This is a genomic window from Geomicrobium sp. JCM 19037 (assembly GCF_000698105.1).
GTDB lineage: Bacteria > Bacillota > Bacilli > Bacillales > Marinococcaceae > Geomicrobium_A.
Map to the genome: position 1 here is coordinate 1 of NZ_BAWZ01000014.1, position 89,062 is coordinate 89,062.

87 protein-coding genes, 12 pseudogenes, 1 CRISPR repeat array and 1 riboswitch are annotated in these 89,062 nt (G+C 44.0%); of the genes and pseudogenes, 29 read left to right on the forward strand and 70 right to left on the reverse strand.

The annotated features are described in order from the left end of the window. Window positions 1-681: 681 nt before the first annotated feature. Entirely contained in the window at window positions 682-1,608 is a 927-nt protein-coding gene (hpaI, locus tag JCM19037_RS09625; RefSeq protein ID WP_042400395.1) for a 2,4-dihydroxyhept-2-ene-1,7-dioic acid aldolase, read from the reverse strand. A gap of 141 nt (window positions 1,609-1,749) precedes the next feature. On the opposite strand from hpaI, the gene JCM19037_RS27150 reads away from it, so the two are divergent. Genes JCM19037_RS27150 through JCM19037_RS09645 form a run of 5 tightly spaced genes read left to right on the forward strand, consistent with a single transcriptional unit; the run spans window position 1,750 to window position 4,241 of the window. Beyond that, window positions 1,750-1,974 carry a hypothetical protein gene (locus JCM19037_RS27150; RefSeq protein ID WP_238544644.1) on the forward strand — a complete coding sequence of 75 codons (225 nt, stop codon included), beginning with the start codon at window positions 1,750-1,752 and terminating at the stop codon, window positions 1,972-1,974. A 32-nt stretch (window positions 1,975-2,006) separates the two neighbouring features. Next, window positions 2,007-2,366: an FCD domain-containing protein gene (locus tag JCM19037_RS27155; protein WP_238544650.1), complete on the forward strand. Its 360-nt coding sequence runs from the start codon at window positions 2,007-2,009 to the stop codon at window positions 2,364-2,366. Beyond that, entirely contained in the window at window positions 2,363-3,112 is a 750-nt protein-coding gene (locus JCM19037_RS09635) for a fumarylacetoacetate hydrolase family protein (protein ID WP_042400399.1), read from the forward strand. Before JCM19037_RS27155 ends, JCM19037_RS09635 begins: the two co-directional genes overlap by 4 nt. Then, a complete protein-coding gene (locus JCM19037_RS09640) occupies window positions 3,109-3,852 on the forward strand; it encodes a fumarylacetoacetate hydrolase family protein (RefSeq protein ID WP_042400402.1) in 744 nt (247 codons plus the stop codon). Before JCM19037_RS09635 ends, JCM19037_RS09640 begins: the two co-directional genes overlap by 4 nt. After that, window positions 3,852-4,241, forward strand: a complete 390-nt coding sequence (locus JCM19037_RS09645) for a 5-carboxymethyl-2-hydroxymuconate Delta-isomerase (protein ID WP_042400405.1) — start codon at window positions 3,852-3,854, stop codon at window positions 4,239-4,241. The genes JCM19037_RS09640 and JCM19037_RS09645 overlap by 1 nt, the downstream gene beginning before the upstream one ends. Window positions 4,242-4,499: 258 nt before the next feature. Here the strand turns inward: JCM19037_RS09645 and JCM19037_RS09650 are convergent, their stop codons facing one another. Genes JCM19037_RS09650 through JCM19037_RS09660 form a run of 3 tightly spaced genes read right to left on the reverse strand, consistent with a single transcriptional unit; the run spans window position 4,500 to window position 7,101 of the window. Beyond that, window positions 4,500-5,285, reverse strand: coding sequence for a hypothetical protein (locus JCM19037_RS09650; RefSeq protein ID WP_042400407.1), 786 nt, complete (start codon window positions 5,283-5,285; stop codon window positions 4,500-4,502). A gap of 21 nt (window positions 5,286-5,306) precedes the next feature. Beyond that, window positions 5,307-5,933 (reverse strand): NUDIX hydrolase, encoded by a 627-nt coding sequence (locus JCM19037_RS09655; protein ID WP_042400408.1) that lies wholly within the window; start codon window positions 5,931-5,933, stop codon window positions 5,307-5,309. 1 nt (window position 5,934) lies between these two features. Beyond that, window positions 5,935-7,101, reverse strand: a complete 1,167-nt coding sequence (locus JCM19037_RS09660) for an ABC transporter substrate-binding protein (protein WP_042400410.1) — start codon at window positions 7,099-7,101, stop codon at window positions 5,935-5,937. A 70-nt stretch (window positions 7,102-7,171) separates the two neighbouring features. Between JCM19037_RS09660 and JCM19037_RS27160 the strand changes: the two genes are divergently transcribed. Further along, a complete protein-coding gene (locus JCM19037_RS27160; RefSeq protein ID WP_238544645.1) occupies window positions 7,172-7,396 on the forward strand; it encodes a hypothetical protein in 225 nt (74 codons plus the stop codon). Window positions 7,397-7,420: 24 nt separating this feature from the next. Here the strand turns inward: JCM19037_RS27160 and JCM19037_RS09665 are convergent, their stop codons facing one another. The 8 genes from JCM19037_RS09665 to JCM19037_RS09695 all read right to left on the reverse strand — a co-directional run bounded on the left by JCM19037_RS09665 (window position 7,421) and on the right by JCM19037_RS09695 (window position 15,092). Continuing rightward, complete coding sequence (locus JCM19037_RS09665) at window positions 7,421-8,806, reverse strand: iron ABC transporter permease (RefSeq protein ID WP_238544646.1); 1,386 nt, start codon at window positions 8,804-8,806, stop codon at window positions 7,421-7,423. Further along, window positions 8,781-9,881: an ABC transporter ATP-binding protein gene (locus tag JCM19037_RS09670; RefSeq protein ID WP_042400413.1), complete on the reverse strand. Its 1,101-nt coding sequence runs from the start codon at window positions 9,879-9,881 to the stop codon at window positions 8,781-8,783. The genes JCM19037_RS09665 and JCM19037_RS09670 overlap by 26 nt, the downstream gene beginning before the upstream one ends. 130 nt (window positions 9,882-10,011) lie before the next feature. Next, window positions 10,012-10,686, reverse strand: coding sequence for an extracellular solute-binding protein (locus JCM19037_RS22610; protein ID WP_081829194.1), 675 nt, complete (start codon window positions 10,684-10,686; stop codon window positions 10,012-10,014). Further along, entirely contained in the window at window positions 10,647-10,991 is a 345-nt protein-coding gene (locus JCM19037_RS22615; protein WP_052363754.1) for a hypothetical protein, read from the reverse strand. Before JCM19037_RS22615 ends, JCM19037_RS22610 begins: the two co-directional genes overlap by 40 nt. A 144-nt stretch (window positions 10,992-11,135) precedes the next feature. Beyond that, window positions 11,136-12,242 (reverse strand): response regulator, encoded by a 1,107-nt coding sequence (locus tag JCM19037_RS09680; protein ID WP_042400417.1) that lies wholly within the window; start codon window positions 12,240-12,242, stop codon window positions 11,136-11,138. Window positions 12,243-12,260: 18 nt separating this feature from the next. After that, window positions 12,261-12,635 (reverse strand): sensor histidine kinase, encoded by a 375-nt coding sequence (locus JCM19037_RS09685; protein ID WP_238544652.1) that lies wholly within the window; start codon window positions 12,633-12,635, stop codon window positions 12,261-12,263. Continuing rightward, window positions 12,629-14,056, reverse strand: a complete 1,428-nt coding sequence (locus JCM19037_RS09690) for a sensor histidine kinase (protein WP_042400422.1) — start codon at window positions 14,054-14,056, stop codon at window positions 12,629-12,631. The genes JCM19037_RS09685 and JCM19037_RS09690 overlap by 7 nt, the downstream gene beginning before the upstream one ends. Before the next feature lie 133 nt (window positions 14,057-14,189). Then, window positions 14,190-15,092 (reverse strand): LysR family transcriptional regulator, encoded by a 903-nt coding sequence (locus JCM19037_RS09695; RefSeq protein ID WP_042400426.1) that lies wholly within the window; start codon window positions 15,090-15,092, stop codon window positions 14,190-14,192. A 148-nt stretch (window positions 15,093-15,240) separates the two neighbouring features. On the opposite strand from JCM19037_RS09695, the pseudogene hpaE reads away from it, so the two are divergent. The 4 genes and pseudogenes from hpaE to JCM19037_RS09715 all read left to right on the forward strand — a co-directional run bounded on the left by hpaE (window position 15,241) and on the right by JCM19037_RS09715 (window position 19,680). Beyond that, window positions 15,241-16,753, forward strand: a pseudogene (gene hpaE, locus JCM19037_RS09700) (5-carboxymethyl-2-hydroxymuconate semialdehyde dehydrogenase). A 1-nt stretch (window position 16,754) separates the two neighbouring features. Beyond that, window positions 16,755-18,219, forward strand: a pseudogene (gene hpaB, locus JCM19037_RS25060) (4-hydroxyphenylacetate 3-monooxygenase, oxygenase component). Between the two features lie 12 nt (window positions 18,220-18,231). Then, the gene (gene hpaD / locus JCM19037_RS09710; RefSeq protein WP_042400430.1) at window positions 18,232-19,206 is read left to right on the forward strand and encodes a 3,4-dihydroxyphenylacetate 2,3-dioxygenase; all 975 of its coding nucleotides are present in this window, start codon (window positions 18,232-18,234) and stop codon (window positions 19,204-19,206) included. A gap of 12 nt (window positions 19,207-19,218) precedes the next feature. Beyond that, the gene (locus JCM19037_RS09715; RefSeq protein ID WP_042400433.1) at window positions 19,219-19,680 is read left to right on the forward strand and encodes a flavin reductase family protein; all 462 of its coding nucleotides are present in this window, start codon (window positions 19,219-19,221) and stop codon (window positions 19,678-19,680) included. A gap of 308 nt (window positions 19,681-19,988) precedes the next feature. Here the strand turns inward: JCM19037_RS09715 and JCM19037_RS30015 are convergent, their stop codons facing one another. Further along, on the reverse strand, window positions 19,989-20,129 hold the full coding sequence (locus JCM19037_RS30015; protein WP_193744719.1) for a hypothetical protein: 141 nt from the start codon (window positions 20,127-20,129) through the stop codon (window positions 19,989-19,991). A 668-nt stretch (window positions 20,130-20,797) separates the two neighbouring features. Beyond that, window positions 20,798-21,253, reverse strand: a complete 456-nt coding sequence (locus JCM19037_RS25715; RefSeq protein WP_042400435.1) for a hypothetical protein — start codon at window positions 21,251-21,253, stop codon at window positions 20,798-20,800. 319 nt (window positions 21,254-21,572) lie between these two features. On the opposite strand from JCM19037_RS25715, the gene JCM19037_RS09725 reads away from it, so the two are divergent. The 4 genes from JCM19037_RS09725 to JCM19037_RS09740 all read left to right on the forward strand — a co-directional run bounded on the left by JCM19037_RS09725 (window position 21,573) and on the right by JCM19037_RS09740 (window position 23,694). After that, a complete protein-coding gene (locus JCM19037_RS09725) occupies window positions 21,573-21,923 on the forward strand; it encodes an amino acid permease (protein ID WP_042400439.1) in 351 nt (116 codons plus the stop codon). A 29-nt stretch (window positions 21,924-21,952) separates the two neighbouring features. After that, window positions 21,953-22,165, forward strand: coding sequence for a hypothetical protein (locus JCM19037_RS09730; RefSeq protein WP_152549016.1), 213 nt, complete (start codon window positions 21,953-21,955; stop codon window positions 22,163-22,165). Between the two features lie 85 nt (window positions 22,166-22,250). Beyond that, window positions 22,251-22,895 (forward strand): APC family permease, encoded by a 645-nt coding sequence (locus JCM19037_RS09735; protein ID WP_081829199.1) that lies wholly within the window; start codon window positions 22,251-22,253, stop codon window positions 22,893-22,895. Next, window positions 22,882-23,694: a creatininase family protein gene (locus tag JCM19037_RS09740; protein WP_042400448.1), complete on the forward strand. Its 813-nt coding sequence runs from the start codon at window positions 22,882-22,884 to the stop codon at window positions 23,692-23,694. Before JCM19037_RS09735 ends, JCM19037_RS09740 begins: the two co-directional genes overlap by 14 nt. 136 nt (window positions 23,695-23,830) lie before the next feature. Here the strand turns inward: JCM19037_RS09740 and JCM19037_RS09745 are convergent, their stop codons facing one another. The 4 genes and pseudogenes from JCM19037_RS09745 to JCM19037_RS30020 form a co-directional block, all read right to left on the reverse strand. Continuing rightward, complete coding sequence (locus JCM19037_RS09745; RefSeq protein ID WP_042400451.1) at window positions 23,831-24,526, reverse strand: response regulator transcription factor; 696 nt, start codon at window positions 24,524-24,526, stop codon at window positions 23,831-23,833. Window positions 24,527-24,535: 9 nt separating this feature from the next. Beyond that, on the reverse strand, window positions 24,536-25,975 hold the full coding sequence (locus tag JCM19037_RS09750; RefSeq protein ID WP_042400454.1) for a cell wall metabolism sensor histidine kinase WalK: 1,440 nt from the start codon (window positions 25,973-25,975) through the stop codon (window positions 24,536-24,538). A 28-nt stretch (window positions 25,976-26,003) separates the two neighbouring features. Beyond that, window positions 26,004-28,235 carry an MMPL family transporter gene (locus JCM19037_RS09755; RefSeq protein ID WP_042400457.1) on the reverse strand — a complete coding sequence of 744 codons (2,232 nt, stop codon included), beginning with the start codon at window positions 28,233-28,235 and terminating at the stop codon, window positions 26,004-26,006. Window positions 28,236-29,015: 780 nt separating this feature from the next. Continuing rightward, window positions 29,016-29,111: pseudogene (locus tag JCM19037_RS30020) on the reverse strand (hypothetical protein); the annotation flags it as partial. A 6-nt stretch (window positions 29,112-29,117) separates the two neighbouring features. On the opposite strand from JCM19037_RS30020, the gene JCM19037_RS09760 reads away from it, so the two are divergent. Together JCM19037_RS09760 and JCM19037_RS09770 are read left to right on the forward strand one after the other, a co-directional pair. Next, a complete protein-coding gene (locus tag JCM19037_RS09760; protein WP_042400460.1) occupies window positions 29,118-29,390 on the forward strand; it encodes a hypothetical protein in 273 nt (90 codons plus the stop codon). Window positions 29,391-30,396: 1,006 nt separating this feature from the next. After that, window positions 30,397-30,837 (forward strand): hypothetical protein, encoded by a 441-nt coding sequence (locus JCM19037_RS09770; RefSeq protein ID WP_193744721.1) that lies wholly within the window; start codon window positions 30,397-30,399, stop codon window positions 30,835-30,837. A 104-nt stretch (window positions 30,838-30,941) separates the two neighbouring features. Here JCM19037_RS09770 and JCM19037_RS22620 read toward each other — a convergent pair whose 3' ends face one another. From JCM19037_RS22620 to JCM19037_RS27175, 15 genes and pseudogenes are all read right to left on the reverse strand, one after another. Next, window positions 30,942-31,439: a substrate-binding domain-containing protein gene (locus JCM19037_RS22620; RefSeq protein WP_193744722.1), complete on the reverse strand. Its 498-nt coding sequence runs from the start codon at window positions 31,437-31,439 to the stop codon at window positions 30,942-30,944. Further along, complete coding sequence (locus JCM19037_RS22625; protein ID WP_052363756.1) at window positions 31,424-31,753, reverse strand: LysR family transcriptional regulator; 330 nt, start codon at window positions 31,751-31,753, stop codon at window positions 31,424-31,426. Before JCM19037_RS22625 ends, JCM19037_RS22620 begins: the two co-directional genes overlap by 16 nt. Before the next feature lie 126 nt (window positions 31,754-31,879). Next, window positions 31,880-33,302, reverse strand: a pseudogene (locus JCM19037_RS09780) (aldehyde dehydrogenase family protein). Further along, entirely contained in the window at window positions 33,299-34,477 is a 1,179-nt protein-coding gene (locus JCM19037_RS09785) for an iron-containing alcohol dehydrogenase (protein WP_238544647.1), read from the reverse strand. Before JCM19037_RS09785 ends, JCM19037_RS09780 begins: the two are co-directional and overlap by 4 nt. Before the next feature lie 15 nt (window positions 34,478-34,492). Continuing rightward, window positions 34,493-35,257, reverse strand: a complete 765-nt coding sequence (locus tag JCM19037_RS09790) for an SDR family NAD(P)-dependent oxidoreductase (RefSeq protein ID WP_042400470.1) — start codon at window positions 35,255-35,257, stop codon at window positions 34,493-34,495. Beyond that, the gene (locus JCM19037_RS09795) at window positions 35,254-35,922 is read right to left on the reverse strand and encodes an aspartate/glutamate racemase family protein (protein ID WP_152549018.1); all 669 of its coding nucleotides are present in this window, start codon (window positions 35,920-35,922) and stop codon (window positions 35,254-35,256) included. The genes JCM19037_RS09790 and JCM19037_RS09795 overlap by 4 nt, the downstream gene beginning before the upstream one ends. 97 nt (window positions 35,923-36,019) lie before the next feature. After that, entirely contained in the window at window positions 36,020-37,132 is a 1,113-nt protein-coding gene (locus JCM19037_RS09800; protein ID WP_052363757.1) for a PrpF domain-containing protein, read from the reverse strand. A gap of 23 nt (window positions 37,133-37,155) precedes the next feature. Continuing rightward, entirely contained in the window at window positions 37,156-37,749 is a 594-nt protein-coding gene (locus JCM19037_RS09805; RefSeq protein WP_042400473.1) for a sugar phosphate isomerase/epimerase family protein, read from the reverse strand. Continuing rightward, window positions 37,736-37,960, reverse strand: coding sequence for a hypothetical protein (locus JCM19037_RS09810; protein ID WP_042400477.1), 225 nt, complete (start codon window positions 37,958-37,960; stop codon window positions 37,736-37,738). Before JCM19037_RS09810 ends, JCM19037_RS09805 begins: the two co-directional genes overlap by 14 nt. Before the next feature lie 16 nt (window positions 37,961-37,976). After that, a pseudogene (locus JCM19037_RS27165) lies at window positions 37,977-39,058 on the reverse strand (Ldh family oxidoreductase). 115 nt (window positions 39,059-39,173) lie between these two features. Then, a pseudogene (locus JCM19037_RS09820) lies at window positions 39,174-40,095 on the reverse strand (AEC family transporter). 106 nt (window positions 40,096-40,201) lie between these two features. Next, a pseudogene (locus JCM19037_RS09825) lies at window positions 40,202-41,554 on the reverse strand (CitMHS family transporter). 44 nt (window positions 41,555-41,598) lie between these two features. Beyond that, a complete protein-coding gene (gene ltaE, locus JCM19037_RS09830; RefSeq protein ID WP_042400481.1) occupies window positions 41,599-42,636 on the reverse strand; it encodes a low-specificity L-threonine aldolase in 1,038 nt (345 codons plus the stop codon). A 388-nt stretch (window positions 42,637-43,024) separates the two neighbouring features. Further along, window positions 43,025-43,600 (reverse strand): DUF6282 family protein, encoded by a 576-nt coding sequence (locus JCM19037_RS27170; protein ID WP_238544653.1) that lies wholly within the window; start codon window positions 43,598-43,600, stop codon window positions 43,025-43,027. Between the two features lie 33 nt (window positions 43,601-43,633). Continuing rightward, a pseudogene (locus tag JCM19037_RS27175) lies at window positions 43,634-44,692 on the reverse strand (isocitrate/isopropylmalate dehydrogenase family protein); the annotation flags it as partial. A 115-nt stretch (window positions 44,693-44,807) separates the two neighbouring features. On the opposite strand from JCM19037_RS27175, the gene JCM19037_RS09840 reads away from it, so the two are divergent. After that, complete coding sequence (locus tag JCM19037_RS09840; RefSeq protein ID WP_052363758.1) at window positions 44,808-45,380, forward strand: LysR family transcriptional regulator; 573 nt, start codon at window positions 44,808-44,810, stop codon at window positions 45,378-45,380. Continuing rightward, complete coding sequence (locus JCM19037_RS28430) at window positions 45,302-45,661, forward strand: LysR substrate-binding domain-containing protein (RefSeq protein WP_373900708.1); 360 nt, start codon at window positions 45,302-45,304, stop codon at window positions 45,659-45,661. The genes JCM19037_RS09840 and JCM19037_RS28430 overlap by 79 nt, the downstream gene beginning before the upstream one ends. A 26-nt stretch (window positions 45,662-45,687) precedes the next feature. Here JCM19037_RS28430 and JCM19037_RS26250 read toward each other — a convergent pair whose 3' ends face one another. Then, window positions 45,688-45,894 (reverse strand): SEC-C metal-binding domain-containing protein, encoded by a 207-nt coding sequence (locus tag JCM19037_RS26250; protein ID WP_202963229.1) that lies wholly within the window; start codon window positions 45,892-45,894, stop codon window positions 45,688-45,690. A gap of 351 nt (window positions 45,895-46,245) precedes the next feature. After that, window positions 46,246-46,581, reverse strand: coding sequence for a nucleoside triphosphate pyrophosphohydrolase (locus JCM19037_RS09845; RefSeq protein ID WP_042400484.1), 336 nt, complete (start codon window positions 46,579-46,581; stop codon window positions 46,246-46,248). A gap of 119 nt (window positions 46,582-46,700) precedes the next feature. Between JCM19037_RS09845 and JCM19037_RS28435 the strand changes: the two genes are divergently transcribed. Further along, complete coding sequence (locus tag JCM19037_RS28435) at window positions 46,701-46,835, forward strand: hypothetical protein (RefSeq protein WP_255357888.1); 135 nt, start codon at window positions 46,701-46,703, stop codon at window positions 46,833-46,835. Between the two features lie 198 nt (window positions 46,836-47,033). On the opposite strand, the gene JCM19037_RS25070 is transcribed toward JCM19037_RS28435, so the two are convergent. From JCM19037_RS25070 to JCM19037_RS09900, 15 genes and pseudogenes are all read right to left on the reverse strand, one after another. Then, window positions 47,034-47,273, reverse strand: a complete 240-nt coding sequence (locus JCM19037_RS25070; protein ID WP_152549019.1) for a hypothetical protein — start codon at window positions 47,271-47,273, stop codon at window positions 47,034-47,036. Next, window positions 47,225-47,833, reverse strand: coding sequence for a hypothetical protein (locus JCM19037_RS25725; RefSeq protein ID WP_052363759.1), 609 nt, complete (start codon window positions 47,831-47,833; stop codon window positions 47,225-47,227). The genes JCM19037_RS25070 and JCM19037_RS25725 overlap by 49 nt, the downstream gene beginning before the upstream one ends. Further along, a complete protein-coding gene (locus tag JCM19037_RS09850; RefSeq protein WP_052363760.1) occupies window positions 47,809-48,675 on the reverse strand; it encodes a hypothetical protein in 867 nt (288 codons plus the stop codon). Before JCM19037_RS09850 ends, JCM19037_RS25725 begins: the two co-directional genes overlap by 25 nt. Further along, complete coding sequence (locus JCM19037_RS22635; protein ID WP_052363761.1) at window positions 48,659-49,159, reverse strand: M14 family zinc carboxypeptidase; 501 nt, start codon at window positions 49,157-49,159, stop codon at window positions 48,659-48,661. Before JCM19037_RS22635 ends, JCM19037_RS09850 begins: the two co-directional genes overlap by 17 nt. A gap of 711 nt (window positions 49,160-49,870) precedes the next feature. Further along, entirely contained in the window at window positions 49,871-50,407 is a 537-nt protein-coding gene (locus JCM19037_RS09855; protein WP_042400488.1) for a hypothetical protein, read from the reverse strand. Window positions 50,408-50,488: 81 nt separating this feature from the next. Beyond that, a complete protein-coding gene (locus JCM19037_RS09860) occupies window positions 50,489-50,761 on the reverse strand; it encodes a hypothetical protein (protein WP_042400490.1) in 273 nt (90 codons plus the stop codon). Window positions 50,762-51,142: 381 nt separating this feature from the next. Continuing rightward, window positions 51,143-51,655, reverse strand: a complete 513-nt coding sequence (locus JCM19037_RS09865; RefSeq protein ID WP_042400492.1) for an RES family NAD+ phosphorylase — start codon at window positions 51,653-51,655, stop codon at window positions 51,143-51,145. A gap of 11 nt (window positions 51,656-51,666) precedes the next feature. Continuing rightward, the gene (locus JCM19037_RS09870; RefSeq protein WP_152549020.1) at window positions 51,667-52,248 is read right to left on the reverse strand and encodes a hypothetical protein; all 582 of its coding nucleotides are present in this window, start codon (window positions 52,246-52,248) and stop codon (window positions 51,667-51,669) included. Continuing rightward, a complete protein-coding gene (locus tag JCM19037_RS09875) occupies window positions 52,208-52,843 on the reverse strand; it encodes a sce7725 family protein (RefSeq protein ID WP_052363762.1) in 636 nt (211 codons plus the stop codon). The genes JCM19037_RS09870 and JCM19037_RS09875 overlap by 41 nt, the downstream gene beginning before the upstream one ends. A 32-nt stretch (window positions 52,844-52,875) precedes the next feature. After that, window positions 52,876-53,175 (reverse strand): sce7725 family protein, encoded by a 300-nt coding sequence (locus JCM19037_RS28440; protein WP_052363763.1) that lies wholly within the window; start codon window positions 53,173-53,175, stop codon window positions 52,876-52,878. 9 nt (window positions 53,176-53,184) lie between these two features. After that, entirely contained in the window at window positions 53,185-53,955 is a 771-nt protein-coding gene (locus tag JCM19037_RS09880) for a sce7726 family protein (protein ID WP_042400499.1), read from the reverse strand. Between the two features lie 479 nt (window positions 53,956-54,434). After that, window positions 54,435-56,462, reverse strand: coding sequence for an AAA family ATPase (locus JCM19037_RS09885; protein WP_042400502.1), 2,028 nt, complete (start codon window positions 56,460-56,462; stop codon window positions 54,435-54,437). 319 nt (window positions 56,463-56,781) lie between these two features. After that, a pseudogene (locus JCM19037_RS09890) lies at window positions 56,782-59,936 on the reverse strand (type I restriction endonuclease subunit R). Window positions 59,937-59,951: 15 nt separating this feature from the next. Next, a complete protein-coding gene (locus JCM19037_RS09895) occupies window positions 59,952-61,211 on the reverse strand; it encodes a restriction endonuclease subunit S (protein ID WP_052363764.1) in 1,260 nt (419 codons plus the stop codon). Continuing rightward, window positions 61,201-62,793 (reverse strand): type I restriction-modification system subunit M, encoded by a 1,593-nt coding sequence (locus tag JCM19037_RS09900; protein ID WP_042400504.1) that lies wholly within the window; start codon window positions 62,791-62,793, stop codon window positions 61,201-61,203. The genes JCM19037_RS09895 and JCM19037_RS09900 overlap by 11 nt, the downstream gene beginning before the upstream one ends. A 260-nt stretch (window positions 62,794-63,053) precedes the next feature. Here JCM19037_RS09900 and JCM19037_RS09905 point away from each other — a divergent pair, with 260 nt between their 5' ends. From JCM19037_RS09905 to JCM19037_RS09910, 3 genes are all read left to right on the forward strand, one after another. Beyond that, on the forward strand, window positions 63,054-63,767 hold the full coding sequence (locus JCM19037_RS09905) for an S-layer homology domain-containing protein (protein WP_042400507.1): 714 nt from the start codon (window positions 63,054-63,056) through the stop codon (window positions 63,765-63,767). Beyond that, window positions 63,745-63,939 (forward strand): hypothetical protein, encoded by a 195-nt coding sequence (locus tag JCM19037_RS25080; RefSeq protein ID WP_152549021.1) that lies wholly within the window; start codon window positions 63,745-63,747, stop codon window positions 63,937-63,939. The genes JCM19037_RS09905 and JCM19037_RS25080 overlap by 23 nt, the downstream gene beginning before the upstream one ends. Window positions 63,940-64,259: 320 nt before the next feature. Further along, complete coding sequence (locus JCM19037_RS09910) at window positions 64,260-64,649, forward strand: hypothetical protein (RefSeq protein WP_042400509.1); 390 nt, start codon at window positions 64,260-64,262, stop codon at window positions 64,647-64,649. 253 nt (window positions 64,650-64,902) lie between these two features. Here the strand turns inward: JCM19037_RS09910 and JCM19037_RS09915 are convergent, their stop codons facing one another. Then, window positions 64,903-66,711 (reverse strand): class I adenylate-forming enzyme family protein, encoded by a 1,809-nt coding sequence (locus tag JCM19037_RS09915; protein ID WP_238544648.1) that lies wholly within the window; start codon window positions 66,709-66,711, stop codon window positions 64,903-64,905. 204 nt (window positions 66,712-66,915) lie between these two features. On the opposite strand from JCM19037_RS09915, the pseudogene JCM19037_RS22645 reads away from it, so the two are divergent. The 3 genes and pseudogenes from JCM19037_RS22645 to JCM19037_RS09925 all read left to right on the forward strand — a co-directional run. After that, window positions 66,916-67,763: pseudogene (locus tag JCM19037_RS22645) on the forward strand (sigma 54-interacting transcriptional regulator); the annotation flags it as partial. 291 nt (window positions 67,764-68,054) lie between these two features. Continuing rightward, window positions 68,055-68,270, forward strand: a complete 216-nt coding sequence (locus tag JCM19037_RS27180) for a helix-turn-helix domain-containing protein (protein ID WP_238544654.1) — start codon at window positions 68,055-68,057, stop codon at window positions 68,268-68,270. A gap of 69 nt (window positions 68,271-68,339) precedes the next feature. Then, on the forward strand, window positions 68,340-69,626 hold the full coding sequence (locus JCM19037_RS09925; RefSeq protein WP_042400511.1) for a GntP family permease: 1,287 nt from the start codon (window positions 68,340-68,342) through the stop codon (window positions 69,624-69,626). A gap of 35 nt (window positions 69,627-69,661) precedes the next feature. Here JCM19037_RS09925 and JCM19037_RS09930 read toward each other — a convergent pair whose 3' ends face one another. The 6 genes and pseudogenes from JCM19037_RS09930 to JCM19037_RS09955 all read right to left on the reverse strand — a co-directional run bounded on the left by JCM19037_RS09930 (window position 69,662) and on the right by JCM19037_RS09955 (window position 75,961). Beyond that, window positions 69,662-70,093 (reverse strand): acyl dehydratase, encoded by a 432-nt coding sequence (locus tag JCM19037_RS09930; protein ID WP_042400513.1) that lies wholly within the window; start codon window positions 70,091-70,093, stop codon window positions 69,662-69,664. Beyond that, window positions 70,086-70,667, reverse strand: coding sequence for a MaoC family dehydratase N-terminal domain-containing protein (locus JCM19037_RS09935; RefSeq protein WP_052363767.1), 582 nt, complete (start codon window positions 70,665-70,667; stop codon window positions 70,086-70,088). The genes JCM19037_RS09930 and JCM19037_RS09935 overlap by 8 nt, the downstream gene beginning before the upstream one ends. A gap of 68 nt (window positions 70,668-70,735) precedes the next feature. Then, window positions 70,736-71,547: pseudogene (locus JCM19037_RS09940) on the reverse strand (MetQ/NlpA family ABC transporter substrate-binding protein). A 149-nt stretch (window positions 71,548-71,696) separates the two neighbouring features. Then, on the reverse strand, window positions 71,697-72,365 hold the full coding sequence (locus JCM19037_RS09945) for a methionine ABC transporter permease (RefSeq protein WP_042400515.1): 669 nt from the start codon (window positions 72,363-72,365) through the stop codon (window positions 71,697-71,699). After that, on the reverse strand, window positions 72,343-73,368 hold the full coding sequence (locus JCM19037_RS09950) for a methionine ABC transporter ATP-binding protein (RefSeq protein ID WP_042400519.1): 1,026 nt from the start codon (window positions 73,366-73,368) through the stop codon (window positions 72,343-72,345). The genes JCM19037_RS09945 and JCM19037_RS09950 overlap by 23 nt, the downstream gene beginning before the upstream one ends. A 79-nt stretch (window positions 73,369-73,447) precedes the next feature. Then, window positions 73,448-73,550, reverse strand: a riboswitch (SAM riboswitch). 331 nt (window positions 73,551-73,881) lie between these two features. Next, window positions 73,882-74,052: direct repeats of the CRISPR family, unit length 22 nt; unit sequence TGTATGGGTGCGTGGATTGAAA. 112 nt (window positions 74,053-74,164) lie between these two features. After that, on the reverse strand, window positions 74,165-75,961 hold the full coding sequence (locus JCM19037_RS09955) for an S-layer homology domain-containing protein (protein ID WP_042400522.1): 1,797 nt from the start codon (window positions 75,959-75,961) through the stop codon (window positions 74,165-74,167). 131 nt (window positions 75,962-76,092) lie between these two features. Between JCM19037_RS09955 and JCM19037_RS09960 the strand changes: the two genes are divergently transcribed. Then, window positions 76,093-76,449, forward strand: coding sequence for a hypothetical protein (locus tag JCM19037_RS09960; RefSeq protein WP_042400524.1), 357 nt, complete (start codon window positions 76,093-76,095; stop codon window positions 76,447-76,449). 107 nt (window positions 76,450-76,556) lie between these two features. Here the strand turns inward: JCM19037_RS09960 and JCM19037_RS09965 are convergent. The 7 genes and pseudogenes from JCM19037_RS09965 to JCM19037_RS09995 form a co-directional block, all read right to left on the reverse strand. Beyond that, a pseudogene (locus JCM19037_RS09965) lies at window positions 76,557-77,394 on the reverse strand (SDR family oxidoreductase). Continuing rightward, entirely contained in the window at window positions 77,384-78,475 is a 1,092-nt protein-coding gene (gene uxuA / locus JCM19037_RS09970) for a mannonate dehydratase (RefSeq protein WP_042400526.1), read from the reverse strand. The pseudogene JCM19037_RS09965 and the gene uxuA overlap by 11 nt, the downstream one beginning before the upstream one ends. Before the next feature lie 18 nt (window positions 78,476-78,493). Next, window positions 78,494-79,510 carry a zinc-binding alcohol dehydrogenase family protein gene (locus tag JCM19037_RS09975; protein ID WP_042400528.1) on the reverse strand — a complete coding sequence of 339 codons (1,017 nt, stop codon included), beginning with the start codon at window positions 79,508-79,510 and terminating at the stop codon, window positions 78,494-78,496. A gap of 12 nt (window positions 79,511-79,522) precedes the next feature. After that, window positions 79,523-80,794, reverse strand: coding sequence for a TRAP transporter large permease (locus JCM19037_RS09980; RefSeq protein ID WP_042400530.1), 1,272 nt, complete (start codon window positions 80,792-80,794; stop codon window positions 79,523-79,525). Beyond that, on the reverse strand, window positions 80,794-81,276 hold the full coding sequence (locus JCM19037_RS09985; protein WP_042400533.1) for a TRAP transporter small permease: 483 nt from the start codon (window positions 81,274-81,276) through the stop codon (window positions 80,794-80,796). Before JCM19037_RS09985 ends, JCM19037_RS09980 begins: the two co-directional genes overlap by 1 nt. Continuing rightward, window positions 81,273-82,280: a TRAP transporter substrate-binding protein gene (locus JCM19037_RS09990; protein ID WP_052363768.1), complete on the reverse strand. Its 1,008-nt coding sequence runs from the start codon at window positions 82,278-82,280 to the stop codon at window positions 81,273-81,275. The genes JCM19037_RS09985 and JCM19037_RS09990 overlap by 4 nt, the downstream gene beginning before the upstream one ends. 26 nt (window positions 82,281-82,306) lie before the next feature. Next, window positions 82,307-82,978, reverse strand: a complete 672-nt coding sequence (locus tag JCM19037_RS09995) for a GntR family transcriptional regulator (protein WP_042400536.1) — start codon at window positions 82,976-82,978, stop codon at window positions 82,307-82,309. Window positions 82,979-83,073: 95 nt separating this feature from the next. Between JCM19037_RS09995 and allD the strand changes: the two genes are divergently transcribed. Next, window positions 83,074-84,087: an ureidoglycolate dehydrogenase gene (gene allD / locus JCM19037_RS10000; RefSeq protein WP_042400539.1), complete on the forward strand. Its 1,014-nt coding sequence runs from the start codon at window positions 83,074-83,076 to the stop codon at window positions 84,085-84,087. A gap of 286 nt (window positions 84,088-84,373) precedes the next feature. Here allD and JCM19037_RS10005 read toward each other — a convergent pair whose 3' ends face one another. The 6 genes from JCM19037_RS10005 to JCM19037_RS10030 form a co-directional block, all read right to left on the reverse strand. Further along, the gene (locus JCM19037_RS10005) at window positions 84,374-84,871 is read right to left on the reverse strand and encodes a YusW family protein (RefSeq protein WP_042400542.1); all 498 of its coding nucleotides are present in this window, start codon (window positions 84,869-84,871) and stop codon (window positions 84,374-84,376) included. A gap of 90 nt (window positions 84,872-84,961) precedes the next feature. Beyond that, a complete protein-coding gene (locus tag JCM19037_RS22655) occupies window positions 84,962-85,507 on the reverse strand; it encodes a DUF4352 domain-containing protein (protein ID WP_052363769.1) in 546 nt (181 codons plus the stop codon). Window positions 85,508-85,585: 78 nt separating this feature from the next. Continuing rightward, complete coding sequence (locus tag JCM19037_RS10015; RefSeq protein WP_042400545.1) at window positions 85,586-86,563, reverse strand: YafY family protein; 978 nt, start codon at window positions 86,561-86,563, stop codon at window positions 85,586-85,588. Window positions 86,564-86,618: 55 nt separating this feature from the next. After that, on the reverse strand, window positions 86,619-86,843 hold the full coding sequence (locus JCM19037_RS30025; RefSeq protein ID WP_081829209.1) for a DnaJ domain-containing protein: 225 nt from the start codon (window positions 86,841-86,843) through the stop codon (window positions 86,619-86,621). Then, the gene (locus JCM19037_RS25085) at window positions 86,756-87,244 is read right to left on the reverse strand and encodes a hypothetical protein (protein WP_152549022.1); all 489 of its coding nucleotides are present in this window, start codon (window positions 87,242-87,244) and stop codon (window positions 86,756-86,758) included. Before JCM19037_RS25085 ends, JCM19037_RS30025 begins: the two co-directional genes overlap by 88 nt. Window positions 87,245-87,483: 239 nt before the next feature. Further along, entirely contained in the window at window positions 87,484-87,822 is a 339-nt protein-coding gene (locus JCM19037_RS10030) for a hypothetical protein (RefSeq protein ID WP_152549023.1), read from the reverse strand. A gap of 149 nt (window positions 87,823-87,971) precedes the next feature. On the opposite strand from JCM19037_RS10030, the gene JCM19037_RS25735 reads away from it, so the two are divergent. Together JCM19037_RS25735 and JCM19037_RS10035 are read left to right on the forward strand one after the other, a co-directional pair. Beyond that, the gene (locus JCM19037_RS25735) at window positions 87,972-88,139 is read left to right on the forward strand and encodes a hypothetical protein (protein ID WP_193744317.1); all 168 of its coding nucleotides are present in this window, start codon (window positions 87,972-87,974) and stop codon (window positions 88,137-88,139) included. A 512-nt stretch (window positions 88,140-88,651) separates the two neighbouring features. After that, window positions 88,652-89,062: flavin reductase family protein (locus JCM19037_RS10035; protein WP_238544649.1), on the forward strand; the 411-nt coding region annotated here is incomplete at its 3' end.

Below are 89,062 nucleotides of genomic sequence, written 5' to 3' on the forward strand. Positions count from 1 at the left end.
CCCCAAAGTACACCCACCGTGTCTACTTGACACTCCAAAGTATAAGGGCGACATCGGTGGCCAAAGTACACCCACCGTGTCTACTTGACCGCGGAGGATCGGCCGAGCCTCTGTAGTCTGACGGCGAAGTCACTGAGAAAATAGCGTCTCATTCTCTAAGTTACTCGTTCACGCGAACTAGCGGGTCCGACCCATGTGGGGATTTAAACTATATGGAGCGTTGCGATTGTAAATTATCCCATCATAGAACCGTCTATGTGAGAATATAGCCTTTCTATGTGGGGATTTCTGCTAATAACTGCTCCTTATTGAAGAAAATCCCATCATAGACAGGGTCTACGTGGGATTTTCTATTTATTGCAAGCGAAACTCTGGTATACATTTTTCGAATTACCTTGTTCTGTGAACTTATTACGACCTGCGGGGTCTTGTCTCGGCCTTCTTACCCAGGCGTCACTGCCTTTCGTTCCAATCAACGATACTGAATAGGCGGCGTTGTTAAACTAAAGGTCCTTATTTGTGACATTGACGGTATTTACGCACTTTGCATATCAATGACATTCAAAGAAACCATTCATTGCTACACCTGCCTTGAACGATGAACATTGATCTTCGATAACACGGTCGATTTACCATTGGTTCTCTGAAGAAATTCATTCGTTCAACTTGTATACCTCCACCCTATGACAGTTGCTTAGCAACCTCAATCTGATAGTCTACTAACGTTTCACGAATCTCTGTTTGTAACACTTCGGAAGGGAGGTCCATCGGCAAGCGTAACGCTGGGTGAATCTTGCCCATCATTCCAAGTGCTGCTTTTACCGGGGCTGGGTTCGTGTCTTTGAACAATACGTCGTTCAATGGCATCAGTTCAAAGTGTAGGCGCCTTGCCGTTTCAATATCGCCATTAAACCACGCATTGTGCAAGTCGGCAACAGCTTTAGGGGCTACATTGGCGGTTGCACTAATTGAGCCTGCGCCACCGATCGCAAGCATCGGGTAACAGAGCAATTCAATTCCAGAAAACAACAGAAAGTCTCGACCACAATGGAGCAGTACACGGTTTACGTGCTCGAAATCTTTGTTCGATTCTTTTGCACCGACGATGTTCGGGCAGTCTTTGACGAGCTGCGCCATCGTTTCCACTTCAAGGTTTTGTGCTGTCCTGCCTGGAATGTTATAAATAATAATCGGAAGGCTCACCGCATCGGCAACGGTTTTGAAGTGTTTATACAAGGCTTGCTGATTCGGTTTGTTATAGTATGGTACAATGACCATCGCTGCGTCAGCACCCATTTCTTCCGCTTTTTTCGTGAGATACATCGTCTCGTTATGGTTCGTTGACCCTGTACCCGGAGCAAACGGAACACGGCCATCGATCGTTTTCATCGCCCGCTCCATGACGAGCACTCTCTCTTCTACCGATAGCGAACTCGGTTCACCGGATGTCCCTGTAACCGAGATGCCGTGTGACCCATTCTCAATCTGGAATTCAATTAATTCTGACTGTTTATCAAAATCAATATCATGATTCTCTTTGAACGGCGTAATGACTGGGGCAATAGATCCTCGTAACCTTTGCTTGATTTCATCGTATCGTTGCATCATCATTCCCCTTTTCGTAAGCGTTTTCAATATCATATATCCAATCATATATGATTTCAAGGGAAGTTATTGTGATTGTGAATAAATTCCGCTATACTTTGAGCTATGAAAACGGATACGAGTACGAAAAGTGGTTACGCCTACATGTTGGTAAAAGAACGCATTCTCGACGGAACTTATTTACCTGGACAGCGAATTGTCATTGATCAGATTGCAAAAGAGGTTGGTCCAGTCATATTCCTGTCCGAGAAGCCATTCGCAAACTTGAGGCCGATCAATACATTGAATACCGTGCCCATGCTGGTGCAATTGTTACGGGAATTGATGCCGAAGCTTACGAAGAAACGCTTCAGCTTCTCTCAATTTTAGAAGGCTTTGCAACCGCAGAAGCGTCGTCGTTTATAGGTGAGAAGGAACTCGGAACACTACATACGTTAAACGACAAAATGCAAACCGCCTTGGAGTGCTATGACCTGACGACGTTTGGCAAGCTAAACAAATCATTTCATTTTGCGATTTATGACCATTGCCCTAACGAGCTGCTCGTTGCTCACATCACAAGTGCGTGGGAGAAGTTGGACACCGTTCGCACGTCAGCCTTTACGACGTTGCCGATGAGGGCCCCCAATTCATTGAAAGAACACCGCGAACTGCTTCACATGTTCCAGGAAGAAGCGCCAAAAGCCGAAATTGAAGCTTTCAGTCGTCAGCATAAACAAAATACACTGCTCGCCTTTCAATCAAAGGAGGAACCCGAATGATTTCGATTTCTGCTAAGATTCAGGGACAATCTCACCACGTGACACGCCGCATTGACCCGGCACAGAAACAGACCACCGTGCGCTACGATATTCCTACTGGCGGCACGGTATACGGGGCCGCGCTAAACTACAAAGAGGAGCTCACCCAATTCGGGGACGATTTACATAACGCCCCGTACAACCGCCCATCCGAAGCACCCGTCCTGTACATCAAGCCTAAAAACACGCTCGTCGCCGACCAATCGCCCATCCCAGTCCCAGATAAAACTGAATATTTGGAAGTCGGCGCAGCGCTTGGTATCGTGTTTGACCGCGAAACCTGCCGCGTGTCGGTCGAGGACGCCCTTGATTACGTAGCTGGATACACGATCGCAAATGATGTGAGCATCCCGCATAAAAGCCTACACCGCCCGGCAATTAAGGAGAAATCAAGAGACGGTTTCTGTCCCATCGGACCGTGGATTGCTCTTCGAGAAAGCGTCCCAAACCCAGACGACCTCACCGTGCGCGTATCCATTAATCAAACGATAAAACAGACCGCTTCCACACGCTCACTCGTTCGAGACATCCCCCATCTCATTGCGGACGTGAGTGCATTTATGACCTTTTCTGCTGGAGACGTGTTGCTCGTCGGCACCCCACCGAACCGCCCAACATTTCAGCGTGGAGACACCGTCACCATTGAAATTGAAGGAATCGGAACGCTCGTGAACACCGCACAAGATGAACGGGAGGTGAACCGATGAAACAGGCACGGATCGTTTACGAAGGAAAAATCCAACCCGCTTTTTTGAAAGAAGGCAGCATCGAACTCTCTGATGGGCGAACGGTTGAAGAACATCAGGTCCAATGGTTGCCGCCTGTCATACCTGGTACAATCTTCGTTTTAGGGCTTAACTATGCGGACCATGCAAAAGAATTGGCGTTTGACGCCCCGAAAGAACCGCTCGTATTTCTAAAGGGCCCGAACACGCTCGTCGGGCATAACGGGGTTACTGTGCGACCTGACGATGTGACGAACATGCATTATGAGTGCGAGCTCGCGGTTGTCATTGGTAAACAAGCACGAAACGTCAAACGGGAACAGGCTTACGACTATATTGCCGGTTATACGGTCGCCAATGACTACGCCATTCGCGACTATTTAGAGAATTATTACCGCCCCAATTTATGTGTGAAGAACCGTGACAACAGCACACCAATCGGACCGTGGCTTGTCGGTCGTGAACACATCGATTACCCGATGAACCTGTCTCTTCAAACGACTGTCAATGGGCGAGTCACGCAGACGGGCTCAACGCGAGATATGGTATTCTCTATTCCTGAATTGGTGGAATATTTGAGTAGCTTCATGACGTTACAGCCAAACGACATAATTTTAACAGGCACGCCAGAAGGGCTCGAACGTGTGAACAGTGGCGACGAGGTGGTTACCGAAGTAGAAGGTGTCGGACGGCTTAGAAACTTTATTCGAGGTGGTTCGTGATGCCGCACATTATTGTTGAGTATACCGATAACTTACGAGCTAAGACGGATGTGCGGGAGCTTCTCATCCGGATTAATTCGGTGTTCATTGCCCGTCCAGAGACGTTTCCTGTTGGCGGCATTCGTTCCCGCGCAATTGCACTTACAGATTATGTAGTCGCCGATGGTACCGCTGACGATGCGTTCGTTCACACGCAAATCCGCATCGGTGCCGGCCGCTCTGAAGAAGAGAAGAAAGACGTGTGTGACGCTCTGTTTCACGTGATGGAAGACTACTTCAAGGACCTCTTTTCGGAGCGTTACTTGGCGTTGTCATTGGAGTTGTATGAATTCCCAGTGTCTGGAACGTATAAGAAAAACAACATTCATGAGCGGTATAACCGTGTGTGAAGTGACGAGGGGCGTTAGTGTTTGAACATGTGGCATTGTGGTCGTGGGTTTAGGAGAGTTGCATGGCGCTATGTCTCTGTACCCCAACAACTCAAACGATGGGCCGTTGGCGAAGAGATCGATAGTATACGACGTCTTTAGTTACACTTGTAGAGTCACCTTCCATTTTTACGATAAAATCCTACCGACTATAAAAGAGTAGCCAATAGCTACTCTTCATTCAACCGAATTCTTAAATAGGTACGATCATCGTACGATTCATTTCCGTGCATCAGCTTTGGAGCTCTTGAAAATACGGAAACAAAGAGGATCTTCATCTAATAGATTAAATAATGCATTTTCCGTTTCAGAAAGTGTACGCTTCAAGTAAGGATAACCATCAGAACCTAGGACAAGTTCATCTGCATTTTCAGGGACTCTAACCGTGCGGATTCGATCTAGAGCCATTGTAGATCCATTGATTACCTCGTATCCATATGGATGATCTTTAGATAAATTTTGGAATTGGTATTGCATTTGAATAAGTGGTTGGATCGCAGCAAATCCGCTGTCATCGTTCATTAGCATGTCTATGGATTTCCCACTTTGAACTTCAGCTTCTAAATACATTGATCTTGCATTTGCAGTAATGTCATCAATTGGTTTTTCATGAGCATACGAAACGTTATCAATGAGGCATTGACAATCGCCGATCATCCACACGACTTTTCTTGCATGACTGTACAAGCTCATTACGGCAGATGGCGTGGCAAACGGCTTATCATGTATGAGTTGCTGGATGCCTTCTTCTTTATAGCGATCTTGAAGTCGATCATTAATATACTCAATAATTTCTTCGATGCCCGCCTGTCCATCCACCTCAGCAAGTGCTTCGCGAATTGTATACGCAGAAAGTTGTCCAGGGGTGAGATTACCCATCATTTCCCCAGAGACATTCGTCGCTCCATCAATCACAGCTGCAAAGTGCTCATTAAAAAAATAATGATCTTCACACACCGTATTATCACCAGTTTTAGCAGCTCGATGTTTTTCTATCAGTTTCAATGTCTATCTTCCTCCACTCAATTAGTCAAAATAAGGAGGCAACGTCTCATCCTTAATTTGATTTTGGATAATGTTCACCTGGCTTTTAGTCATCCGTTGCAAGGAGAGCGGTGGAAGATGCTCAGGACTGAAGAAATCCACAGCGTCTGTTTCGATACTCGTTTGTACTTCACCACCTACAATTGAGCACAGAAACACCAGCGTATATATATCATATAAAGAAGATGGTTGTGGATGGCACTTCCGATCAAATACAGCAATTAGTCGGTCTACGTTTATTTTGAATCCAGTTTCCTCAAAAACTTCTTTTTCTACGGTTGATCTTGGCGTATCTCCAACGTCAGACCAGCCACCAGGTAAACACCAACGCTTATCATCAGTTTCTTGAACCATTAACCAGCAACCATCTTTTACGACAACAGCGCGCACACCAACCTTAGGTGTGGCGTATCCTTGTTCGAAAGAAAAAGCCTCTATAACAATTTTTAAATCTTCCACACCACTAAGCTCACTCATCATCTCCACGGATAAATCTCGCAAAGCTTCATATCGCTCTTGGTCATACGGATCCTTACAATATGCTAGCCCACTCTGAGAAAGGGCTTGAACTTGTTTAGCCCACCTTAACATCGGAGACTCTGTTGTCATCTCAATCGACCCCTTCACTCTCAACGCTTTCCTGCAAGGACTGTAGGAGGTTCCACCGTTCTTCATCCTCAAGCTGAGCATTTTTATATTCAAGATGATTAATTGCAGTATAAATATTGATAGTATCGTTTCGTCTCAACCACTGTTCGAATTGATAATCATTAAAGAAGTCAGGACGAACAGGTAAATAGTCACTCTCTATGCTCACTTTGATTGACATCTCAGGTTCATCTAAATATTGAAAGAAAGACGTGACTTTCTCTTTTGGCGCGTTGGAAAACACAATAATTCCAGCTCCTCCTGCCGGATAAGATGTCCCTACTTCTGGCAGCGAAATCATTCCGAGGTCAAAAGAACCTGCGATGAGCCGTCGGAGCAATTGGTGTTGTTTGAGTGATGACATTAGAAAAAGGCCGTCGCCGTCGACAAATTGCGGGATTGCAAGTTGATGCGTTAGTTTGGGCATATACCCCAACTCATTCACGAGTCGAGACCACTGATTCAATTCGGATTGTTCGGGGCTAAAAGACAAATCATTATGCATTGCCTCCATATACCAGGGCGTTTCCATGTCTGTGTGAAAATGCCACAGTTGATCATTGTTCACTTTGCTATGAAGTTGGTCAACATCCTCCAAAAATGAATCCCATGTTAGGCGATTAATGTTCTCCATTCCATACTGTTCTGCCAAAGAGGCATTGTAATAGATGACTGGAACATTCAATCCGATAGGCAAAGCATATCTCGTATCATTAAACGTAAAACGTTCACTTAACGCTTTAAACATTTCGTCAATCTTATTTGAATTTACATACGTTTCAACTGGCTCAATTAAACCTTGTTCGGCAAAGTCTGCTACTCCATAATGAGCGTGAATTTCTGCTAAGTCAGGGGTTTCATTCAAAGAGACCGCACCATATAATTCATCCAATAGTTGGTCATGGCTCGTAAAGAGTCGTGTTTGAATGGTCACCCCTTTATCGTTTGTCTCTGAAAAAGTCTCACTAGCTTCCACCAGAGCAGGTTCAACGGTCCACAATTTGAGAGTTTCATCATTATTCGTTGATGAATCTTCAAGGTCATTGTCATGGTTGGAGTATGAAAGCAGGTACAAGCTTAATAACAGTACAATGCTTACACTTATAAAAAAGAGAATGTATTTGGCCATATTGATCCTTCCTGAACAAAGATCTAGGTATTCAAACTATATAGGAAGGCCACGCTTACCAGAAATAATTGTGACGACAATGAGTGATACAATGGTACTCAATGTAAGAATTGACGCCAGCGCTGCGGCAGCACCTAAGTTAGAAGTAAATACTTCACTGTACACAGATACAGAAATTGTCGCCGTTGCTGCAGAATACAAAACGATTGTTGAGCTAAGCTCATTAATTGTCGTTACCCAACTTAAGATGCTCCTGACAATACGCCCGGCACCATTAGAACTGCTGTTGTCTTAAAGAATGATTTTACCGGTGAAACACCTAACTGATGGAAGCCTCTTCAACGCTTTTATCGATTTGATGCAATACGGCGGTACTTGACCGCATCGTGTATGGGAGTCTACGGATACAATATGCGATAACAAGAATCACCCAAGTTCCCGTAATTTCAATAGGTGGTTCATTAAATGCAAGGATCAGGCTAATTCCTAAAACTGTACCCGGCATAACATATGGAATCATAATCAACGAATCTAGAAGTGCTGTCAATTTTGAACTCCGCCGTACAATGACATATGAAACGAGCAATCCCATCACTAGCATGAAAACCATTGCAATGCTTGAGTACGTAAACGTATTAATAATGGCATTAGGAACGCGATAGAATACTTCTCTGTAGCTGTCTAACGTAAAACCGCTCGTAAACACAGGACCATTTGTCTGCCTGAATGATGTCGTAATCACAGTTGCTTGTGGAATTAAAGAAACTGTTAATAAACCAGCAATTCCCATCATCATCGCGGTTTTTAATGGCCACCGTAAACGCACAAGTTTTGGCGCGTTCATGCTATTCATCGTGTATGTTTTTCTAGCGATTAAGTAGCGTTGCAAAAAGAGAATACTAGTCGTAATTGTAAGTAAAACAATACTGATTGTACTTGCCATCGCTGGGCTAGAGCCAAGCTCATTTATAAACATTTCAAATGCAAGAACAGGTAAGAGCGTGTCACTTTGCCCTAGTAGTCGCGGTGTACCGAAGTCAGCGAATGCGGACATAAATACCATCATGGCTCCCATGGAAACCGTAGGAAAAATGAGGGGTAACGTAATTTTTCGAATTCGATTTAAACCGAATAGACCTAGACCTTCAGACGCTTCTTCTAGTGAACGGTCAACCGTTTTTAAAGCTCCAGAAACATAGAGATAGATGTGGGGATAAAGCTGTAGAGAAAACACCCAAATCATACCACCAAGGCCGTAAATTGTTGGTAAATCAATATTAAACCAGTCAGAGAAAATGTTTGTAATAAAGCCGTTATTTCCAAGCATGAGAATCCAAGAGTATGCGCCAATGAATGGCGGAGACATCAATGTCAACACGAGTAATATATTGATTAAATTTTTAAATGGCAAGTCATATCTTGTCATGATATAAGCAAGAGGTATACCTAAACAACAAGCAAATATCGTCGCAAAGAAGGCAACGAGCAAACTGTTCAACAACGCTTCGTAGTAATATCGATAAGAGAAAAATTCCTGATAGTTTGAAAAATCCAATCTACCATCTACAATAAAACTATTTATGAATATTGAAAAGAGGGGATAGACAAGGAATAAAAGGAAGAACGCAAACGCTGAAATGGTTACGATCGACCAAAAGTCAAACCGCAACCGAAAACGTTTACGCGGTTTCATAGCGGTTTCCATAAATATTCAGTGCCTCCTCTCCACTTTCATTAAAGATGACAGCATCCGCTGGATTAAGATGAACTCGTACATTTTCATCAACACTGCGCAATTGTTGATAAGATACTGCATGTTCATGAACTTGTATTTCTTGGTCATTTTCTAAGCGAATCTTATATTCAACCGTCTCCCCCAAAAACAATGCCCCGACGATTTTACCGTTAACGGTATTTGTTTGTGTGCTTTCTGTTGCGAGGCTGAGTTGCTCTGGTCGAACTGAATACACCACCTCACCTCGATACGACTCTGTCAGCTTCGCTGTCCCTAAATCGACACCAGCAACGAGCAAGCGATCATTATCACCTACTTTGCCATCCAAAAAATTCGTAGAACCGATAAAGTTTGCTACAAATCGGTTTACTGGTGATAAATAAATTTCATGTGGTTTTCCAATCTGTTGTATTTCACCCGCATTCAAGACGGCAATGCGGTCCGAAACAGCAAGTGCTTCTTCTTGATCATGGGTAACGTACACATTGGTTATGTTTAAAGAATTTTGTAACTCTTTAATGTCATATCGCATCTTAAGCCTTAGTTTGGCGTCTAAGTTTGACAACGGTTCATCCATCAAGAGAAGGCCTGGATGAATAACTACCGCTCGAGCCAATGCAACGCGTTGTTGTTGGCCCCCACTTAGTTGTGAAGGTTGTCGATCTTTCAGATGGCTTAGTTCAACCATCTCAAGTGCGTCGGTAACCCGCTTTTGAATCTCTTGTTTTTTAATTTTTCGTGCTTTTAGCCCGTAGGCTACATTTTCAAACACTGTCATATGTGGAAATATCGCATAATTTTGAAATACCATACCAATGTTACGTTTATATGCGGGTACATCATCCATGAGCTGATCCCCAAAATAAAGATGTCCTTCTTCGTGTTGGTGAAAACCTGCAAGCACACGAAGAAGGGTCGTTTTCCCACATCCACTTGGACCGAGTAACGTAAAGAACTCGCCTTCTTTAATGTCAATGTTTGCGTTATTCACAGCTCGATAATCGTCAAAAATCTTACTAATTCCTTGTATTTTAATGGAATTCATTCAACTCTCTCCTCTATATCCGTACTATGTACGTAGAGGATCACGATAAAACGTGATCCTCTTGTTTATCTTTCAATGATGATTCGTCTGATACGCTCCATAATCTCATCTTGATTTTCTGCTGACCAACTTAAATCATAATCGACCATTGGAATCTCTTCTGATGGTGCCAACCTTCTGGTGGATCAACATCATCGCGAACTGTTCTACGGTTAAACTCTCTCGTCGCCATTTCCTGCACTTCTTCACCTGCTAGAAAATCGAGAAATGCTTCGGCATTTGCTTGATTATTCGCACCTTCAATGATGGCCATGCCATCTGGAACAGCAGACGTCCCTTCAGATGGGTAAGAAATTCCTACCGGAGCATCTCCTACGATATAGCGATAAGCTGCTTCTTCCAGTGTTACTCCAATAGGAAACTCTCCATCAGAAACGCCTTGATAAACCATTGATGAACCCGAAAGTGTATTCCCATCAAGCTGTTCAATAAAGTCTTCAACATAATTCCATCCATCGTTGCCATCATCCTCAAAAGCAAACAACATCGTTACAACTTGCGTGTAGGAAGACCCTGAACTAGACGGATCTGCATACGCAATCTCACCTTCCCACTTTGGATCGAGTAAATCTTCCCAACTCGTTGGGACATCAGCTTCATCTACCATGCTTTCGTTATACATAATGACCATAGGAAGTGCAGAGAAACCTGTCCAACTGTCTGTTGGGCTTTTAAATTCTTCAGGAATATGTTCATCTTCACTTGTTACATACGGCGTAAAGTATTCACTATACGCTCGAGGGATTCAGCTCCGCCTCCCCAGAATACGTCGCCTAACGGATTACCAGACTCTGCTTCAACACGGTTTAATAATTCACCCGTTCCTGCTGTAATTAAATCTACTGAGATTCCAGTTTGATCTTGAAATTCATTAACAATTGGATTGATAATTTCTGTTTGATGTGGAGAGTAAACGGTTAACGAACTTGTCTCTTCTTGTGCATCGCCATCACTGTTACTCTCTTCACTATCACTTGAATCTTCCCCACCACACGCTACAAGTATTGCTGAAAAACTAGCAATCATAAAAAATTGTCCCGCCTTTTTCATAACCCTGCCCCCTATAACATTTGTTCTTCCTATCATAGATTGGGTTGTAAGCGCAAACAATGCTGTTTATTTTCACATATGTAAGATTTTTTTCAAAAAAATTACCATGATCAAATGATCATGGTTGCTGACTTTCAGGTCGTTTTATTTTTGGTGAGTTATCCTGTAATTTGAAGGGGTTGTTCCCATTTGCTTCTTAAACAGCTGGCTAAAATATCGAGGGTCTGAGTACCCGCTCTGATAGGCAATCTCCGAAGGGCGAAGGGTCGTTTCCTTTAACAATTTAGTCGCTTTATTCATTCGCTTTTCTGTAATGTAATCAACGTAGTTACGCCCTGTATATTGCTTGAAGACACGACTTAAATAACTGCTGCTTAACACATATTTATCTGCGAGCTCATTTAATGTAATCGAATGTGTATAATGATTGTCGATATCATTAAGAATACGGTCCATGTCGACATGCTGGAACATTGAAAAATAAAAGATGCCCCTGCCATTCAAGTGTTGTTGTTCGTGAATGATCTTTGCCTGTTGGTAAGCCGTCGGCAGCTCGCGAACGTCATGTATCGGTTTGCTGACACTCAGTGTTTGGATTTTAGATTCCTTTTTCAATAGCTCCCAGAGCATCTCACATTGTTCTTCAAAAAGCGGTTCGTTACATCCTTCAACAATAAAAACCGCTTGATGATTACTTGTCCAAATACACCCTTTAACACCTTCTTTGTTAATGTCTTCCTGACTATTTGCAATAGCGATTGCATAGGGTGCCTCATAAGTAAATACTGCCGTTAATTCTTCACGAGTCACTTCCTGTGGATTCCGGATGTACCGGGAGAGAACTAATTGAGCATATCGGGACTTTTCTTTTTTTTGGTCGGATCGTTGTTTTGCCACTTTTGAAAGGACACGAGTCAACTCAGTTGGATCTGTCGGTTTTAACAAGAGGTCCCGTGCACCTAACTTAAGGGCATTTTGAGCATAAGTAAACTCCCCAAATCCCGTAAGCAACACACATTCAACGTCATGATAACGTTCCTTCACCTCTTTAATTAGCTCGATTCCATCCATGCCGGGCATACGTATGTCAGTGAGCAGGATATCAACAGGCACTCGCTTCATGATCTCCAACGCTTCTTGTCCATGGGCTGCAGTCGCAGCAACTTCAATTCCTATCTCTGTCCAATCAATCGTCGTAGCCAAACCCATTCTCATCATATCCTCGTCGTCTACAATCATCAGTTTAATCATACTTCACCGCCTAACCCTTCATGAGTGATCATGATTTCCATCATCCATACGATTTTGAATTGGTATGGTTATTTTTACCTCAGTGCCTATTGATGGAGAAGAAGTAATATGAAAGCTTCCTTTCTCACCATAATAAATCCCAAATCGTCTTCTTACATTCTGAAGTCCAATTCCTGTTCCTCCTCCTCGATACTTTTTCCTCTCTTTTCCAGAAAGCACGTCGGCTAAAACCTGCTCATTCATACCGACTCCATTATCAGCAATTACAATTTGAATTGAGTTGGTCTCTTCCATCACATGGAGCTGGAGCCTTCCATGACCGAGCTTTCTTTCTAGCCCGTGACTAATCGCATTTTCAACAATTGGTTGGATAACAAGTGTAGGCACTAGCACTGCCAAGCTGATTGATCCACATCAATCTCCACATCAAATTTATCTTTATAACGGACTTTCTGAATCGTTAAATAGTGATTAAGTTGTGTTAACTCATCTTCCAGTGGAACGAGGTTATCTCCTCTAGAAATGGTGTAACGCATCATTCCTCCTAGAGATACAACAACATCACTAATTTGTTTCACACCATTCATACGAGCCATCCAATTTACTGTCTCCAATGTGTTATATAAGAAATGTGGATTAATCTGTGCTTGCAGCGCCTTAAGTTCTGACTCCTTCAAAAGCATCTCCTTTTCATAATCTTCTTTAATAAGATGATTTACTTTATGAGCCATCTGATTGAAATTATTTCCAAGTCTCCCAATATCATCATTGTAATTTCTAGTAAACCTTACGGTATGATCTCCGTTTGCGAAACGTCTTAAAAGCTCCATGAGTTCATAAAGCGGACGAGTCAATGTTTTTGATAGAAAATATGCAGCCCAGCTGAAGATAATCAACGCAACTACAGCTATAACAACGGTTAATGTTAAGAACTCATCTGCTAGTTTGCGTACTTCAACATCAGGCACCATGCTAACAAAAGAAAAATCATGTTTCTCATTTTCATTGTGAACGATAACATACGACTCTTCTTCAGTTACATACTGTACAAAGCCACCTTCCATGTCCTTGTGGTTAAACGAATCGAGTGAAAATTTTTCACCTTTTACTTTGTTAGTTGGCTGCGAAGAAACGATATAATCTTGACCATCTAAGAGGTACATGTGCCCATCTTCATGTGTCGTGTCTGCATAAAGGTCCAACATCGTTTGATTCATAACATCAATAACGAGATAACCGAGTACTTCTCCAGAAGTTATGTCTTTAAGTAATCGTCCTCCTGTAAGAGCAATATCATCACCTTGAGGGTGATTAATACTTTGATGCGTATTCCACACAAGATGACCTTTTGCTTCATTCGCTTTTCGAAAGATTCCCCACCCTTCCATATATTGATCATACTGACGAGGCAAATAGTCACCTGTAAAATACCGATCCCCATTTAATCCGATAATGTACAGATTTAAGGTCCAATTCATGGAAGACGTCATCGTATCAAAAAGGTCATTGACTGCAAGATAATCTTCATATTTTTTTGTATGAGATCTCGTTTCTGGCTCTGCAAGTACACGTTGAACCATGTCATTCCTGTATAGATAGAGCGACATTTGGTCCATATCACTAAAGAAGAAGGAAAGCTGTTTATTTACTTGAGTGAGCTTATCTTCTTCAGCTCTACTCAATTGCTCCTCCATAACTTGAATTGAATTCTGATAAGTAAATGTTGCTAATAGAGTGATAGGTATAATGGATGTTAAAATAACGAGAATGAGAAGTTTATTCTGTAAACTCATATTAAGTAAAAAGCGAAACATACCCTCCCCCTAACTAGAGCATTATCTTCTATACTTATAACTTAACCATATGAAACATAATTATAAAACTAGTTATTTAAAATTTTATCTTCAACTTAAATCATTCAAAACAACGAAATGTGCGATCTCCATTTCACCCCCTATAGATCCCCCTCATCCGCTCAAGCATCCGCCGCGTTGGCCCACTCAAATACCGCTCCCGTTGCCAAACGATCGCCGCTTCTGCTTTTACGTTCATATTAGCGATCGGGAACACCTGTAATCCTTCAGTTGGAAAGGCTTGTAACGTTGATTCTGGTACAATTGCAGCGCCTATGCCTGCTAAAGCAAGGGATAAGAGCATGGCAGCATCAGGACATTCACAAGCGATGTTCGGTTGAACGCCAGCGCGGTGGAATGCTCCGATGACCCGTTCGTATTGCCCTCGCCCGCTCGTTCGATGGAGCAACAATAAAGGGATGCCCGAGAGATGTTGCATCTGTACTTCAACCCCTTCTATGGACCGCGCATGAGTTGTAGACACAGCGAGCACATAACGCTCTGCTGGGAGTGTGATTGCATCGTATTGTACTGTGAAGTCTTCTATATTCAGCGGAAAGCGTACGAATGCAACTTCTATGTCTCGTTCCGCCATTGCTTGCATGAGTGTATACGTATCCCCTTCACGTAGCTGGATTTTGACGTTTGGCGTATTGGCACGGATGTGGCCCATCGGTTCGAGCAAATAGTAGAAACAAGATTTGTTAACACCGATGGATAGCGTCCCCATTTCACCCGAGTCCATCGCTTTGATTTCGTGCACCGTATCTTCAATCGTGCCAAGTATAATCTTTGCTTTTTCATAAAGGGCCGCTCCAGCAGCGGTCAGTTGAAGGCTTCGTTTTCCACGATCGAACAATTGCACATTCAACTCTTCTTCAAGCAATTTCAGCTGTTGGCTAAGCGGTGGTTGAGCCATTTGCAGTTTCCGAGCGGCTCTTGTAATTTGTCCTTCATCAGCAATCGTCTTAAAATACCGAAGCCTCTTCGTATCCACCCGGTCACGCCTTTCATATGTTTTTCATATCCAAAGACTACGAAATCAATATTTTATGTATGTTATCGTCTATGATATATTGAAAGCGCTTTCAAAACAACCGCTATTTTTATGGAGGAGGGTGAACGTGCGTATTGATTTGGAACATGTGAGTGAAGCTGGCCGAAACGTTATTCAAAATATTGGATCTGTTAACCATTACATTAACGGTGCTTTTACTCCTTCTACGAGTAAAGACACGTTTGTAAACACAAACCCTTATACGAATGAAACGATCAACCATGTGGCTCAAGGGAATGAGCAGGATGTAAACCTCGCTGTTAAAGCGGCTCAAACCGCTTTCCACGGTGAGTGGGGACAAATGAAGCTAAGCAAACGCCTGCAATTTATGAACCGCATTGCGGACTTAATTAATGAACATATTGATGAGATTGCCCCACTCGAATCTTTCGACACAGGGCTACCACTCAAACAAACGAAAAAGATGGTCGCACGGGCAGCGCAGAACTTCCGGTTTTATGCAGAAATGGTGTCAACACGGCTCGTTGGCGACGTCTACAATGTTGATGATGAATTTTTAAACTATACGATCCACAAGCCGGTTGGCGTTGCTGGGCTCATTACACCGTGGAACGCACCGTTTATGTTAGAAACGTGGAAGATTGCACCGGCACTTGCCACCGGGAATACCGTCGTCTTAAAGCCGGCTGAATGGTCTCCACTTACCGCAAACCGGCTTGCAGAAATCATTGATAAGGCAGGACTTCCGAACGGTGTTTTTAATGTTGTACATGGGATTGGTGAAGTGACAGGTGCCGCGCTCGTTGCCCACCGAGATGTACCGCTCATTTCTTTTACAGGTGAGACGAAAACAGGTGTCGAAATCCAGCGCAATGGCGCCGAACATATGAAACAATTTTCCATGGAACTCGGCGGAAAATCACCGATCATCATTTTTGATGATGCTGACTTGGAGCGGGCACTCGATGCGTGCGTGTGGGGCATCTTCTCGTTTAACGGCGAGCGTTGTACGGCAAACTCGCGCCTTTATGTGCATGAGTCAATTGCATCTGAATTTATTGAACGTCTAAAAGCGCGGGTCGACAACATTCGTGTCGGCGACCCTCTTGATGAAGCGACGGAAATCGGCCCGCTCATTCACCGTAACCATTACGATCACGTGAAAAGCCATATTCATCAAGCGAAAGAAGACGGGGCCACGGTGTATCAAGGAAACGTACCTGCTGAATACGATTTGGGCTGCTTTATCCCCCTACCTTGCTTTTGAATACCGATCAAACGATGCGAGCCGTCCAAGAAGAGATATTTGGACCGGTGCTAACAGTGATGACGTTTACTGATGAAGCTGACGTGATCGAGCGGTCAAATGACGTGCGGTACGGACTCGCAGGCTATGTGTGGACGAACGATATGAAACGGGGTCATCGCGTCGCAGCCGCCGTAAACGCGGGTATGCTTTGGGTGAATGCCCAAAATGTACGCGACCTTCGCACCCCGTTTGGTGGGTCGAAGCAAAGCGGCATCGGTCGTGAAGGCGGGCATTACGCATTTGAGTTTTATACCGAAGTGCAAATTATTCATGTCGCATTAAACGATCATCCATTCCACAATTCGGGAAAACGAACCGGGAGGTGCACTAATATGCCCGCAAAAACAGGTATGCAATATAAACAACGGTTAAAAAACGCCAAAAACAATGTATTTATCCACGGCGAACGCGTCGATGATCCGACGAGCCACCGAGCGACGAAAAACGTCGTCAACTCGATGGCGAAACTTTATGATTTGCAATACGAAAAGCCAGATCGAATGCTGTACACGTCACCGACGTCTGGCAAGCCGGTCGGCATGAGCTTTCTGCGCCCAGAATCTGTGGATGACATCATCAAGCGCAGAACAGCGATTCAAGAATGGGCAAAGTTATCCGGCGGCATGATGGGGCGCTCACCAGACTATTTAAACGCTGAAGTGATGGCAATGGCGTTGCCAATGACTTGTTCGCTGAAGACGATCCGATGTATGCGGAAAACGCCCGCAACTACTATGAATACGCACGGGAAAGTGACATGAGCTTAACGCATACACTCATCCACCTCAAGTGAACCGTGCAAAAGCGCAACACGAGCAAAAAGACGCCAACATGGCGCTACACCTCGTCGAAAAGAAGTCTGATGGCATTATCGTTGACGGTGTGCGCCTGCTCGCCACCCAAGGCGGTGTGACTGATGAAATTCTCGTGTTTCCCTCAACTGTCAAACCTGCCGGTGAACGGGATGACCCGTATTCACTTGCATTTGTGACCCCGAACAACACGGAGGGACTTTCCTTTGTGATGCGCGAGTCGTTCGACTATGGCAAATCGACGTACGATCACCCCCTAGGCAGCCGCTATGAAGAAGGAGATGCAATCGTTCACTTTGACAACGTCTTTATCCCGTGGGAGCGCGTATTTGTGTGCGGCAACTCTTCCATTTGCAATCGAACGTTTCGGGATACGAATGCGGTCGTCCACATGTCGCACCAGGTGGTCGCTAAAAACGTGATCAAAACTGAATTCTTACTCGGAACGGTGTTGCAAATTATGGATGCGATCGGAATTGACGGATTCCAACATGTGAAGGACAAGGGAACAGAGGTGATGTTGACGTTGGAGTCGATGAAGTCCCACTTGTACCGCGCCGAGCACGGGGCGAAGAAAGATCGATGGGGAACGATGACTCCTGATTTTGATTCGTTAAATGCTGCGCGCAACTGGTACCTCGTGTGTACCCGCGCATGGTGGAAATTCTGCGGATTCTCGGACCTCTGGGCTGATGGGTATTCCTACAGAGGCGGATTTTGAGCACAGTGACCTCGGTCCGATCGTGAACCGGGCGATGCAGTCGAAGAACTTGGAAGGATACGAGCGGGTACAGCTGTTCCGTTTAGCTTGGGATATGACGCTCAGCGCATTTGGCAGCCGGCAAATGCACTATGAATACTACTTCTTTGGGGACCTGTGAAGATGGGAATGAGCTATTTTGATGCCTTCGATAAAGAGCCGTACAAGGCGTATGTAAATGATTTTCTGAAACAGACGACAGCTGTGAAGCCGAACTTATCGTAGAGGAGGGCTAGTATGGAAATTATTCGCGCCGGTCGAGCCGTTCTTCAAGTGAGCGATCTTGATCGATCTCTCGCATTTTATGAAGCACTGGGATTTGTCGTCACAGAACGCGTCGATGAGCAGTTGTTTTTGCGGGGGTTGGAGGAGCACAATCACCATAGCCTTTGTTTGAAAAAAGCATCTGAAGCGGTTGTTGAAACGATCAGTTATAAAGTGATGCATAACGAAGACTTGGAGCGGCTGGCAACGCTTTTCCAAGAGATGAATTTGCCGGTTCGCTGGTTGGATAATGGCGAGCAGCATGCCATTGGCCGCTGCCTGCGTGTATCCGATCCGAGTGGGTTAACGGTTGAGTTTTACCGGGATATGCCCCAAGCTGAGCGGTTGTTGCAACGGTTCGAGCTCCATCGCGGGGCAAAAGTACAACGAATTGATCACTTTAATTGCATGGTCGACGACGTAGAAGCTGCCCATCAGTTTTACACCGAGCAGCTCGGGTTTCGTTGCTCAGAATATACGGCGACCGAAGAAGAAAAGATTTGGGCAAGTTGGTTGCACCGGAAACCGAGTGTGCATGACGTCGCCTTTATGAACAGTGCGGGCCCGCGCCTGCACCACGTCGGTTTTTGGCTCAAAGATCCGATGAGCCTCATCGATGCATGTGACGTTCTTGCCGCCATGAATTACGGTCCGAACATCGAACGAGGGCCTGGCAGACACGGGCTATCAAACGCCTTCTTCCTCTATTTGCGTGACCCGGACGGTCATCGTATCGAGCTGTATAACGGCGATTATTTAACGAGTGACCCAGACTTTAAGCCAGTGCGGTGGGACTTGAACGACCCGAAACGAGCCACATTTTGGGGCCATGAAGCCCCGGACAGCTGGTTCGAAGAAGCCTCATCTTTTTTAGATGTTCATGGTACATCCATTGTGCCGACACGAGAGCCGAAACTCGAAAAGAAGAAACCAACCTTTATCATTTAGGAGGAGATTGCCGTGGATGATCAGCTGTTCAGAACGGCCATGAGCAAATTCGCAACCGGAGTCACCGTCATTGTCGCCGAGCAAGACGGCAAGCCCCACGGCATGACCGCCAATGCCTTCATGAGTGTGTCGCTCGACCCTAAACTCATTCTAATCTCTGTTGACGAGCGCGCCCGAATGCTACCAATCATTGAAGCGTCACAGAAATTCACCGTCAACGTGTTGCGACAAGAACAAAAGCAGATGAGCATGCGCTTTGCCGGGCAGATCCCATCAGAGGAGCCATTCACCTTTGATCGCTTTGAAGGCGAACCCGTCATCCAGCAAAGCCTCGTCTCCTTAGTATGTAACGTGCACAACACCTATGTTGAAGGCGACCACACGCTGTTCATTGGGAACGTCACGAACCTGCGTATCGAAAATGGTAACCCGCTCGCCTTTTATGAAGGGGGATACCGAACAGTTCAAGCATAGAAGCGGTGGGGTTGTCCGGAGTGTGTACAGTTTTTCAGAGTGTGCGTCTGATATAGGAAACGTGCACTTCGCTCCTCCCTCCATTGCACAGGTTAACCTACGGGCAATCTACCCCACTCTCCGACCAAAACATGGTTAGTTTTTTCTACTTGTCGTCTTGCGGTAAACCGTTCATTTTAACTTCGGCACCTCCGGTGATGACATGTTGCGCTTTTAACCATTTCTAAAGACCTCAACCACATTAAGTTGAGGGCTATGAGGTTGAAACTCGATGATCGTTTGTTTCAGCTGGGCTTGCTGTTCCGTCGTTAACCTTGTTGGTTTTCCCGGCAGAGGTTACATCGCCAAGCCGCCATTCCCTCGTCCTCATAGGTTTGGATATAGGAGTTGATCGTCTTTACATGCCGTTTTAAAAGGGTTGAGATTTCGTTGACAGATGTTCCCTCCAAATAGAGTCGAATGGTTTAATAGCGCTCATACATCCAACGACTTTTCTCCGAATTCTTGCTTCAGCCACTTGCAATTCTTCTTGATTGGTTTTCATCCTTCTTCACTGCCCATTTAGGTAAAAGGGTTTTTGGTAGGGGCGGTGGGTGATCTAGATCACCTTTCTCCTAAATTATGTAAAAACAGCCAAGAATCATGCCACGACCTTTGCCATATGGCGAAAAAATGATCTAGATCACCCTGTTTTTGATCTAGATCACCTGTTTTACCAGTTACTGGGAGCGATTTAGGCGATCTAGATCGTTTTACCCTTGATCTAGATCACGATTCTCCTAAATAATCTCAATAATCAACTACTGTCGCACCTCCAGTGCCGAAGAAAAACCGCTCTTTCCTCGGCATGGTTCATGCCGACAGTCGTAGGGTTTTTGGTAGGGGCGGTGAGCGTCTTTTTGTCACCAGTGATGCCCTTATAGTTTAGACTACAAGTATCCGCATGCAGTGGAAATCATCAATAGTGCAATGAAGAAGATGTTAAGTTCATTCTATATAGTTACGCACTATCCCATAAGATCAAAAAATTAGCAGTCTTAACTATGCGTTGAGGAGTCGCTTATTTAATTTTTTCAGTCACTTCTCTTATAAAACAAGATCGTTCCTGCCCTATCGCTTATTGACACGTGAACGATGTGATTTGATTCGTATCTACGCCGAAGAACACCCACGAACGCCCCGTCCATCTGAACCCTGCAACCGATCGCCTGCCGATAAAGATCGGATAGTACCAGAAGTTTTGACCATTCCGTAGCCATAAATAGGTGAAGCGAAACTGGCAAAACGAGATGGCACCAGAATCAATCGCAAATGGCGTGGCTTGTGCTTGTGTAGGAACAAAAGAAGGCGGTGGTCCACTCGGAGGCTGCCCACTTCCACCGGGCGATGGACCTGGCTGCCATCCTCCTGGTGGACCTCCTCCACCGGGTGGCGGACCTGGCTGCCATCCTCCTGGTGGGCCTCCTCCACCAGGCGGCGGACCTGGTTGCCATCCTCCACCGGGTGGACCTCCCCCTCCGGGGAGTCCAGGGAGCGGAAATGGAATGGATATGATTCGTTGTTGATTGTACATGTTACCACCTCACTCATTTTATTCGATCATTGTATGGGCGGGCGCTTGTTTGTGTTCTTGCAGGCTGGATATTGAGCATTTATTATTTTTATATATTGAATACCAATTTCTTCAAATAACAAAAATTCGGTCTAAAATGTTGCGGTATAATCTCAATTAACTAACTATTCACTCTACATAAAGTATGAAAATTCTATATTTTTGATTGCTTTACTGATTGATAATTCAGTATACTAGTAAACAAAAATAGCGAGGTGAAGTTATTGGCTGCAAGTGCGTCACAACCAAAATTAGCACGCAGTTTAGGATTTGTGGATTTATGGAGCATCGGGATTGGGGCGCTGATCGGCGGGGGATCTTCACAGTCATTGGTCCGGCAGTGGCAGAGGCGGGACCAGCACTGTTTGTCGCGTTTCTAGTAGCCGGAGGAATTGCGCTTCTTTCGAGTATGAGCTATGCGGAGTTGGCTTCCATTTGGCCGTATGAGGGGGCTTCGTATGCGTACGCAAAATATGCATTACGTCCGATTTCTAAGGATTTGTCGCAACTCACCGCGCTCATGTGCGCTGGATTATACTTTTTATCTTTCGCTTTCGCTGCTGGTGCGGTTAACTTAAGTTTTGCTGGGTATTTTACTTATCTCTTCCTAATTTATCACCCATCGTTGTAGCACCGATTGTTTCTATTCTAATTACGATTTTGCTTCTAATCGGAATGAAAGTGGCGGGGAAGATTAATACATTTTTCTCACTCGTACAAGTAGTTGCCTTGTTTGCCATTGCCATTATTGCCATTGCACATATGCCGTTCGGACCATTCACTTATCCTGAATTCATGCCGAATGGCTGGTCAGGCATCTTTGCGGCAGCGGCACTTATTGCGTTTGGCAGATGCAAGTGGAAGCCGTGTTAACGCTCGGGGAAGAAGCTAAAAATCCGCGAAGGAACTTGCCGCTTGCCCAAATCTCAGCGCTAGTAACGGTTGTAATCTTTATACGATTACCGGCTACGGGGCGGTGGCAGTGGCAGACCCCGCTGATTTAGCAGCGTCTAGTGCACCGCTATCGTTTGCCATTGAGAATGTTCTCCCGATTGGCGGAACGATTCTCATTACAATTGCAGCATTAACGGCTACCGGCACATCGACGATCGGCTGTATTCTTGGCTCTTCGCGGATGTTGTTCGCTGCTGCAAGAGAGAATGCTGTGCCAAAAGTTTTTGGGCGCGTGAATCAAAAAACGCAACTTCCGGCAAACGCGATCTTGTTTACAGGAATTCTGGCGTTACTCACGACACTATTAAGTGTATTCGGCTTTTCAGCAGCGATTGGGATTGCCGTAGGTGCGGCGGTATTTGCGAATTGGCTCATGATGGCACTCATTAACGTGCTCGTTATCGTTGTTCGCATTCGACAGCCCGAGCTCCAGCGACAATTCCGTTTTCCACTCAACATTAAAAACATACCCGTGCTAGCCATTGTCGCTACGGTGGGCGCAATCGGCATTTTGTTTTATGTTGACACCATCCCACTATTAATCGGCATTTCTTGGGTTGTACTCATTGTACTGTGGTACTACTTGTATTCAAAAAAGAGATGGCAATTCCATGATTCCGAGGAGGAAGAAAAACATGAGCACATCTAAATGGCTTCAAGATCAAAAATGGAAAGACGTCGAGAATTATTTAACGGAGCGACAAGACATCATTATTCCTGTCGGGAGTGTGGAACAACATGCACATCACCTTCCAATGGGCACTGATTCATACGTTTCAATTGCGGTTGCAGAGAGTGTCGCTGAAAAAACAGGCACACTCATTGCCCCACCTGTCTGGGTCGGGTGGGCACCGCATCATATGGCATTTCCGGGAACGATTACACTGCGCCCGGAAACACTTACTGCGCTGTTAACCGATATCGCCAATAGCCTAATCTATCATGGCTTTAAACGGATCCATATTATTAACGGTCACCGTGAGGCAAATTTACCACCGATTAAAACGGCAGCCACGAAAGTGAGAAATCATACAGGGGCATACATTTCAGTCATTGACCCCTTTTATATTGCGAAAGAAATTGCCGTAGAAATCCGTCAATCGGAGCCAGGAGGTGTGGGCCATGCTGCTGAAATGGAAACGTCGCACATGTACTATTTACATCCTGAGCTGTGCGACCCAGAAGCGGCATCAAAAAACATTCATCAATCTCACCGTTACCTGAATCACGATCCATTCGTGGAGACGGATAAAGTGTTTGTGCCGAGTGACATTCATACGTACCGGGAAACGGCGAAAGGGATTGGTGTCGTTGGCGACCCTACTGTTTCTACGAAAGAAAACGGCAAGGTCTATCATGACCGGCTTGTTGCAAGCGTATCGGAGTTCATCGACTATTGTCATGGCGAGGTTGACGTCTCGATTCGAAATCGAGAGTTGCCTCTATAAGTGAAAAAGCGTGCTTACGATGGCACGCTTTTTTATTTGATCAAGAACTTACATAAAGCTGTGTTCAAAAAGGGAAGATGTTACGTTAATTGCAACTTGCTCCCAGTGATCCACGAATTAAAGACGAGAATGGCATTTATTTATCATTATTAAACCGATACCCAACCCCCCATATGGTTTCAATTTTTGTGAAAGGTTGATCATTTACCATTAATTTATCTCTTAACTTCTTGATGTGGACGGTTACTGTTGAAACGTCACCAAAAGCTTCAGACCCCCATATGCGTTCGTACAAATGATCTTTTGAGAATACTTGCCCAGGGTGATGCACGAAAAGTAATAAAAGTGCGTATTCTTTGGCTCGCAGCTCAACACTAACATCATCTACATATACACGTCTTGCTTGACAATTAACGACTAAACGTCCGAATTGATAAATTTCTGACGGAACAGCTTGATGATTTGTCAGTCGTTCATAGCGGTTAATATGTGCGTTCACACGTGCAATAAGGTGATTAGGGTTAAAGGGTTTCAGAAGATAATCATCTGCACCTAGCCCAAGTCCTTTAATTACATCGATGTCTTCCTTTTTAGCGGTCACCATGAGAATGGGTGTATCTTTTGTTTCTCGTATCCGTTCACAAATTGTAAAACCATCCATATCTGGTAGCATTACATCTAGAATAATTAGGTTGAATGTACTTGAAAGAGCAAGCGAGAGACCTTCAGAGCCTGAATGTACCACCGTTACTTTGTATTGATGAAATTCCAAATAGTCTCTCTCAAGATTTGCAATGCTTTTGTCATCTTCAATTACGAGTATTTCTTTCACAGCTTCCCCTCACTTCACAGATGGAATGCAAAACTGCACTCTAGTACCTTCACCTTTCCTACTATTCATGGTTATCTTTCCATTATGCGCATTAACAATTTGCCGAACAATTGCTAAACCAATACCACTTCCACCTGTCTGCTGATCTCTCGAAGAGTCTGCTCGGTACAACCGATCAAATGCTTTTGTAACTTCGTACTCTGTCATCCCCCGTCCATTATCTTCAATATCAATCTGTACCTCATTCTCAATTTTCTTAATGTGAATGTGGATTGTCTGATCCGTTTTGTCCATATATTTTATACTGTTATTCAGGAGGTTTTCAAACACTCTAAAAAGTTGCATGCGATCCGCCCATATCTGCACATCTCCATGCGAACATTCATTTAACAACGTCCAAGTTATCTCTTCATACTCCAACTTAAAGCCTTCAAAAATATCTTGGATGTAGTGATTCACATGAACCTTCTCAAACTGAAACGGAACTTGTTCTAACTCTAGCTGGGAATAGAGAGACAACTCATCTATAAGGTGATTGAGGTGTTTAGATTTGTTATAGATTACTCGCGCATAATCTTCTTGTCGATCTTTCGTTACCATGACGCCGTCTAACATTCCTTGAGCGTGACCCATTATAGACGTTATAGGCGTTTTCAAATCGTGTGACAGGTTGCTTAATAATTCTTTGCGATTTTGTTCATACTTCATTTGCTCATGCATCGATCGTTTTAGAGAATGCCTCATTTTTTCAAAGGAAGTACCGAGCTGACCAATTTCATCTTTACGATGTAATGTTATAGGGTGATTATAATTTCCACTTTCAATGTTCTTTGCGGATTGAGCTAGCGTTTTCAAAGGTACACTAAAGTGTCGTGACATAAAGATTGTCAAGGTAATACTAATTAGAAGAAACAATCCAATGCTCCCCATAATGATTGTCGGCAAAATCGATTTAAATAAGTTTTGTACTGGGGTGATGTTTAGTGCTAACGTAATTGAGAGATTCTCTTCCTGTGAAGCCAGAAAAATCCAGGCTTGCTCTTCCCCTTCGTAGTAGCCGTTAGAGAGATTCTCTGATTGAAACGACTCATGCAACAAATGACTTTGAAGATCGTGATTCATGATCGTAGAGGCATGAAAACCGTCATTACTCTCAATAAAAATTCCAATTTGACGTTGGGCAAGCCGCTCTTGAGCATGATCCATATAACGAAGTACTTGTTGTTCATCAAGCTCCTTCATGACTTGCAATCCTTCAGCAATAACGACAATATCTTGAAAAATGAATTCTTCGACTGCCTCATTATCATTAAAGTTGTAGAATGATTTTACTTCTTCCAGCTGGTCAAAGAAAATATGAAAAACCAAATGCAGGAAGCCTACAAAAAGCATTATCGGCAGAATGGTAATGATTAGATAAGAGAGTATTAATTTCATTCGAATTGACACTGTTTTATTCCTCTTCTCAATGAGATAATCACCGTCGTTTAAAAGGGAACCACCAATTCCATTTGCCTAGCCAAGTCATCGTCGCTGGAACGATTAATAATCGAATGAGTGTTGCATCAATGAGAATGGCAACCGCCATCCCTAACCCGAGCTGTTGCATAGGCAGTACCCCGGCAAAAGCAAAAGATCCAAAGACAGCGATCATGATTACGGCTGCGCCACTTATTATTGGCGCCGATTTCATAATGCCTATCTCAACACTGTCTCGATTTGACTTTCCTGAGTGGTAAGCTTCTTGGACGCGACTTAACAAAAACACCTCGTAATCAGTACTCAGACTAAACAATAAACCTAACAATAAGATCGGAACAAAATTTTGAATATAACTAAAATCTTCAATTCCGAACAAATTAGAACCCCAACCCCATTGAAAAACCATCACTAAAATTCCGTAGGTGGCCCCTAGTGATAACAGATTCATAGCAATGGCCTTGATTGGAATGACAAGACTTTGAAATGTTACCGTTAGGATAATAAACAAAAAGGCTAATGTTAAGCACAAAACTGGAACTAAACGATCATTTAGCGATGCACTAGTATCCATGCCCTCTGCCGTTTCTCCCCCTACATATACATTCCACTCGCTCGACTGACTGACAAATTCCTCTCGAATACCATCGACAATTTCTCTCGTTTCTTTACTAGAAGCTGAATATTTCGATATCACATCGAAGACGACAACCGTTTGATCTACTGAAAGATAACGATCCAGCATCAACTGCTGATCCGATGTGAGCAATTCAGATGTCTCTTCTAATGTCTGAATGAGCACTTCATTGTCATCCACGCTAAACAACGAAAATATGGATTGAACACTTTCCACATGCTCAACGTTCGACAGCCACTGTTCTGTCTGTTTAATATATTCCAGGTTTTCTGAGCTTCTCACCGTTTCTTTAGGGACTTCCATAACGACATGAATGGGGGAAGTGTACCCTTCACCAAAGCTATGATCTATGTTGACAATCCCTTTTCGAACATCCGAGTTTTCAGGAAGTAACTGTGCATCAGGCGTCGCCACTTTAAGGTCTAAAGCGGGAATCGACAGCACAAGCAAAACAATCGTCGCGGAGATCAGATAAACAACTGGGCGTTTCATTACTTGTCTTACGATAGAAAATGATTTTCTCTTCGTTCGCTTTGAAGGAAAAATAGCTAAGGCAAATACCCTTTTACCTAACAGCGACAGTAACGCGGGTAATAACGTTAATCCAACGAGAAGAAGCAATGTAACAACAACAATAATTCCAATGGCAATGGACCGGACTGCCGCAATTTCTACAAACAATAAAGCCGCCATTGTCCCGATGATTGTTAATCCTGAATATACAATTGAGCTTCCCGAATCTCTCATCGTTTGATTAATGGCTTCATGGAGCTTTTCCCCTGATGTTTGAAGCTCTTCTTGAAATCTCTTTAAAAAGATGAGTGTAAAATCAATTCCTACCCCAATACCAAGCATAAGAGCTGCATCAAGAACAAAAACAGACATCTCCATGTTCAACGATATGAACGTAAGCACTGTTAACGTTCCAACAATTGAGATCGAAGATAAAAACAATGGTATCATGGCTGAAACGGCAGACCGGAACACCACAATTAAGATCATCAAGATGATTGGTAATGCATACAAATGTGCATTCTCCAACCCTTCTTGACTAAGTTCGTTCATCTCACCCCAAAATGCTGGAGTACCAACTAATGCCACGTCAAATCCTTCTTCATCAATGATTGCAGTAAGACGTTCTTGAATATGTGGCACGTATTTTTGAGCAAAACCTTCGTCAATATTTAACTCTACAATACCGATACTTGTATGACCATTCTCCGCAACAAACGACTCCCGAACGCCTTCTTCAAGGTGATTCCAAGTATACACCTGCTCGACAATCGGTTCCTCTAATAAAGCCGTAGTCGTCTGCTCCAACACTTGGCGATACGTATCATCTTCTACCACCCAATCGTCATGGTGAATTGAAATCGTTAACGATGATGCGTCTCTCGTCTCAAACGATTCGGTCACGTAATGATAGGCTTCTTCTGAATCAGATCCTGGCACGGACCACCCACCACCCGTAAGTCGATCTTGCAATTCACTTGAATAAAAAATTCCGAAAATTAATGTTACGATCCAGAAACCTATAATCACCCAATTCCATTTCATCATAACGTTTGATACATATTCCAATAGATTCTTCATTGACGTACCCCCTCTACATGAAAGGATAGCGATGAAAAATTGCATTTCTCTAAACAATTTCTTAACTAATTCTTAAATTAGATAAGTTGAACTAAAGAACTTCTTCAAGAACCAGTGACAAGCTTCGTAAAGTGGAACCTGTGCTCAAGTTAGGGAAAATCGCAGGAAAAGCGGTATTATATTCACATGAACTAGGTAACAGATTACAAGTTCATGTGTACATCCCCCCGCCGACAGCTTGCTCGCTTCTCAATATTGAATCTGCGCTCCAGTTGGTGCAAACTTGGGCGCATGTTTAGCGGAATGAGCGCCAATATCGTTAACATAGGCAAACTTGGGCGCAAAATGGCACCCAGCTCACGCTACCCCTCCAACCCAACAGCGCAAAGCAGGAAAAACTAAAGTTCAACTTATATCGATTAAAGGGGTCAACCGTTACTACAAAAAAAAGAAAACGGATCGATGGAGCAATCCGTTTTCTTCTCATTAATTGATAACCGCCCCACCTTCCCTGAGCTTATCCTGCAGCACCTCTATTGCTATATCACTCGGGGATTGATTTTCATCAAGGGCCACCGATGCCGCAATACCTGCTGCATGCCGGTAGCCATGGCAATGGGTGTGAGGCTACCATGTAGGTGAAACACTCGACGCGGAAAGCTCGTTACTTTTGTGATCTGCAGGGTCACCACCAACAACATTAGCATCTGAATGTGTTTGTTCGACTGCTTTCTTCCTGAATATCTAACAAAACTCAACTTTAGTCATGGTATAATATGCTTAAAATATTTTCACTAAAGAGGAGAAAACAGGGATGCAAGAACATGTGAATACTGAACAACAAGAGGAGCCAGGGTCGCAAGAAGAAAAGAAATATCCTGAATGGGATGGGAAGGTAAAGGGTTTTTATTTTGCGGCAATGCGTTTATTCTTGTCGGGATCTATAAGCGTTTCGTGTATGTAAGTGCTGACGTATCAGATGTTCCTATGAATGCGTATGTCGGTGGAGATGCGTATAATTACATCATTAACGGCACGCACACCATTGCTTACTTTGTGCTCGCTCTCTTGTGCGCACTCGTTGCGAGTACGATTTTGATTTCTAATCATTTGTATGCCTTAAAGGATGCGATTCAGGAAGGGAAAAATGGGTAAGCGTACAAGTCTATCAATGATCGTGACCACAGCATAATAAATCGATTACAATCCATAATGTTAACAGGATTTAGATTTCCCAAAAAACACAGATTAATAATGTTATACTATTCTATAGTAGAACAGAATACTCAGGGGTGGTGTTCACCTTACCAACAGTCGTGGCATGCGAATGACGTGTCAATTGGCAGGTTGGGGGTGATACTATTTTATCTTCTTATGAGGCAATCATGGTTTGTCTCGGTGTTGCAACATTAGTGTATCTGATAACAAAAGATGCTAATGCAAACAACAAAAAGAAGTAACCACTCCGAGTCCAAGAGGGTGGTTACTTCACTTCGAGTGAACATCATCCTTGAAAAAATGTTCTACACATGCCCAGTTCAGTGTATCCGCACTGACTGGGTATTCCTTATTCTAATCACAGCGTATCATTTTTATGCACTATAATCAATATATTGGAATCCATACACGAATGTCCAATGTTCTCACGGAGACAAGTTACATACCAAAATCATCTAAGCAAAACGAAAAAAGAAAGGGGTGATCTGTTGAAGAAACAGTTGACGATCAACACTGTCGATTTTATTGAAACGGAAGACCTCACACATTTTTTGTCGTTATGTTTTAAAGATGACCCCACTTCGAAAATATTTTTCTTGCGCGGCTTCGAAAGCCGCCATCGCTTGTGTGCATTCGAAGCCACTTATGATGAGAAACGGATGGGTTTAACAACTGCTTGGAAGAATCCATTCCATCCGTATACTACTTATGTTTCTACGGCTATAGACCTCAGTTTCGTCATTACGATGTTGAGGGTAAACTTCTAAAGCGAGTGGAATCTTATGCAACCGTTGAACATCCGTTGCAGACGTCGTTTTGGGAAGCAAACGATTATCTTAAGTCTTTCCACCGCAGCGTAGGGTTTAAAGAGATACGTAAAACTTACGAACCTACGCTTGAGATACCGTCTTTTCAATATTTTGTTACTCAAACGGATCAGATCATGACTTTCAAACAAATTTCAACTGACCAGTTATTAAGGCGAAACGTTGTGCAACTCGTTCAGTCAACATACGAACAAACACACAAAGCCAATCCTCCAGCAACGTTCGATGTAAATAAGTGGGATCACATCGTCTTCAATACAGATACGTTATTAGAAGGAAGTTTCCTATTAACACAAGGTGAAAAGATAATCGCCTTTGCAATGCTCCACAAAACAGAAAAAAGCAAGACGCTTGAACTCGGATGGCACGGAAGTCAAACGTTGGATGATATTCCATCGATTCTCTTACTCACCGAACAGCAAATCGGATACGCAAAGAAACATGGATTTCGTTACCTTGAAGCTGAAGTTGATACGACGGATCCTTATTTTACCTCTGTGTTAGAAGCTTATCCGTTTTCTTCCGAGCCGGCCTGGGTGACGTATCAAAAGCGTTAAACCAGAATTATCAGACCCATGCCTTTATTGAACAAGGCATGGGTCTGATTACAATTGTTTCACATCGATGCTGTGGATGTAACGTAAGAATGCACCGATCGTGTTTACGGATACGGAATCTTCGTCATAATACATCCATGTTTTGCGGATGATAGCTCGCCATCTGGGTTCTTTAATGTTTTTTTGTAGATGCTTGGATCGTCGTCTACGATCAAGTCCGGCACGATGCCGTATCCTAGCCCGTTGATAATCATTTCTTTGCACGTATCGACTTGATCAACGCGCAAGCCTACATTCGGTGGATGGTCGAAGTTTTCATTCCACCAATCTTCAACGAGTGCAATGAGTTTACGATCGGTTTTGTAGTTGATTTGCGTCATTTTGTGCAAATCATTCCAGCCGAAGGGTTGGGTTGATGCGACACATAAAGTTTCCTCGAAAAGTACTTCACGTCTTCCTCGCCACGGATAGTCTCCCCGAATAAAGCCTACATGAACGTCTCGATCGGTCATCTTTTTATAGATTTCTTCGCTCCACCCAGACAAGACTTGAAATTCAACATTCGGATAGATTTTTCTGAAATCTCTTAATATCTTCGGCAACTTGTATTTTGAAAAAAAGTTGGATGCCCTAATTTAAGTGTGCCCCCTAAGTTATCCTTCATACTAAGCACATCTGATCGGATTTGTTCTTGCTGTTTTAGAACGTTAACCGCCTGCTTAGCCAAATACTCACCTTCCGGTGTGAATTGAATGCCTCTACGTTCTCTTAATATGATCTGACATCCAAAGTATTCTTCAATTTGTTTCACTCTTGCGGTGAGAGCTGGTTGAGAGATGAACAGTGTTCTTGCCGCTCTTGTAATATTTTTTCGTTCATACAACGCATGAATAATCTCCCAATCTCGTAAATTCATACTGAACCTCCCTCCCATCTATGTGCACTCATATATTCCGAACCTAACAGCCTTCAAAAGGCTTCACTAGATCTATTATACACAAAAGCCCTTGATCTCAAAAAAGACCAAGGGCACGTTTCATCGCTAAAGTTTAAAAGAGATGAACTTTATCTCTGTCATTTCTTCTGTGGAGTATTTGACGCCTTCTTTTCCGATGCCACTGTTTTTAACTCCACCATACGGCATGTTATCGACTCGGAACGTTGGGATGTCGTTGATGATGACACCCCCTACTTCTAACTCATCGGCGGCCTTAAACGCTTTTGCAATCTCGGTTGTGAACACCCCGGCTTGTAAGCCATACGCTGAATCGTTAACACCGGCAATTGCTTGATCAAAGGTTTCATAAGGCGTCACGGTGACAACTGGGCCAAATGCTTCGCCTGCATTTACAGAAAGTGTACGATCTGCATTCGTAATAATCGTAGGCTCAATCACTGCACCTCTTTTGTTTCCTCCACATGCAATTGTCGCTCCTTGTTCATGGGCTTCGTTCACCCACGCTTGCAAGCGTTTGGATTCCCCAGGACTAATGAGCGCAGACACGTCTGTATTTTCGTGAGCGGGATCTCCGATTTGAAGCGATTCGGTTTTCTCCACAAGGCGATCCAGAAACGATTGATACAAACGATCTTGAACAAATATACGCTGAACAGAGATGCATACTTGTCCTGCATACGTAAAGGCTCCTTCAACACAGCGTTCTACAACAGCATCAAGATCTTCGACTGTGTCAACAATGACTCCCGAGTTCGATCCTAACTCTAAGGTAACTTTTTTAAGACCTGCTTTTTCTCGAATCGCTTTCCCAACAGAAACACTACCTGTAAACGTCACCATACGCACTCGGTCATCCTTGACGAGTAGGTCCCCCAACTCACTGCCCTTGCCTGTGATGACTTGTAAAGCACCTTTAGGCAGCCCAGCTTCCTCAAAAATTCTCGCAGTCATTAAGCCACTAAGAGGGGTTTGCGATGCAGGCTTTAACACGACTGTATTTCCTGCCGCAAACGCCGGTCCTAATTTGTGGGCTGTCAGATTAAAGGGAAAATTGAAAGGTGTAATAGCGGCAATAACACCTAGCGGTTCGTGCTTTGTGTATCCGAGTCTACTTTTGCCTCCTTCTGCAGCGTCCAGCGGGACCATTTCTCCATGTATCCGCTTCGCCTCTTCTGCAGCAAAACGATACGTCTCGATCGTTCGGTTTATTTCTCCACGAGCCGCTTTGATCGGCTTTGCATTTTCTTTCACGAGAATTCCCGCACATTCTTCACGATACTTCTCGAACCCAGCTGCTACGTTTGATAACAGTTCGGCACGTTCAAACGCGCTCAAAGATTTCATCGTACGTGTCGCATGGTGGCACTATCAATGGCCCGTTTCACCTGTGCTTTTGTGGCGAGTGGAATGCGCGCGAGCTCCTCTTGATCGTAGGGAGAGTATAACGTTTCATAGCGCTCTCCAGCTCCCAGTCCCCGTCTATATAGAGCATTTCCCCTTCGTTCATCGTCGCAACCCTCTCCCGTTATACGCCCGTTCATATATCGCTAGAATTTTCTTTTCATTTAAGGTATACGGGGTGTTTGATAGTAGTCTCGTCACTTTTGATGCTTCCTTTGCTAACTGCGGTAAAGATTGTTCATCAACACCTAACTCTTGTAGGGATGAGGGCAAATCTAAGTCTTCTAACAGTTGAAGTAGATAATATATGATGGCGTCCAACGCGAGATCGGGTGTCTCGGTATAGTCTCCTAATTGCAGCTTTGATGCAACAGAGACCATTTGCGGTGTGCACGTCTTGCCCGTCACCTCCAGAACGAACGGGAGCAACAAGGCATTGGCAACCCCATGTTCAACATGATACGTTCCACCGAGTGGATACGCGAGCGCATGAACGGCACCGACACCGGCATTGGCTAAAGAAATGCCTGCCATGTGGCTGACCATACTCATCCCTACTCGAGATTCTAGGTTTGACCCGTTGTGTACGGCTTGATGAATATGGAGAGGAAACAGCTCCATTGCCTTTTCTGCGTACATGTTTGTAAACGGCGTCGCTCTGACAGCGACGTACGATTCGATGGCGTGTGTAAAGGCGTCTACCCCAGAAGACGCGGTAACTCTAGGTGGACACGAGCGTGTGAGTACAGGATCAACGATCGCAACATCTGGTAAAAGTGCCGAGCTTACGAGCCCCCGCTTGACCCCTTGTTTCGTATCACCAAAAATGGCGTTCATCGTCACTTCTGCTCCTGTTCCCGCAGTAGTTGGCAATAGAATACACGGCACCATACGACTTGGGATCGTCACTTCACCGGATAAGTATGAGGATCTTTCTTCCTTACCTAACAGCGCCGCGATTGTCTTTGCGGTGTCCATCGCGCTTCCCCCGCCCAGACCAATGACGACGTCAGGTTGATACGATTCAACTTCCGTCACTGCCGATTCGAGTAGCTGAAATGAAGGTTCTCCTTCAATATCGGTGAAACGGTCTACGTGAATGCCTTCGTCCACAAGCAAACGACTCGTCCGGTCCACAAGTCCTGTATTCACCATCCCTTTGTCACTGACGATCACTACGCGTTTGGCATCAAACGACTGAACTTCTTCGGATAACGTTAAGAAACTATCGACACCAAAACGAACCCGATTTGGCGACTGAAAATCTGCATACCCATTCATGTTCATCTCTCCCTTTTACCAGCTTGTCCATCCACCGTCGACGTAAAGCGTTTGTCCGGTTACCATATTCGAAGCTCCAGAACTTAAGTAAAGCATTGCACCAAATAGATCTTCTGTCTTCGCAAGCCGCCCCAATGGAATTCTACTTAGCACATCAGTTTTGAATGCGTCGTCCTCCATCATCGTAGCGGTGAGCGGCGTCTCGATAAAGGTTGGACCGACAGCATTCACTAAGATGTGGTCGCCCGCCCATTCGATCGCAAGAGCTTTCGTCAATTGCTTCACTCCACCTTTGCTCGAACTGTATGCGGACCGTTTATAATAGCCAACTTCAGCCATTTGTGACGACATATGAATGATTTTGCCTCCCCCTTGTTTTTTCATATAGGGGTAAACGGCTTGGCTAAAGAAAAATGCGCTTTTTAGGTTCAGGTCCAATACAGCGTCCCATTCAGCTTCTGTAAACTCAATCGCAGGTTTGGTGATGTTCGTCCCTGCATTGTTCACTAATACATCAATGGCGCCAAACCGCTCGAACACGACTTCCGCTAGCTTCGGTAATTGAGCTGTCTCGGTCACATCAAATGGAAAAATCGCTACGTTTTCACCGTTCCCTAGTTCTTCTTTCACGGCTTCTAAAGCCGATCGGTTTCTCGCGACGAGCGCTACTTTGGCGCCATTTGTAACATACAACTCCGCTAAGCTTTTTCCGATCCCTTGGCTTGCGCCTGTTATAACAATGACACAATCTTTTACCGAAAATAATTCACTTGCATTCATTTGCTTCTCCCCCTTTTTGCGAGGTTAATGATGGCTTCTACGCTAACGCTAGGCCCGGTCAACACATTCGGATAAGGGGTTGTTTCGTTGGTCACAGCGCGCGCCATTGAATATTGAGCCAACACGACCGTGTTGCTAGCACTAACGGATTGAATGGTTTCGCGGATGTGCTGGTCATGCCTATCCACATCACCTGCTTGCAAAGCAGCAAACGCTTCTGTCACGACTTGCACATGCACCGTCACATCCCTTCCTTTTTCCCGAGCGATCTGTTGTATGATTCGTTCAGTCGTCGGACCAGCAGCGCGAATCGTTGCAATTACATAAATGTTGTCGCTTTCTAATACCGCCCGCTCCAACATGCTCTGATCGGAACTTAAGACCGGAACCGGCATTAAGTCTGCAATGTCAGAAACATAAGGCGTAAATGAAGAGCATGTAAATAAAATCGCATCCACATCGCTCTCTGCCGCCTTGCCTGCCAAGTCCGTCAAGCGCATGATCATCCGAGTCGTCACTTCGTTCGTCTCGTTCAGTTCATAAATCAAACCCTCATCCATAAAATTTACGAGTTCAACGTCTTCTCCATACGAGGTGAACGCATCGAGAATAGGCGAAACAGAATTCATTGTCGCATGAATTAATCCAATTCTCAGTCTCTTCAAGTTATCTCCTCCTAATTGCAAGAAGTCATACACTTAGTGTACGTTTTTCAATACGATAGATAAAATTGAAAAAGATAATACTTATCCATTAATATCCTTAATAAAGATCCGTATAAAAGAGTTCTCCGCGCATAATCAGTCTTGCGGTGCGACTCATCGCCACAGCTTGTACCTCTTTTCCGTCTGTTTCGGCAGTGACTGAAATAACACCTCCTGGGTGTCCAATACGAGTCGTATTTCCTTTTTTGCTACCTATGATTTGATTTGGCAATGTTCCTTCTAGCAACGCTGTGCCTGCTAGATTATACAACCCGCTCCCGGCAAATGTTTTATGAACCGTTCCCATAGATACCATCCTAGCTGTCACATCCATTTGATCTGCACTGACTCGTTCTCCGGTATTCGTTACGTAATCCATCGGTGGCGCGAGCAGCGCAACTTTCGGAACTGATTGATACTGTTTCGCCTTCTCCACTGTTTTTGTTAAGCCTGATCTGACCGAATATAATTGGCGGATTCTCTCGATTGTGCGTAGAAGCTGATGGTTGTTCGCTAATTCAGCGACAGACTCGTCCCCTCGCAAGCCAAATTCGGTAGCATCTAGAAATACAAACGGATTTACTATATCAGAAAGCGTCACTTCATAATGATCCTCTTCGCATTTGCCACCTAAAGGCAACGTCTGACCGAGCTTGCCTCCTCCTGGACGAATCAATTTGACTAGATATTCAGCACCTTTTCCGACGACACCAGGCATGTGATACGACCCGCTCACCTGCGCGTTCCCTTTAATGACCGGTACTGTGATGTGTACGTGACGATCGGTGTTCGTATTGTATGCCCGCACGATCACTTCATTTTGTGCAGCGTCGATGTCCAACATGTTTTCATTAACGGCAAATGCTCCGACAGCTGCCATCAAATTCCCGCACGTGCCAAGTGGGTCAGCTAGAGATTGACCAATGCCAATTTGATAAAATGTAAATTCAATATGTGTATTCTCCCGTAAACTCGTTCCAACGACCATTACCTTACTCGTGTGAGACGTACCACTGCCGAGCCCGTTAATTTGATTTGTGTTCTTCGTGTCCAATGCTTGATAAAAAATATTCTGCCACTGTTCGTCATTACGAGGTAAATCTTCTTTCTTAAAAAACACCCCGCGGCTCGTGCCCCCACGATACACGGAACAAGGAATTGACTTTTGCATGATCATCACCTCAATGCATAGATTTATTGAATGGATCGCAAGTATGCGATCGCCCGCTTCGCCGTGCCGAGAGAGTCACCTTGCTGCTTAATTTCTAGACTAACAAAACCGGAATAGTCGATCAGTTGCAACGTATTCAAAACAGACAGCACATCAAAAGAACCTTCGCCTGGAACGAGCCGGTTTGAATCTGAAAGGTGAACAAACCGAAGGTGCTCTTCTGCAAATCGGAAACATTCAGCGACCGTTCCCCGCGTCTGCTCGGCTTCGACATGTACAAGATCCAACATGACGCCGAGAGAAGAACGAGCAAATGTGTGGATGTAATCGATCGTTTCATACGTACCATTTAAGTTGTTCATATGCGTTTCATTTTGCGGTTCGATCACCAGCTGTACATTTCTTTTGTCTGCTTCTATGAGCACTTGATCAAAAGCCGTTCTCATTAATTCCCATGAATATGATTCATCTTCTAAGAGCTGTCCTCTCACTTTACCGATGGTCACGACCGTATCAAATCGTTCTGCCCAAACGATTAGCTGAATGACTCTACGTATCGCTTCCTCTCGTTTCAAGCGATCTCTTGCCGTAAATGATAGCTCATCATCCGCAACCATCGGCTGTGCTCAGCGCCGCCACTTGCAAATCGTTCCCCTGAATTATCTTGTACACTGCATCAAGGTCGGCAATGTTCGGCTCACGCACGAGTAGTTCAATGCCATCATAACCGATTGCCGAAAGCGTCGGAATGATGTGCTTCGATTTTCCTTTCGCACTGAGTAAATGCTGTGCTGTTTCTTCGGTCTGATATGGATAAGCGACCTTCACAAAACGCTTCCCCCTTTTAGCTTAGTAGTGACACATCTAACGCGTAGCGCTCCAATTCTAATTGCAGTTCTTTTCGCACATTTTCACTAAGTGGAATTCCTGCTTTCAGACGAGTTTGCGCCGTTTTCTCCTCGGGCTCTCCGGGAATTAAGATGTCGTCAAACCCTTTCGCCTTTGGCAACGATTTCGTCTTTTGCACGAAATCATCCATTCTATGATGAAACTCGTCATCGGAAACGAATAAATCTGGGCGTATGGCAATAAATAAGTGTCCGACATTTTGGGGCTCTGAATGATCGAAATATAAACTTTTCACATTCCCGCCGTAGTTTGCTCCGGTGAGTACGCCTGATAATAGTTCCATTAACATCGCAAATGCCGAACCTTTTGCTCCACCAAACGGTAAGCAAACCCCTTCAAATGCTTGTTTTGCGTCCGTCGTAGGTGCCCCGTCGTTATCGAGTGCTAGCCCTTCTGGTATGGCTTCCCCATTTGTCGCCGCTAACCGAATTTTGCCCCGAGCAATAACGGTCATTGCCATATCTAAAACGTATGGTGATTCGGTTCCAGCAGGAACCGCAGCAGCGAATGGACTTGCCCCTAAATAGGCGGTTTTTCCACCCCAAGGCGAATGGCTGGTGATGAATTCGTGTACGCCATCGAGATGTACCCTTTTTTCATCGCCTCCATCACGTAGATCGCGGCCATTCCATAATGCGTACTTCTTTGTACCCCGACCAACCCAATCCCTGAAACTTCGGCAAGTTTCACCGCCTCTGCCATCGCAATATGGCCGGCTAAAAAACCCATCCCGTTATCGGCATCCACTTTGGAAACCGCAGACGTAATTGAATCCACTTGAATGTTCGGTGTTGGATTGACAACTTGTTTCCGGATTCTTTCGAGATACATCGGCATCCTCGAAATTCCGTGTGAATCCAAACCTCTGACGTTCGCGGCAACGAGATCTTCAGCAATTGTTGAGGCATCTTGTTCCGGAACTCCTTCTGCTTCGAATAGCAACCGACTCACCTTTGTCAGTTGTTCGGCAGAGTAGTATGTGACCGTTTCTTCATTCATTGTATTTCCCTCCAACATCAATCAAGTACAGCTGGTTCATATGCACTGTTATATGTTTAGATTACATCCACTCTGCCATAAGTAAAAATAGTAAAAACAGCAATCAGAAATCAATATTTCAAATGGCATAACGTTAAAATAAAACCATCGATACGTAGATGACAACCGTTACCGTTATACTACTGACGAGCGTCGAATAGAGCACGACTTGTGCATGTAGCTCAGGTGCGACTTGATGTTCTAATGCAAGCGTTGCCGTGTTCCTTGATGTCGGCAATGCACTCGCAATTAACAACGATTGCGCCATCACCCCATCAATGCCGAGTAAATAGATGAAGAGCAAAGCGAGGGCTGGACTCACGAATAACCGGCCGAGCAAACTCCACACAATTACTTGATGAAACGTCTTCAATTTGATGTTGGCGAGTTGCGCACCGAGTAAGAATAGCGCCAATGCCATAAATGCGTCGGCCAACTGTTCAAGCGGAATGAGGGCGAAGTTAGGAAGAGGTACATCGAGAATTTGGAAGATTAATCCTAAAATAAGGCATGTATGATCGGCAAGCGAACGAGCGCCTTTAAAATACTCAAAATCGATTTGATGCAGACATTAAGTTGTACAAACCATACGAATAGGTAAGGATATTTTGAATGACGATAATAAAAATTTGAATCGAGACACCTAGAGGGTTAGCACTGAAGATGAGCTGGCTAATCGGTAAACCGTAGTTCCCTGCATTCATAAGTGAAATGCTGTTTTTCAATGCGGCCCGCTCCGGTGTCTCAAGCTTTAAAAGTTTCGCCAAGCCAGTGCCGAGCAACATAAGACTAGACATGAATAACAGCAAATACAAAAACAATTGTCCGATTAACTGGTAGTCAAAAGCAGACTGTGAAATGTTTAAGAAAACTGCCGCAGGCATAAAACAATACGTAATTAATTTAGTAATCGTACGCAGATGAAAATCGAACTTCTTTTGGAGGAACATTCCTAACGTCATCAATAGTAAAATCGGCAGTACCACATCTAAGAAAACAAGACGAATTACTTCCATAACAAAAACTCCATTTCAACCCGATAAGGAAGAAAAAACAGCCACTAACTAAGTGACTGTCTGATCGTTCACGGGTTTACATTGTATAAATAAAGACACGGTTGATTTAGTAAACGCCGATAATAAAACCGAAAATCAAACCGATAATGGCGAAACCCCAGAACCAGAAGAATGCGTACTTCATGAAACGTCCAATTTGTACACCAGCAAGACCAACACCTAACCAAAGAGCTGGAGATAAGAACTTGCGAGAACGTACTTCCAATCAACAACATAAACGCGGTTGATTCTGATGGAACACCAAAGCTTGAAGCTACACTTTCAACGACTGGGAAGATGCCGTAGTAATATGCGTCCGTACTCATGATAATGTCCAATGGAATTCCGAAAAACGCGACAACAATATGAAGATATGGACCAATTGCATCTGGCATGACTCCAACGATAGACAATGCAAGAGCATCAAGCATTCCTGAGTCTGTAATGACCCCGAGGAATAGACCGGCAGCAAGAATAATGGATGCCATCATTAATGCCGCTGGTGCATGGGCACGAATTCGACCCATTTGATCATCAACCGTACGATAGTTTAACGGCAGCGCGATTGCGAGACCGATCATAAAGGCCATTGCCGGTGGCAAGATGTCTAGAAGCATCGATAACAGTACGCCGACGAGCAATAGCGCATTCATCCAGATCATGGCTGGATGCTTCACTCTTTTCTCATTTGAAGATTCTTGATTTTCTTTTTGTTGCTTAATAAAGTCATCAGCAATCTCTCTTGAATCGATATTTTGTGTATTCTGAATTTCCCCGTTATCTATACGTCTCTTAATACGTTTTTTTCTCTCTCATACCTAAAACAATCGCAAAGCCAATCGCAAGGAATAACGCTCCGATTTGCCACGGGATAAGCGGGTACCATAATTCAGCCGGGTTATCATACCCAAGCACCGAGCAATTCGCCCAACCGGGCCTCCCCAAGGAACGACATTCATAAAGCCAAGACTAAAAGTGGCTAGCATGAGCAATAACATCGGGCTCATATTCAACTGTTTGTATAAACCAATGAGCGCAGGAATGGTTAATAAATAGGTGGTCGCCCCAGCCCCGTCAAGGTGGCAATTGCCCCTACGATAATTGTGACGATACAAACAATGATGACATTCCCTCTCGTAAGGATTATCAAATTTTTGATGATTGGATTAAATAAACCGACATCATTCATAATGCCGAAGAAGATAATTGCAAAAATAAACATAATGGCTACATTAATAACTTGGTCGGTTCCCCCACTAAAGAACTCTCTCAGTTCATCAAAACCGAACCCTGCAATAAGTGCACCAATGACAGGTATAATAACCATCGCAACAATCGGATGAATCTTCCCCCACATTAAGAAAGCGATTACAGCAAAAATAATCAAAAAGCCAAAAAATGCTAAGTATGCTTCAGACATGCTGGACTCCCCCTTCTATCGCTATTAATCTATGTTTTTACAATTCACACTTCTTGTACCATATCTTTAATTACTTGAACGACTCGTTCAACATCTGCCCTTGATATTTCTCGATGGGTAACGAGTCGGACTTGACGCTCATTCATTCGACTCACCAATATTCCTTGCTCTTTAAGCCTTTGAATGAATATAGTGGAATCGATAGGCAACTGTTCGAGCGAAACGATCACGATATTCGATTGGACTTCCTCATTGACGATGCGTAGCTCAGGCAAACGCTGTAAACCATTGGCAAGAACTCCGGCGTTCGTATGATCAGTGGCTAATCGTTCAACCATCGATGCCAATGCAACCTGACCGGCAGCACCGACAATGCCTGCTTGTCTCGTTCCTCCACCGAGAGCTTTTCGCCACCTTCTCGCTCGATCAATCATTGACTGATTACCGACTAATATCGAGCCCATCGGCGCAGACAATCCTTTCGATAGACAAATGAGCACTGTATCGGCATATTGCGTGATGTCTTGAACATCGACTCCTAAACGAACCGATGCATTAAACAGTCTCGATCCGTCCAAGTGAACAGGGATATTCATACCGCCCGCCAAGTCCGCCACTTTCTCCATATACGAAAGAGGCAATATTGCCCCGCCTGATCGTGCATGTGTATTCTCCAAACAAACAAGTCCGGTTTTTGGCTGGTGAAGGTCTGTAGCTGTACGAATCGATTTGGCGATCCGCTCGATCGGCATCTGCCCGTTTGCGCTCTCTAACGCTCTCGTCTGAACGCCTGCAATGGCGGCGAGCGAACCGGTTTCTGAGTAGAACAGATGCGAGTCTTCACCGAGAATAACCTCGTCCCCTCGTTCTGTCTGACTCAATACCGCTAAGAGGTTCCCTTGCGTCCCACTCGTCACAAACAGCCCTGCTTCTTTTCCAAGCTGCGCGGCTGCGTGCTCCTGCAACTCATTGATCGTCGGGTCTTCTCCGTACACATCATCCCCAACCTCAGCGTGTAAGATCGCCTCTCTCATCTGCTCGGTAGGTTGGGTCACGGTGTCACTTCTCAGATCAATTGTCATAGACTTCCCCCATTCTCTCCATTGAAATAAACCGCTTACATAACTGAATGCTTTAGGTCTGTACAGCAATTAAATATAATAGTAATAAATATTCAGCCAGAAGTGAAATCAGATTATTTTGTATTGACCATCAATAAAACTGATGGCTAGCAGGAGGTGCGGGCAATTTCGTTATATCTCAAGCAATTTAGTCGGATTATCCTTCATCATTTGGTCCACTTCGTTGGAAGAAAAATGCTTATGCAGCTGTGCGTGCATGTCTTCAAGAGCATCTGCCAATCCGGATTTTCCAGTTGACCACTGTCCGTTGAGATGATCGTGGAAGCACAACCCACGTGCTGTATTGCTTCGATGTTGGTTTGCATATTTCTTTTGTAAACACCGGCTTTTAGCGGTTGAGCAACGTTCGCTCGAAATAGACAGGGTATTCCACTGCTAGTTTCTGTTGTTTCTCTACTGAAAGATTCACGATGTGATATTCAGGGTGGGTAATAACCATCTTCTTGACCCCTCGTTTGCACGCTTCCCTAACAACCGATTCGATTTCTTCACTAGAAATATGGCCCGTTGCAAGAATCAAGTCACGGTCTGCAATAATCTCTAAAATATGGCAAAGCGCTGAAACAGGCTTCCCCTGTTCAAACAATCGAACCCCTCCGGTTAGACCGGCTTTTCTTCTATGGTTCTCTGCATCAATGGTTGGCAACCAAACAATCTTGCCTCCTAATGAAGCTGTCACTTCGACAGCCTTCGGATTCAGTCCACCAACCGCTTCATTCAATGTGATGCTCCCGAATGTTTTTACCTCCGGGTAAAGCTGGTTTAATAACGATGCTCGCTCACTCGTCGGAAAATGGTGTGATTTCAAGACGAGCGCTTTAAGCCCAGACAATTGTGCCGTCTCAAGCAACTGAAGGTCATCATGCTTACGTGCACGTACATCAGGCGCTGAGTGGACGTGCATATCTACAATGCCATTAAACCTCCGTGCATTGGCAACCTCAGCACAGACGGCTTCAGCAAACGAGGAAGTCGTGGCGCTTCCCCCCAAATCCGGCGTGACGATGTTTCGGTGAATCGTTCTTGCGATGCTCTCGTCCATTCTCCTCGCAACGTGAGTAAGCCGCTCATCATCGTGCTTTTTCGCGAGCCATTCAAAAAGCATCACCGTTGAGTGCATCATGCCAATCGGATTGGCGATATTCTTGCCTTCGATGTCTGGGGCTGAACCGTGAGCAGCTTGTGCCATCGCTTGTGTTTTACTCGTATTAATGGATGGCGCAATTCCTAGGCTGCCTGCCAACTCACCTGTAAGATCCGATAAAATATCCCCAAACATATTCTCCGTGACGATGACATCAAAATCCCCACCTCTTCGGACGAGGTGCGCGGCCATTGCGTCAATATGATAATCATCAACGTCTACTTCAGGGTACTTCCCGGCAACTTCCCGACAAATCTCCAAAAAGAAACCTGTACCTAAGCGAATAACATTCGCTTTATGGACGATGGTCACTTTCTTTCTACGCTCCATCGCTGCTTCAAAAGCGGCTTCAGCAATTCGTGTAATCGCCTTTCGTGTGAACACCCCGGTGGAAACGACAACATCTTCTGTCACTTTAAATTCTCCTAAACCAGTATGCATATTGCGATCCACATAATACCCTTCTGTATTCTCTCGATAGATGACGAGGTCCATATCACGGATTCGTGCATTTGATTTTTGCATCGACTTGGCAGGGCGAACATTTGCAAACAAATCGAAATGATGACGCAACTCGCCACTCGGGTTACGTTCTCCTTTGAACTGCTGGGGATAAGCCGCAGAATCATGCGGACCTAAAATCCATGCATCACACGTTTGAAGCGTCTCTTTCGTTTTTTCTGATAAGGGCGTTCCTTCTTTATGAATGCCCTCCCATCCCATCGGCAAAGCGATCCATTCAATGTCTAACACGGTTGCATCGATACAAGCTTCGATCACTTGTTGATTTGCATCGATAATCTCTTTTCCAATGCCATCACCAGCCAATACCGCAACTTTGTAACTGTTCACGTTCATTTCCCCTTTACGACTTCAATTTCATTCAGTGTATACTAAAGTGAATTATTAAAAAAATAGATTATATTAATTGTGTGTGATTAAAAATACAAATAAAGAGGGATTAAAAATGGATTTTAAAGACTTCGAGATTCTTAAAGCCATTCATGAAGAAGGCAATCTAACAAAAGTAGGCAATCGACTATTTATCTCGCAACCGACCGTTACACATCGGATTAAACAACTAGAGAAACAGCTCGAAATTACAATCTTAAAACGAGGACGAAAAGGGGTAGAATTTACTGATCAAGGATTGTATCTACTTAAACACTCGGAAAAGTTGTTAACGAATATGAGAACGTTGCAAGAAAACTTATGGAACTTGGAGGATGAACCTCATGGGACACTTCGCATCGGCGCGTCTCGTTCTGCTGCTCTTCACCTTCTCCCTGAAATTCTTCACGCCTATTCTCACAAGCACCCGAATGTTAGCTATACGGTTACAGACGGCTTTAATAAAGAGATCATCCAGTCGGTGTATAAAGACGATGTGCACGTCGCATCGTTCGAGGAAACCACCATTGGACCGATGCACAACTTACCCTTACAGAAGAGCGGATATGTATTCTTGCTACCGAGAATATCCCTCTCGATCAATTGCCGAACAATAAACGTATTCTCTATCAAACCGACCCGTACTTGACGGCCATCATAGATAATTGGTGGCGAGACCAGTATAAACAACCCCCTAGCGTAAGTATAACGACGAACACGATGGAAATAGCTCAGAAATTTTGTGAACAAGGATTAGGCTATATGATCGCCCCTGAAATGATGATCCCAAAAGACTCCCGTTTAACGATTCAACCCATTCAAACTGAAAACGGGGAGAACATCATGTGGCCGACGAGACTTGTCTATAAACAACAAACAACCGATCTGAACCTCGTTCAGAAATTCGTGGAGCATATAAAAAAGTTGTGAAGCAAGGCTCACTTCACAACTCTAGGCTAGTCCATACAACACTTTTTATACTTCTTCCCACTTCCGCACGGGCATGGTTCGTTGCGCCCCACTTTCTGGCCAGGTTTGAAGGGAACGACATTGTTACGTGGGGTTCCTGCTAATTCACCGGGCACTTCATTTGGTCTATGGCCTTTAAGCTCCCAACTTGGGGTGGAAGGTCGTGACCAAGGGTCACCACTTGGCACAAGCATGAGATGACCTGTCACGTATGTGACAATCCAGCCCGCAAACTGGGCACTTTGGGCACGCAACTGTCACAAATCGCAACATTTGTGACAGTTGACTCCGTTTATGTGCGCATCCACGTTTAATCTGATGATTTTTCTTTCTCAAGTGTCACATTAATGAATATATGGGGCATTTGGACTTCTTTCCACACGCCTTAGCCCGTAGGCATAAAAGTCAACCGCGTCGCCTTGTGCTCTGGAGTGTAAAGAAAACACGGTTGCAGATGTTTCGCCACCGATGTTGCACTTGTGCTCTGTAGTGCAACTACCCGCCTGTTATGGAAGCAACAACTACCTGTGCAAATCACCCCAAGACTAATCGTTGTTGTCGTCATCAACCCGTTCCAGAAAAACTCTGTCGTGAAAACCGCCGCGCTCTGCCAGCTTGTTTGCACGAATCTGTTCTACTTGCTCTGCTGAACTGCCGTGAGCAGACGCTAGAGCATGTACGACTTCGACCATGTCGGCAAGCTCTTCTAGCGCTTCTTCCGTTGTTGACGCCGTCAAATACTCCTCGACCTCTTCTTTTAACTTGTTGCGGAGCTCGTGCTCGTATTCTTTGTCTGCCAAAACGATCGTTGTCGGGTGCTTGCCTTGTTGTTTAATGATTGCCAGTATCCGATCTCTAACAAGTTTGTTGTACGCAGGCATAAGCGTCATCCTTTTCGTAGAGGTTATTGTCTTTAATGGTAACAAACATGTGCAGTTGAAAACGACGGCATCAGTTGGTACGATCTAATCTACGAATCAAAACATAACAGGTGACGCGTATGGACCTCATCAACATGGAGCTACTTCAAACAACATTAATTATTGCGAGCTTTCTAGCCATCATCCTTTTTTTCTCCAACTTGTTCGATGTATTTAACGAGAAAATTATGGGCCGATTTACAAGTGGGTGGTGAAAACGATCAGGAAGGTTTTTAAGAAGGAGTAGCGGGTTGGGTATAATGAACGCTTCAAAGCGTAGAGTTATTAAAGAATACAGGAAGTCTTTGGAAGTAGAGTGTCGTTTATTTACGGAACAGTGCTACGTCAAATTTATACACAGTTGATAAAAGGGATGCTACGTAAAGCCGCGGCATCCCTTCTTAATGCATAATTTATTCTGTCCACTTTGCAATCAATGCTTCGGCATGAATGGATAGCATGTAGTTCGCATACCGAGAGATCATCTCGTTGTCAGAGTAACGTTCGAGCAACAGTTCAAAGCTCGCCATATGGTCGAGCACTTTTGCTCCATTATCCCGTCGCTCGTAATTGGCGATCGCGGTAAGGTGGAGGGTTAGCGTTCTTACGACTCGTTCGTCGGTAATGTCACCTGACGCTTGTAAGTCAAACACAAGGCGCGGATGTCTTCAGCTGTAAGGTCAGGGTCAACAGGATTGACGAGATCATCAGGCGCTTGCGGTGCTTCAAGCCCACCGATGCCGACACCGACGTAGGCGTATTCGTTCACATTCCCTGGCGTTGAATGGGAAATACCCGCTTTACCGCCGAACATGTTGCTCTGAATCGTCACCGCTTGCCAATCGGCTGGTTCTTCGGCGCCATCCGGCCACATTTTCACTTGCACCGATTCAGCTTGACGCTTGAGCAACACGCGGTACCACTCGTCTTCTTCCAACGTGAACGGCAATTCTGCCGTTTCAAGAGCAGACGTGCTGCCCCCTCTACGCTGCATAATCCGCACTTCATTCGTATTCATTTGCGCATCCACGTAAATGCCATTCTCACTTCCCGGAGACCCAGACATATGGAAGCCAAGCTCAAACATCGTCCGGTGAATTTCATTTCCACGAACGAGTCCGAAGATTTCTGTATCTCCGTACAGTTCACCAACACTGTCTGATACGAGACCACGGACCCCTGACCCAGTCAGAAATTGAAGGCGTGTGGGCAAGTCAAGTACGGCAAATTGGTCAACCCGTGCTTGCCAGAACGGCGACCAATCCGAAGGTGACTCGCCAACTGCATTCTCTGTAAAGTCAGTTGCAAATTGTGCAGGTTCAGACACCGGCGGTGTGTCCGGCCAATACTTCGGTAACTCATAGAAATCATCGCCATCGAGTTGATCGATGCCGTCCGCCATATGATGGAGAATGCCCCACAGCCCGTCTTCCATGATGTCGATGAGGTTCTGATCATACGGTGCACTTGGCTGCTGGCCAGGCATTTCAAACAATACCGTCCCGGTGCCGTTAGAGCAAACGCATGACGAGCTTGTCCAGGTAAATCCCGAGTAGAATGGTGCACATACCTCGCCAATCCAGGCTCGACACCACCGTCCGCCCGCTCGTTCACACCGTTGGCGGCCGCAAGTGCGTATTTGCGCGATTTATCTTGATCCCACTCTGGATAATCGTCTGCATAGCGTGGATTTCCATCTGGTCCAAGCGCCGGATAGTCAAGGGCAATCGTTACTGGTTCGTCTGTCCCTTCAATCACATTGTTCGCGCCCATCTGATGAAGGTCCACGTACGCCTCGACCCCGCCAAACTCCGCTTGCAACTCTTGATACAAATCTCTTAAAATTTGTGACTCATTCGATAAAAAGAAACCAAAATTCGCCGTATTGCCCGGAAGGTCAGCTGCTTCAGGTACATAATCCAAGTCCGCATTGAAATCGCGGTTCACATCAAACCCTTGTCTGCTTTCGTTATAGTTCCATGCAGGCTCCGCCCCTTCCAATTGCGGATGGTTTTCAACGACCTCGTCCCACGTAATGTCATTTTGACGCTGCACAAGTTCCGCCCCGTCCGTTGAACTTCGGAACCGCCACGACCGTAATCTCATCCAGAATGAACTGAACTTCTTCCTCATCACTCGTCGCAAGCGTCTCCAGAAGGGAAACTAACGATTCCGTACCGAAATTCTCATTGCCGTGAATTTCACTCGTAATGAGGATCACTTCGTCGCCCGTCCCGATCCGCGTAGAATAAATATCCCGCCCGCGCTGGGATTGGCCGAGCACATCAATGTCGAGCTCCCCATCGCTTAGCTCTGCAATCCGCTCCAGCTCCGGCAACAAATCATCATACCGAATCCACTCAGACGGATCAAAGTTCGTACTACGCATCATCACTTGCCCGTCACCCGTATCCTCTTTCTCAATCTCAAGAATTCGGTCCATCTTTTCCAACGCCTCCTCAGGCGAATCCGCCGCAGCCATATTCGCAGGCAGTACAGCAAGCATTGCCGCCATCGGAACGACTCTCTTCCAGTGCATACGCATTTCCCTCCTTGTATTTGCAGTCCTTAAATAAGTTTTCCTTCGGGATGCGAATCACCTGTCAGGAGGGGAAGAGATAGTCCGAAAATGTATGATGTCGGGAGGAATTGTCTAGGGGGAAGGTTAATTAGCTTCTCGTGTACCATCAATGACCCTATTAACTTTTTCAGTTAATAAGACGTTATTACTTTCTTTCGACCACTAGCTTCGAACGATACCGTTTACTAGTAAGCTCACCTAGAGTCTTTGGTAGATTAATGCCAACAATATGCGTCGTGAGCTATCTATGTATGTCGTTACCTCGTACATAATGAAAAGCAAAGAAGCGATGAGGAGCGGCTCACGCATAACTGAGGATTTCATAGTTTTCGAACACAAAAACTTATCCATTTACGGCGAAGATTTAAGAGTTGGATAGAAACAGCACTTGTCCTGTGGAGGTGTGTCCAGAAAAGGTAATCGCTTCGGAATATATTAGGGGATATTCGTGGAGGCGGTCGACGAAATAAAGAAGTAGAAAGCATTGAAGGCTTAGTTAGCTGTCGCAGCATTCCGGCAGATCCGATCTCTTTCCAGAGATAGCTGCTCAAAAGATTTCCAGTTTACCCGCGCTGGATCGTATAGAGTGGCCAAATCGTGGGGATGTGTCGAGGGAGCTTCGGGAGAAAAACCGCTCCCTAGACATAGCGGTTTTTTTGTTTCCGAGTTTTAAGATACTCTTTTCCGCTCATGTTTCACCGGTCGACCTTTCACGTCGTAAACCGCTACGCCATAATCCATGAGCGTTTGCAGTAATTCCTTTCGGTTGTTCAAATGATGGTAGTCAAAGCTAAATACCGGAATCCCCTCACTCCTAAGCCAGTCATAAACATAACTGGCGCTCTGACTCGAAAAATTTTCTTCATATTTTGCATCATCTAGTGTAATAAAGACGATGTACGTATGGACGTTATTGCGATACAAGTGAACAGAGTATAGATCTTCCCATGGGACGAGGCCAACGGTAAACCTCACGCCCTCATCCGTCACCGTAATGATCGCCCCTGCATCTTCTGTAACTTTAGAGATCATCGGAATACAGCCAAGCACCAAAAGCCCAACCAATATAAATGGAACCGTGCCCTCCAAATCCGGAGCCAGCCACGTCAAGAACGCAAAAGCAAACAAAAGTAGAGCAATCAACACGCACATAAAAATTATTAACTTCGTTCGTTTCTTTGATAAGTAGAATGATTTTTCGTTCATGTGTGTGCTCCGATCAGTGAGGGGTCCTCTTATTATAGCAGGCTAGGCATGGAAATCCTTGTACGTTGTCTCTGTTTACGATCACCTGCAATGATCTCGGTTAACGTATATGACCTCATCCTTATCAAAATTATCAGCTTGTTCCTCATCTAATTTTTGTAGGATATAACGATCCAACGCCATTCCCGTATAATCACCTTTTACTTCATTATGACGCATAGCTTCATCGAGATAAATTTGCTCATAATCCTGCAAATCCATCTCTTTTATTACTTGATCTTTGGTTTTATTTTTCCTACTATAGTTCAACAAGAAGTCAGCTTTCTTGGTAAAGGACAAATCATTTTTACTCATTTCGTTTCCTCCACTTCGTTAGTCTTCAAGTTAATTTGATTACCTAAGTAATCCGAGTATTTCAGATTTGGGAAACTTGATAGGAGATTAATGCATTACGACAGCTATTTTAGATCGACTCATCCATCGTGTTGAAGTCATCCATGGTGAAGAAAATGAAGAAGGCTATCGGATGAAAAATCAAAAGTTTTTTCCACATAAGTTTAACAGGTAACAGAGAAAAAGTGTGAAATTAGACTTAACGTCTACAGCAGATTTGAATAAAGTGGTATATATTATTCGATGCACACATTAAAGACTATTTAAGATTTGAAAACACTCTCATCCGCGCCTTAAAAAAATTCAATTTCACCCAATGCAGATACACATGGAGGATAGATTTTACAATTCAGAAACAACGTGTGAATAGTTCAACACCTGTATAATATTCTTTTCTACTTTGGTACATTCTAATAATTCAGGCTCGAAAATCATTAAGTTATACCCACTTGTACTAAGAGTACTATCATATACTATTCCATCATAATCATATGAATCATTTTCATTTAAACTCTTTATAAAATCTACTAAAAATTGAGTAGAAAGGTAATCTAATTTACTATCCCCACTTCTTACGGGCTTAGCAATAGCTTTATTCATACTATCAAGTATCTCTAAATTTACCGCATACATAACCGGATCAGTGAAGCTAAATACATTTAAAGTATTTAAATTTCTGAAATCAACAACCTTCAACTTATCTTTAATTGGGAATTTTCCGATATATACATTATCACTAATACTAGGTCTTATTTCACTAATGACTGTATTCTTGTCGCTAGCGAGATATAAATGTCGAATTCCTTCGGAATTTGCCCTACCCGCTGTAGCATTCTCAATTGGTGGTGCTCCCATTTCAGACTCTTTTATTTCGTTAATATTAGAATCCTACCTCTGTAATATACTTCATCTTCAATTATATTTGTTATTCTAATTAAGTAATCCTTCAATATTTCAAAATTTATATGAGTAGTATGAAACCTATTTTGATGTTTTATATAATATACAAATTCACTCCACGGTTTACCTTTTAAGATAGATTTATTTTTCAGATATTCAGAATTCATCCATTCAATTATTCCTACTTGATTATGTAATAATTCAATTGCACTTGGATATCTATGTTCTAATAATTTTGTTAGGAAATGAAGTATCAAATTACCATCAAAGTTGTTGAATATGTTCCACCTTTTTTCAAATTCATCTCTAATGCTAATTAGCTTTTCAGGTGGAAATCCATCTTTTATTAAGTCTTGACTTAAATTAAATATACTTAATACATCATTAAATACATTCTCTAATCCAGTATCATTACTTAAATTGTAAACATTAGTATCTTCTGCTCCACAAAAATTGCATACTCCTAAATTATCAAGGCTGCGAATTATGCTTCTTAACTCTTCAGATTTAAAACATTTTATACAACAGTTCATAGTAGGATCTCCCATTATATAACTTTCCTATTAGCTCTAAGTGATGCATGATAGACAGTTTTTTTAGTGTAGGTAAACCTGGGTAAGTACCATTTTCATAATGTTCCTTAAATACACCTATTGCAAAAGTTTCAATTCTTGAATCATTAAATGATTGGTACCATTTTATTAACTTATGAAGTGCTTCAGAAAATTTACCTGCAGGATCTCTAATATCCTCATTTGAATCAGAAACAAAATGAATAATTTCCAATGTGTTTTCTTCAGTAGGATACACAATGTGAATAGCCACTGCATACGGAGCAAAACCACTTTCAGAGTATTCTGCACCTATCACTGAATAATCAGAGAATCCTATGTATCCTTCATCTTTATAGAATAAATGTTCTTCAGAGAAAAATTCCACCATGTTATCTCTGTAATCAATATTTCTGCCTTGCTTATTAAACCTGTCAGCCAAGCCGACTAAATTTTTTCTATTTAACTGTCTCCTAAAAGGATTATCCGTAGGCACAATATTTACATAAGCAATATCTTGATTGGTATATTCTTTATATTTCTCTATGTATTTTCTGTTTGAATGTAAAACTGCTAGTTCATTAATATCCACTTTATATTCTTCTTTAATTTCTGATAATTCGCTTATAAAATTATCACCGAGGCGATAAGCACTTTAACTACATCTTTCATCACTACATCCTTAAATTGCTGATTTATACTAGAGATTTTTAATTCCCCCATCAGCGAGCCTACCATTGGATTGATTATTATTATTAAGCTCCTCTTTTTAAGATCAAACTCATTAACAGTAGATATTAAAGTGTTACTTATTTTAATAGGTTCAATAATTGGTATTATTTTATCACTTAGAAGCTTTAATTTCTGTAATTCTCTTAGTGCTATTAAATCATATTGTCGCCCTCTCAAAACCGGATAATACATATAATCCTCCTATTTATATTGCCTTATAATTATTTCAAGTTCATCACGATTTAATTTACTTGAGTACATAAGCCATCTAATTTCCATTGGTAGTTCCCTTACTAATTTTACTTGATTAAGTTTCTTCCTCTCTCTGAGCTTCTTCATCACCTCATTTTGAGCAACTTTTATATTAAATTTTTTAAATAGATTTAGACATTCTTTATAATAATATACCGGTGGAACATCTGGAAGAACAGAAAAGTGCCTTTTTATAATATCTTCATATTCATTTCTCCTTAAAAGTTTAAAAAGGTAGTTAAAATCTAAATACTCATCAAAATTAATCGCTTCTTTTCTAATACTTAAATTAACTCCATTAGTTAATACTATTATTCCAACCGTTTCAAAGTTTTTAATTGCTCTATAGACTGGATAGTAATTTTTTTCTGATGTCACTACATATAATTCACTAAATACAGTTGAATAGTCCTCTAATTGAGTATAAAGCCTATCTAAATTATCTAAGTCAGTTTTAATTTCAAATACTACTCCATGCGAATGATTGACTAATACAAAATCAGCTTTTGACTTACCGATTGCTACCTCCTCAAATGCAGCGGTAGTTGCAAAGCTGTATTTACCTATTACCAATTTATTAAATAAAGTATTCTTAAAAAAGTACTCATTTCTATGATATCCTTTAAGCAGCATATAGTTATGTACAACTAAATCTTTATTAATTTGTGGATTAATAATATTACTTCTAGTAAAAAATCTATTTAGATATGTTTTTTCCATTCTTTACTCACGCTTCCTATAAATTACGCCCCTATTTTTCCATTTAACAATGTTTTAAAATGTTAGCTAATAATTCGTTTCAAACTACAGAAAAAAACATCTTAAGAAAACCTAACTAGTAATTGCTTAATTTCGCTCGCGTAGTAGTGATCTTGCATATAGCCAGATAGTTCGTGTCCTTAACTGGTGTTAATCTACAATGCTAGAGTTTCTTTATGCAATGCCACGTAATCCACTGTCTATGCTTTTCAACCCAAGATAAGAAACTTCCTTATCCCTACAATAATAAATTTACTGCAAGCAAATTATAAACTACCACACTCGTCAAATGACAACCAGTCAGTTATAAGCAAATATATAAGTGGGCGAACACATACAAAAACTGGACATTAGGGGCTAAGTAACGATAGCTAAATAGTGACTTCAAGTTCTCGTCAGTGTCTGAGGGGTGCTGCTGTAAAATAGTGATCCACATTTCCCTACACAGTTTGTGTACTGGGTTGGAAAATATCCATAATAACACTTTCTAACTTGTGGTAGGTATCACTTCTACATTCGATACTATACGCCTTGGCAACAAGATACTTTATATCATGTCTACTAAAAAAATCTATAATTTCTTTCTTTTTTTCATAGTATTGAACATTAACGGGTCTTAATATTGAATTATCTCCAGTCAACCTTGAAAGTGAAGCTTTATGATTAAACTCGTAGTTATTAAATATATCCGTAATATGTTGATTTTCAGTTTCTAGTATTACTTTTTTTATTGCTTTATAATAAGTAACTGGATCTAAACAATCCTCAATCACCGTTTTCTCATAAATTGCATTTCGAACAGGATCAATTAAATCAAAAGATGTTTCGTCACTATTTTTCTGCAACCTTCGAAGTTGCACAACACCATCAGTTTGAACATCTGTATAATTCATCTTGTGCTCATCAGTGTCTATTAAGCAAAGTATCTTTCCATGATTTTTTAATTGGCTTAACTCTTTTTTATCAGATGATAAAGGAGCAGTTAAGAGATTATATAATTTAACAACATTCCCTAGCCCACCAACTGGCAAAATCTTACAATCCTTACTTTCTTTTAGAACCTTTTCTAGATATATTTTATCGTCACTACCCTCACAAATTATCCAATTAATTCTTTCAGAAGATTTGACATATGATAAAATACTTGTCGCTAAATCAAACATACTTTTTAAATCAATATCATTAGGAAACCTCCTTCTCTCTTCCAAATAATTAAAGAAGTTAAATTGAATTATCTTATGATTTTCTTCTTCCTTGTTTTCTGTCACATGGTGCAAATAACCTTTAGTAATAGTAGGTAAGGATCCATACCAATGAGTTGATATTAAAATTTGATTTTTATATGTATTAGCTAGTTCTTCTAATCGAGAGAATTGTGAGAAACAATTTGATAAACTCATTGATACCTCAGGTTCATCAACAGCGAGAACTATATTCTTGTCTCTGTCCCCGTTATTTGAGAGAAATGTATAGGCAATATCCATTAAAGCTTTTCTTTGTTCTCCCGAACTTAACTGACTAACTTCTTTATTTTTGTATTTTAATGATTTCTTTAAAAGAAAAACCTCTAGTATCTTTTCGCGAATATCTAATGTAGTTAAATTTTTCTTAACAAATAATTCAGCACCATAATTATAATTTGAATTTATTTTTTTTATTGAGTTATTTATCTCCGATAAAAATTCGTTGAGATGATCATTAATAAAGTTAATAAAACTTTTCCCTCTACCATTTATCTCAAATTTACTAAGTAGGGCGTTATCTATTTCTTCTAGGACATCTTTATTCATCAATGTTTGCATTTGTTTAGTCTCAATTTTTAATACATCTTCCACACCTTGCTCTACAGGAAAATATACAAATGAGTAATGTTCAATAACCAGCTTTTTAATCTTTTCTAATTTTTTTAAAATAGTTGTGTCATCTACCTGAAGCTTTTTTCCTAAATCTTTTATTACATCATCATTGAAAGCACTAAGATATATATCTTGCTTTAAATATTGGATTCCCAGAGTAAATAAATAGTAATTTTCTTCATCATAATTGTCCATCAAATCATTTCGCAAATCAAAAAAATCTTTGATGTGGTTCCATTTAGTAACCAAAGAATTATAATCAGATTTCACACCCCAAAAATATTGACTTATAAAATTTAATACATGTACTAAATCTTTATTCTCTTCAATCTCCGTAGGCTCATAATTGTTGGAACTGTATACCCTGTTTTTAAAGTTATTTTTTTCTATTAGAAAAATCGGAGCAATATAAAACTCTTCTTTATTCCCTCCTCTAGTCACGTTCCACGGTCGCCCGTTAAAGAAGGTATCTAATGCTTCAAAAATAGCACTCTTCCCAACACCATTATTACCTATATATACTGAGTATTTTTCTTCTGTACTTTTGCTAATAGGAATAAAAACAGATTTCTGATAAGACTTATATCCCTTTAGCAACACCCCAAGTATCATATAATCCTCCTTTATTTCGAATAATAGATTGTCTTATACTTACTTATTAATTCTTGTAATATAGAATATATCCCTAATTAATAGCTTGCAGCTGCTCAGTCTACAATCATAGATTTGCAAAATTATTACTCTACTTGATCTCTAAAATATCAAATAGAGTAATAATGATACATTACTGTAACTTTATTATATACAAATCAGTAATAAAATGCCACAAATAGCAATAGATATAAAGAACTATAGTTTAATCGTTCATTTTAGCTAAACTTGTACTCACTACTGTTTCCATCAAAAAAATTAAATACTTAAAACATAAAAACTACCTCAATTCATCCCCAAGCGGCACAACCACTTCGTCTAGCAGCTTAACCCATTCTCTTTTTAAGCTTGGGCCGTATTTTAATGGCTTTGCGTCTGGGTTGGCTTGTTTGTATTGGTCAAAATCTTTGCTGTCTAGTATTCCTTTGATGTTTGGTATCGTTTCAGAGCCGGCAATGTATTGAATGGAGGATAGATGCAGTTCTTTCTCGTCGACCAACCAGTTGTCGGCGAACTGTTGTACTTGATTATCTCTCGTTCCAGTGAAGTATTGGCGCTTGACAGCAAAGATGTCGCCATCAGCTTCGACTTTTTCGTTGTCCATTGCGTTTAGGATGGACCGGTAGACGTCTTTGACGATTTCTTTTTTGTTTAGTTTTTGCATTGCTTTTTCGATCTCTTGGCGAATGTCTTGGTCGTTTGCTGAGTAGTTGCCGAGTAGTTGATCGACAAAGGCAGAGTCGATGTCATATACTTTGATGGCATTTTCACCGTAAAACTCGATGGATGAGAAGTCGGGCTGTTCTTCATCTTCTTCGTTTTTCTCGTTGAGTAAAGATCCTTTTACCGTGTTGTAGACGCCGACGGTCTCTTGAATCACGGACACTTGGTCCTGGAGAGCTGTTGATTTCTCCATCGCATCATTATAGTCGTCATACGTGACTAACGCCTCGTAGGAGTTGTTTAATTCTTGAAAGGCTTTAACAAACTCCACCTTATCTTCGACGGAGGCATGTTCGTCTATCGTTTCAAGATTAAAATCTGAGTCTGTGAGAATACGGTGTGCTTTTTTGAATCGTTTGAGTGATTCCTCGTAGGTTGGATACACAAGCTGCGTATCTTCTTGTTGATTGGAATACAGCTTCGTCGCGTTTTCGACGTTTTGTTCCATTGTGTACGGTTTTCGAAACGTCATAATGAAACCCTTCGTTTTCCCTGGGAACGTTCGATTGGTTCTGGAAAACGCTTGAATCAAATTGGCGTAGCTTAGATTCCGGTCGACAAACAGCGTTTGGATCGTCGGCGCATCAAAACCAGTCAATAACCGATCGACGACGATGACCAGATCGAGGTGCTTTCCAAATTGCTTAAACTCCGCTTTTTTACGTGCAAGTCGATTGTTAATGTCCCCGTTGTAACGGTCAAGATCTTGGATCGACCAGGCGGTATCATAATAGTCGTTGTACTCTTGCATGATTTCTTTCATTTCATCTTCTTGTTCTTTCGCGTGTTCTTCATTCTCTTGTAAGGAATACGTGATTGCGATTCTTGGAAAATCAGGGTCATCAATCGTTCGCCCTTTTCGCAATGGATGCTTTTGGTTGCCCATCCACTTCGGGTCTTTGAGCATTTCTTTCATTGCATGATAGTAGCGCTTCGCCATGTCAATGGAGCTTGTTGTTAAGATCGCTGACTTTTGAGGGCGACCGTTCTTGAAATCAAACTTCGTGTACGCATTGTCTGGTCGAAAAATCTTCTCAATCACGAGACGAATATGCGCGTCTTCCTCATAAATTTGCGGATCAATGTATGATTCTTTCTGTATTCCATCCATATCATCAATGAGCGCATTAATTTCTTCATTCATCTTATTCGAATGCTTCGTGTCGTTTCGAAGTTGTTCGTATATGCTGTCGTTTAATGTTCTCTTATCGATTGTATCTTCATGTTCAACTTGAAAACCTAAAACTGCACCGTCATCCAATGCGTTTTTTATCGTGTATGTATGTAGCACATCGCCGTACTGGTCAGGTGTTGTACGAGCCAAACTACCTTTTGCTTGTTTTTTGTTTACATTAAAAATCGGTGTGCCTGTAAATCCGAACCACGTTGAATTCGGAAAAAAGGATTTGATGGAGTCCATGCCCTCTGCACTTAACGCACGATGGCATTCATCAACGACAAACACAACATGCTGGCCGAGAAGCTTTTGAAACCGTTGCTTGCCGTCTTTTTCTTCTTGCTTTTTTGCATATTTCAACGCACTTTCTAACTTTTGGCGCGTCGTAATAATGATCGTATTGGAGTTGGCATCGGCAAGTAGTGTCCGACTCAGCTCTTGGGAACTGCCCGTACCAACGATTAAACTATTCGCTTTGCCACTCCCAGAAGAGTCACCCGTGTTGTATTCGGAAGCGAATTTCGTAAATTCGGTTGTCGTTTGGTTGTCCAAGTCTTTTCGGTCAATTAACATAATCGTCCGATCCACGCCGTGCTTTCTTGCAAGTAGTTTCGTTGATACAAAACTCGTTAACGTTTTTCCCGAACCGGTTGCATGCCAAATATAACCAGATTGATGTTTGTTTGCTGATGTAAATAATGCTTCAATCGCATGAATTTGATAAGGGTGTAACACCATCAACACCCGGTGATCAATTTCTTCACTTACAATCGTGTAATTGGCAATGAGGCGGTGGGCATCCGGAATGTTCAAGACTTGTTTCACAAATTCATAGAGATCTTCCACTTTTCGATTGTCGGTCGTCCGCCAACTGAACAAGAATTTAGCATGCATATCTTTTGGCATCGCATTGGCGAAATACCGCGTCGTCTGCTCATTGGAGACGACAAACAACTGTAATGTCGAAAAGATGTTATGACGAAAAACGCCTTCCTCAGCGTATTTCTTCACCTGATTAAATGCTTGAAAAATCCCGTCTTTCGCTGTCGCTTGCTTTAACTCAATCTGAACAATGGGCAAACCATTAATCAGCAATGTCACGTCAAAGCGACGATCACGTCCCTCGACCGTTGCGCTTTGCTTCGCGATTTGATGGACCACTTCATACGTAGAAATTCCCCCACCAATGTCATGGTTCGAGTAGAGCACAAGGGACATAGAGCCGAGTGAACGATCGTCCCGCTCAATCGTCACTCGTGCAATCCCATTCTCACCGCGAAGGAACCGGGCAGCATCGAACGGTGTTTGCGTATGTAGCAAAATATCTGCCTTTATGCGGTCAAACTCTTCATCCGTAATCGGGTTCTCCCCGATTTCAGATAGGTTATTCTGTGTGATAATTTTTCGGACATTTGCCCATAAATCAGCCTCAGACTTCAGATCAGGCCGATAATTCCACTGATTATGCCTTCGCCTAACACTTCAATTAACCGTTTTTCAATCTCCACTTCATCCTTAAGCGCCACTTCGTTCACCTCTATCTCTAGTTCTTACACAAACATTTTTTGTAGGAAAGCTTTTTTCGTTTCTTTGAGTGTCTCGAGTTCTTTCTCATGAAGAGCGATCGTGTCGTCGAGTTGTTTGAAGAAGTTGCCTATTTTGGTTTGTTCTTGTTTTGAAGGAAACAAAATCGGTGTTCTTTTTCCGTTCTCTATTGTATAAGTCCCTACCGTTCCCGTTCCAGCAACATCATGAACAAATTTTTGGATCTCATTGTTAACAAAAGAGTAGTACAAAAAATACCCATCTAGATTATTCTTATTTTTAAACCAAATTATATTCCCATCTTTAAAGTATATTGGATCATTGTTTTCTATAAGCATAGGAACACCTATTGTACCTACCCCTGTTACTAAAAGATCTCCCACCAATACTTTTCCTGATGCTTCAGCATATTTATTATATCTTTCTTCTGATATATAAAGAAATTCTTTAATTTCTTCTCCTTTAAATTTAGCAACAATATCTCTCGCTCTAAAAAACCTTATTCCATTACTTGTCCAATCGGCTTGATGAATTCTCTTAACTGATCCAACACTCATTAACTCTCCCAATTCATTTTTCTCCCACTCTCCAGAAAAATCCGGAAAACGAACTTCCGGTAAAGACTCTCCCTCTTTTGGGAACAGCTTTTGCAAGAAACCTTGTTTCGTTTGTTTTAACGAGTCGAGTTCTTGTTGTTGGAGTGTGATCGCTTCGTCGAGTTGTTTGAAGAAGTTGCCTATTTTGGTTTGTTCTTGCTGACAAGGCATCCCAACCTCATACCTGAGTATATTTGTAACACTTATTCCAAACACCTTCATACCTGTACCGACTTTGTAACCATACCTTCTAAAATGTTCTGCAAAAAACATATAATAAAGAAACAGTGAGTATGTTGTTTTAGGCCTTAGTGCTATTGTATGCAGGCCAGCTATAAGTTTATAAGGTGTATTAATTGTTACAACAGACGGAGTGGCTATCCCTTGGTAATCTTCTGATGCATCTGCAAGAACCAAATCACCGTTCAATAAGAAATCATAGTCACCTGCTTCAATATTTGGTAGAACAGAACCCTCGTCGATAACAGTAGCTACCTTTGTATGAATATCTCCATAATGAATGTATTTATATCCTGTAAAATTATTTACTTCTACACTTCTTGATAGTGAATATGATTTAACTCTGTCAACTAGTTCACTTAAGCTTCTAGTCATCCATTCCCCACTAAACTCCGCAAACCTCACTTTTGGCACGCGCTTATTTTCCACGGTTAAACACCTCTAATGCTCCTTTCATCCACTCTGCATCTTTTTCGTCATGCTGTAAGGATGAAATCATTTCATGTAAGTTGCTTTCGAGTTCTGCTTTTTCTTTACGGATATCTTTAATTGTTGCACCGACGTTTGCCATATCCACAGGTTCTTCTTCTTCGAATGTGTCGATGTAGCGAGGGATGTTTAAGTTATAGTCATTGCTCTCGATTTCTTCATACGTAGCAAGGTGCGCGTATTTGTCTATACTTTCACGTTTACGATACGTTTCAACGATTTGGTCAATATGCTCTTCGGCTATTTGATTTTGATTCTTGCCTTTTATAAACGTCTTACTCGCATCAATAAATAAGACATCGCGCTTGTCTCGGTCTTTCTTTAAGATAATTACGGTTGTAGGGATGCTTGTCCCGAAGAACAGGTTGGCTGGTAACCCGATGACTGCCTCAATGCTTCCGTCTCCGAGCAATCTCTTACGAATTACACCTTCAGCTGCCCCACGGAAGAGTACACCGTGTGGCAAGACGATCGCCATCGTTCCTGAATTTTTCAAGTGATACAAGCCGTGCAAGAGAAAGGCGAAATCGGCTTTAGATTTCGGTGCAAGCTTTCCGAAACGGTTAAACCGGGAGTCATCTAAAAAGGTGTCCGCTGCCGACCACTTCGCAGAATACGGCGGGTTCATTAATACCGAGTCGAACGTATACGGCTCATCTGTTGGCCAGTCTTTGTTTAGTGTATCGCCGTTTCGTAAGTTCATATCTTCATTGTTTACACCGTGAAGGAGCAAGTTCATTTTGGCCAAATTAAACGTCGTCGTGTTCATCTCCTGTCCGTGGTATTTCACGTTGTCAGGATAGTTGATATAGTTACGCACGTTTAACATGAGCGAGCCTGATCCCATCGTCGGGTCATACACACTGAATAAGCGTTTATCTTCTTGTCCAATCGCGGCAATTCGCGCCATCATGAGTGACACTTCATGGGGCGTATAGAACTCGCCTGCTTTCTTTCCTGCTTCAGATGCAAACTGACCGATGAGGTATTCATACGCATCACCAATCACGTCACCACTATGCCCAATCACATCGACGTCGTTCAGTTTTTTCAACACTTCAGTGATCGTAATGTTGCGTTGTTGATCGTCAGAACCTAGCTTTTTCGAACGTAAGTCGACGTCATCAAACAACCCATTAAATTGATCGTAGTTAGAAGACAGATCACTAAAGCCATTTTCCAAATGATGCAGTTGGAATAGGTTTTGCTTCGCTTGATTCGTCAGTTCATTAAACAAATACTCCGGCTTCATCGCGTATCCGAGCGTGTCGTGAAGCGTTTCTTTTAAGTCGTCACGAACCTCTTCATCGTCGAGTAACGATTGATAGAGTTCTGCTTGCTTCGCTTGAGTATCGTACTCCTCAACCGATTCATCCGCCACTTCAACGACTTTTTCTAGTAGACGATCTGATAAGTATTTGTAGAAGATCAATCCGAGTAAGTAGTTTTTGTATTCCGATGCGTCCATCTTGCTGCGCAGATTATCGGCTGCGCTGAATAGTTTCTTATGTATAGGGGCCATAGTTACCTCACTTCAATTGTTGTATTATACACTTCTTCATTTTAACAAAAATAATCGTTCGTTCTAAACACCTGCAAAACATCCTTCTTATGTATCAGTACAAATTCATTATAATATAGGAAGGATTTAGGGTGAAGTGCCAACTTCCACCACCCTATACTCTACCTCGCACCCTGACAACTTCTGTCACCTTAACATTACAAATATTTCTTCTCGTGTTACAATTTTCACGGATTACGAGTTTCGAAGGGAGAGATTAGATGAAACTATTGTTGACTGGAATCATGGTGGTGGTCGGTGGGCTTGTTCTGACGGAGCCTTTGTCGGCGGAGGTGGTTCATTTTGATGACCATGATTCGATTTATGATACGGATTCTACATACCGAAATGTGGACCGTGACATCATTACGGGCTACTCGGACAATACGTTCCGCCCGAATGAGACGATCATTCGCGGGCAGGTGGCGAACATGCTGTACCGGGCTCTTGATCTAGAAGCTTCACATCAAGAGAATCCATTTGTGGATTTGTCTGCGGATAGCGAGTATTATGAAGCAGCTGTGGCGTTGCACGAGGCGGGCATTTTTGTTGGCCAAGATGGCGGCACGCGCTTTAGTGCAGGCGAACCGATTTCCCGGCAGCAGATGGCGTCGGTATTGAACCGGGCGTTTGAGTTGCGTGACTGTGTGAATGGTGGACTTACTTACGCGTACGGATGTAACACTGAAGGATCGCTTGCTGATCTTGACGAGGCGTCTGACGTGCATCAGCCGAACATCGAGGCGATTTTCCATACGAATGTGAGCTTCCTCGGTGTCGGTCCCGGACAGCACTTCCGTCCGACAGAATCGTTGTCACGTAGCCAGCTTTCAATGTTTCTTGACCGTGCGATCATTAATGAGAACTATACCGTAAGCGGAATTGAAATGGCCACATCGGGGGCGACTGTCGATGAGGCGATCACTTTTCCATAAGTGCAAGCGCACGTTGGATTGGGACAAGCTGGAGCTCATGGATGCCCCGTATAACGGTACCGACCAGCTCGACCGTAAAAATGGTGAATTTAAGATTTATACAGCTGATCTGTCAAACACGATGCTTCATGAATACCGTCACCCAACATCATTGTTTCCCGAAGCCAAGTGACACTACCTACTATTTGAAATACGACGGGGAGTACATTAGTGACGGAGATGTTTTTTCCCATTCAGCTCTAGTTGATTGGCGCCAGTAGTTCTTCACTTTTTATGTGGGGATTTTCATGAAAATCCTTCTTCACTGGGACTAAATTCCATCGTATACGTTTCTATGATGGAATTTATCCTTTTTATGTGGGGATTTGGCTCATTTTTTACTCACTTCTCGTATAGAAAACCACATATACGCATGTATGTGGGTTTTCTATTAGACAGAAAATTTGATATAATAATCTTCACAATGCGTTTCATAACAGGAGGACGCTTTGCATGTGGCGAGTGCTGGTTAGTTCGCTCCTTACTTTCTTGCTCGTATTATCCTTGTTTCTGTTTGCCGTTTCCACAGGTCCGATGCAAGGCAATATGATTGACGTAGCATCATCTGGTTTCGCTGCCCTTTACCTTGCAATTTCTGTTCCTGTATTAATCATCTATTCTGTCACCTATCTGCTAATCAAGACAAGAACCTTTGCGAAAGTATTCAGTATTCTATTCGTATTGGCCATCGTTTTAGGTGTATTAACAAGTACATTTATCGCGCTCATTCACAATTCTTGGATCTTCATCCTAAATAATCTGGTGCTCGCAACTGGATTCTATACAATCATTTATTTTTTGGGTAAATTCTTTACACCTGCTATGGCCCATGAGCAAAATTGAAATTGCTTTTAGAGTTGAATACTGACTTAACGATTCATCTCAATACAAGTCGTCGAACCGTGTCGAACTTCGTTATATTAGCAGTAAAAGTCAGGTGCGAACCCGAAGCGAACATAAAAACCCTGGTAGACCCGCACCAATATTCACACCAATTATGTGAAAATATGTAATCCCCGTATGTTTAAATACCCTTTAAAGTGTTAATGAGTAATTATTAGAAGAAGAAATAAGCGAATATAGGTCAGAAGACCATTTATTTCGCAGTCGCACCCTGTATGGGTGCGTGGATTGAAATAATTGAAAAGCATCCCGCAGACCATTTACGTGACGTCGCACCCGGTTGGGTGCGTGGATTGAAATGTGGTATAAATAGATCATCAATCAAATACTTTGCGTCGCACCCTGTATGGGTGCGTGGATTGAAATAACGACGGTGATGCAATCGAGCAAACGTTATCGGCAAAGTATACCGGGGTTGAGGAATAAGAAAACCGACGTGCACTGGCACGTCGGCTTTCTTATTCAACGATTGTCCCTTCGCGGTATTGGTCTCGCAATACGTATTTCTGTACTTTCCTGATGGGGTGCGGGGCAATGCGTCGACGAAGATGATTTCTCTTGGTTTTTTGAAACGGGCAAGCTGGGCGGTACACAAGTCAAGGATGTCTTCTTTTTGTAATGGGGCGCTTTTGCTAGGAACGATGACGGCGCAAACGGCCTCAATAAACTTCTTATCGGGGATGCCGATAATGGCGACGTCTTTTACTCCTTCATGACGGATGATGACGTCTTCGATCTCTTTCGCATAGATGTTCTCACCACCGCTTCGAATCATGTCTTTTTTACGGCCGGCAATTTCTAGGTATCCGGCTGCATCAAAGATGCCGAGGTCGCCGGTTTTGCACCAGCCGTCGGCAAAGGTGGCGGCGGTGGCTTCAGGTTTGTTCCAATAAGAGGCGGATACGACTGGGCTTTTGATCCAGATTTCGCCGACTTCCCCGATGTCGCACGTTTCGCCGTCATCACGGACGGTTTTGATTTCAACGAGGGGCATGGCAGGACCGACGGTATGGATTTTGTCGCGATCGACTTTAGCATCGAGACATACCGCGATTGGCGTACCTTCAGTTAATCCATACACTTGAATGACACCGGCTCCGGGCAAAACACGATCCATCTGCTCAATCGCCCACGGAACGAGAGGGTCGCCACCTGTGACGATCCGACGTAGGGAGGAGAGCTCGTACGTGTGTAGCGATGGATGTTGGAGCAAATCATAGATCATAAATGGAAACAAAAAGATGTCGCTCACTTGCTCACGGTCAATTACGTCCATCACGCGCTCAATGGAAAATCCTTTACTTTTGGAAATTAAGACAGTCCCACCTTTGAGTAAGACGGGCAAGGCAAGGTCTTCCATTGCCCCGACGTGGTAGAGCGGTCCCGTCGTCATGGCTGTTTCTGTTCCATCGAGCGACCAACGCAATGCTTGAATGGTTGAAAACCACAACGTGTTGTCATGGCTCCAAACGGCGCCTTTCGGTCGACCAGTCGTGCCGGATGTGTACATGAGCATCACTGGATCTGTGCTCTGAATACTCGCTGTGGAAATAGGTGCACAGCTGCCCTCTTCCAATTCGGAAAAAGACCGGCTCCAGCTCGGGACGGGCTCACCGTCCGCACACAAGCAGAGGTAATGGTCGATGTGCTTTGCCCCCGCCCCTTGCACAACACCGGTGAACTCATCGTTAAATATGAGTACGCTCATGCCCGCATCGTCGAACAAATAAGCATATTCCTGACTCGTGAGTCGAAAGTTTAGGCGGACAGCAATCGCTCCGATACGGGCAATGGCAAAATAAAGGCCTATATACTCAAGGCTGTTCGTCAAAAGCATCCCGACCCGATCCCCTTGCTTAACGCCTAGACTTCGCAAATGGTTTCCGTACCGGTTTGCTTTCTCATCTAATTGTGCGTAAGTCCAACGCTCCCCGTCTTCAACTTGGACTGCGGTTTTTTGCGGGTGCTTTAGACCATGTCGAATCATATAGTTAATATCCATACTATCTGCCCCTTTTTCATTTGACTGTTAGAAAATGGTGCAATATTTGTTCCAATTATCTGATAATATGATACACTGCACATATTCACGGTTGATTGGTTTGCATATGCAGATGTGCATACTGAATGCGCAACTTTGCATACAAAGGAGCGAATGAGCATGTATCGAACGCCCTATTTTCAGTACGAACACGATGATGAAATCATGTCACTGTTCACAAGTGTGATTAGCATTTCCAGTGATGGCATTTACGTGTGCGATCGCGCTGGTCATGCGCTACTGTTTAACGAGTCACTCCTTACCATTTCAAAAATTCCTGTTGATGCGTTGCGCGATTATACAGTGGATGAACTCGTCGAAAAAGATATCATCCCGATTTCAAGTGCAGGAAAAACGTTAAAGACTGGTCGACAAGAGAGCACGGTGATTGATTATTACGGAGGATCAAAAGCGATTTTGACGTCCACACCGGTATATAACAAGAGCGGGGAGATTCTTTGTATCATCTCCAATGTTCGCGACATTACAAAGCTGAATCAGTTGGAAAAAGAACTGTCTGAGCTCAGTCACAAACAATCTGCAATGAACGAACAGCAATTTTTTCAACGCGGCGGTCTCATCTATTCGAGCAAAGAAATGGAGGAGACGCTTGAGCTCGCCTCCGCTTTTGCACCGAACGATGCCCCGATTATGATTCTAGGGGAAACGGGTGTTGGAAAAGATATACTCGCACAATATATCCATGAAAGAAGTGAACGAACCGGACAATTTGTGAAAGTGAATTGTGGGGCAATTCCTGAGCATCTGCTGGAATCGGAATTGTTTGGTTATGTGAAAGGGGCGTTTAGTGGGGCAACGAGCGACAAAGTTGGGTTGGTTGAATTGGCGAATGATGGAACGCTCTTTCTTGATGAAGTTGGCGATATGCCTCATCCCCAACAAGTAAAGCTATTGCACGTGCTCCAAGACCAGATGGTCCGGCGCATCGGTCATACGAAAACGACACCCGTAAACATTCGCGTCATCTCGCAACGAACGCCGACATGGACACGTTGATCGCCGCAAAGAAATTTCGAAGCGACTTATTTTATCGGTTGAATGTATTGTCGATTACAATTCCACCATTACGGGAGCGAATTGCCGATGTATCCACGCTTTTATTCTTTTTTCTCAAACAGCTCGAAAAGCGGTATTCTCTTGTGAAGCGGATGGATTCCAGCACCATTCAAGCGTTGCTCCATTACGCCTGGCCGGGAAATGTACGCGAGTTAAAAAGCATGATCGAGCGCATGTACCATATGTGCCAATCGCAGACGATTTCGAAAGATCTTCTCCCCGACGGAATGACTGGAGCGACGGGTGAGAAGCTTGATATCTCGCTTTTTAAAGAAAATAACGAACCTCCATCGTTAAAACAAGCGATCGCACAGTTTGAGCAAACGTACATTGCTGACACACTAGCAAAAGCCCGGACATTAAAGGAAGCAGCCGAGCAGTTAGACATTGACATCTCTACACTCGTCCGAAAAAAGAAGCGATTAAATATTACTTCACAATAATTTGTAAGCGTTTACTTATGGCACGATGTTTGCATCTTCTTCGTGTACACAGATGAGGAGGGTGACGGTATGATTGGGATTTTAATTGGCATTGCGGTACTTATGATTCTCGCTTACAGAGGATGGTCGATCATCTGGGTCGCTCCAATTGCTGCTGGCGTTGTAGCTCTTACAGGGGGATTGGATTTGCTCGACGCCTATGCTGGCACGTACATGAGCGGATTCGTCGACTTTGCGAAGCAATGGTTTCCAGTGTTCATGCTCGGTGCGATTTTCGGGAAGTTAATGGAAGATACACGGATGGCAGCCACGATTGCGGTTACACTCACGAAAGTGATTGGCTCCAAACGCGCCATTCTCGGCGTACTGCTCGCCACCTCAGTTCTTACGTACGGAGGTGTGAGTCTGTTCGTCGTCGTCTTTGCCGTCTATCCGCTCGCATTGGCACTGTTCCGCGAGGCGAACTTAACGAGACGACTTTTGCCACCAACCATCGCCCTTGGCGCGTTTACATTTACGATGGCAGCCATTCCTGGCAACCCACAAATCCAGAATCTCATCCCGACGACGCATTTCAATACGACAGCAGCCGCCGGTCCAATTATGGGCAGTGTGGCTGCAATCGTCATCGCCGGGGGCGGGTACGCGTATTTACGATGGCGGGAAAATCAACTCTCAAGCCGAGGAGAATTCTTCACTGAACCGAAGGACAAACAAATCATTGATCACGAAAATGATCGTCTGCCAAACTTCTTTCTTTCAATTATCCCGCTTCTAATCGTACTTGTAACGCTGAATCTATTCGGTTGGCACATTATTGTCGCGCTTATTACCGGTATTGTCGCGATTATGCTCTTTAACACCCACCGCTGGCGAAAGTTCGTGACGTCTCTGAACAGCGGGGCGAGCGGCTCTGTGCTCGCGATTATTAATACGAGTGCCGCTGTTGGTTTCGGGACCGTTGTGCAAGCCGTTCCCGCGTTCGATCGATTGGTCAATTCCTTGCTCTCACTCGGTGGGAATCCGCTCATATCGCTCGCAATTGCGACGAATGTGATGGCCGGTGCGACCGGCTCAGGATCTGGCGGGATTGCCATCACGTTAGAAGCTCTCGGCGAGCAGTACTACAACTTGGCGCTCGAGACGGGTCTGAACCCAGAAGCGTTGCACCGAATCGCCACATTGTCCGGCGGCGGGCTCGACGCCCTCCCTCACAATGGCGCCGTCATCACACTGCTCGTCGTCACTGGGCTCACCCATAAAGAGTCATATAAAGATATCTTTGTCGTCGCTGTTCTCATTCCAATCGTTGCGACCGTAGTGGCGATTGCTATGGCGTCAATGGGTCTCGTGTAAACGGGTGCGTTTCTTAAAGCGCACGGCGTGTGCGCTCAATTCTTTAGTGGCAAGGTAACGATCATCGTGCCAGGGCCGACGGTGATGCCGTCGGCATTTTCTGTCCAAAGCTTGATTTCCACGAACGCTGTGCCCTCTTCAATCCACTTATTAACGACCGTTCCGTTGGTGGTGACAGTCTCTCCGGCTGTATTAAACGTCTTCATCTTAAAGCCTTTCAGTCGCCGGATCGTTCCGGCAGGTCTGATATAAGCACGAACGGTTTTCTCCCACATGCCTTGCAAGAAGACATTATTGGCATACATATCCTCTGCGCCCGATTGCCTAGCATACTCACTGTTATGATGGATGGAATTAAAGTCTCTCGTTGCTCCCGCCGCCATCACAAGTCTGTACACCGACAGGTGAAACGTTTCCGGGCGCAAAGCTTCGCCTATTTGCACGTCCTCCCAATAGCGCTCATTCATTTGCACTGCCTCCTTTCAAATGTGGGTTGTACCGGTACGTGCCGATCGACACGTTCGCCACTCGTTCAGCGGACTGGTTCTTGATAACTGATGCCCAGCGCATAAATGCGCCTCGGCCGACGGAGGTTTCTTTAGGTACGCATGACGTGAGGCGGTTGCCTTCTTGGTATAAGTGGTCGCCAACGTAGCACGGCTGGATGTACTCGATGTCGAGGTCGGTATAAAAGTACCCGGTCGTGACGGGTTCGTGGTCAGACACGAAGCTTGAACCGGGCTCTGCTCTGGTTGGGCATCGGGGCGGCGCTCGTAAACTGCGCGCCCATCTCTTTGTTCCAATACGGCTGCGTAATCCAAACGAACAAGCTGCTATACGGGGCAATGATGTGCCGTAGCCATACTGCTCTGCTACGTGTTGGTCGGTATGTAGCGGGCAGTCGAACTCTAGCGGTTCGACAAAACGGCGCACCGCGGATGCCTCAATTGGGTCCGCTCCCCAAAACTGCTCCCCAGGACAAAAATCGGTACCTACGCGTTCAACCATCGGTTGCCATGCACGTTTCCAGTCTGGTTGCATATGAAAAACCCTCCTTCTATTGGGAAGGAGAGTGCAAAAATGGTGCCAATACGGGTGAGATGGACGACTTACTCCATCCACTCCGGTTTCCCGAATCCTTCAAACTGCTCGTCAATGATTTCTTCGAACTGTTCGGATTCGATTACATCTACGATGTCACCGGCAAGTTGCCCGTCTTCGTCTTCGGCACGGACGGCGACGACGTTGCGGTACTGATCAGGCATGTTTTCGAGTGCGAGCGCATCCAACAGGTCCATCTCAGCACCGAGGGCGAAGTTCCCGGGTACAGCAGTGAGCGCTGAGCTCCCAACTTGGCGTGGCAGTTGTGCGGCTTCGAGCTCAACAAACTGCAAATCGAGGGGGTTGCCGGTAATGTCACGGGCAGAAGCCGTGAGCTCGTCGATGCCATCTTCAAATTCGATAAGCCTTCTTCTTCGAGCATAATGAAGGCGCGGGCGGCGTTGGTCGGATCATTCGGAATCGCAACTTCCGCGCCTTCAGCAACGTCGCTCAAGTCACTGTATTCATCGGAATACAAGCCCATCGGTGCAGTCGGAACGGTGATGAGCCCGACGAGATCAAGGTTGTTTTCTTCAGTGAAATTCTCAAGATAAACAGTATGTTGAAACAAGTTGGCGTCGATTTCTTCATTTGCTAGCGCATTGTTCGGATACACATAGTCGGAGAATTCTTGAATGTCGACGGAATACCCCTTTTCTTCCAAGCCGGGCACGATTGCCTCCGACAACATATCGCTATAAGGACCAGCGGTAGCTCCCAATGTGATGTCGCCAGCCGTCTCTTCGCTGCCTTCACTTTCATCTCCGCAAGCGGACAATACCAATACACTTCCTAATAAGAATACGGTCGATTTTTTCAACTGATTTCTCTCCTTCTCTATTTAGATACTCTCTTTAGCTGGGACATGGATCTTACTTCTCGTTGCTTGCGTTCCGGGTAGCGCCCATAGGAGGAATGGCATTAGCTATGACCGTCGCTCCTGTTTTGACCCTTGCACCTCTTGCGGTTTTATGTTCGTTTGTCCACACGCTTAGCGATTAGATCTCCAATTTGTTGGATTACTTGGACGAGGACGATGAGCAACACAACGGTTGCAATCATGATCGTTGTGTCGTACCGGTAATGGCCATAGCGAATGGCAAGATCTCCGATGCCGCCCCCACCGACAACACCGGCCATCGCCGAATAAGCGATGAGACTAATAATCGTAAGGGTAAGCCCTTGAATAATTGATGAGCGGGCTTCTGGGAAGAGCACGTCTTTCATGATCATCCACGGTGTCGCCCCGGTCGCAATCGCCGCCTCAATCATGCCTTTGTCGATATCCCGAAGCGCAGTTTCAACGATGCGCGCAAAGAATGGGATGGCGGCAACAGATAAGGAAACGCTCGCCGCGACAGGTCCAGTCGTTGTACCAACGAGCAGCCCGGTCACCGGAAAGAGTAAAACGAGCAAGATGATGTACGGAATCGAGCGGACGATGTTGACGATAAAGCCAAGTGTCTGCTGCAAGATGACGTTCTGCCAAAACAATCCGCGGTCGGTGACGAATAAAATGATGCCGAGCGGCAAACCGATAATGATCGCGACGACGGTAGATATGCCGATCATCTGCATCGTTTCCACAAATGCTTCTGCCATGTCGGGCAACAAATTAATTAGATGTTGAAAGTCCATCGCGTAACACCTCCACATCTGCTTGTCGTTGCTGAATGTAGTTAATACCCGTTTGTACGTCACCGATTTCTCCGCGCAGCTCCATGATGAATATGCCGAGCGGCCGGTTTTCGATGTATTCAATCGCACCGTGCAAGAAGTTTCCTTTTATGTCGATTTGTTGCAACATATCCCCGATGATGCCTTCACCAGCTACCGTGCCACGAAATGTCACTTTAATAATTGTCCCTGTGCAACCAGCAAGCGTTTCTTCTGGCACTTCAAATGAAACGACGTTGGAGATGAACTCTTGTGTGAGCGCCTCTTGCGGATCAGCAAATAGGTCATATACGCGCCCATGCTCAACGACTTCCCCGTCCTGCATAATCGCCATTCGGTTACAAATCTCTTTCACCACACCCATTTCATGGGTAATGAGTACAATCGTTAATCCTAAGTCTCGATTCAAATTTTTTAACAACCGCAAGATGGATTGCGTCGTCGTCGGATCAAGAGCCGACGTAGCCTCGTCGCACAAAAGCACCGCCGGGTTATTTGCAAGAGCACGCGCTATGCCGACACGTTGTTTCTGACCACCGCTCAGTTGCGCCGGGTAAACGTCACGCTTATCGGAAAGTTCAACTAATCCGAGTAGCTCGTCGACCCGTGCGGGGATGGCTTCTTTCGACTCCCCTGCTGCTCGAAGCGCAAACGCCACGTTGTCATAGACCGTTTTTTGACTAATTAAGTAAAAATGCTGAAAGATCATGCCAATCTTTAGTCTCTGCTTACGGAGCTCTTCCCCCTTCAATTTGGTCATCTCCGTACCGTCAACGCTGACTGAACCGCTCGTCGGTCGTTCAAGCACGTTTATGCAGCGCAGTAGCGAACTTTTCCCTGCCCCGGAGTATCCGATGATGCCAAAGATATCTCCACGTGCAATCGCCAAAGTCACATCCTTAACACCGGTCACCGTTTTCTTTTTCGTCTGATATACTTTTGTCAAATTGTTAATTTCAATCATCTCTCGACCCCCAACCCAATAAAAAAAAGACCCTTTTCGTCTGAAAAAAAGTCTTGAATGGCAATGTGCACAATTTCACGACTTATCTTTCAGAATTGTTGCATTCTGCTGGACTTGGCACCTTCCTCAATGGAGGTTGCCGGACGTCATCGGGCCATTCCCTCGGTCACTCTCGATAAGCAAAATATGAAGTTAGTAGTAGCTATCGTAATACTTTAAAGCGATAATGTCAACAGAAAATACTAACTTTTCTGATCGGAATTGAAGCATGATTTTTATTGCAGGAAGCGGATGAACGATGTCGAATCTTCTTACATAAGCTCCCTCAAATAGGCTATGCACATCCGGGTGCGAACCCGAAGCGAACATAAAAACCCTGGGTGACCCGCACCAAAAATCGGGTCAATTTTGTGAAAGTATGTAATGATTGCTAGTTTATACCCCCATTAATGTGCGAAAAAAGTAGTTGTTAGAAGAAAGAATAAGCGGATATTGGTCAAAAGACCCTTAATTTCGCAGTCGCACCTTGTATGGGTGCGTGGATTGAAATAAAGATCATATTGCCTTTATATGTAATCATGTTGACAGTCGCACCTTGTATGGGTGCGTGGATTGAAATGCTGTAAGTGTCCTCATCAATGACGACTGTCGCAGTCGCACCCTGTATGGGTGCGTGGATTGAAAAATATAGAAGGATGGGGTTGTTTATCCCTAGTAGTCCTGACAGCTCTCGCTCGTCAGGAAAACGAAACAAGGCCGCCACTATATTGAATTGGGGGCCTTGTTTCATGTTTGTTTAATTGTCGGGCGTGTATCCGTACACTGGCAGTGTAATGCTTGCGGTTTCTTCGATTTCTTCAAAGCTGATGTCAAATGTGACGTGTTCAGTGTCTCCTGTTTCGTGAACAATCAATCCTTCTTCTAAGTCGTATTCGGCACTTTCTGGATGACTTGATGTGACTTCTTTAATCGTGATTGATTCAAATACTTCAGTCGGTACGGATTCATAGAAGTAGTTTTGACCTCTGAACACCAATTGTGCACCGGTGTGATCCAGTCGTACAAATCTTGACATGAAGTTGCCATCTAGTTCAAATAACGGACTGATGTGGACAGGTACGTTCGGGTCAATGACGAGCACTTCTTGCGAATCGGACGTTATTTCTGTACCTTCTTCATCACGAATTGCGACTGTGTAGCTGAATGTTTCCCGATGAGCAAGCTCTGAGGCGTCAAATCCACCTGATGAGTCGGTCAGCTCATACCCATCGGTTAAGTTAAATATGAGTTCAAACCCTTCAGCTGCCAATTCATCCACTGAAAGTTCCAGCCCGTCTACATCAAACTGCAATGTTTGACCTACTTCTTTTCGAATCGTGTCTGTCGTAGCGTCCACTCGGCTAAACGTAGGATCAAACTCCTCGATAGTAATTTCGAATTCCTCTCTGCCGTAGTTCCCTGAGTCTAAGAGGAGGATATAATCGCCAGGCACGAGTCTAGAAAATGAAGCCTTAAATCGATGCCCATCCATTTGCAATCCAGCCCCTTTTTCTGCACTTTCCTCAAAACCATCAGGACCTTCCAAAACAATGTAAAAACCTGAATCATCAAAGTCAACTGGGAATTCCCCGCTCACATCTATACGAGCTCCATTAATGTCTACGTTAACATTTCGTATATCGGATCGTTCTCTTTCGTATGAGAGTGTCGTACGTTGATCTTTATAGTACAAAACAAGTGCCTGTCCATAATTCAATCTATAATCGGTCCGGATTTGCAATGTTTGATCATCAATCACTTCCAAATGTTCCGTGCTCCCGCGTAACCTAAAATTATCGGCATTCCATTCTTCGTCACGAATATCTCGGTAAAAATGAATGTTAAACGTATACGGATCGACCATTTCCATAGATTCCAACCCAAGTTCATCTGTATAGAGGACAGCTAACGTTCTTTCGATAAAGGTTGCCATTTGGCTACGAGAGACCGGTTCCATTGGGCGAAATGTTCCGTCTGTTGTTTGTGTAATTCCATGTGCTTGCAATGCTTGAATATTGTCTTGATGCACAGCAAGAGCATCGTCCAAGTCAGTGACTTCTACTCCATTTCCTTCTGCTCGTTCAACATCGTTCATATCAAGCACGCGCATGAGAATCGACGCCATCTGTTGACGATGCAAAGTGACTCCTGTATCAAACACTGAGTTGCCTTCTCTGCCTGTCATAATTCCTGCATCGGTTACCGCTTTCACGACAGGTGCATAATGATGACTTGCCGACACATCTGGATAAAGATCTTCTGAAACGGTGTCAGGGACAGGGATATCAAAAGCTCTCGTCATTAATGTTGCAACCTGCCCACGAATGATCGTTTCATTTGGATGGAAGTTGCCATCCGAATAACCGGTCAAAATGCCACGATCTCTCATTTCACGAATTTCAGATGAATGGGTCGTACCATGACAAACATCTTCAAAGATCGGTCCCATAATGTCATGATGGCAATCATAAGTAGCGTCCACTTCCGAAGGACCCGCATACGCCGCTGCTCCCAAGACGCCTGCAAGGCTAAGTACTAAAAAATTCTTTCTCATAAACATGATCTCCTTATTTATTTTGATATATTTATTATAGCTTACTCGAATCCAAAATTTTAGATTTATTTCCATTTTTTCGGATTTATTCTTTTTCTTTTAGGGAAAGGGTAGGCAAGGAGATGATCGGATTGAATCCTTTGCGAGCTGTAACGATTATGAGCGCCGCCGCTTTGTCTCAATCTATGGCAGGAGAATTGGTGCCTGAACCAAGTGAGCCTGTGGAAGAACAAGAAATGGTTGAGGTGGAAGCAGAAGAGGAGCAAATACTCGATGAAGAAGAAGTGATTGGCATTGTGAGTGATGATTTTCAAACTGAAGCGGAAAGTTATCGCTTGATGAATGAAGGGATTAATGATGACGATGAATATGTCATTACCGTAGCAGAGTCCGTTTCGGACGAAAACGGTGACCCGTCCCACATAGCGACACTCAACCGCTATTATGTAAATAAACATACAGGCGAGTTTTGGAAAGAATATGACTAGGCAGTCTTTGTAAAATAGGGTTACTTTTTATGAAAAGTACAACATATATCGCATTAAAAAACGCCTCTTGTGACGGTGACTTATTACCGTTGCAAGAGGCGACTTCTTTACACGCCGGAATAAGCCATAAACCTCCGTCAACCGGGACTGTTATACCAGTGACAAAGCGCGATGTTTCGTCATCGGCAAGCCAGAGCAACGTGCCGAGTAAGTCTTCAGGTTCACCGAATCTTCGCTGTGGGGTATGATCGATAATTTTGTTCGCACGTGCGGTACGTCCCCGTCTGGTGGTGAGCAAATCGCGATTTTGTTCAGTGAGGAAGAACCCTGGCGCGATTGCGTTCACACGTATTCCCGTCTCTGCAAAATGGACAGCTGTCCATTTTGTTAAGTTGTCTATGCCAGCTTTGGCGGCACTGTAGGCCGGTACTTTCGTCATCGGAGCCGGGGCCGACATGGAAGAGATGTTAATGACTGTGCCCCCGCTTGATGTCATATCTCGGGCAAATACTTGTGTAGGCAAGAGTGTGCCGACGAGATTTAGACGGAACACGTGATCAAATCCGCTTAATTGCAGATCGAAAAACGACTGAATATCGCTTTCTAGATCGCCAGTTTCGTACGTTTCTTTTTCGGTGATCGCGTCGGGGTGATTGCCACCTGCACCGTTAATTAACAGGTCGCACGCGCCGAACGTTTTCTTTACTTGCGCGTAAGCGGCAGCGATGCTCGTTTCGTCTAACACGTCGCAACGGACCGCCACAGCTTCTCCTCCTGCAATGTTGATCTGTTCGGCGACTTCTTCACCGTTCGCTACATTTCGGTTTAGTATCGCCACTTTCATGCCTTGCGCGCGAGCTCTTTTGCCATAGTCCGGCAGAGCACCCCACTGCCTCCTGTAATTACTGCGACTTTCCCTTCTAAATTCGTATGTTTAGGGAGCATGTGATTTCGCCTCCTGATTCGTTTTTTCAACAAGTTCATAAGCGTCCCAAAGACCCCATAAGTGCATGATTCCTAATGCCCGGTCGTACAACCCATACCCTGGGCGACATTGTTCGTTCCATAAATGTCGGCCGTGGTCGGGGCGGACGTACCCTGTAAAACCTGACTCGTGATACGCTCTGACGACGTCATCAATTGGAACGGACCCGTCTTTCGTTCGATGGGACGTCTCAATAAAATCCCCATTTTCATAGATACGAACATTTCGGATGTGAGCAAATGCGATGCGATCATGAAAGCGGCGAATGATCGCAGGGACATCGTTTGCCGGATTTGACCCGAGTGAACCGCTACACAGCGTAAGACAGTGAGACGGACTGTCGGAAATGGCCAAATACCGTTCAATCGCTTCTTCACTATTGATAATTCTTGGCAATCCAAACACAGACCACGGTGGATCATCTGGATGGATGGCTAGTTTAATATTTTCTTCTTCTGCGACTGGCAACACTCGCTCTAAGAAATAGTGGAGATTCGCCCATAAATCTTCTTCACTCACTTGCTCATATGCTCGAAGTGAGTGTTCGATCGTCTTCAAGCGTTCCGGCTCCCACCCAGGCATTGTGAATTCAGAGTCCGTCGTTTGTTCGATTAACTCATACGGATCCATCCGGTCAACTTTCGCTTTTTCATAGAAAAGGGCAGTAGAACCGTCTTCTAATTGTTTAAAAAGATCGGTTCTTGTCCAATCAAATACCGGCATGAAATTGAAGCAGACGACGCGTGCGCCTGCCTGAGCAACGTTTTTTAACGTTTGCTTGTAGTTGTCAATGTAACGGTCTCGCGTGTCAGCGCCGAGTTTGATGTCTTCATGGACGTTAATGCTCTCCACGACGTGAAGATGAAAGCCGTGGGTATCGGCGTATTTTTTGACACGCATGATGTCTTCCAGTGGCCAAACGTTACCTGCTGGCTGATCGTGAAGAGCCCACACAAGCCCTTCTACGCCAGGAATTTGTTTAATTTGCTCGGCTGTAACGGAGTCATTGCCTTCTCCGTACCAGCGAAATGTCATTCTCATCGCGTTCAACCCCTTCCACTAAAATTCGATAACGACTTTTCGTACATTCTCAGGTTCATTTTCCAACAGAGAGAATGCTTCTTTAACATCTTTAAAATGAAACCGATGGGAAATGATCGCTTCTGGTTTCAGCTCTCCAGCATTCACTTTTTTAATGACTGTAGGAAATTGATGCGTCTGTAGTCGAGAACCAACAACGTTTAATTCTTTCTTCGTAAGTTGAAAAGAAGGAATGAGTGACGGCTGCTCATTAAACCCTAACGTCACGACCGTTCCGGCAACTGATGCAAGTTGAACCGCTTGCTCAAACGTACTCGTAATGCCGACCGCATCGATGACGACGTTCATCATTTCGCCATCCGTTGCTCTTGTCACTTCTTCTTCCACGTCTGTCGTTCCCGGGTTAATGACTCGATCTGCTCCGATAGACGTTGCGTAATCAAGACGATTCGTATTGAAATCTGACATCCACACTGTCGCCCCTCGCTCTTTTGCGAGCAATAGACAAGCTATGCCTGTCGGGCCCGCCCCCATAATGAGTACAGTGTCCCCAGACTGGATGTTTCCACGAAAACTAGCTTGCGCACCGATCGTCAACGGTTCAATAAGTGCCGCAGCTTCTTCAGTCACGTGATCTTCGACCGGGTGCCAATTTCTCTGATCGGCTCGCATCCATTCGCTCATGCCACCGTCAGCATGCACGCCGTACACGACGAGGTCTGTGCATACGTTCGGGCGGTCGTTCTTACATGCATAACACGTGCCACACGAGCGAATCGGCTCTAGGGCGACGAGGTCGCCCTTTTTCACGTTTGTAACAGCAGCACCCGTTTCTTCAACACGTCCTGCCACCTCATGTCCAATGACTCGAGGGTAAACGGTAAACGGGTTGCTTCCGTGATAAATGTGCATATCCGAACCACAAATTCCAACCGTCGTTACACGTACAATGACGTCAGTTTCGGTTTGAACTTTTGGGCGTTCCGTGTCAACGATGTCGAGTTGGTGAGGTTGTTTTACTTGAATGGCTTTCATCTTCATCATCCTTTACTCAAATAGTCCGGGTAAAAATAGTGATAATTGTGGTACGTACGCAACGATGAGTAGAACGAGAATCGCAACAGCGAAAAATGGAAGCAACTCTCTAACCGTTACTGTAATTGGCACTTTTGCAAATGATGACGCTACGAACAAACAAACCCCGACCGGTGGCGTGGAAAGTCCAATCATGAGTGCGAGCACCATGACGACACCGAAGTGAATCGGGTCCATACCAATACTTGTCGCAACCGGAAGTAGTACGGGGAACAAAATGACAAGTGCCGCGATGGTCTCCATAAACATTCCTAGCACAAGCAATAAAAGAATAATGAGTAGAATAACAAAAATCGGGTTCTCTGTAATCGAGAGAATACCGTCAGCTATGACAAGCGGCACACCTTCACTGACTAGAATCCAGCCGAACGTGTTCGCAAATCCTACGAGCAAAAGGATGGAAGCCGTTGAGATGAGTGTGTTTTTAATGATGGACGGTACTAGCTTGAGATTTAACTCTCGATAAACAAATTTTCCAACGAGAAACGCATAGATCACACATACGACAGCAGCTTCAGTTGGTGTGAAATACCCACCAAGAATCCCCCAAAGAATAATGACGACCATGAGTAGTGCCCAAAACGCCCCTAAAAACGTTTTTCCAATTGTAGAAAGTGACTGCTTCTCCCCTTTTGGATATTGGCGCTTCACACTAATGATGTATGTGACGATTAAAAAGCCAATCGCAAGCAAAATACCAGGGATCGCTCCGGCAAGGAACAAATCACCGATGGAAATACTAGCGAGCGTACCGATAATGATCATCGGTAACGACGGAGGAAGCATCGGTCCAACTGTTGATGAAATTGAGGTGACTGCCGCTGAAAACCCCGATCCGTACCCTTGTTTTTTCATCGCTGGAATCATGACTGACCCGATACTCGCTGTGTCCGATAGCGCCGTACCTGAAATTCCAGCAAACCCGAGGGAAGAAGCGACGTTCGTTAAGGCAAGCCCCCCGCGAATACGCCCGACAACCGCGTTGGCAAAGTCGATAATTCGATTCGTAATCCCACCAGCATTCATTAAGTTTCCTGCAAGAATGAAGGCTGGAATCGCAAGCATGACAAATGAATCAATACCGGCAAACATCGTTTGCGGAATGACTGTTAGCGGAACACCGGCAACGAGTAAGTAGATGAGTGATGAAATCCCTAAGCTAAACGCAATCGGTATGCCTAGAGCAATAAGTAACAGAAACAACACGATGACGAGGATTGCCATTAGCTTTCTTCTCCTTTCTCGTCATAGGCACCTTGCAGGCGTTCAATGATGGTGACTACTCCATAAACGATTAACAATAAACCGAGGATCGGTACAGCCGCATACGCATAGGCCATAGGTATTCCTAGTGTTGGCGCGTAGAAATCTAACCCTAATCCCGTAAACTGTATACCAAACACGAAAAGTACCGCTGAAAATAAAATAATAAGCACACTAATGACGGTTTCATAGATTCGTTGAATTGATTTTGGAAGAGCTAGAATTAACATGTCAATGCGGATAAATTCTTGTTTTCGTAAAGCCAAAGGAGCTGCCGTAACAATTGAATAAACAAATAAGTAGCGAGAAAGCTCTTCTGTCCACGTAAAGTCATACGGAAAATACCGGCTCAGGATTTGAATGACGACGACGAGCAATAAACCAGCAAATAATAAGATCGTCGTTGTTCCAAGTGTCGCATCGACTTTTTCCATCTGCTTCATTCACTCTCTCCTCCTTCACCTTCAGCGAGAATATCTAAGTACAACTCATTCTGTTCTTCTGTGAAGTACTCTTCTAGTGCTGGCATCATTGCTTCACGAAACGCTTCTTGGTCCACGTCGTCATTAAATGTCATGCCTTGCTCATCTAATCGCTCTCTTACCGCTTCGGTTTCTGCTTCATGTAAATCTTGAGCATACGCTTCTGCTTCAGCCGCTGCTTCTTTGACCGCCGCTTGCTGATCTGCTGGCAACGCTTCCAATTGTTCGGTGCCAACGACCACATATATCCATGACCGCACGTGCTCGGTTTCATTTAAGTATTGTTGCACCTCATAAAATCCGTTGCTCTCAATCAAGTCATTCGGATTTTCTTGTCCGTCGATCACCCCTTGTTGCAACCCGGTAAACACTTCGCTCAAACTGAGCACTTGCGGTTGTGCTCCCGCTTGTGACCACGCATCTAAAAATAACGGCACGTTTGGCACACGCATATTAAACCCGCGCAAATCTTCCGGTGTATTAATTTCAACATTCGACGTTAAATTCCTTGGCGCACGTTCCATATAAAAAAGGGGTGTAAGTCCAATATCACGTTCGATATCGCTTTCAATTATGCCACCTAGTGGTCCTTCAATGACCCGACGCATATGATCTTCATCCTCAAAAGCGTACGGAACGGCGAGCATAACCGCATTTGGCGTCCACACTTCTAACGTCTCTCCAGTAATCGTGAGGTCGGTTGCACCGTAGCGAATGGAGTTGATGTTATCTACTTCACTGCCTAACTGACTGTTCGGAAAAATATCAACCACAACAGCACCGTCTGTTTTTTCTTCAACGAGTTCAGCAAATTGTTCGGCTGTTCGGTGCCACAAGTGACTCGAATCAGAAATGTGTGTCATTTTCCAACGAGTAACATCCTCTTCCGAGGAGGACGTTTGGGCTGCGCATCCGCCGAGCAGTAGCACAGTACCAGAGGCACAAGCCAAAAACCCTTTCCACATTGCCTACACCTGCTTTCTAGAGGTTTTTACTGAAAATAATCCGGAAATTCCGCTTTTAGCGGGGATTGGTCATACTGCAACAACGTCAAGTGCTCGTGCATGATTTCCATTCCAGCTCGTTCATCTTTTTGCTCAATTGCCTGAACCATCGCTTCATGTTGTTCAATGAGGAGGTTCCAATTCAATTTCAAGTTCATGCTCAATTTACGCAATCTTTGCGAATGCACATCCATACGTTGTATGACTTGCCAAACACGTTTTTTATTTGTACCTTCTGCTAAGAACAAATGAAAATCGCGATCCAACAAAAAAAGGGCTTGTTCATCTTCTTTCTCCTTGGCAAGCTTTTGCTTTTCAATGTTTGCCAACATATCCAATCGTTTCGATTCCGGAAAAGCATGGCATGCGAGCTTCATCATCCCTACTTCTGCTTGCTCTCTAAGAAAACGGGCTTCTTCAACGTGGTCCAAATCAATAAGTGTGACAAATGAGCCTCGTTGTGGCAAAACCGTCAACAACTCATCTTCGGTTAATTTAAGAAAAGCTTCACGGACCGGTGTCCGACTCACTTCCAAATCATCAGAGATTTCTTTTTCGGAAATGACCGTCCCCGGCGTAAGCTCGAGACTTAATATTGATTCACGGATCTTCTCGTACACATACTCTCGGGTTGATCCTTTAAAATTTGTCCGATTCAACTTCTCTCACCTCCTAAAAATGATGCTACCACACTACCATACAAGTATGCTACTATTATTTTAAAGCGTTTACATACTTAAGGAGTGATTAATGAATGGGTACGCTCACAGAACAACAGCTAACAGACATAACGACAACGGCTTTTACACGTGGTGGTATTCCAAAGCACATCGCAGAACATGTAACCGACGTGCTCGTGCACGCAAACTTACGTGGTGTTGATTCCCACGGCGTGCTTCGGGTCGAACATTATCTTCGACGAGTAGCTGAAGGTGGTCTCGATGCCCATGCGGAGCCGACATTCACAAAAACCTCCCCAAGTACAGGGATTCTTGATGGAAACAACGGTTTTGGCCATTACATCGCAAAAGAAGCGATGAATGAATCGATCCAAATCGCAAAAGAACAAGGCATCGGCGCTGTCGCTGTTAAAAATAGCAGTCATTGTGGTGCGCTTTCCTACTTCGTACAGCAAGCTGCAGATGCTGGCATGATCGGCCTTGCAATGACTCATACGGACAAAGTGGTCGTTCCGTTTGGTGGTACAGAGCCGTTTTTCGGTACAAACCCGATTGCCTTTGGCTTCCCGTCCGCTGAAGAAGAATCCGTCATTCTAGACTTCGCCACAAGCACCGTCGCTCTAGGAAAAATTCTACAATCAAAAGAAAAAGGACAATCCATTCCTGAAGGGTGGGGCGTAGACAAAGACGGAAATTCTACAACTGACCCTCACCAAGTCGTCTCCCTCACACCCTTTGGTGGGCCGAAAGGCTATGGTCTTGCGATGGTTGTAGAAATATTCTCAGCATTACTCACAGGAGCCGCCTTTGGCCCACACGTATCTAAAATGTATGGAGACTATGGACAAAATCGCGAACTTGGTCACTTCGTTTTGGCGCTGGACCCTAGTGTGTTCACACATTTGGAAACATTCACGAAACGTATGGACATAATGATCCGTGAACTTCGGTCCATTCCAGCCATTGAAGGCAACGAAGGAGTCTTTGTTCCGGGAGAAATCGAGACACAAACGGCCAAAACAAGAAAGCAAAGTGGCATTCCACTGCCAGAATCTGTTTACGAGTTTCTTATGGAAAATGGACGGTAGCGGCGCTCTGTACCGGCAAATTTCCTTACAGTTTGAGAAAACTACACAATCATCCCTATGTAACATGAGCACCTACCGTCGCGCCGATCTCGTTTTTCAGCGTGACGCACTGCATCTGTTCCCTAGTTCACATATTCTGTTACCGAGTTAGTCAAATGTTTCCGCTCTGCGGAATAAAGCGGGCAACTCGGTAACAGCTTGTCTCAACTCGAGAACAGTTTTGGCCGATCCAACCCGGCCGTCACTACATGTGCAAAGCCCGTGCGATTCCCGCACGGGCTTTGTCTCATTGATTCTGATCTTCTTCGGCTTCAATTTCTTCGTTGTTGAAGAATTCAACATCGATGTCAATTTCGTCATAGGTCTCATCTAAATCGAACGCTGCCACGACGGCTTGAACCAGCTCATCTGGCGAGGTTTGCTCATCAATGTCGAGTTCCGGCAGAATAGAGGCAAGTTGATCAAGGGCTTCATCTCCTGCTACCTGGATGTTTGATCCACCCCTAGTGTCTTGAATTTCTGCTTCGGGGTTGCCGTTGTTGTAATCGTAATCCACTTCGTACTCTTCACTTCCGTACTCGACATCCAATTGAAATTCTTCAAAAGACAGCGACTCGTGCCAACCGCCGGTTGTTTCGTCGCCTGCCATACCCTCATCTTCTGTTGGTGTAGACTCTTCCATCGGCGGTTGTTCATTTTCTACCGTTCCGTCGTCCGTACCGCCACACCCAACGAGTCCGAGGGCGATAAGGATCGACAGGCTAGCCATGTTATACTTCTTCATCCGAACATTCCTCCACAATCGTTTTCTTTAAGGTGCCCAACTCACCCAAATTTAAACAAAAAAGGCAGGCCTTCGCCTGCCGAATCATCATTATAAATCTGTAATCGTCCAGATTGCTTGCCCGCTCGTGAATGGATTTTCAAAGATAAACTCATACTCATCAGAAGCGTTCACATCAAACGGCACTTCACCACGATTATCACGACCCGGACCAATCTCACCGTCCAACGAACCTGTCGTTTCAGTATAAATCGTACTGTTGTGCGTATACCCTTCTCCGTCTTGAAGACTCATCTGCATCATCGTTGAAATGTTCGCCGCCTCATCCGTCGTGTTCTCAATCGTCAAATCAAGAATCACATAATGATCATTTTCCGGCGTCTCCCAATCACTGCCCGCACTTGTGTACGCATCATTTAACGTAATTTGCAAGCCGTCGAAATTCATCGTGTCCCCAATTGAAATGGACTCCTCCACGACCTCCTCTTCTTCTCCCCCACCCTCTTCTACTGCAGATTCTTCCGAAGCCTCTGCTTCCTCTTGTTCCGTTTCCACCTGCTCCACATCACTCACATCACAAGCCGCAATCACGACCATTGTTGCCCCGAGACCCATTGCCAAAAACCATTTCTTCATACGAACCCTCTCCTTATGTTTGAATTACCTTCATCATAAAGAGAGCACTGACAAGTGATGTCAGTGCTGTAAAAAAGATTACAATTTTCTTTCGTAGCGATCTACTTGTTCTTTGAATTCCGCTGCTAGTTGTTTGCGCACATCATGTGGCGCTAACACTTGTGCATCCGTTCCGAAACCCCGAACCCATCGGAGAAATTCCTTCTTGCTGCGAATCGTCGTCTTTAAGAGTAGCGCCCCGTCTGGTTGTTTTTCCAATTCGGTTTCTGTATAAAATTGGACTTCAGTCACATACCGAGCAATGTCTGGCGCAAAACGCACGACGAAGGTAGTCGCCTCCTCATCGTCTGCAAAGATCGTCCAGCGGTTCTCTAAGTATTCATCAATGTTGAAGTCCGGGGAGATGGTGAACGTCTCCTTCGTGACACCAATCGTCTCAATTCGGTCCAATCGAAAGATTCGAAAACCTTCGCGCGTTGCACAGTATGCAGTGATGTATAAATGACCGCCTCGGGGAATGATGTAGTACGGGTGGATCTTGCGCACGGTTCGGGTATCTCTAGAGATCGTGTAATACGTAATGTCCAGCACCCGGTTTTCGGTAATCGCCTCGATCATCGCCGCCATAATGTGGTTGCGGTCGGGATCGCCGTGCTGGTCATGAAAGCGAATTCTACCGCCAAGTTCTTCGCGGAAGTTCGTCATCTGTTGTTGGTCTTCGTTCGTTAATGTCTTTAATTTGCGAATGGCCGAGTTGTACGTCGGATGGTCTTCAGCAATGCCAGGCTGAAAGATTGGAAACACGGTCAGTGCGACCCACTCTTGCATCGTTAACAGTCGGCTCGGGTAGTTCGGTGTACTCACGAGCTGGTAACCTTCGTGGTGGTTCGTTACATAGTGGATGCCCATCTCTTCTAGCTCGCGCATATACCGATAGATCGTGCGTTCCGACACGTGAAATCGCTCAGCGAGAACGGATGCCGTCACTTTTTCTTCTTCATTAAGAATTCGCAAAATGTCGAGTAATCGACCTGCTTTGTTCGTTTTTTCTGCCATAAAATGTACCTCCACTCAAAAAGGGCACGGATTTCTCCATACCCTGTCATTCTCTTCAAACGGCAACATGTTCCTTTTTAATATGCTCATACGCTTCCTTCACCCGTTTAAACTTATGTACATCTCCAGTTGGAGAGTCGGGGTGGTACCTTTTCGCCATGATCCGGTAGCGTCTTCTTAGCTCGTCGGCACTCACCTGATCGGTTGATTCAAACTCAAATATTTGTAGATATTCATCGACGTGACGCCCAAATCGGTTGCCGACTTTTTCCGTGAGCATCCGCCCCGCTTCAGCTTTGTAATGTTGAACGTCGTTGCAGCATGAAGAAATTCAGCTTCACTCGTTGGCATTGCCGCACCGATGAGCATGTTCTTTTTCCTCATTGTATTGTTCGCCATGATCGTTTCAAGTGCAAACGATACGAGCTCGACTAAGTCGTTTGCTCGCGGAAGTTCTTGCTGCACTACTCTTCTGTAGCGCGAGAATGCCCCTACTTTATAGGTGAATTGTAGCTGTTCATTAATGATCATCGTTCCAACATACTGCTGCTCACAAGTAACCCCGCTTCGGGTCACCTCTTTCTCGTTAATGAATAGCTCGATCTTGTTGTGCAGGTCGTGAATGAGCAGCCGACCTCCGGTTATTTCACAATATTGGCGATGCCGATGTCCAGCAAGCACAAAAAAATGAACATTCTTGCCTGTAAGCGTGGCATTGCATGAACATAACTTTTATATTTTCGAACATCAATGGCATCTTGCGACGAGAGGTTACGTAATACCACCCCGCCACTGCAAAAGCAATTATGATTATGAGCCATACCGATGCAACCATGCACATCACCCCTTTTCTACGTGTCTCCTTAGTGTAATAGTATTTCATGAAGTTATGTAACGCAATGCATGATGGGTGATTCTTCCTATATTAACTTTTTTACGAGCAATCGGACAACTGACTGACCAGCCAGATATAGAAGTGAAGAGCCAATCAAGACGGTATTTCGTTCTAACGGTTTAAACCAACCGGTGTCATTTGGGATGAAAAACGCCCCTAACACGACGGAAACAGCGGTGACGAGAACGAACACCTTCAGCAAATCTTTCACGTCAACCCAGGCGGCGAGCACACCACCGACGAGGATCGCAATAACGACACCGATGCTAAGTGGCGCAAACCCAGCGATTTGGTGATACTCCAAATAATGAAACAAAAACGGCACAGGAACGAGCAAAGAAAACAGACCGTAACCCAAGCGCAAATGATCACCTCCCATAGCTATTCTATTCGCTTCATAGGTATTTTTTCCCTTTTGCGGTTGCAACTTTTTCTAACAAATTTCCATTTTACTGAAACAAAACGACATCCAATCACGTTATAATAAGTAGAGATAAAACTGAGAGGTGACCTATGAAAACCATTTCTGAATTTATTGCCGAATACAGAAAACTTCCCGATGATGTAAAAGAAGTCGCCTTTCTCTATGCGATGGCGAGCATTAAGAAGAGAGACCCGGTTGTTTACGAGAAAACCGTCGAGAAAATCGAGCGCCTAAAAGGCCAATATGAGATCGAGTAGTAAGGCTGCGAGGGCAGTCTTATTTTTTTGTTTAAATGCACTACGTACCTTTTGCAAATTCCAACCTTTAAAATCAATAATGCACTGCTCACGATATCTGTTACAAATCAACTTCCACGACGAGAAAATACATTCTTCCCCTTTTACTGCGCTTTAAAATTTCTTCCAACCAAATGATTCTTCTCACGCATTCATTTCCTATAGGCGATCAGCACATCTTCTGCAAACGTCACCATATTTTTTCAACGACACTTATAAACGTAAATACGACTTATGCTTTTAACGATGTCCATCAGCGTATTCCTTTAAAACATAACCATTTATGATATTCACTCATTTTAAACAAAAAATATTTACCCATATTTCAATATATGAAATGTAAGCGTTGTCTCAAGATTAAATATTCAGTATATTTTACTTGAATTTTCTTAAGGAGGTGACGATTAACGAATGGACGCGCGTGATTTACGAAACTGCTATGGACGCTTTACAACTGGTGTTACGGTCGTCACTTGGGGGTAGAAGAAGATCGCTCTGGAATTACTGTAAATTCTTTTACATCTGTATCTCTCGACCCTCCATTAATTCTAGTTTCTATAGATAAAGGGACAAAAGCGATTCAAGCATTAGAAAACACTCCCTTTATTGTTAACATCCTATCCACTGGGCAAGAAGCAATTGCTTGGCAATTTGCAGGCAAACAACAGCAAGGCTTGCAAATTGATTGGTCACAGACCGATATTGGGCCGAAGTTAGAAGGGTCCCTCGCCACGCTTGAATGTACACCGTGGGAAAGCTTTGATGCTGGAGACCATGTCCTCTATCTCGGGAAAGTAGAAAACTACGAATACACAGATGGAGACGGTTTAATGTTTTATCAAGGTAAATTTCTTAATTCCATTGAAGTTGAAAACTATATAAGC

Excerpts from the sequence above, each read along its gene's own strand:
- JCM19037_RS09905 (WP_042400507.1), top strand. The coding sequence starts at position 63,054 with ATGAAACTATTGTTGACTGGAATCATGGTGGTGGTCGGTGGGCTTGTT.
- allD (WP_042400539.1), top strand. The coding sequence starts at position 83,074 with ATGGGTACGCTCACAGAACAACAGCTAACAGACATAACGACAACGGCT.
- JCM19037_RS09930 (WP_042400513.1), bottom strand. The coding sequence starts at position 70,093 with ATGAATGAGCGCTATTGGGAGGACGTGCAAATAGGCGAAGCTTTGCGC.
- JCM19037_RS09880 (WP_042400499.1), bottom strand. The coding sequence starts at position 53,955 with ATGGAAAAAACATATCTAAATAGATTTTTTACTAGAAGTAATATTATT.
- JCM19037_RS22655 (WP_052363769.1), bottom strand. The coding sequence starts at position 85,507 with ATGAAGAAATGGTTTTTGGCAATGGGTCTCGGGGCAACAATGGTCGTG.
- JCM19037_RS09950 (WP_042400519.1), bottom strand. The coding sequence starts at position 73,368 with ATGATTGAAATTAACAATTTGACAAAAGTATATCAGACGAAAAAGAAA.
- JCM19037_RS09640 (WP_042400402.1), top strand. The coding sequence starts at position 3,109 with ATGAAACAGGCACGGATCGTTTACGAAGGAAAAATCCAACCCGCTTTT.
- JCM19037_RS09870 (WP_152549020.1), bottom strand. The coding sequence starts at position 52,248 with ATGGGAGATCCTACTATGAACTGTTGTATAAAATGTTTTAAATCTGAA.
- JCM19037_RS09755 (WP_042400457.1), bottom strand. The coding sequence starts at position 28,235 with ATGAAGAATCTATTGGAATATGTATCAAACGTTATGATGAAATGGAAT.
- uxuA (WP_042400526.1), bottom strand. The coding sequence starts at position 78,475 with ATGAGAATGACATTTCGCTGGTACGGAGAAGGCAATGACTCCGTTACA.
- JCM19037_RS28435 (WP_255357888.1), top strand. The coding sequence starts at position 46,701 with ATGGACCTCATCAACATGGAGCTACTTCAAACAACATTAATTATTGCG.
- JCM19037_RS09925 (WP_042400511.1), top strand. The coding sequence starts at position 68,340 with ATGATTGGGATTTTAATTGGCATTGCGGTACTTATGATTCTCGCTTAC.
- JCM19037_RS09790 (WP_042400470.1), bottom strand. The coding sequence starts at position 35,257 with ATGAATGCAAGTGAATTATTTTCGGTAAAAGATTGTGTCATTGTTATA.
- JCM19037_RS27150 (WP_238544644.1), top strand. The coding sequence starts at position 1,750 with ATGTTGGTAAAAGAACGCATTCTCGACGGAACTTATTTACCTGGACAG.
- JCM19037_RS09665 (WP_238544646.1), bottom strand. The coding sequence starts at position 8,806 with ATGGAAACCGCTATGAAACCGCGTAAACGTTTTCGGTTGCGGTTTGAC.
- JCM19037_RS10005 (WP_042400542.1), bottom strand. The coding sequence starts at position 84,871 with ATGAAGAAGTATAACATGGCTAGCCTGTCGATCCTTATCGCCCTCGGA.
- JCM19037_RS25735 (WP_193744317.1), top strand. The coding sequence starts at position 87,972 with ATGAAAACCATTTCTGAATTTATTGCCGAATACAGAAAACTTCCCGAT.
- JCM19037_RS09690 (WP_042400422.1), bottom strand. The coding sequence starts at position 14,056 with ATGTTTCGCTTTTTACTTAATATGAGTTTACAGAATAAACTTCTCATT.
- JCM19037_RS09635 (WP_042400399.1), top strand. The coding sequence starts at position 2,363 with ATGATTTCGATTTCTGCTAAGATTCAGGGACAATCTCACCACGTGACA.
- JCM19037_RS26250 (WP_202963229.1), bottom strand. The coding sequence starts at position 45,894 with ATGCTTGTGCCAAGTGGTGACCCTTGGTCACGACCTTCCACCCCAAGT.
- JCM19037_RS09660 (WP_042400410.1), bottom strand. The coding sequence starts at position 7,101 with ATGGCCAAATACATTCTCTTTTTTATAAGTGTAAGCATTGTACTGTTA.
- JCM19037_RS09935 (WP_052363767.1), bottom strand. The coding sequence starts at position 70,667 with ATGCAACCAGACTGGAAACGTGCATGGCAACCGATGGTTGAACGCGTA.
- JCM19037_RS25715 (WP_042400435.1), bottom strand. The coding sequence starts at position 21,253 with ATGTACAATCAACAACGAATCATATCCATTCCATTTCCGCTCCCTGGA.
- JCM19037_RS30025 (WP_081829209.1), bottom strand. The coding sequence starts at position 86,843 with ATGCTCACGGAAAAAGTCGGCAACCGATTTGGGCGTCACGTCGATGAA.
- JCM19037_RS09980 (WP_042400530.1), bottom strand. The coding sequence starts at position 80,794 with ATGGCAATCCTCGTCATCGTGTTGTTTCTGTTACTTATTGCTCTAGGC.
- ltaE (WP_042400481.1), bottom strand. The coding sequence starts at position 42,636 with ATGACAATTGATCTGAGAAGTGACACCGTGACCCAACCTACCGAGCAG.
- JCM19037_RS22635 (WP_052363761.1), bottom strand. The coding sequence starts at position 49,159 with ATGCACTGGAAGAGAGTCGTTCCGATGGCGGCAATGCTTGCTGTACTG.
- JCM19037_RS10015 (WP_042400545.1), bottom strand. The coding sequence starts at position 86,563 with ATGGCAGAAAAAACGAACAAAGCAGGTCGATTACTCGACATTTTGCGA.
- JCM19037_RS22625 (WP_052363756.1), bottom strand. The coding sequence starts at position 31,753 with ATGAATTTACGAGATTGGGAGATTATTCATGCGTTGTATGAACGAAAA.
- JCM19037_RS09840 (WP_052363758.1), top strand. The coding sequence starts at position 44,808 with ATGGATTTTAAAGACTTCGAGATTCTTAAAGCCATTCATGAAGAAGGC.
- JCM19037_RS09770 (WP_193744721.1), top strand. The coding sequence starts at position 30,397 with ATGACTTTCAAACAAATTTCAACTGACCAGTTATTAAGGCGAAACGTT.
- JCM19037_RS09845 (WP_042400484.1), bottom strand. The coding sequence starts at position 46,581 with ATGCCTGCGTACAACAAACTTGTTAGAGATCGGATACTGGCAATCATT.
- JCM19037_RS09985 (WP_042400533.1), bottom strand. The coding sequence starts at position 81,276 with ATGAAGCAGATGGAAAAAGTCGATGCGACACTTGGAACAACGACGATC.
- JCM19037_RS09655 (WP_042400408.1), bottom strand. The coding sequence starts at position 5,933 with ATGACAACAGAGTCTCCGATGTTAAGGTGGGCTAAACAAGTTCAAGCC.
- JCM19037_RS09915 (WP_238544648.1), bottom strand. The coding sequence starts at position 66,711 with ATGGATATTAACTATATGATTCGACATGGTCTAAAGCACCCGCAAAAA.
- JCM19037_RS22615 (WP_052363754.1), bottom strand. The coding sequence starts at position 10,991 with ATGAAAAAGGCGGGACAATTTTTTATGATTGCTAGTTTTTCAGCAATA.
- JCM19037_RS09990 (WP_052363768.1), bottom strand. The coding sequence starts at position 82,280 with ATGTGGAAAGGGTTTTTGGCTTGTGCCTCTGGTACTGTGCTACTGCTC.
- hpaI (WP_042400395.1), bottom strand. The coding sequence starts at position 1,608 with ATGATGCAACGATACGATGAAATCAAGCAAAGGTTACGAGGATCTATT.
- JCM19037_RS09945 (WP_042400515.1), bottom strand. The coding sequence starts at position 72,365 with ATGGACTTTCAACATCTAATTAATTTGTTGCCCGACATGGCAGAAGCA.
- JCM19037_RS09900 (WP_042400504.1), bottom strand. The coding sequence starts at position 62,793 with ATGGCCCCTATACATAAGAAACTATTCAGCGCAGCCGATAATCTGCGC.
- hpaD (WP_042400430.1), top strand. The coding sequence starts at position 18,232 with ATGGAAATTATTCGCGCCGGTCGAGCCGTTCTTCAAGTGAGCGATCTT.
- JCM19037_RS09910 (WP_042400509.1), top strand. The coding sequence starts at position 64,260 with ATGTGGCGAGTGCTGGTTAGTTCGCTCCTTACTTTCTTGCTCGTATTA.
- JCM19037_RS09855 (WP_042400488.1), bottom strand. The coding sequence starts at position 50,407 with ATGAACGAAAAATCATTCTACTTATCAAAGAAACGAACGAAGTTAATA.
- JCM19037_RS09740 (WP_042400448.1), top strand. The coding sequence starts at position 22,882 with ATGAGCACATCTAAATGGCTTCAAGATCAAAAATGGAAAGACGTCGAG.
- JCM19037_RS27180 (WP_238544654.1), top strand. The coding sequence starts at position 68,055 with ATGACTGGAGCGACGGGTGAGAAGCTTGATATCTCGCTTTTTAAAGAA.
- JCM19037_RS09860 (WP_042400490.1), bottom strand. The coding sequence starts at position 50,761 with ATGAGTAAAAATGATTTGTCCTTTACCAAGAAAGCTGACTTCTTGTTG.
- JCM19037_RS09885 (WP_042400502.1), bottom strand. The coding sequence starts at position 56,462 with ATGATACTTGGGGTGTTGCTAAAGGGATATAAGTCTTATCAGAAATCT.
- JCM19037_RS09725 (WP_042400439.1), top strand. The coding sequence starts at position 21,573 with ATGGAGCATCGGGATTGGGGCGCTGATCGGCGGGGGATCTTCACAGTC.
- JCM19037_RS09760 (WP_042400460.1), top strand. The coding sequence starts at position 29,118 with ATGGGATGGGAAGGTAAAGGGTTTTTATTTTGCGGCAATGCGTTTATT.
- JCM19037_RS09670 (WP_042400413.1), bottom strand. The coding sequence starts at position 9,881 with ATGAATTCCATTAAAATACAAGGAATTAGTAAGATTTTTGACGATTAT.
- JCM19037_RS09805 (WP_042400473.1), bottom strand. The coding sequence starts at position 37,749 with ATGGTTGCGGATGATGAGCTATCATTTACGGCAAGAGATCGCTTGAAA.
- JCM19037_RS09975 (WP_042400528.1), bottom strand. The coding sequence starts at position 79,510 with ATGAAAGCCATTCAAGTAAAACAACCTCACCAACTCGACATCGTTGAC.
- JCM19037_RS09865 (WP_042400492.1), bottom strand. The coding sequence starts at position 51,655 with ATGGGAGCACCACCAATTGAGAATGCTACAGCGGGTAGGGCAAATTCC.
- JCM19037_RS28440 (WP_052363763.1), bottom strand. The coding sequence starts at position 53,175 with ATGTATTATCCGGTTTTGAGAGGGCGACAATATGATTTAATAGCACTA.
- JCM19037_RS09645 (WP_042400405.1), top strand. The coding sequence starts at position 3,852 with ATGCCGCACATTATTGTTGAGTATACCGATAACTTACGAGCTAAGACG.
- JCM19037_RS09800 (WP_052363757.1), bottom strand. The coding sequence starts at position 37,132 with ATGCAAAAGTCAATTCCTTGTTCCGTGTATCGTGGGGGCACGAGCCGC.
- JCM19037_RS09785 (WP_238544647.1), bottom strand. The coding sequence starts at position 34,477 with ATGAATGGGTATGCAGATTTTCAGTCGCCAAATCGGGTTCGTTTTGGT.
- JCM19037_RS25080 (WP_152549021.1), top strand. The coding sequence starts at position 63,745 with ATGAGGCGATCACTTTTCCATAAGTGCAAGCGCACGTTGGATTGGGAC.
- JCM19037_RS09680 (WP_042400417.1), bottom strand. The coding sequence starts at position 12,242 with ATGATTAAACTGATGATTGTAGACGACGAGGATATGATGAGAATGGGT.
- JCM19037_RS27170 (WP_238544653.1), bottom strand. The coding sequence starts at position 43,600 with ATGCACGTCCACTCAGCGCCTGATGTACGTGCACGTAAGCATGATGAC.
- JCM19037_RS09955 (WP_042400522.1), bottom strand. The coding sequence starts at position 75,961 with ATGAGAAAGAATTTTTTAGTACTTAGCCTTGCAGGCGTCTTGGGAGCA.